This is a genomic window from Streptomyces sp. NPDC098781 (assembly GCF_044759995.1).
Classification (GTDB): Bacteria; Actinomycetota; Actinomycetes; order Streptomycetales; family Streptomycetaceae; genus Streptomyces.
The window spans coordinates 852077-967419 of record NZ_JBIWAK010000003.1 but is presented as its reverse complement, the minus strand read 5'-3'; the positions used below and the strand labels follow the sequence as shown (position 1 = coordinate 967419).

The following is a 115343-nucleotide window of genomic DNA, read 5'->3' as shown; positions in this document are numbered from 1 at the left end:
TGGACCACCGGCAGGAAGGAATACGTTGCCAGGGCCGGGGCTTCGTCAGTGTGCGTATAGATGATGGTCGAGTCAGTCACCGGGTGCTCCGCTCCACGTCTGCAACATTGCTCGACATCAAGATATCTCGTGATCGACCTCAGCTCGACAGGGGTCCGCACACAGGTGCGGGATCCGTGCCGGGATCGCGGATCCGCGCAAACGGATGCACCGCCTCCGTGCAACCTGATCGGCCACTCCCACTGTCATGTAGGGAGATCACCGATCCGGCGGCCGGTCCTGACCACCCGGCCGCCCGAGCGAAGGCGGACCATGAGATATCGCACCAGAGTGACGGCCCCTGCGGCCCTGATCGGAACCGCGGCGGCCCTGACCGTCGCCCCCTCCGCCCACGCGGCACCGACGCGCACGGGGGTGTCGGCCGCGAAGACCTCCGGCACCCCGGGCCCCGAGACCCTCGGGGACACCGTCTACCCGGCCCTCGGCAATGACGGCTACCGCGTGTCGGCCTACCACCTCGACTTCGCCTACGACGCCACGACGCGGCTGGTCGACGCCACCGCGACCCTGACGATCCGCACCACCCAGGCGCTGTCCCGCTTCTCCCTCGACTCCCTCGGCCTCGACATCCGCTCGGTCCGCGTCGGCGGCCGTCCGGCGACGTTCGAACAGGTGGACGAGAAGCTGCGCATCACGCCCGCACGGACGCTGCCGAGCAAGTGCCGGGTGACCGTGTGCGTCGAGTACTCGGCGGACCCGCGCCGTATCCCTCAGCCGTACACCGGCTGGGTCGACACGCTGGACGGGTTCGCGGTCTGCGGCCAGCCGAACCTGGCCCACACCGTCTTCCCCTGCAACGACCACCCCTCCGACAAGGCAGACTTCACGTTCCGCATAACCGTCCCCGGCGGCCTGCGCGGCGTGGCCACCGGCCTGCTCGAACGCACCGAGAGCCTCTCCGGCGGCCGTACCGCGTACACGTACCGCTCCCGCGAGCCCATGGCCACCGAGCTGATACAGATCACGGTCGGCGACTACGTGATCAAGGAGCGGCAGGGCCCGCACGGTCTCCCGCTGCGTGACGTCGTCCCGGTCGCGCGGGCCGAGGCGCTGGAGCCGGCGCTCGCGCTGACGCCGAACCTGGTCGAGTGGCTGGAGGCGCGGCTCGGGGCCTACCCCTTCGAGACGTACGGGCTGCTGCCCTGCAACTCCGACGCCCCGAACGCCTTCGACTTCACCGGTCTGGAGACCCAGACCCTGACCCTCTACAAGCCGAACTATCTGCTCCAGGCGGAGCCGAAGATCGGCTCGCACATGATGCACGAGCTGGTCCACTCCTACTTCGGCAACAGCGTCAGCCCCGCGACCTGGGCCGACCTGTGGATCAACGAGGGCCACGCCGACTTCTACGGGCTGCTCTACCGCTACGAGCGCGGCTGGGCCGACTCGCTGGGCCTGACCACCATGGAAGCCCGTATGAAGGACACCTACGCGCGCGGGGACCAGTGGCGCCGCGACTCGGGGCCGGTCGCGGCGCCGAACGCGGCGAACCTGTTCGACAGCCAGCGTTACGTGGGCGGCGTCCTGGTCCTGTACGCGCTGCGGAACCTCGTCGGTGAGCAGGCGTTCAACGCCCTGGAGCGTGCCTTCCTCGACCGGTACCGCAACTCCTCGGCGTCGACGGAGGACTACATCGCCGTCGCCTCCGAGGTCTCCGGTCAGGATGTGTCCGGATTCCTTCGGGACTGGCTGTACGGCACGAAGACGCCGCGGATGCCGGGGCACCCGGACTGGACGGTCACGCCGGTGAACCCGGCGCTCACCTCGCCGCAGAACCGTAAGCGCAGCCGCTCCCACGACAACTCGGCCACCCTGTAGGCACCTCGGGGCAGGTCAGTCGAGGCGGACGGGGGTCACCTCGTCCGCCTCACCCGGGACGCGCTGAAGCGGGATCGACACCGTGCTCTGCTGCTGGATGGCCACCGTGCGGGTGGGCGCCGGGATGCTGATGCCCTCCGCGCGGTAGCGCCGGTGCAGGCGCTTGATGAACTCGTGCTTGATCCGGTACTGGTCGCTGAACTCGCCGACGCCCAGGATCACGGTGAAGCCGATGCGCGAGTCACCGAAGGTGTGGAAGCGGATGATCGGCTCGTGGTCCGGGAGGGCGCCCTCGACCTCGGTCATCACCTCGGCGATGACGTCGTTCGTCACCCGCTCGACGTGGTCCAGGTCGCTGTCGTAGGCGACGCCGACCTGGAGGAGGATCGTCAACTCCTGCTCGGGACGCATGAAGTTGGTCATGTTCGTCTTCGCGAGCTCCCCGTTGGGGATGACGATCAGGTTGTTGGAGAGCGCGCGCACGGTCGTCTGACGCCAGTTGATGTCCTCGACGTAACCCTCCTCGCCGCTGCTCAGCCGGATGTAGTCGCCGGGCTGGACGGTCTTGGAGGCGAGGATGTGGATGCCCGCGAACAGGTTGGCGAGCGTGTCCTGAAGGGCGAGCGCGACCGCCAGACCGCCGACGCCCAGGGCGGTGAGCAGGGGTGCTATCGAGATGCCCAGTGTCTGGAGCACCACCAGGAATCCGATGGCCAGGACCAGGATCCGGGTGATGTTGACGAAGATCGTGGCGGAGCCGGCGACGCCGGGACGGGACTGGGTGACCGTCCGCATCACTCCGGCGACCCCGCGGGCCGCGGTGAGCGTCACGACGAAGATGAGCAGCACGGTCAGCGTCTGGTTGACGTTGTGCTGAACCGTCCTGGTCAGGGGCAGCGCGGCGCCCGCGGAGGCCGCGCCGCCGAGGAAGGCCGCCCACGGCACCACGGTCCGCAGCACGTCCACGATGAGGTCGTCACCGCTCCAGCGGGTGCGGTCGGCGTGCTTGCCGAGCCAGCGCAGCAGCGTCCGCAGCAGGAAGGCCGCGAGCAGCCCCGCGGCCAGCGCGATCCCGGCGAAGACCAGGTCGTCCACGGTGAGCGCTCGGTTCACCGGTCACCTCCGGGAAGAAAGGCGGCGGCGAATCCCTTCGCCGACGGCCGGATGTGAAGTCTCGTCACGTTGTCACCTGCTCGATCTCCGCGATGTGCCGTCGCGCCGGTCGTTTCCTCCCCCGAGGCCGGCGCGAGGGCTCATCCTGCCGTATCGGGTACACGTGTTCGTGCCGGGATCGTCCGGCGGACTGTGGCATCGGTCGCTTTCGGGCATTCTCCCGTGACCTCCACCGCCAGGGAGGGCCAACGAGCGCACCCCGGGGCGCGCTTGATGCGTGCGCGCCGCGCGCGGGTCGTCTGCCCGCGCGTGCCCCGGCGGACGACGGGCGCGATGCCTCAGAGTTCCGTGAACGACCCGTGCCGCCCCGCCCCGGAGGCGAAGCGGGCGGCGCCCTCCATGCTCTCCGCCAGCACGCCCATGCCGTGCCGGAGTTCACCGCGCATCGCGGCCGGTTCGTCCAGCCCGTCCTGGTCGAGCACCGAGGCGCGGTCGGCCCGCAGACACGACTGCGGGAACCGGGCGATCATGGCGGCGAGATCCTCCGCCTCGGCGCGGGCACGTCCGGTCGGCACGACGCGGTTGGCGAGCCCCATGGCGTGGGCCTCGGGTGCCGGCACCGGGCGCCCGGTGAGGATCATGTCCATCGCGCGGCTGGTGCCGATCAGCCGGGGCAGCCGTACCGTGCCGCCGTCGATCAGCGGCACGCCCCAGCGGCGGCAGAACACACCGAAGACGGCGTCCTCCTCGGCCACCCGCAGATCGCACCACAGCGCCAGTTCCAGTCCGCCGGCCACGGCATGCCCGGCCACGGCCGCGATCACCGGCTTGGACAGCCGCAGCCGGGTCGGCCCCATCGGCCCGTCGCCCTCCTCGGCCACCCGGTTGCCCCGCTCGGTGCCGAGTGCCTTGAGATCGGCACCCGCGCAGAACGTGCCGCCCTCACCCCACAGCACCGCCACCCTCGCCCCGTCATCGGCGTCGAACTCCCGGAAGGCGGCCGCGAGCTCGGCGGCGGTCGGCCCGTCGACCGCGTTGCGGACCTCGGGCCGGGAGAGGACGACGGTGGTGACGTGCCCTTGACGCTCGACGCGGACCGGCATGGCGGGGTCCCTTCTGTGGGTCGGACCCCGTACGTTACTGGCCGGTCACACGCAGTCCGCCAGGACCGACTCTCTGGCGGCCCCAACCCCTCAGATCACCTTCCAACGCACCAACGCCCCCAGTGTCAACGCCCCCGGCAGCAACGGCAGCCACACCGTGATGATCCGGTAGGCCAGCACCACCGCCGTGGCCACGGCCACCGGGCCGCCCGCCGCGACCAGGGCCACTATCAGCGCCGCCTCCACCGAGCCGAGCCCGCCGGGAGTGGGCACGAGGGCCACCGCCACGGTTGCCGCCAGGTACGCGAGTGCCATGTGGGCCGGGGGTACGTCCAGTCCCAGCGCGAGGCCGACCAGGACCAGGCCGGCCGCCTGGAGAGCGGGAAACGCGAGCGAACCGCCCCACAGCGCGAGCGCCCGGGAGGGGCGGGTGTGGACCGAGCGCGCCTCGCCCAGCGCGGTGCGCAGGAACGACATCACGGCGGTGCGCAGCCGGCGTACGAGGGCGAAGACGGCCACGATCAAGGCGGCCACGGCGCCGATGATCAGCAGCAGTGGGCCCCAGGCCCCCTCGGGCAGCAGCGGGCCGACCCGCAGCGCGTGCGGGAAGGCGATGAGCAGCGCGGCCAGCAGTCCGACGCGGGCGACGCTCTCCGCGAGCAGGTACAGCGCCACCGCGGCCGAGGAGCGGGCCAGCGGCAGTCCGCACACCGTCATGAAGCGCAGGTTGACCGCGCTCGCGCCGAGCCCCGTGGGCAGCAGATGGTTGGCCGAGCCCGCCGCGAACTGTGTGACCAGCAGTCGCAGTTTGGGCAGCCGGTCGACCACGGCACCCTGCCGCGTCACCGCCGCCGCCACCCACGTCAAGCACGTGGCACCGGCCGCCGCGAGCAGCCAGGGCCACTTGGCCGTCGCCAGATGGCCGATGCCCTCGGCGAGCACGGCCCGGTGCTGCACCGCCACCAGAATGACGAGTGCGAGCGGGAGCAGGACCAGTATCTGGCGGATCGGGATGCGCCGGAGCAGGCGTCCCGTGTGGAGTCGTACGGCGGTCACATTGGGAGAGGTTTTCCGTGTCGCGACAACGGCGGGTTGCGGAAGCGGAGACGGAGGCTTACGGACCGGCTGCGGACGGACACCGATCTTCGCGAAGCCGACGATATGGACCGGCTTGACCTCAATGATGCTTGAGGTTCTACGGTCCCTCCCATGAGCATGGAGACCACGGCCTGGACCCAGCTGCACAGCGTCATGAACGCCGAGCGCGAACGCCGCCCCTTCGACCGCGCCACCCTGCGCCGCATCGCGGCCTTCGCCCGCCCGCACCGCCGACGGATCGCGCTCTTCGTCGTGCTCGGGGTGGTGACCGCGCTGCTCGCCGTCGCCACCCCCGTACTGGCCGGCCGTGTCGTCGACGCGATCGTGACGAGCGGCGACGAGCGCACGGTGGTCCGGCTGGCCCTGCTGATCGCCCTGATCGCGGTGGCGGAGGCGGCGCTCGGGATCCTCGCCCGGCGGCTGTCGGCGACGCTCGGCGAGGGCCTCATCCTCGATCTGCGCACGGCTGTGTTCGATCATGTGCAGCGCATGCCGGTCGCGTTCTTCACACGTACGCGTACGGGAGCGCTCGTCTCCCGTCTCAACAACGACGTCATCGGCGCCCAACGCGCCTTCAGCAACACACTGTCCGGCGTGGTCAGCAACCTCGTCACGCTGCTGCTCACCCTCGTCGTCATGCTCACCCTGTCCTGGCAGATCACCCTGCTCGCCCTCGTCCTGCTCCCGGTGTTCGTCATCCCGGCCCGGCGCATGGGGCACCGCATGGCGCGTATGCAGCGCGAGGCCGCCACACTCAACGCCGCGATGGGCACCCGCATGACCGAGCGCTTCTCGGCGCCGGGCGCCACGCTGGTCAAGCTCTTCGGGCGGCCCGGCGAGGAATCGGAGGAGTTCGCCGCCCGGGCCAGGCGGGTCGCCGAGATCGGCGTACGCACCGCCACCGCCCAGTCGGTGTTCATCACCGCGCTCACCCTGGTGTCCGCGCTGGCCCTCGCCCTGGTCTACGGCCTCGGCGGCTGGTTCGCGCTGCGCGGCACCCTGGAGCCGGGCGCCGTCGTCGCGCTGGCGCTGCTGCTGACCCGTATGTACGCGCCGCTGACCGCGCTCGCCGGAGCCCGGGTCGAGGTGATGAGCGCCCTCGTCAGCTTCGAGCGGGTCTTCGAGGTGCTCGACCTCAAACCCCTCATCGAGGACAAACCGGACGCCGAGGAGCTCCCCGAGGGGCCGGTGTCGGTCGAGTTCGAGAACGTCCGCTTCGCCTACCCCTCCGCCGACAAGGTCTCCCTCGCCTCCCTGGAGGAGGTGGCGTCCCTCGACACACGCGGCGGCGCCGAGGTCCTGCACGGCATCTCCTTCCGCGCCGAACCGGGGCAGACCGTCGCGCTGGTCGGCTCGTCCGGCGCCGGCAAGTCCACCGTCGCGCAGCTGCTGCCGCGGCTGTACGACGTCGACGAGGGGGCCGTACGCGTGGGCGGCGTCGACGTCCGCGACCTGAGCGCCCAGTCCCTGCGCGGCACCCTCGGCATGGTCACCCAGGACGGCCACCTCTTCCACGACAGCGTCCGCGCCAACCTGCTGCTGGCCCGTCCCGCGGCGACCGACGACGAACTCTGGGACGCCCTGCGCCGCTCCCGCCTCGACGAACTCGTACGGTCCCTGCCCGACGGCCTCGACACCGTCGTGGGCGAGCGCGGCTACCGCCTGTCCGGCGGTGAACGCCAGCGCATGACCATCGCCAGGCTGCTGCTGGCCCGCCAGCGGGCCGTCATCCTCGACGAGGCCACCGCCCACCTCGACAACACGTCGGAGGCGGCCGTGCAGGAGGCGCTGACCGAGGCGCTGGAGGGCAGGACCGCGATCGTGATCGCCCACCGGCTCTCGACCGTGCGCGCGGCGGACCTGATCCTGGTGGTCGAGGCCGGCCGGATCGTCGAACGCGGCACGCACGAGGAGCTGCTGGCGGCCGGCGGGCGCTACGCCGAGCTGCACCGGACGCAGTTCGAGCGGCTGGATTCGGCCAAGACCGACGACCGTATCCACCAGGAACACACAAAGCTCGACAGCATCATTGCTTCCCCCCTGTTCACAACCTAGTGTGCGTGGGGTTTCCCAACAGCACCGCACAAGATCTGACGCTCCCTCAAGCCGTGCAGCGCCGCACTGTCGTCCCGAGGAAGGCCATGGTCATGCCGCTCTCTCCCGAATCTCCCGCCGGCCCGCCCCGCTCACCGGGTGTCCCGGTCAGCCGCCGCCGTCTGCTGGAGGGAGGAGCCGCCGTACTCGGCGCACTCGCCGTCTCCGGTTCGTCCGCCACCGTGCACGCGGCGGACGGGACCGGGGCGGCGGCCGGCACCCCGGAGTGGAACGGTGACATCAGCCTGTTCGAGGTCGGCGCCGAGCCACCGCACACCACGCTGATGCCCTACGCGGACGTCGAGCAGGCCCTGGCCGCCGACCGCACCCGCTCGCCGTACCGGCTCAGCCTCGACGGGAAGTGGAAGTTCGCCTACGCCGAACGACCGGACGACCGGGACCCCGACTTCCACCGCACCGACGTCGACGACCGCGACTGGGACACCGTCCCCGTCCCGTCGGTCTGGCAGACGCACGGCTACGACCGCCCGATCTACGTCAACATCACCTACCCCTACTGGGGCCCCAACGGCCTCGGCGAGGACCCGCAGCCGCCCGCCGCACCCACCCGCTACAACCCCGTCGGCCAGTACAGACGCACCTTCACCCTGCCGCGGAACTGGTCGGGACGGCGCACCTTCCTGCACTTCGAGGGCGTGAAGTCCGCCCACTACGTCTGGATCAACGGCGAGTTGGTGGGCTACCGCGAGGACTCCTTCACCCCCGCCGAGTACGACATCACCCCGCACCTCAAGCCGGGCACCAACCAGATCGCGGTCGAGGTCTACCGCTACTCCGACGGCGACTGGCTGGAGGACCAGGACATGATCCGGCTGAGCGGAATCTTCCGCTCGGTCTACCTGTACTCCACCCCCGCCGTGCACCTGCGCGACTTCAAGCTGGACACCCCCCTCGACGACGACCACAGGTCCGCCGAGCTGTCGGTCACCGCGAGCGTGCGCGACTACGCCGGGAAGGGCGCCGGACGCTACACCGTCGAGACACAGCTGTACGACGCGAACGGGCACCCCGTCTGGTCCCGCCCACTCCAACTCCCCGTCACCGTGGACACCGTCGGCGCGGACGCCACCGCGAGCGCCGCCAAGCAGGTCCCCACCCCGAAGCTCTGGTCGGCCGAACACCCGTACCTCTACACGGCCGTACTCCGGCTGCGCGACCCCGCCGGAAAGCTGATCGAGACGCTGTCCCACCGCGTCGGCCTGCGCGAGTTCGCGCTCAAGGACGGGCTGATGCGGATCAACGGCAAGCCCGTCTCCTTCCGCGGCACCAACCGGCACGAGATGCACCCCGACCGCGGCACGGCCCTCACCCGCGCGGACCTCATCGAGGACATCACCGTCATCAAGCGGATGAACATCAACAGCGTCCGCACCTCGCACTACCCGAACAACCCGCTCTGGTACGAACTCGCCGACGAGTACGGCCTCTACCTCGTCGACGAGACCAACCTGGAGACCCACGGCATCCGCGGCGAGTACCCGGGCGACCACGCCGACTGGACCAAGGCCTGCGTGGCCCGCGCGCGGAACATGGTCCACCGCGACAAGAACCACGCCTCGGTCGTCATCTGGTCGCTCGGCAACGAGGCGGGCGGCGGCAGCACGTTCGTCGCGATGCAGGACTGGATCAAGTCGTACGACACCACCCGCGTCGTCCAGTACGAGGGCGACGACCGCCCCACCGTCAGCGACATCCGCTCGGAGATGTACGACAGCCCGGCCACGGTCGAGGCCCGCGCGAAGAACACCAGCGACACCCGGCCGTACGTCATGATCGAGTACTCCCACGCGATGGGGAACTCCAACGGCAACTTCAAGAAGTACTGGGACCTGATCCGCCGCTACCCCGTGCTCCAGGGCGGCTGGATCTGGGACTTCGTCGACCAGTCCCTGAGCTGGCCCACCCCCACGCGCAAGCGGTTCACCGAGGCCGGGCCGGCCGCGCTGCGCGGCGAGATCCTCGCGCCCGGCGGCACCTTCGACCGCACCGACGGCATCTCCGGTGGGACCGTCTTCGCCCGCGACGCGAGCCTCGACCTCACCGGCTCCCTGACGCTGGAGGCGTGGTTCACCCCGCACGTCCTCGGCTACCACCAGCCCGTCCTCGCCAAGGGCGACACCCAGTATTCGCTCAAGCAGAGCGACGGGAACCTGGAGTTCTTCATCCACGGCGGCGGTGAGTGGGTGACCGTGAGGTGGGCCCTGCCGGACGACTGGACCGGCACCGAGCACCACGTCGCGGGTGTCTTCGACGCCGACGCCGGCACGCTGACCCTGTACGTCGACGGAGAGGTGAAGGGCACCCGCACCACGACCCGGCGCCCCGGCAGCAACACAGCCCCCCTCGCGCTCGCCACCGACGTCGACAACTGGACCCGCGAGTTCAGCGGAACCATCCGCCGGGCCCGCGTGTACGCCCGCGCCCTCGGCGCCGCCGAGCTGGCGTCCGACGGACGCGGTCCCGGGGACGACGGGGTGCGGTTCTGGTTCGACGCGGCGACGGTCGCCTTCACCGAGCAACGGCCCCGTGAGAAGACCTTCTTCGCCTACGGCGGCGACTGGGGCGACAACCCCAACGACGGGAACTTCGTCGCGGACGGCATCGTCACCGCCGACCGCGGACACACCGGCAAGGCCGCCGAGGTCAAGCGGATCTACCAGGCGGTCGCCGCCGCCCCGGCCGCCGGCGGCGACCGGCTCGCCCCCGGCGCGGCGGTCACCCTCACCAACGAGAACCTGTTCACCAACCTCCGTGAGCTCGACGGGCGTTGGACGCTGACCGCCGACGGCGAGGTGGTGGGGCGAGGGCGGCTCACCCGCGCCCAGCTGGACATCGCCCCGCTCTCCAGCAAGGACATCACCGTCCCCTTCGAGATCCCGGCCGAACCGGCGCCGGGCACGGAGTACTTCCTGGAACTGTCCTTCACCACCAGCCAGACCACGAAGTGGGCGAAGGCCGGCTTCGAGGTCGCCGGGCACCAGCTCGCCGTCGACGCGGGCGGCCCGGCGGTGCGCGAAGTGCCCCTGGCCGACGTCCCGCCGCTGACCTACGAGGACGGCAAGGCGTCGGTCACCGTCAAGGGCGCCGCCTTCTCGCTCACCGTCGACAAGAAGACCGGCGTCATCACCTCGTTCGAGGCCCACGGCGCCCAGCTGATCGCCTCCGGCCCCGCGCCGAACTTCTGGCGGGCGCCCACCGACAACGACAAGGGCAACGGCCAGCACGTCCGCAACCAGACCTGGCGCGACGCCGGCACGGCCCGAAAGGTCACGGACGTCGTCGTGCGGCCCCTGCGGGACAGGGCCGTCGAGATCAAGGTCGCCGGGACCCTGCCGACGACCACCGCCTCCTCGTACACGACCACCTACACGGTCTTCGGCAACGGCGAGATCAAGGTCGACAACACCCTGCGCCCCGGCGCGGCCTCCCTGCCCTACATCCCCGAGGTCGGCACCCTGCTGTTCCTGCCCGGCCGGCTGGAGCACCTGCACTACTACGGCCGCGGTCCGGAGGAGAACCACTGCGACCGCAACAACGGAACCGACGTGGGCTGCTGGTCCGGGACCGTCTCCGGCCAGTGGGAGCCCTACATCCGCCCGCAGGAGAACGGCAACCGGACCGACGTCCGCTGGATCGCCCTCACTGGCGGCGACGGCTCCGGACTGCTCGTCTCGGGCGAGCCGCTCCTGGAGGTCAACGCCTCCCACTTCACCCCGGAGGACCTCTCGGTGGGCGCCCGGCACGACTACCAGCTGACGCCGCGCGAAGAGGTCGTGCTGCGCCTGGCCCACCGGCAGATGGGCGTCGGCGGCGACAACAGCTGGGGCGCGCACACCCACGACGAGTACAAGCTGTTCGCGAACCGCGACTACTCCTACACCTACCGGCTGCGCCCGCTGACCGACGTACGCGAGGCGACGACGGCCTCGCGCAGGCCCACGGCGGTCGAGTGATCCGAACGTGACCGGGGTCTCGGTGCGCCGTCGGGACCCCGCTGCGTACGCTGGAGCCGCCCGTGCACACAGAGCCCTTGACCTGGAGAACAGGCAGGGAGCCGACCACTCGGAGCACTCGATGCTGCGCACCATGTTCAAGTCCAAGAACCAGCATCTGGGCGTTTGTACAGGTCAGAGGCATAGTAGGGCCGCTCAGGTCAGCAATTGGTCAGCATCGGGTGCGAGGGCGTCCTGGCTTGCTGACTTGGTGATCGCCGTGGCGGGGCCTGGGTGCAGATGCCCGGCTCCCGCTCGGAAGGTGCGTCACGTGGCTCGTCAACTCGCCCGCGGTATGGGGTCGTTCTCCAAGGACTGCGGCTGTGCCAGGCCGACGCGGTGCCCGCACCCATACACGATCCGTTTCCGCAACGGTCTGGGGAAGCAGGTCGAGGAGGGCGGGTTCGACACGCAGGACGAGGCGATCGAGCGCTTGACGCAGATCTATGTCCTCGCGCTGCCGTCGATGCTGAACCCCCCTTCGCTTCCCGTGATGTCGTTCGTGAGGCTGGGTGGGGCCCAGACAGGTTTTGTGTCAGGGGCCTTAGGGCCTCCAGTGTCCGTGGAAGGGCTTGGTTCGTCGGGCCGTGGTTCGGGGGTCTCGGGTATCCGGGGTGGCGTGCTCAGTGGGTCGAGGCGCTCGACGGCGGCTACTGCCCAGATGATCCATGCTCCGGCTTCGGTTCTGGTCTGGCCTGGAGGCAGGGTCTCGACTTGTGTGCGTGCGGCGCTCGCGTATTCGGCCAGTCGGGTCGCATGGCGCCATGCCGCTTCCTGCGTTTCGAAGTGCCTCACACGGTACGCCGCGGCGTATTGCACGCGGGCCTGTTCCAGGGCGGCTTCCCAGCGGATGCGCTTCTGGCTCCCGGAGGGCCTGTGGTTCGCAAGCCGCTACCCGGACACCGACGTCGCCCACAAGAACTTGCGGCTGTATGTGGAACGGCTGCGGGACGTCACCGCGGGCGTCGCCCGCGGTGACGTCCCGCAGTAGGGGGCCGGTTCAGAAACCGACCGACTGGAGGGCGCCCAGGCCCACGTCCGCGTAGGAGTGCTTGCCTGAGACCAGGATGTTGACGCCGTAGTAGTTGAAGAGCCAGCAGCCGAAGGCGATCAGGGCCAGGTAGGCGGCCTTATGGCCCTTCCAGCCGGCGGTGGCGCGGGCGTGGAGGTAGCAGGCGTAGGCGACCCAGGTGATGAAGGACCAGGTCTCCTTGGGGTCCCAGCCCCAGTAGCGGCCCCAGGCGTCGCCCGCCCAGATGGCGCCCGCGATGATCGTGAACGTCCACAGCGGGAAGACGGCGGCGTTGACGCGCTAGGCGAACTTGTCGAGGGAGGCGGCGGAGGGCAGCCGGTCGAGGACGGAGTTGGCGAAGCGGCCGGGCGTGCCGCCGGCGGCGAGCTTGCTCTCGAAGCTGTCCTTGAAGAGGTACAGGAGCGTGCCGACGGCGCCGACGTAGAAGACCGCGCCGCAGAAGATGGCGGTCGAGACGTGGATGTACAGCCAGTACGAGTGGAGGGCGGGCACCAGCTGGTCGCTCGCCGTGTAGAGGACCGTGACGGCGAGGCCGAGGTCGAGCAGGACGGTCGTGGCCAGCGGCAGGCCGAGCCAGCGGACGTTCTTCCGCAGGGCGAGCAGGACGAGGTATACGCCAACGGCGACCGTCGTGAGCGTGAGGTTGAACTCGTACATGTTGCCCCACGGCGCCCGCTTCACCGACAGGGCGCGACAGACCACGCCACCCGCCTCGATGGCGAAGGCGAGGACGGTGAGCGAGACGGCGATGCGTCCGTAGAGGTCGCCCTTCTCGGTGCCGCCGTGCGCGCCGGGCCCGTCGGGCACGGCGCGGGAGCCGGCGGCGGAGCGCACCACGACCTGCGGCCGTTGCAGTACGGCGGTGCCCCCGGCCCTCTTCACGGTGACGGCCGGGCCGGACGCCGCCTTGGTGGCGGCGCCGGCGGTGAGCGCGGCGGCGGTACGGCCGACCTTGCTGCGGCTGCCGAAGAGCCACTCGGCGATGTACGCGAGGAAGGCCAGGGTGTAGACGGCCATCGCGGAGTAGATCAGCGTGTTGCTGACGATCGCGAGATGCTCGTCGGTCGCGGCGGCGAGATTCACTTCTTAGCCCCTTCGGCAGTGACGGCGTGGGTGTCGGGGGATTCGGAGTGGCGGGGTTCTTGGGCGCGCGCGGCGGGCGCCCGGTCGTACAGGACCCCGCCGGGGGGCGCCGAGCTCCGCGGGGACCTTCGCGGACTCGCTGCGGCCGAGGCTGGCCATCTCCACGACGGTGACGCCGTCGTCGCCCCGCACGGCCCGCACCCAGACGCGTCGGCGCTGGATGAACAGGGGCCCGGTCAGGCCGAAGATGGCGACGACGGCGCCGCCGAGCGCCCAGCCGCTGCCTGGCTGCTCGTCATGCAGTTTGTTGTCCAGCGCTGTTCACGATGACGATGATTTTGCGATCGCAGCCATGACGGACGAAATGGCCCGCCGGGGGAGTACCTAGGCCCCGGCGAGTTCCTTCTCGGTCGCGACGTGCTCGGCCCGGTCCTGTTCCTGGAGGACGAGGAACCCGACTGCCCTTGAGCGGTGATGGTGACGTGGGGAGATGCCCTGCAACGGCGATGAGACGGGAGTGCGGAGCCTGTCCCCCCCGCGCAGCACTAGCGCGATGCCAGGAGCCGATTCGGCGGCGTTCTCGCTGGTCGACGCAGCTGTCTGCTACGCCTTCCCGTTCGGCCTGTCGAGATCGGCTCCCCGCAGCGCTGCCTACTGGGCACCCTTGTCGGCGTGCCCTCCAAGCCGCTGTGCGACCCGCTCGGCGGTCTGCTGACCCGTAAGCACGGCGCCGTTCATGGTTCCGGCCCACTCGCCGGCGGTTTCTACCCCGGCCCAGTGGATGCGCCCGTGAGGCTCTGTGAGGGCGGTGCCGTAACTGACGGATGCATAGGGGGCTACAGCAGGGTTCGGCCCTCCCGGGGCGAACGGTTCGGACGCCGGGCCCCAGCAGTGGTCCACGTAGTCGATGGGGGTGCTCGCCTGAGAGCCGTACAGCCCGACGAGCTGGTCGATCACCCGGCGACGTCGATCCGCCGAGTTGAAACCGTCGAATACGCGAGGGTCGCAGAAGGCCATCAGGACGCCTGGTCCGCTGTCATCGGGCGAAACGTCGAAGGTGATGAAAACGGTCCCGGTGTCGGTCAGTGCCTCACCCGAAAGCCCGCTGCTCCGCCAGAAGGGCTTCTCATAGGCGACGAACGCCTTGCTCAGTGTGCCCAGACGCCAGGTCTTCGTGAGCCCTTCCGCCTTGTCAGGCAGGGCAGGCTGGAAGTCGATGTCGGCGCGGTGCGAGGGGGCGGCGGTGACGATGGCGTACTTGGCGTTGATCACTTTCAAGTCGGTACTGACCGTGACGCCGCTGTCGTCCTGGGTAATTCGTCGAACAGGGGCACCGACGACAACCCTGTCGCCGAGTTGCTCGGCGAGCCTCACGGCGATCTCTTGAGTGGTTTCGGTGATTCGCTCCTCTTGCTGACCGCCCTCGACGCTGAGCATGTGCTCCACGCCCCCTGCAGCGCGAATGTAGCGCAACGCGTGCAGCAGAGAGACGTCCCCCGGGCTGCAGCCCCACTGCACCTTGGTGAGGATGGTCATCAGCGCCCGCGTGCTCGTTGTCGCCTGCTGCTGGTCGAGCCATTCTCCGAACGAGATCGCGTCGAGCTGGCCGGCGTCCGGGGATTCCCAGGCCGCATCGACGTTGATGGTCGAAGTCAGTTCCGCCACCGCCATCTGGATACGGGCCAAGTCTTCCAAGGCTTCCGGTGAGACCTCGGGAAAGGTGCCCGTGTAGGTGCTGCGCTGTCCGTCCATCCACAGGACGTTGTGGCCCTCGTCGAACTGACTGGTCGTGGTGCACCCCAACCGGCTCGCGAGGTCTCGGATCGCAGTGTGCCGCCGTGCGACCCACGTTGCCCCGAGGTCGACCTTGATCCCAGCCACTTCGCCTGAGAACGCTCGGCCTCCGACGCGGTCGCGACCTTCCACGACCAAGACCGACACGCCCATGTTCACGAGCCGTTCTGCGGCGGTCAGGCCGGCGAAGCCGGCACCGACGATCACGACGTCGACTGCTGTTTCCTCGGTTCCGCCCTTAAGGGAGTTCGACATGCTTTCCTCCTTCACTCACGCGGTCTGCATATTGTGAGATGTATTGGGTGATCGGGTCAGTAAGGGATTCGAGACTGCTATATGCCGTGCCAGGTACGGTGACGTGCCACGCCCGAATCGGCGGTTTCTATGCCAGTTTCCGAATCCTCCTTGGTTGCGATTCCGACATTTCCACCGTCCCAATTGTGGCGTCCGGCTGCAACGAAAAAAGTGCACCTGTCTCGATCGGAGCGAGTGCACGATGCACCGACTCCCTCCTGAGTTCGGGGCATCACCGATTGGCGAGCGATGTGACACGCCATACCCATCACGCCCGAAGCCTGTGGCTTGATTCGAAAAATTCGGCGATCGTGAACGTGCTTGCCGTCCGGTCTCGTAATCGAACACCGGCTTCGGCTGCTTTCTGTTCCCTCGAAAGAAGTCAAAACAGAGAAGGATCTCAGCCGGGTAGGTAGTCGTCGTACTTGAGTGGCTGCCCTGTCAGCGCGGGGTGGCCGAATAATCCGGGGTGCCGCTGGCCTTCGGGCGGTGGTGGAGGCCGAGGCAGGGTCGGCCGCGTTGTGCCTGGGGATCCGGACTCCACCCGCTGTGCTCAGGGGGTGAGTACGAGGCGGATCGGGTCTCCGATCTTCTTCTCCAGCCGGGCGACGGCGTCCGCGGCTTCGGCCAGGGGGACGTGGGCGCTGACGGAGGGGCCGAGGTCGATCCGTCCGGCGGCGGTCAGCGCGACGAGCTGTTCCACGTGCTCCGGCTCGGAGCCGTAGTGTCCGCGGACCTGGTTGACGTTGAAGCAGAAGCCGATGCTGTCGGCGATCGCGACCGGCTCCGGGGTGAGTCCGGCGAGGACGAGCGAACCGAAGGGACCCAGGACCGACGCGGCCTGGGCACGGGCGGCGCCCACGCCGGCGAAGTCGAACGCGACGTCGAGGCCGCGCCCGACCGTCGCCTCCCGCACCGCTTCCGCGAAGTCCGGGGCGAGCGGGTCGAGGGCGACGTCCGCGCCGAAGAGAAGGGCCCGCTCGCGGGCCGAGGGCAGCGGGTCGATCGCGAGGATCGGGGCCGCGCCGACCATCCGGGCAAGCCGTACGGCGTGGGCGCCGAGGCCGCCCGCGCCCCAGATGCCGACCGACTGGGCGGGGCGGACCGCGCCGGTGCCCACGATCGCGGCGTACGGGGTGGAAACCGCGTCGGGGATGATCGCGGCCTGGTCGAAGGGCAGACCGTCCGGGATGGGCAGCAACGTGTGCTCGCGGGCGATCGCGTACTTCGCCCAGCCGCCGTCGTAGTCGAGGCCGCGGGTGATCGGCCGGTGGCACATCATCCGTCGCAGGCAGCCGGGGCAGTCGCCGCATGCCTCGCCGGCCTGGAGGACCACGCGCTGTCCGGGCGTCCAGTCGCCCTTCACGTCCGGGCCGAGGGTGTGGACGACTCCAGCGACCTCGTGACCGAGGGTGACGGCGCCCGCCTTCGTGACAGCGTCGGTGGGGAAGAAAGGGCTCAGACTGCCGTCGATCAGATGGATGTCGGACAGGCAGACGCCGGCCGCCCGCACCTCCACGAGGACCTCACCCGGGCCTGGAACCGGGATCGGAACCTCTTCGACGGCGAAGGTGCGGGTGTCCAGGCGCAGCCGCCCGGCCAGCATGGTGTTCATGCGGAAACCTCGATGTGCTCGGTGGAAGAAGCGCGCGCCTAGTGCAGGCGCTCGACATGGTCGACTGACCATGTCTTTCAACCGTGTCTACTGACGGTGTCATCTGTCAAGCCGCTCCTGCCGGACGTTCGCGGGATGTTCTGAGTTCCGTCCTGCGACTGTGTCATTCAATACAGTCAATCGACATGTTCACTCGACAAAGTCGTATGTAAGTTGGTTGGCGACTGCTGGAGTGAAACGAAAGGCACGCTCATGACTCAGGTGTCCGTAGGCGCGGCGCGGGCGATCCCCGAGCGCCCCCCGCTGCCCCTCGTAGGCCACGCGTTCAACGTTCCCGCGGGCGCGGACTTCCTGGCCTACCTGTTGAAGGAGTTCAGGGAATTCGGACCCGTGTACCGGCTGCGCATCTTCGGGCGGGACACCGTCATGGTCGGCGGTCTGGACCTCGTGACCGAACTGTCGGACGAGAGCCGCTTCCATAAGCATGTCCATGCCGACCTGGTCGAGGTCCGGGCTCTGGCCGGGGACGGTCTGTTCACCGCCTACAACCACGAACCGAACTGGCGCAAGGCCCACGACATCCTGATGCCCGCGTTCTCACTCGGCGCGATGCGCAGCTACCACGCCCCCATGCTCAAGGTCGCCCGCTCGCTGATCGGCAAGTGGGACCGGTTGGCCGGGGTGCAGTCGGTGGACGTGCCCGACGAGATGACCCGGCTGACCTTCGACACGATCGGCCTGTGCGGCTTCGGCTACGACTTCGAGTCCTTCCGCCGCGACGACCTGCATCCGTTCGTCGAGGCGATGGCCCGGGCCCTCGTCTTCGCCCAGGAGAAGGGCGAGTCCATCCCGGGCTCCGAGTTGTTCAAGAGGAGGAAGGTCGAGCAGTTCCGCGAGGACATCGACCTGATGACGGACCTCGTGGACGACGTGATCAAGGAGCGCCGCGCCTCCGGTGACACCAGCACTGACGATCTGATGGGGCTGATGCTGCACACGAAGGACCCCGCCACCGGCGAGCTCCTGGACGACGTCAACATCCGGCACCAGGTGATCACCTTCCTGATCGCCGGCCACGAGACCACCAGCAGCGCGCTCTCCTTCGCCCTGTACTACCTGACCAAGCACCCCGAGGTGCTCGCCCGGGCCCAGGCCGAGGTGGACGCCCTGTGGGGTGACACCGACTCCCCTGATCCCCAGTACGGTGACATCGGCAAGCTCACCTACATCCGCCAGATACTCAACGAGAGCCTGCGGCTGTGGCCGACGGCGCCCGCGTACGCCGTCGAGCCGATCGAGGACACCGTCATCGGCGGCAAGTACCCCGTACGCAAGGGCGAGTCGCTGATGGTGATCACCTCGGCCCTTCACCGCGATGCGGCCTGGGGGGAGAACGTCGAGCTGTTCGATCCCGAGCGCTTCACTCCCGAGCGGGAGGCGGCCCGCTCGGTCCACGCCTTCAAGCCGTTCGGCAACGGCGAACGGGCCTGCATCGGCCGCCAGTTCGCGCTGCACGAGGCCACCCTGCTACTGGGCCTGCTGGTGCACCGCTACCGCCTGATCGACCACACCGACTACCAGCTGAAGATCAAGTCGACGCTGACCATCAAGCCCGACGGCTTCAGCCTCCGGCTCGCCCGCCGCACCAGCGACGAACGGCGCCTGCCCGCCGTGAGGGCGGCGGATCCCGTCGCGGGCCGGACCGCCACCGTGACGCGCCGTGCGAGCGGCACCGCGCTGACCCTGCTGCACGGATCCAACCTCGGCACCTGCGCCGGTATCGCCCGCGACCTCGGCGGCGACGGCGAGGAGCACGGCTTCGTCCCGTCCGTCGCCGCCCTCAACGAGTACACGGAAAGGCTGGCCGGTACCGAGGGCCCCGTCGTCATCGTCGCCGCTTCCTACAACGGCCGCCCCACCGACGACGCAGCCGAGTTCGTCGCCGCTCTGGAGAACCTCGCCCCCGGCTCGCTCGCCGGCCTGCGGTACGCCGTCCTCGGTGTCGGCGACCGCAACTGGGCAGCGACCTACCAGCGCATCCCCACCCTGATCGACGAGCGTCTGGCCGCCGCCGGCGCCGTCCCGCTTCTGGAGCGCGGCGCCGCCGACGGATCAGGTGACTTCGGCGGAGTGGTCGACCAGTGGACGGCGGACCTGTGGACGGTCCTGCTGGACGAGTACGGCGCAGCGGTCGCCGGCGAAGCGGCAGGCACCGCACCTGAGGCGGAAGCAGAAGGGCTGTACGAGCTGGAGGACACCTCGGAGTCGGTCCTCGGCGGTCTCGCCGAGCGCCACGGCGTCCAGCCGATGGAGGTCCTCGAAGCGTACGAACTCGTCGACACCGACCACGAACTCGGACGCTCCAAGCGGTTCCTGCGGCTCCGTCTGCCCGAGGGCGTCAGCTACCGCACCGCTGACCACTTGGCCGTCCTGCCCGGCAACCCCGAGACCCTCGTCCAGCGTGTCGCCGACCGCTTCGGCCTCGACCTGGACCGCACCGTCCGGCTGCGCGCCCGCCGCCGGAGCCGGGGCGCCCTGCCCGTCGACCGGCCGCTGAGCCTGCGCCGCCTGCTCACCGACTTCGTCGAGCTCCAGGACGCGGCCACCCAGGAGCAGGTCGCCGTGCTCGCCGAGCACACCGCCTGCCCGCCCGAGAAGCAGCCGCTCACCGCCTTCGCCACCGCCGATCCGGAGACCTTCCGGGAGCAGGTGACCGTCGCGGGGCTCAGCGTCCTGGACCTCCTGGAGCGCTACCGTGCGTGCGAACTGCCCTTCGAGCGTTTCCTGGAGCTGCTGCCGGTATTGCGTCCCCGGCACTACTCGATCTCGTCGTCCGCCGCGGCCCGGCCGGGGGAGGCCGACCTGATGGTGTCGCTGCTCGCCGCGCCCCACCGGTCGGGGGAGGGCACCTTCCGGGGGATCGCCTCGCACTTCCTGCAGAGCGTGAACGCGGGTGACGTGATCCAGGCCCGGGTCCTGCCGTGCAGCGAGTCCTTCCGCCTGCCCGAGGACACCTCCGTACCGGTGATCCTGGTCAGCGCGGGCACCGGCCTCGCGCCCTTCCGCGGCGCGATCCTCGATCGCCACCACACCGGCTCGACCGGCACCCTGCTCTGCTACTTCGGCTGCGACCACCCCGACGTGGACTTCCTGCACCGGGAGGAGTTCGAGGCGGCGGAGGCGGCCGGCGCGGTCAGCATGCGCCCCACGTTCATGCACGCGCCCGAGAACGGCGCCCGCTTCGTCCAGGAGCGCATCGCCCGCGAGAGCGAGGAGGTGTGGTCGGTCCTGGAGGCGGGCGGACGCGTCTACATCTGCGGCGACGGCCGCCGCATGGCACCCGCCGTACGGGAGGTGTTCATGGCGATCCACCGCGAGCGGACGGGCGCGAGCGACGAGCAGGCCGTGGCATGGCTCGCCGAGCTCGTCACGTCCGGACGCTACGTCGAGGACGTCTGGGCCGGCTGATTCCCGCCAAGCAGGCAGAAATGCTCGTGGGCGCACCTTTCCAGGTGCGCCCACGAGCATTTTCGCGTCGTGTCAGGCCATCGGTACGTTCGGGAGGTCGAGGCTCCCCTTGGCCAGCGCCACCGTCGCGGCCACGAGCGTCCTGAGCCCCGTCCGTTCGGTGGTCTCGTCCGGCAGGCACTGGAGGACCTGCATGGTGAGTCCGTCGAAGCCGGAGAGGAAGAACCGGGCCACCGTCTCCGGGGACTCGGCCAGTTCCTGTCCCGTCCTCTCGGCCGTCTCCGTGATCACCTGTGCGGTCACCTCTACGACCCGCCGGTAGTGGCTCTGCCGGGCCTCGTTGAGGCCGGGCACGCGCAGGGCGAACATGGTCAGCTCGCTGAGCAGCTGGTGGTGCGACGTCGGCTCGCGCACGGTGCCCCACAGCTCCCCCGCCAAGGCGCTGAAGGTCTCCTCGAAGCCCGCGTTTTCCGGTGCCGCCCGCTGCACCTGCGCGACCAGCTCGTCGGTGATCTGGTCCATGACCGCGCGGTACAGGTCCTCCTTCGTACCGAAGGTGTAGTGGACGGTGGCCTGCGCGACACCGAGCTCCGCGGCGATGGCGCGGGTACTCCCCGCGGCGACGCCCTCCCGGGTCATGAGGTCGATGGCCGCCTTGATCAACTGGGGGCGGCGCTCCGCCGCGGAAACATGAGCCATACGTTCAGTGTATCGACTTAGTCGATCGAACAAGTCGGCCCTCACCGGGCGTCACGTTCCTTCGGTGATGGACGCGCTGTCCGCGGTGAGAGTCTGCTCGGCCCAGATGACCTTTCCCTCGCGACCGTGTCGTGTGCCCCAGCGTTCGGTGAGCTGGGCCACCAGGAGCAGGCCGCGGCCGCCTTCGTCGAAGATCCGGGCCCGGCGCAGATGCGGGGCGGTGCTGCTGGCGTCGGAGACCTCGCACATGAGCGTCGACTGGAGGATCAAGCGCAGCTGGATGGGGCTCTTGCCATAGCGGATGGCGTTCGTCACCAGTTCGCTGACGGCCAGCTCCGTGGTGAAGGACATCTCCTCCAGCCCCCAGGCCGTCAGGATGTCGGAGGCGAAGCGGCGGGCCCCGGAAACGGCCGCCGGATCGGACGGGAGGTCCATCGTGGCGACGTGGTCCGGGTCGAGGGCGCGGGTCCGGGCGACGAGCAGGGCGACGTCATCGGCAGGGCGGCTGGGCAGCAGCGCGGCCAGCAGCTGGTCGCAGGTCTCCTCCAGCGAGTCCGGCGCCGAGGTGAGGACATCGCGCAGCGTGGCGAGTCCGAGGTCCACGTCACGCATGCGGCCGGCGATCAGCCCATCGGTGTGCAGGACCAGCAGGCTGTCCTCCGGCAGCTCGAACTCGATCGTCTCGAAAGGGAGCCCGCCCAGGCCGAGGGGCGGTCCGATCGGCACCTCGGGCGACTCGACCACCCTGGAGGTCCGAGTGGTCTCGCCTGTGGCCGAGGGAGCCACCACGGTCGGCGGGACATGGCCGGCACTGGCGAGGGAGCACTGGCGGGAGACGGGGTCGTAGATCGCGTACAGGCAGGTGGCGCTGGTCTCGCCCTCGGCCGGCGACTCCTCGCGCTGCATACGGATGACCACGTCGTCCAGGTGGGTGAGAAGTTCATCGGGCATGAGGTCGATGTCGGCGAAGGCGCGGACGGCTGTGCGGAGTCGGCCCATGGTGGCGGCGGCGTGCAGGCCATGACCGACCACGTCGCCGACGACCAGCGCGACGCGGGCCCCGGACAAGGGAATGACGTCGTACCAGTCGCCGCCCACACCCGCGCGGGACCCGGCGGGCAGGTACCGCGAAGCCGTTTCGGCGGCCGCCTGTTTCACCGTGTTCCGCGGCAGCAGGGTTCGCTGGAGGGCGAGCGCGGTGGAACGCTCGTGGGTGTACCGGCGGGCGTTGTCGATGGACACCGCCGCCCTGGAGACGATCTCCTGCGCCAGCAGGAGATCGTCGTCGTCGAAGGGGACCGAGGTCCGATGGCGTACGAACTGCACCAGGCCCAGGGTGTCCCCGCGGGCGTGCAGGGGCACGAGGAGAACGGAGTGGATGCCGAGGTCGCGCAGTACTCGGCCGTGGGACTCCGACGTCGCCACCCACGTGGGCATCTCGGTCCCCGCGATGTGGTGCAGGACGGATCGTCCGCTGACCAGTACGCGAGCCGGTTCCGAGTCGTCGGGGTAGGCATGACTCTCACCGACGCGGAGCAGGGACTCCGGACAGCCGTCTAGGACGGAGCGCTGGGCGACGCGGCGCTGCGTCAGAGCCTCTGGCGAACCAGTACCCGTGTCGTCGAGGACGGCGTCGAAGAGGTCGACGGTGACGAGGTCGGCGAAGCCCTCGGTGCAGACCTCCGCCAACTCCTCTGCGGTGCGGGTGACGTCGAGCGTGGACCCGATCCGCTTGCTCGCCCTGTCGGTGAGGGCGAGCCGACGCTGCAACAGACGGTCGCGCTCCTCCTGGTAGGCGGCGACGACCTCTTCCGAGGAACGGTCCACGTAGTCGAAACCGATCGCGACCAACCTCATGGAGGCCAGGTGGATCATGTGCCAGTCGCTGGTGAGGCGGGGCGCTTCGGCTTGCAACAGCCCGAGCAGGCTGAGGTGGCCGACCCGGTAGCCACGGAGGAGTCTGCTCACCGGAATCCCACGCCGGGCGTAGAGGCGGCCCACTTCCACGGCGGCCGGAGGGGCCTTCGACGCCCTCGCATCGGGGTGGGTCTCCAGGAGATCCAGAACGGCGGTGATGTGCTGGGCTGTCTCCTCCGGGTTCAGAGCCGCGATGTCCGCTTCCCCCGAAAGCTCGGGGAGCTCGCCGTTCAGGCGCTGGAGCAGCAGGCCGGCCAGCTTCTTCACCTCAGGTCTGAGGTGGCGGGCCAGCTGACCAAGGAACGCATCAACCTCGGTTCCCATAATGCGAACGTACGGGAAAGCCATGACGTGCGCTCCTCGGACAGCTGCGGCAGCCTCTGGTCGGCCCCGGCTCTCAGAGGCCGAGGTATTCGCCCAGATCGGCGTAGTCGACCTGCCACAGGCCGGGAGAGCCCGTGGGGTACTGCGAGCGGAAGCCGAGCATGCGCTGCACGCGCGGCGACAGCGTCTTGGCGAGTTCCCTCTCGACCAGGAAGGGGTACGCCTCCTCGCCGGTGAGGAAGCCCGCGTTGAACGTGAAGGCGAGGCCCCGTCGGTACTCGTCGCCGGTCCGGTTCGCCCCACCGCCGTGCGCGGTCTTGCCGCTGATCAGAAGGACGTCTCCGGCGTTCATGACCGCGGGGACCGTCTGCTCGGGAGTCCCTCGGTCCTCGAAGTCGCTCCAGTGGTTGCTCCCGGGGATGACGCGGGTGGCGCCGTTCTCCTCCCTGAAGTCGGTCAGGGCGACCAGGAAGTTGATGGTGACCTCCGGGCCGCCGGGCCCCATCCCGATGAAAGGGAACCAGTTCTCCAGGTCACGGTGCAGCATCTGCGCCTGGTTGCCGGGGCCGATCTCGATCACCTGCGCGGTGGTCATCCAGTACGTGCCCGACTCCTGGAGGAAGACCAGGTCGCTGATCTCGTGGACCAGGGGATGATCGATGACCTCGCTGCGGAACGAGGCGCTGTGCGTCACCAGGTTCGTGAGGCGCTTGGTGTTGTTGCCGTGGAACGCGGCCACGAGGTCGTCCTCGTGGGTGGACCCCGGGGCGAGCGCCCGCAGCGGCTGCTCGATCTCGCCGTTGAAACGGGTGATCTGCTCCTGCGTCAGGAAGCCCTTGATGATGACGCCACCATCACGGGTCACGATCTTGAGGATCTCTTCCGCCGACGTGTCGTTCGCCACGGACGTCAGGGTCTGGGCCTTCTTCTGTGTCGTCATGTGCGTCCTCTCCCTCGATCTGAATCGCGGTGGATCGACCGTTCGATCAGCCGCGGGCGTTCCGTCTTCTCGGGTCTCCCGCGCGCCGTCCTCGCGACGGTCAAGTGGGTTCGATGGTCGTGGCGTTCCCTCGTTGTTCATGTGGTGGTGGTCTCACTGTCGCCAGCCCGGACCGCCGGCGAGAACGACAGCGGGCACCTGCTTCGCCCGGGCCCGGTGCACGATGCACAGGCCGGTCACGGGCACGGCGGAGCTATCCGCTCACGACGTTCTTGTCGGAGCCGATGCGCCCCCCAGGGGCGCCACGGTCAGGGGTCGGTCCCGCCGCCGCATGCCGGTGCCGTGCGGTCCGCTCCCAGGGACGTGCGCTGCCGAGCCATCCGAGGAGGAAGGCCGCCGGGACGGAGACCAGCCCGGGGGTGTGGAGCGGGAACAGGTTGAAGTCCTGCTCCGGCAGCAGCGCGTATCTCGTTCCGGACACGGCGGGCGAGGCGAGGGTCAGGAGGGTGCACAGGGACAGCCCTCCGTAGACGAGCCACAGCAGCCCTCGGCGGTCGAAGCCGGTCCAGAGGAAGGAGTAGACGAGCGCGGGGAACACGCATGAGGCCGCGAGGCTCAGCGAGAAGGCGAGGAGGAACTCGACGGGGTAGCGGTGTACGGCGGTGGTGAGGAGAAGGCTCACGGCGCAGAGCGCGACGACGGACAGCCGCAGGACTGTCGGCTCTCCGATCCCGATCCTGGTACGGCCCTTCTGCCCCATCAGGTCGCGGGTCACGGAGACGGCGGCGGCGAAGGTCACGCTCGCCACGGCCGTGAGGACTGCGAGGAAGGCGACACAGGCCACGAGGGTGATGAGCACGACCCGGCCGGTGGAGTGGTGAGGGAGGACCTCCGATGCCAGGAGGATCGGGGCTCCCTGTCCCTTCGCATCGACCGCCCCGATCTGTCCGCTGCCGACCACAGCGGCCGCGGCGAAGCCGGTCGTGATCAGCAGCAGGGAGAAGAGGCCGGTCAGCCCTACGGCGACGCTCAGTGAGCGCCGAGCGGCGGGTACGTCCCGGCTGGCGCTGACGCGCAGGAGCAGGTGGGGCATCATCGCGGTGCCGAGGATGACGACGATGTGGTCGCTGATCGTCCCGAGCGGACCGAGATCGGCGGTGTGCGCCCACAGCCCGGGGCTGAGGTAGTCGTCCGGCGACATGCTCTTGTCCATGGCGGCCGACAGCAGAGCTTCAGGGCTCCAGTCGAACTGGCGGAGCGCCATCAGGGTCACTGCGGCGAGCGTCGCCAGGGCTACGGGCACCTTGGCGACCTGCACGAAACTGGTGCCGCGCAGGTCGGCCACTCCTGCGAAGCACGTGATGAGGAATCCCATCAGCACCGTGCACACCACCTGCGCCGCCTCGGTCGGCATGCCGATCAGAAGAGCGGCGGTGATGCCGCCGGCACGCAGTTGAACCATGAGCAGGGGTACGGCGATGCACAGAGTCACCACCGCACCGGCGATCCGCGTTCCCGGCCCCCCGGCACGCAGAGAGAACAGCTCACCCAGGGTGTAGCGGCGGGTCGCGCGAATCCTGGAGGCGAGGAGCAGGAAGACGCCGAGTGCGAGGGCGCTGTCGACGGCGGTCGAGACTCCGTCGTAGCCGAAGAGAGCGATCGCTCCCGGCAGCGAGACCAGAAGGACGACCGTGATCTGTTCCCCCGCCATCGCGACGCCGTTGAAGACGGGCGGGAGAGACCGGTCGGCGACGTAGAGGCGTTCGGGGTCGTCGTCCTGAGTGGCGAGAGTGAAGACCCACAGGAGGCACAGGCCGATGAAGACGAGGAAGGCGGTGATGACCGCGCCCCTCGCGGCGGAGCCGATCAGGTCGGGCGAGCCGACGCTCAGCAGGGAGAACGTCACCACGTGCCCCTGTTCGATCGAGAGGCAGTGGTCGTCGCCGAGGCCGGTTCGCGGGAGGACGCGGCCCGGTTCTCGTACCACCACGTTGCGCCGACGAGGACGACGAGCTGCGTGAGCGCCCACGAGATGCCGAGGGTGAGACGTCCGTACACGGAGATCTCTCCGAGGGGCGTGGAGCAGGAGAGCAGGACACCGACGGCGAGCGGCAGCGCGTTGACGGTGACCAGCACCCGTGTGTCACGGGGGGAATGCTGGGAGGAAGCGGGGGGCACGGAACCTCTCTCTGAGGAATAGGAAGACGGACACGGCGCGAGGGGTCGCGGGGGACGGTCGCAGCCGTTGAGGACGAGCGATGGATGTCGGGCGGCCGTGCTCCGTACCGGTCGGAAGCGCATGCTGCGACCGCGGGGGCTCGGCGGTGGCGCGGCCTCCCCGGCCCGGCCGCAGCGAGGTTGGTGAGGAGCCCGGTACCGGGACGCGTCGGGTGTCAGCGGCGAGTGGTGGCCGTCAGGCCGGCGTATCGCCCTGCCCGCTCCAGCAGACGGGGGACGCCCGTTTCGAGCGACGGCCCGAAAGCCGTGTCGTGGGGACGCTCACCACGCTGCCACCGGGTGTAGATGGCCTCGCAGAAGATCGCCGCCTTCCACAGGGCGAGGGTCTGGTACCAGGGCAGTGGGGTCAGGTCGAGGCCCGTGCGGGACTGGTAGCGCTCTGCCAGCTGACGCTGGGTGAGATAGCCGGGCGACCGGGTCACCTTGGTGAGTTCGAGCGGTGTGGAAGGGCTGCCTGCCTCGGACCAGGTGGCGGTGAGGTACCCCAGGTCCGCGAGCGGGTCACCGAGTGTGGCCATCTCCCAGTCCAGGATCGCGAGGACCCTGGCCGGCGCCTGAGGCGCGAACATGAGGTTGCCCATGCGGTAGTCGCCGTGCACCACCGAGGCGGCCTGGCTCGTCGGCAGGTTGCGGGTGAGCCAGTCCCCGATGCGCTCCACCGCGGGCAGGCTGCGGGTGGTGTTGACCTCCCACAGGCCGCGGAACCGGTCGACCTGACGCCGCAGATACGCCTCGGGCCGGCCCAGGGAGGCGAGTTCCCCTCCGGACACGTCGATGCCGTGCAGGGCGACGAGGGTGTCGACGACCGCCTCGCTGGTGGCCCGGCGCTGTTCGGCGGGGGAGAGATGGGGTGGGATCGTGTCGGTGACGACCGTCCCGTCGAGCCGGGACATGAGGTAGAACGGCACGCCCAGAAGCGACTCGTCCTCGCAGACGGCGACGATCTCCGGCACCGGCACTCCGTGCCCGCCGAGGATCTTCTGGATGCGGGCCTCGCGCACCATGTCGTGCGTCGACTTGGGCAGGGGCGGGCGCGGTCCACGGCGTAGTACGACGCACTCACTACCGCGCTGGATCAGATAGGTGATGTTGGAGTGGCCGTCGCCGATGCGCTGCCACGCGAGCGGGCCGCTGCCGATGCCGTGTGCGTCGAGGAAGCCGGTGACCGCGTCGAGGACCAGGAGCGGAGGGCTGTCGAGGTGGCGGGCCCTCTCCCAACTCGCCACGACCTCCACGCCGTCGGGAACGGTGTGCATCACGCGCCCCCGTCCCGGCCGACGACGGCGTCGCCCCTGTACTGCTCACCGGCGCGGACCGCGGCTGCGCGGTCGGCCGAGGCCCGACGAGCGACGGCCCACCGGTGGGTCTCGTTGGAGCCGTCGTAGATGCGGAACGGGCGGACCTCGTTCAGGTACTGCGCCAGCGGAAGTCCGTCGGAGACCCCGTCCCCGCCGCAGATCTGGATGGCGCGGTCGATCACCCGGAAGATCGCCTCCGAGCAGTGCACCTTCGCGATCGAGGACATCGCGGACCCCGCCTTGGGGTCGGTGCCCAGCAGGGCCGCGGTCTTGGTGATGATCGCGTCGGACGTTTCGATGTCGATGACCGACTCTGCGATCAGGTGCTGCGCCAGGCCGAGCGAGTCGATCGGACCGCCGAACAGCTCCCGCCGCCCGGCCCGGTCGAGCGCGATGTCGAGTGACCGCCGGGCGAGGCCCAGCCACCGCATGCAGTGGGTGAGGCGTGCGGGACCGAGCCGCACCTGGGCGTACCGGAAGCCGAGTCCGACCTCGCCGAGCACGGCCTCGTCGGGGACGAAGCAGTCCTCGACGTACAGGTGGGGGTGGCCGCCGTCGATGGCGCGGTCGACGGTGTGGATCGGCTCGCCGACCCGGATGCCGGGGTTGTCCATGTCGACCAGGAACATGGTGGCTCCCTCGGGGGCGCCGTCCACGGCCGGGGTCCGCGCCATGACGATGCAGAACGCGGCCCCCACGGCGCCGCTGGTAAACCGTTTGTGTCCGTCGATGATCCAGCCGCCGTCGTCGCGCACGGCAGCGGTCCGCAGCGCCGCCGGGTCGGATCCCGCTCCGGGGTGGGGCTCGGTCATGCCGAAGCACGACCGTACGTCCCCCGCCGCCAGCGGCGCGAGATACCGCTTCTTCTGCTCCTCGGTGGCGATGAGGTTGAGCATGTGCATGTTCCCCTCGTCGGGGGCCATGCAGTTGAGCGCGCTGGGGCCGATCGGCGAGTAGCCGGCCTCCTGGAGGATCGGTGACCAGTGCTCGATGGCCAGGCCCTGCCCGCCGTACTCCTTCGGCACGAGCGGAGCGAAGACGCCTGCCTCCTTCGCCGCGGCCTGCAGCCGGTCGCGGGTGGCCTGGTCGAGACGTCCGCCCGGTCCGGGCTCCGCGTCGACGACGACCTCGCGGATGAACCGGCGCGTGCGCTCACGCAGCTCCGCGATCTCCGGCGGAAGGTGAGGGTAAGTCATTGCTGTCCTTCGTGAGGTGGGCGAGGTCGTTACGCGGTGCCGCCGGCGACCGTGAGGCCGCCGTCGACGGTGAGGATGTGACCGGTGACCCAGGAGGAGTCCTCCGAGGCCAGGAACGCCACGGCGGAGGCGATGTCGGACGGCACGCCCAGACGTCGCAGGGGGTAGCCGTCGACCACCTCGGCTTCCCTGCCCTCGTACAGGGCCTCGGCGAACCGTGTCTTCACCACGGCGGGGGCCACGGCGTTGACGCGGATCTCCGGGCCGAGCTCGACGGCCAGGGTCCTGGTCAGGTGGGACACCGCTGCCTTGCTCACTCCGTAGAGGCCGATGCCGGGTGACGGGGTGTCACCGGTGACGGAGGAGAGGTTCACGACGGTGCCGCGGCGTTCGGTGAAACCGAGCTTCGGGTGCGCCACGGCGTCCTGCACCCAGGCGAGGGTGGCGAGGACGTTGACCTCAAGGACCTTGCGGGCTACGTCGAGGTCCAGGCCGACGACGGGGCCGTACGCCGGATTGATGCCCGCGTTGTTCACGAGGACGTCCAGCCCACCGAACTCGCGCGCGACGGTGTCGAAGACCTCGCGGCGGTGCTCGGGGTCGTCCGCCTTGCCTGCGACGGTGATGACGCTGCCCTCGGGGAGAGCGGCGGCGGCCTCTTCAAGAGGTCCGGGCTTGCGCGCCGTGATGCACGCGCGCGCCCCTTCGGCGACGAGCCGCTCGGCGATCGCGAGGCCGATGCCCCGGCTCGCTCCCGTCACGACGGCAACACGGCCTGAGAAACGGCCGTGGCCGGTGTCCTTCTCGCTCATGGATCAGTCCTTCGAGGGGGAAACCGGCCCCGTGCCGTCGAGGCCGCGGAGCTCGGCGCGCCGGATCTTGCCGCTCTGGGTCTTGGGCAGGTCGGTGAGGAAGTGGATCGTGCGGGGGCACTTGTAGGCGGCCAGCCGGTCGCGGGAGAAGGCGATCAGCTCCTCGGCCGTGGCGTTCAGGCCCGACTTGAGCGAGACGTAGGCGATGACGGTCTCGCCGCGGTAGGCATCCGGCGCCCCGACGACAGCCGCCTCGAGCACCGACGGGTGCTCGTACAGGGCGTCTTCGACCTCGCGCGGCCAGACCTTGTACCCGGACACGTTGATCTGGTCCTTGAGCCGGTCCACCAGGTAGACCCAGCCCTCCTCGTCGATGACGGCGACGTCACCGGTGCGGAGCCGGCCCTCCGGCATCGTGTGACGAGTGGCTTCGGGCTTGCCCCAGTACCCGGGCACCACCTGCGGCCCGCTCAGTTCGAGTTCGCCCTGCTCCCCGCTGGGCACCGGGTCGCCGTGCGGGTCCACGACGCGTGCCGTGAGGTGCGGCAGAGGCTTGCCGACGGACAGCGTCCCGCTCGGCAGATGCACCGGCGCCCGTCCACCCGGCGGCACGGCGATGACGGCGGACGTCGTCTCGGTCATCCCGTAGCCGTTGTGGAGGTAGGCGCCGAACCGTTCCCGGAACCGCTCGACGGTGGCCGGCGGGATCGGCGCGCCCCCGGAGTACAGGGCCTTCGCCGACGCGAAGTGCTGCGGACCGGCCTGCGGGAGCTCGTAGATCGCGTTGTACGCCGTGATGGAGCCGATCGTGTAGGTCACCCCGTGCTCGGCGAAGGCCTCCAGGGCGACCTCGGGGTGGAACCGGCCCGCCAGGACCAGCGTGGTGTCGGTGAGCAGGGAGATCGTCGCGTTGACCACCGCCCCGGTGATGTGGAACAGCGGGGCCATGGCGAACACGACGTCCCCGTCGCCCACACCCATCCACGACGCGCAGGTCGCCACCACGCTCAGGACGTTGCCGTGGGTGTTCATGGCGCCCTTCGGCGGCCCCGTCGTTCCCGAGGTGTACGTCAGGAACGCGACGTCGTCGCGGGTCAGCTCCACGGGCGAGGGACCGCGGCCCTCGAACTCGCCGATCAGCGCCACCAAGTCGCCGTCGGGCGCCGAGGCGTGGCGCTCCGTCATCGCGAAGACCCGCGGATCGTTTCTCGACTGGTAGTCCAGTGCCGACGTGCTGACCAGCCAGCGCACCGTGCTCCCCGCCAGTGTGCCCAGCGTCTCGTGGACGTCCGCGTCCGCGCAGACGACGCCGACCGCCCCGGAGTCGTCGATGATCCGGCGGAGCTCCTGGCGGCGGTACATCGGGTTGAGTCCCAGTGCCGTGGCCCCCAGCTTCCACAGGGCCAGCAGCACCAGCGCGTACTGCGGAACGTTCTGCAGGTACACCCCGACGCGATCGCCCCGGCAGGTCCCGCGGGCCTCGAACGCGGCGGCCAGGGCGTCCGACGCCGCGTCCACCTCCCGCGCGGACAGAGCGCCGTCGAAGTAGCGGAGCGCGATGCCCTCCGGGTTCTTCGCCACGCGTGTCTTCCAGGCGGCCACGAGCGATTCGGGTGCTGAGTCCGGACCCGTATCGGACCCGTCGGGGAACGCATCCCGCCGGCGGCCCTCATCCACTGTCATCTGCCGTCCTTCCCACCCATGTCCATGCGCTTGGCGTGCCGGTCATGTGAGTTCGCGCTTGAGGATCTTTCCGGTGGACGTCATCGGCAGGGTCTGCACGATCTCCACGATGCGCGGGTACTTGTAGCCCGCCATCTGCTCCTTGCCCCAGGCGATCAGTTCGTCGGGACCGGCCTCGGCGCCGCGGTCGAGGATGACGAACGCCTTGATCTCCTCGCCGTGGCTCTCGTGCGGCACGCCGACGACCGCGGCCAGGCTGACCGCCGGGTGCGTCATCAGGACCTCCTCGATCTCGCGCGGGTACACGTTGAAGCCACCGCGGATGATCAGGTCCTTCGCCCGGTCGACGATGTAGTAGAAGCCGTCCTTGTCCCTGCGGGCGAGGTCGCCGGTGCGGAACCAGCCGTCCCTGATGGCTTCGGCGGTGGCCTCGGGGCGGCCGTGGTACCCCTTCATCACGTTGTGGCCCTTGACCGCGATCTCCCCGACGACGCTGCCCGTGCCGCGGTCCTCGACCTCCGACCAGTCCGCGTTGACGAGCTTGACCTCGACGCCCCAGATCGGCACGCCGATCGACCCGGGACGGGGCTCCCGCGCCGGATCGCTGAAGGTGACCACCGGCGAGGTCTCGGAGAGGCCGTAGCCCTCCAGGACCTGGACGCCCAGCCTCTCCCTGACCTGCTTGATGAGCTCCGCAGGGAGTGAAGCACCGCCGGAGACGCCGACGCGCAGGTTCCTCGCGATCCTCTCGACGTCGATGTCGTCGGTGAGCGCCTGCAACAGGCCCCACCACATGGTGGGGACGCCCGCGAAGACGGTGATGTCCTCCTGCTGCATCAGGGACACCGCCTGCCGGGCGTCGAATCGTGGCAGCAGTACCAGCGTGCTCGCTGCCGAGAAGCCGGCGTTCAACTGCACGGTCGCGCCGAAGGAGTGGAACAGCGGCAGCACGACCAGATGGGTGTCCAGGGCAGGCCGGTTCTCCAACAGCTGGTTGACCGCGAGGGCGTTGAGCACCAGGTTGGCGTGGCTGAGTTCGGCGCCCTTCGCCTGTCCTGTCGTACCGCTCGTGTAGAGCAGCACGGCCGGGTCGTCCCCGGACGTCCCGATGCAGTCGAACGTCGCCGCGGTGCCCCGCAGCGCGGCGCCCATGGTCTCGGCGCCCTCGATCGGGCTCTCCGCCGCGGGGTCGGCGGTGATGAGGAAGAAGTGCTCGCAGCCCGGGGTCCCGGTGAACCCGGCGTGTCCCTCCGTGCCCATCGGCAGACCCTCGCCGCCCTCGAAGCAGAAGTACGCCTTCGCCTCCGAGTCGGCGAGGTGGTAGGCGACCTCCCGGCCCTTGAGCAGGACGTTGAGGGGTACGACGACGGCGCCGGCCTTGAGGATCCCGTAGTAGACGATCGGGAACCAGGGCACGTTCGGACAACTGAGCGCGACCTTGTCGCCGGGCCAGACGCCGCGGTCCACAAGGAGGTTGGCGACCTGATTGGCGGCGGCGTCGATCTGGGCGTAGGTCAGACGCGTCCCGCCGAGGACGACTGCGTCCCGGTCCGGGTGCGTGCGGGCGGAGTCCTCGAGCAGGACCGAGAGGTTCAGCATGGTGTGTCTTCCGGGAAGGTGGACCGGGCCAGGCCGCGGGGGAACAGAACACGCGGCCTGGCTCGGAGCGGGTGGGGGTTACAAGCGACGTGACGCGGACGTCAGAACTGCCGCAGCAGCCGGTCGAGCGCCTCGGCCGTCGCCTCGATGTCGGCGGTGGTGTGCGTCGTGCTGAGGAAGACCTTGCCGGACGGCATGAACAGGAAGCCCTGCCGCAGCATCCCTTCGAGGATCGCGGTCCAGAGCCCGCTGGTCCCGTGGAGCCCGGTGGCCCCACCGGCGGGGACGTACTGGAGGAGCGAGCCGACCCGGTTGAAGCTGCCGAAGTCGGGCGATGAGCCGAGAACGGCGCCGACGAGGGCTTCGAACTCGGACGAGGTCTGTTCGAGTTGCTCGTAGACCGCGGGATCGGCCAGGACGCGCATCGTCGCCGCGACGGCCGCCAGTGCGACCGGGTTGGCGTTGAAGGTTCCGGCGTGCACGACGCCGGACGTCACCTGGTCGACCAGCTCTGCCTGGCCGACCACGGCGCTCTGGGTGAAACCGCCGGCCATCGCCTTCCCGAAGACGGACAGGTCGGGCAGCACGCCGTACTTCTCGGCCGCCCCGCCCCGGGCGATCCGGAATCCGGCTATCACCTCGTCGAAGACGAGGACGACGCCGTGCCGGTCGCAGAGAGCCCGCAGCGTCGACAGGAACTGTGGTGAGGGTGCTTCGACGCCCGCGTTGCTCATCACCGGGTCGACGAGCACAGCCGCGATGTCGCGCTCGACGCACTCGTTCAGCAGACGCTCGGCCAGCTGTACGTCGTTGAAGCGCGCCACGACCAGGTCGTCGAGGACGCTGGCCGACTGCCCCGGCCCGCCGGGGGTGACGGGGCGATCGCAGTCGTCCTCGGACATCCCGGCGTACACGGTGTCGTGCCAGCCGTGGTAGCTCTTGGCGAACTTGAGGACACGGCGCCGGCCGGTGGCGGCGCGCGCGAGGCGCAGCGCCACCTGCACCGCTTCGGTCCCCGTGTTGCTCCACAGCAGTCGCTCGCCGTGTGGCACGGCTTCGAGGACCGCTTCCGCCGCGAGGTACTCCAGCGGATGGCCGGTGCCGACGACCTGCATCTTCGTCGCGACCTCGGACACGGCTGACAGCACGCGCGGGTCACCGTGACCGAGGACGAGTGGGCCCCAGGCCATCACGTAGTCGATGTACCGGTCGCCGTCCAGGTCCCAGACGTACGCGCCTCGTGCCTCGCGCACGAAGAGCGGATGGGGTGGCATCGCGGCGCGCAGGCCCGACCCCACACCTCCGCCGACGCTGCGGCGGGCTCGCTCGAAGGCCGAGCGTGATGTTTCCAGGGCCATGAGATCGCCCCTGCCTTTCAGTACGTGATCACCGAGCGGATGCCGATGCCGCGCTTCATCTGGTCGAACGCCTCGTTGATGTCCTTCAGTTCGATCACGCTCGTCACCAGGGAGTCGAGATCGATGCGGTCGTTCATGTAGTGGTCAATCAGCAGCGGGAAGTCGGAAGCCGGCTTGCTGGAGCCGTAGTTCGAGCCGATGAGAGAGAGCTCCTGATCGGACATGACGAAGGGGTCGATGGATATCCGCATGCCGTCCGCCACCTGCCCCGCGACCACAGCCGTGCCGCCGCGGGCCAGGGCCTCATAGGCCGACTCGATGGTGCGGGGCAGCCCGATGGCTTCAATGGCGATCTCCACACCGCGTCCGTCGGTGAGCTGTTGCACCCTGTCCGCGAAATCCTCGCGGCCGTTGTTGATCAGGTCGGTCGCGCCGAAGACGCGCGCCTGCTCCAGCTTCTCGTCGGAGATGTCCGCGGCGATGATCTTCCGCGCGCTGGCGAGCCGGGCCCCCTGGATCGCGTTCAGGCCGACGCCTCCGCAGCCGAGGACCAGCACGGTGTCGCTCGGCCGCACGCCGGCCGTGTTGACGGCCGCGCCGACACCGGTCGTGACGGCGCATCCGACCAGAGCCGACTGCGGGAACGGGGCGTCGTCCCGGATGGCGATCGCGCCCGATTCGGGCACGAGGGTGTACTGGCCGAACGTTCCGAGGCCCGCGAAGCTGAGGACGTCGCCCCCGCCGACGGACGTGATCCGGGACCGACCGTCGAACGACAGGTGGTTCGCCGAGTGCTGGCTGACCATGTCGCAGAGGACGGGCCTGCCATTGATGCAGTAGCGGCAGCGGCGACACGAGGGCGTCCAGGACAGTACGACGTGGTCGCCCTTCTTCAGCGTCGTGACGCCTTCGCCGACGCTCTCGACGATCCCGGCTCCCTCATGGCCGAGGATCATCGGCGAAGGAACCTCCCATTCGCCCAGGAGGACGTGGAGGTCGCTGTGGCACACCCCGCTAGCCTGGAGCCGCACGAGCACCTCGCCGGGCGGAGGCGTCGAGGGGATCGACACTCTCTCGATGGTCAGCGGTTCGTTCGGCGTCCTGAAGACGGCGGCGTCGAATTCGATGGTCATGAAAGTCTTCCTTCCGTGTTCTGGGCGATCACGTCCGAGCGGTGCGGATGAGCTTCTTGTTGGCGAACTCGTCGATTCCCGCCCGGCCCAGCTCGCGACCGAACCCGGACAACTTGACCCCGCCGAAGGGCAGTTCCGCGCTTTCGAGGCCGACGCCGTTGATGAAGACCATGCCTGCGTCGATCCTGTCGGCGACGCGCAGCGCCTGCTCGGCGTCCGTCGTGAACACGTAGGAGCCCAGCCCGTACGGGGTTCCGTTCGCCAGCTCGACGGCCTCGTCCTCGGATCCGACCCGGTAGACGGTCGCGACGGGGCCGAAGAGTTCCTCGGCGGCCGACGGCGACGTCGGCGAGACGCCCGTCAGCACGCCGGGCGGGAAGTACGCCCCTTCGCGCTGTCGTGCGGAGACGAAGGTCGCCCCCTCCTCGACGATTCGCTCGACCTGTTCCTCGACGTACTCGGCGGCGCCGACCGAGGAGAGCGGCGCCAGGCGTTCGGTCAGGGCGAGCACCTGCTGGGTGAACTTGTCGAGGAAGGCGTCGTAGATGTCCTCGGCGACGATGAAGCGCTTCCCGGCGTTGCACGCCTGACCGGCGTTCTCGAACCGAGCCTCGACCGCCGCCTGGACCGTGACGTCGAGGTCGTCGGTGGACAGCACGATGAAGGGGTCCGAACCGCCCAGTTCGAGCACCACCTTCTTGAGGCTGCGCCCGGCCTTCTCGGCGACCTCCGCGCCGGCCCGCTCCGAACCGGTGAAGGAGACGCCCTGCACGCGGGGGTCCACGATGGCGCGACCGATCTGCTCCCCGGTGGCATGGACGTTGACGTAACAGCCCTCGGGGAAGCCCGCGTCCGTGAACAGCTGCTGGAGGGCCGCGGACGACTCCGGACACTGCGACGCGTGCTTGAGCACGATGGTGTTGCCCAGCGCGAGGTTGGGCGCGGCGAATCGGGCCACCTGGTAGTACGGGTAGTTCCAGGGCATGATCCCCAGCAGCACGCCGACCGGCTGGCGTCGGACGAAAGCGGTGCCCTCCCCCTCCAAGAGCTCGATCGGCTCGTCGGTGAGGAACTTCTCCGCGTTCTCGGCGTAGTACCGGTAGATCGAGGCGCTGAACTCGACCTCCCCCACGGCCTCGTCCACCGGCTTGCCCATCTCCCGGTGGATGATCTCGGCGAGCTGTCGGCTGCGCTCGTCGTGCAGGGTGGCGACGGCGTGCAACAGCTGGGCGCGCTGTGCCACGGAGGTCTGCCTCGACCAGCGGGCGTAGGCGTCGGCCGCCGCGTCGAGCGCCGCGTCGACGGTCTCGTCCGTCGCCGTGGGGTACTCCTTGACCAGCTTGCCGGTGGCCGGGTCCACCACCGCGTACACGTGCCTCTTCGCCATGCTGACTCCTTGTTCGTGTTCCGGGTTCATGCGAGGGTTCCGGTCGCGCGGGCCTGGTTCGCGTCCGAGGCCGCGTTGCGGTCGTGCAGTGCGCGGTAGGCGCGGAAGTAGACGAATCCCTGGGTGCCCCAGGTCGCCAGCGCGGCGGTGTAGAAGATCGTGCGGTTCGCGTCGTCAAACGCCAGGGGGAAGAAGTCGTACGTGATCGCGATGGTGATCCCGGCGGCCGTGACCAGTGCCGTCCAGACCGCCGGCCACCTCGCGCCCGCGTTCCAGAGCCGCTTGGCGAAGTACCCGAGGAAGACCGCCGTGAGGAGATTGACGACGACGTAGAACACGGCGACCCAGAAGGCGATGCCGCCGGTGTGGAGATCCGCGCCGTGGAACTGCCGGAGGAACAGGCCGGCCACGATCGCGGTCCCGAACACCCCGATGTCGACGCGGCGGCTCGGCTCGTAGCGATGGGTGACCTTCATCAGGCCCAGGACCAGAATGAGCGTGATGCCGACCGACCTGGAGAACGCGTCGAAGAAGTACGCCAAGTCGTACAGGACGCTGTCGCTCTTGGCTCCGAACAGCGACCAGAGCAGGAAGTTGCTGCCCGAGGTGGCGACGACCATCCACTCCAGGCCCAGGAGGTAGTTGCCGTACCGGCGGATGAACTTCCAGCCGTAGAAGTAGCCGGCGAAGATCATCCACAGGTCGGCCAGCAGGAACAGCGCTTCCTTCATCGCGACGCCCCCTCGCGGACGTCACGGGACAGCAGGGTGATGACGCGCTCTGCGGTGCGCTGGCCAGTCAGAACCGCGCCGTTCATGGTTCCGGCCCATTCGCCGGCGGTTTCGGAGCCCGCCCAGTGGACGCGCCCGTGGGGCTCGGACAGCGCCTTGCCGAAGCTCGTGGTCGCGCAGGGGGCGACGGCGGGATTGGGGCCGCCCGGGGCGAACGGCTCCGCTCCCCAGCAGTGGTCCACGTAGTCGATCGGGGTGCGGGCCTGCGGACCGTAGAGATCGGCGAGTTGCTGGACGACCCGATCGCGTCGGGCCTCGGGGCTGAAGCCGTCGAAGACGCGCGGATCGCAGAAGGCCATCAGGATGCCCGGTCCGCCGGGGGCGGGGGACACGTCGAAGGTGATGAACACGGTTCCGGTGTCGGTCAACGCCTCGCCGGAGCATCCCTCAGCCCGCCAGAACGGCCTCTCGTACGCCACGAACGCCTTGCTCAGCACGCCCATGCGCCAGGTCCGCGTGAGCCCTTGGGCCTGCTCGGGCAGAGCGGGATCGAACGCGATGGCGGCGCGGTGCGCCGGCGAGGCCGTGACGATCGCGTACCGGGCGCGGATCTCGCCGGAGTCCGTGCGGACGGTGACGCCGTCGCCGTCCTGCGTGATGCGGCGCACCGGTGTCTCCAGGCGCACCCGTTCGCCGAGCCGCTCCGCCACCCGTTCGACGATCTCCTGGGTGGTCTGGACGAACCGGTCCTGCTGCTGACCGCCGTCGACGTCCAGCATGTGATCGAGTCCGCCCGCCGCACGGATGTAGCGCATCGCGTGCAGCAGGGAGACGTCTCCCGGGGTACACCCCCACTGCACCTTGCTGATGACGGTCATCAGCGCACGCGTGCTGGGCAGCGCGTTCTTCCGGTCGAGCCATTCGCCGAACGAGATGGCGTCGAGCCGGTCGGCCCCCGGCGTCTCCCACGCGGCGTTCACGTCGATGGTCGCGACCAGCCTGTTCACCGCCATCTGCATACGGGCCATGTCCACCAGGGCGGCGGGGGAGACCCGGGGAATGGTGCCGCTGTAAGTGCGTCGCCGGCCTGCCATCCACAAGACGTTGCGACCCTGGTTGAACTGGTCGGTCGTTGTACACCCGACTCGGCTCGCGAGGTCCCGGACGGCGGTGTGGCGCCGTGCCACCCACGTCGCTCCGAGGTCGACCTTCACGCCGGCCACCTCGCCGGAGAGCGAGCGGCCTCCGACCCGGTCGCGACCTTCCACGACCACGACGGACCGCCCCGTGCTCACCAGTCGCTCGGCCGCGCTCAGGCCGGCGAAGCCGGCACCGACGACCACGACGTCGACCGTGGTGCCCCTGGAGCGGGGCTCACGAGATCCGGACATGGTTTCCTCCTTCGCCCACGCGGTTCGCGTGCTGCGAGATGCAGGTCGTGATGGGGTCGACGAGGGCCTCGGGAATGTGGTGGCCCATGCCGGGGATGACCACGTGCTGGGCCGAACGGATCGCCCGTACGGTCGCGGCGCCGCCGCTCGGGTTGACCAGCAGGTCCCGGTCGCCGTTGATGACCAGCGTCGGGGCGGTGATCGTGCTCAGCTGGGCCGTCCGGTCTCCGGAGCGCTGGATGGCCTGGATCTGGCGCGCCGTGCCGGCCGCCGGATCACCGGCGCTGCGATCCCAACCACGTGCCGCGATGGCCGCCTCGGCCGCGTCGTCGATGGGATGTCCCACTCCCGCGATGTGCCGGGTGATCCGCAGGTGGGCACGGACCGCCGCGGTTCTGGTCCTCGCCGGCGGGGCCGAGAGGAGCCGGATCGTCGACAGAGCTGGCCGACCGACCTTGCGTGCCCCGGTGGTGGAGTAGATGGACGTCAGGGACAGGGCCCGCTCGGGTGCTGTGGCCGCGATCGTCTGCGCGATCATGCCGCCCATCGACCGCCCGACCAGGTGCACCCGCGCGATCCCGAGATGGTCGAGTACGCCGACGGCGTCCTGGGCCATGTCGGCCAGCGCGTACGCGTCGCCGCGCGGACGTGCCGTGATCTGACGCCAGAGCCCGGGAGAGGGAGCGGCGACGAACGTCGACTGGCCGGCGTCGCGGTTGTCGATCGCGACGACCCGGAAGCCGCGGCTGACGATTGAGCCGATGAACGAGTTGGTCCAGAAGGTGAGGTCCTCGCCCAGTCCCGCGATGAGCAGCATCGCGGGGTCGTCCTTGTCGCCGTGGTCCCGGAAGCAGATCGTCATCCCGGACGGCAGGGTCGCGTACTGGTCGGCGCTGTCGACGGCGCTCGTCTCAGGCACGGGCCGCACGCCTTCCGTCGGGCCGCGCGGCCGCCCGGGCGGCGCCGAACTTCAGGTGCGCGTCCGCCACCGGGCCGCGCAGGGCCCTGGAGTCCTCGGGGTAGGACATCGCCATCCGCCAGGGCTTCTCGGGGCCCTGCTTGGGCAGGAGCTTCTCGCCGCGCCTGGCGTACCCGGCCTGGAGGTCCATGACCGGCCTGCGCTTCGTTCCCGCCGGTGCGACCGGAACCACCATGTCGTATCCGCGGGCGTCCATGTGCCTGACCAGGTCGATGAAGTAGCGACACATCAGGCTCACCTTGAGCGTCCAGGACGAGGTGGTGTAACCGATCGCCATCGCCCAGTTCGGGAGCCCGCTCAGCAGCATGCCGCGGTAACAGAGCGCGTCCGCGACGTTGACCTGGCGCCCGTCGACCACGAGGGGCATGCCGTCGAAGAGCCGCAGGTTCAGCCCCGTCGCGGTGACGATGACGTCGGCTTCCAGTTCCTCGCCCGACGCCAGGACGATTCCGCGCTTACTGAACCGTGCCACGGCGTCGGTGACGACGGATGCCCTTCCGTCCTTGATCGCGTCGAAGAAGTCGCCGTCCGGTGCCACGCACAGCCGCTGGTCCCACGGGTCGTACGGCGGGTTGAAGTGCTTGTCGACGTCGAATCCCTTGGGAAGGCGCTTGATGTTCTCGCGCCGGATGAATGCCCGTCCGGCCTTGGGGAAGGTCCGCAAACCCTTCACGACGGCGTGTTCGGTCCAGATGTTCTTGAACCGCGTCACGGCGTACCCGCGCTCTTTTCCGAGCAGTTTCGTGAGCGCCAGGGCGACCTTGTCGACACGGGGGAGCGCCATGACGTAGGTGGGGGTGCGCTGCAGCATCGTCACGTGCCGGGCGGCGCCCGCCCCGGTGGTCATGGCCGGCACCAGCGTGATCGCGGTCGCGCCGCTGCCGATGACGACGACCTTCTTGCCGTTGTAGTCGAGGTCCTCGGGCCAGTGCTGTGGATGGACGATCCGGCCCTCGAAGTCGTCCCGCCCCGGGAACTCCGGGGAGAACCCCTCGTCGTACCGGTAGTAGCCGGTGGCGGCGAAGACCCATCCCGCGTGGATCGTCTTGGTCCGGGTCGCTCCCGTGGCGGGGTCCGACGTCTGGACGGTGAGAGTCCACCGTGAGTCCGCTGTGGACCACTCCGAGCGGACGACCCGGTGGCCGAGCCTGAGGACGCGCTCCAGGCCGTTCTCCTCGACGGTCTCGTGGAGGTACTCCTTGATGAGGGGAGCGTCGGCGATCGCGGCTTCGTGACGCCAGGGCTTGAACGCGTATCCGAACGTGTGGAGGTCGGAGTCCGAGCGGATGCCGGGATAGCGGAACAGGTCCCAAGTGCCTCCGATGTCGTCGCGCGCTTCCAGCACGGCGAGCGACTTCTCGGGGAGCTCCCGGCTGAAATAGGTGGCCGCGCCGATCCCGGAGATCCCGGCTCCGATGATCACCACGTCGAATTCCTCGACGGCGTCCAACACCTCAGCTGTCATGGCGTTTCCTCGCTGTTCCTGTGGCGGTTACCTCACTGTCGCGAGCCGTGACCGCCTGCGAGAACGACAGCGGGCACCTCCTTCGCCAGGGCTCGGTGCACGATGCACAGGCGGACCGGGCCGCTGCGCCCATACGGTGTCCGACGTTCGGGCCGAGGCCCCGGTCGAGCCCGGGGCCCGGCCCTTCCGGGAGCAGGGCGGCCGGATACGGCCGTCCAGCGGCCGGTCGTGCCGCAGCCATTGCGGCAGCAAGACCGGCGTGATAGAGATTTGGCCCCGGTGTTTAGTGGTGCTAAACACCGGGTCGCGACCGCGCGCAGAGGTCGACCCCGCTGTCGTCACGACTCGCTGCGCGTCGGGACCCGTATCGAGCCGCGGGGGGACCGCCGCCGTCACTCCCGCGATCGCGGCCGAGCGGTGCGGCCGACGACCCGGAACCCGTGCGGGCCCACGTCTTCTCGGGCGGGGAGATCCGCCTCCTGCCGCTCCGGCTCAGCCCGCGGCGAGGGAGCCGCACCCGATCCTTCGCGCAGGCGTACCGCTTCACGCACTCCTTTGTCCACCCATGACGAGCCGGTACCGGCCCGTGAGCCGAAAGGTGGTCGAGATGGCCGACCTCTCCAAGACAGGGCACGTCCAAGCACCGGGCGGTGAAGCGGGATCGGGCAACCCGCTCAACCGTGGGCTCGGCGTGTCGCAGATCGTGTTCATGGTCGTCGCCGCGGCGGCACCGCTCGGGCTGGTGGCCGGCGGGGTGCCGCTCGCCTTCGCCGTGAGTGGCAGCCCGGGGATGCCGTTGTACTTCGTGCTGTCCACCGTGATGCTGCTGGTCTTCGCGGTCGGCTTCACGCTGATGGCCGGGCGGGTACGCAACGCGGGCGCCTTCTACGCCTACGTCCAGGCGGGGCTCGGCCGCATACCCGGCCTCTCGGCCGCGACCCTCGCGCTCTTCTCCTACACGCTGCTTCTCGTCGGGGTGAACGCCTACGTCGGCGTCGCGACGAGCAACGTCATCGAGCGGTACGCGGACGTCGGCTCCCCGTGGTGGTCGTGGGCGCTCGTCTCGCTCGGCGTCATCGCCTTCCTCGGCTACCGCGACATCGAGCTGAGTGCCAAGGTGCTCGGTGCCGTGCTGGTGCTGGAATCCCTGCTGCTCCTGGTCCTGGACCTCGGCATCGTCGGCCACGGCGGCGCCCATGGCCTGACGGCCGAGCCGTTGTCCCCCTCGATCGTGGGCACCGGCTCCTTGGGACTCGGCGTCATGTTCGCCCTCTTCGGGTTCATCGGCTTCGAGGCGACGGCCGTGTTCCGCAACGAGGCGAAGGACCCCGACACCACGGTCCCGCGGGCGACGTACCTCGCGATCCTGGTGATCGGGGTCTTCTACTCGTTCACCGTCTGGGCGATCGTGGTGGGGGCCGGCGTCGACGCGGTGGTCGGAGCCGCGCAGGCCGACCCCGAGGGTCTGATCCTCACGCTGACGCGGAGCTACGCCGGGTCCGTCTGGGCCGACATCATGCAACTCCTCCTGATCACCAGCCAGTTCGCCTGCGTGCTGGCCTTCCACAACGTCGTGACGCGCTACCAGTTCGCCCTGTCCCGGGCCGGCGCGCTTCCGGCGTCGCTGGGCGTCGTCCACTCACGGCACCGCGCGCCGTCGGCGTCCTCGGCCGTCGCCTCGGCGGTCGCGTTCGTCACCACGCTCGTCGTCGCCGTGCTCGACCTCGACCCGATCGGGGACCTCTACGCGTGGTTCTCCGGCGCCGCCACCCTCGGCATCGTCCTGCTGATGGCGGCCACCAGCCTCGCGATCATCGGCTTCTTCCGGCGGGCCGATGGGCGGCCATCGGTGTGGCGCACGGTCGTTGCACCGGCCGTCGCCTTCCTCGGCCTGGCCTGCGTGGTCTGCATGATGGTCGCCAACTTCCCGCTCCTCGTCGGCACCACCACGGGTGCCTGGGTGATCGGCGGACTCGTCGCCCTCTCGGCCGTGGCCGGCGCGGTGCAGGCCCTCGTCCTGCGAGCCCGCCGACCGGTTGTCTACGAGCGACTCTGAGCGACTTGCCGGTCAGCTCATGAGCGCAAGGGCGCGGCCGGTCTGTGCACCGTGCACCAGCCCCAGGGGAAGTAGGTGCCCGGTGTCGTTCTCACCGTGGTCGTGGCTGGCGACAGTGAGGTACGAGGCAACCGCCACAGGTGAAGTTCGGTTTCGCTGAACACCGCGTCGAGGGCGTGCCGACCAGGGCGCCTAGAGGAGTGCGTTGAGTATTCAGACTGTCATCGTGGGGCTCGGCGCCACTGGCCGGGCCATCGCCTCTTCGTTGCTGCAACGCGCGGACGTGGAGATCGTGGGAGCGGCGGACCGGGACCCCCGCGTGGTCGGTCAAGACCTCGGAGTGCTCCTCGGTGGCGTCGCGAACGGTGTCGTCGTCGTGAGCGACCCGGCCGAGCTGCCCGCCGCCGACCTCGCGATCGTGGCGACCGTCTCGGATCTGCACAGGGCGGCCGACGTCCTGCTGCCGCTGCTGGAACGTTCGTACAACGTCGTGAGCATCTGCGAAGAGCTGGCCTATCCATGGCGGAGCCACCCCGATCTGGCCCGGCGGCTCGACGACACGGCGAAGGCGCACGGCGTGACCGTCCTGGGCAGCGGGGCGAACCCGGGCGTCCTGATGGACACCCTTCCTCTCCTCCTGACTGCACTGACTCAGCGTGTGGAGAGCGTGCGGATCCGCCGACGGACGAACATGTCACGCTACGGCGCGATCCTGTCGAGATTCGGCCTCGGTCTGACCCTGCGCGAGTTCGCGACGGCTCGCAGCCGGGGCGAGGTCGTCGGGCACCACGGCTTCGAGCAGGCCATCGGGGCGCTCGCGGCAGGGCTCGGATGGGATCTTGAGTCGGTGGACGTGGGAGAGGTCGAACCCGCTGTCGTGACGACTTCGCCGCGCGTCGGGGACCACATGCGTATCGAACCGGGGCAGATCGCGGCGGTCACTCACGCCGCCCGCGGCGTGCTCAAGGGCGACGTGGTGATCGATCTGGAGATCACGTTCGGGTTCTTCGAGCCGGCCGATGAGGTGGCCGCGGGCGACGACTACCAGATCGTCGGAGAGGAGCAGGTCGTCGACCTCCGTTCCTCCGTGGGCTTCGATTCCTTCCTCAGCACCGTCGCGGCGGCGGTCAACGCCTCCACCGCGGTCGTCGACGCGCGTCCCGGTCTCCTGTCGATGGGGGACCTGCCCGCCCGTTCGGTCGCGGCCAAGGGAGAGCGGCGAGCGGGCCGGGCCTCGCTCGGGGCCACGACTTCTCAGGACTGAGACGGAGACGCAGAAGACGGAGAACCTCCTGTTCGCCGTCTTCACGCGTCTCGCCGAAGAGCCGCCCGTCACGGTCGATCCGCCGGACGGGAACGGGGGCTCGGGCGCGCTGCCGAGCACGCCTCGACGCGGAGTACGAAGTGGGGCGGACGCCCTGCCTGGAAGGAGATCGGGACAGCATGAGGACCGACAGCACGAAGTACACCAGCTTCACCGGCTGGATCGACCCGCCGGACGACGTGCGGCCCGCGCTGGACGGCGATCTCACCTGTGACATCGCCGTCATCGGCGGCGGGATGGGTGGCATGGCGGCCGCCCTGCGCCTCGCGGAGCGAGACCAGGACGTCGTCCTGGTGGAGGCCGAGTTCTGCGGCTACGGCTCAGCCTCCCGCAACGGCGGTCAGATCGCCGGGGCGCCGGGTGGCGACCTGCGGATGCTCAGCCTCCAGTCCCCGAAGAAGATGCCGGTCATGGCCAAACTGGCGGAGAACGCGGGCCGCTACGTGGAAGACCTCATCAAGACGCACGACATCGACTGCGACTACGTGGCGAACGGCCTGGTGTGGGGTGCGGTCTCACCCCTCATGATGCTCAGGGTGCGTACCCAGGCGGCGATCCTGCGCGCCTTCGGTGGGGGCGGGACCGTCGGCAGCAGGGAGGAACTCGGCCTCCCCGCCGGCTTCGTGGGCGGAATGCGGGAATCCATCGGCGGGATGCTGAACCCGGGCAAGCTCGCTCGCGGTGTGCGTCGCGCACTGCTCGCCTCCTCGGCCAAGGTCTTCGAGCAGACGCGGGTGAGCGATGTCCGGCGGACCGGCGGCACCGTCGAGATCACGACACCGCACGGCACCGTGCGGGCCGACAAGGTGCTGCTCGCGACCAGCGTCTACGCCGGTGAGTGGGACATCACGCCCAAGAACCTCGCGACGCCGCTGTACGTCATCGAGATCGAGTCGGAACCCATCGCACCGGAGCGGCTCGCCGCGCTGGACTGGACCAGTCGGTCCGGCATCATCACCCAGCACCAGTTGATGACGCACTACCGGCTCACCGAGCGCAACACCATCGTCTGCGGGGTCCGCAAAGCACAGCGAGGCCAGACGTACCCGCTCCCGGACCGGGTCCCGGACCCCAGTGTCGTGCGGGACATGGGGAAGGATCTGGCCAACCGGTTCCCGTCGCTGTCCGACGTGGCCATCGAACGGGCCTGGGGCGGTTGGATCGGCATCAGCCCGGACTGGCTGTCGGTCGCCGGGCAGGTGGGCGACAACGTCTTCTACTCGATGGCCTGCAACGGCCACGGCCTCTGTCAGGTGCCGTTCGTGGCCCATCAGCTCGCCGACTACATCGTCGACGGTGAGATGCCGGAGGACCTCGCCGGCATCTGGTCGGACGCCTCGAAGTACCCGCCGTCGATGTCGCTGCTGATGCAGCCGTTCGTCCTCCGAGCCATCTGGGGGCTGGACCGGTTCAACGACTTCTTCAATGGCAGCAGGACGCTGGCCCGGCGGGCGCTCCGCCGTGGCAGGCGCGGGGACTCCTGAAGGTCCGGGTGGCGCCTGCTCTGCGACGGCGTGGTGTGAGATCGCCGACCGCGACGACAAGACCGCCGAGTCCTACGAAGCAGCCGTCGTCCTCGCATCACTCCTGATGTGGGGCTGACATTTGACGACAGAACCTAGGCGGGTCCTCGCGCAGCGCGCAGCAGGGGAGGCGACAGGACCCAGAGGACCTCACTCACCGTCGTACCCGGATTGTCGAACTGGTGAAGTGTCTGCCCGGAGAACGAGGTGGACGCCCCTGCCGACAGTATCCGGGTCTCGCCCCCGACGATCAGACGGGTCGAGCCATTCAGTCCCATCGCGAAGATCGTGGCGGTGTCGAGCCGATAGGGGCCTCCGGTGCCCCCGCCTGGCTCGATCACGGAACGGAAGACCTGGAACGCCGTGGTGTCGGCGGGCGTGAGCAGGTATTCGGCCACGCCCTCACCGCCCATGTCGATCCGGCTTCCACCGTCCACGACTTGCTCGTCGGGGTACGCGAACAGCTCCCCGACCCCGATCCGCAGCACTTCGCAGACGCGCAGCAACGTCGGGACGGACACGCTGGTGAGCCCACGCTCCAACTGGCTCAGAAAGCCCTTGGTGACCTCTGCCCGGTGCGCTACCTCCGTCAACGACAAGCCGCGGTCGAGCCTGATCTTCCGCAGCTGCGCGCCGGTGGACGCTTCGAGGGCGGCGGCGCCCCGTTCCGCTCCGTCTGCCGTCCCGCCGTCACCGATGGACATGGTGTCCTCACCGCCCGTCCCGAGGCCGAGGTCGTGGGCCTGTCAGGTGACGGGCCGACCCGGACGAGTCCCTCCGTGACACGAGGCTAAGGCATGTGCACCAGGGGCCGTCGGTGCGCCCCTGCGGAGGGGGCGACGGCGTCGAACCCCTTGTGGCGCCAGCGAGGGCGTGGTAGATCTGCCGCCGTTTAGTGGTAGTAAACAGCGGCCGACGGCCCGCGCCTGCGCCGTCGGCCAGGCCGCCGACGAGCCCTTCATCTGTCTGTGACACGGCATGTGGGGAGCCTCGGCTCCCCCGAGAGCAGAGGGACACTGAGAACATGGAAGAGCTGTGGCCCCCGCCCTCGCGTGAGGTCGCTGATGCGATCAGGTCACTGTGCCAGCGCCTGCTGACGGAAACGGACGCCCTGATCGCAGCCTTCGCAAGGCCCTCTCTCGTGGCCCAGAACGATCCAGCCCTTCTGGCGGACGCGTCGCTGGTCGAGGAGGATCTCGCGCTCAACCGCTCCGATCTCGTCCAGTGGCTGACCGCGAACGTCCAGCAACCGGGGCGGCGGGTGGAGCCCTACGTCGGCTCGAGGACCACGGCCTACATCAACGATCTCGTCTCCCGGGGCATCGCACCCGACTTCGCCGTCGCCTGGCGCGTGGCCCTGGGGATCGGCTGGCGGCGCTGGCTTGAGGAATGCGTGGCGGACTGCGCCGACCCCGACCTTCTCGTCGGGGTCCTGGACGTGACGGGCAAGTCGCTGGTGCAGTATGCCCTCGACTCCGTCGCGGCCCTGCGGCAAGCCGGCCTCGCCGCGGCGATGGGCAACACGGATGCCGAGGGGATCGCACTGATCCAGCTGATCGCCAGTGGGGCACCGATGGCGGAGGGCCTCGCCGAAGGGCGCCTGCGCTACCGGATGGCGCGGTGGCACGTGGGTCTCGTCCTCTGGGTCGATGACCCTCAGGAGGCCGGCGCCCTGGACGAGGCGATTGCCGCCGTGCGCTCCTCCGCCGGCGGCCGGAGCGCCCTGGTGGCGCGCGCCAGCGCCACGTCGCGGTGGATCTGGCTCTCGGGGGAAGCCGTCCCGGACCCTCACCACGTGGAGAAGGACGTCGCGGCGGCCGACGAGGTCCGCGCGGCAGTGGGAAGGCCGGGACGCGGTCTCGATGGATTCCGCTCCAGCCACCAGGACGCCCTCGCGGCCCAGGCGTTGGTGATCCGGCTGGGGTCCGACCGGCGATTCACCGCCTACGCCGACCTCGAGCTGATCGACGCGCTCACGAAGGACCGGCCAGGCGCACGCCGGTTCGTCATCAACACCCTCGGGCCATTGGCCAAAGCCGACACAGCGCTCCGGCAGGCACTGCTCACCTATGTGCAGTGCGGCTTCAGTACCACCCGGGCGGCCGCCAACCTCTACGCGCACCGCAACACCGTCGAACGGCGGGTCTCCCGCGCCAACGAGCTCTCGGCCGTCAAGGTGGAGGACAACCCGACCCATGTGGCGGCGGCGCTCCTGGTGTTGGACATCGCGCCTGACATCGTGACGATCGCTCCGAGCTGAGCTGAGCTCACGAAGCACGGGGCCGCGGTGCTCGAACTTCCTTACCCTGGGCGTTGCTCCGAAGGCGAGCCCGGCTGGCGACGGGACCGCGAATGCGCCCATGGAGGGAGCCTCGCTGTCTGTGCCGCTCATGTGCACGGCGAGGCCGTCGACCGGGTACGCGAAGACCAGAGGGCCGCTGTCGGCATCTGCCGGGCAGCGTCAGTAGGGATCGACCCTGGCCGGCCGATGGCCAGAAGGACCGTCTTGCGCCAACTGGTGCCAAATCGGTGTCCGACAGGTCTGGGATGCGTGGACGTGGAGAGGGGGCTCGCTCGGTTGATGGCTCATCAGGTAAGTCAGCATTCGGTCAGCATGAGCCGCAGTGCGTTCCCCGTGAATTACCCGAACAGCCGCCGGGGGCGGCGTGAAAGCCCAGGTGACGCCCGTACCGCCTGGGCAGAGCGATGTTCCTCACAAACATCGTTCGGCGCGTGCCGGTGTACCGTCGAGACCGCCCTTGACCTGCAGAAAGCAGGCAGGGAGCCGTCTCAGAGGAGTCCAAAGTGCTGCGTACTCTGTTCAAGTCCAAGATCTAACATCTGGGTATTTGCGCAGTTCAGAGGCGTGATGGACCCGATCGGGTCAGCAAACGGTCAGCATCGGGTGCGGGAGCGTCCCAGCTTGCTGACCGGGTGGCTGCCATGACGGGGACCTGGACACAGGTGCCTTGCTCCCGCTCGGGAGGTTCTCTGCGTGACTCGATAGCTCGTCGGCGGCATGGGGCCTGAGCGTGGGCTGTGTCAAGGACTGAGCGGTGCGCCTTATGGATGCCGCTTGCCCCCTCTGGCCGGCCACCGCGACCTCGCTCGCCCGGGTGTCTTTCTCGCCCACTGCGCCGGCGCCATGGGCTTCGGCTTTGGCACCGTCGTCATTTCCGACACCGAGGCCGAAGCGCAGCCGACTCCACCGCGGCGGCCCTCCGCGTGACCTGCTGCGTCATGATCATCCGCGCCCGCGAGCGGGGCCGGACCCGGGTCGGCAGGGCAGCCGGTTGCCGCGCCAACTGGGGGCTGCACGGGTAGGCCATGATGCGCTAAGCGCCCTGTGAGTGAGATGTCCGAAGGAAGGGCGGGCGGCGCCCGACCCGTACGTGCGTCAGGGCGCCCCGTATCCGCCATGCGGCCGCCTCCCAGCAGCGATACTGGATGCATGGACACGACGACCACCGCCCGCCGCGCCGAGGTGCTGCGGGACCGCTACCGCGGCCGACTGCCCGAGCGCTTGCAGGAGCTGGCCGGCCCCGTCGAGGGCAACGTGGACCTGCCGCTCCACATCGTCTGGTCCGGGCGGACGAGCTACAGCCTGGACCGTCCGAAGTCCCGCATGACGCTCTACCGGACCGTCCTCGCCGAAGGACTGAGCGAGGACCTGGTGGCACTCCTGCACCACCGGCTGCTCACCGAGCAGTGGCCCGTGCTGCGGCGCTTGATCAGCCCCTACATCCGCGACGTCTGGGAGGACGCTTTCCCCGAGCTGCTCCGCACCGCTCCGGCCGACACGACCGCCGCGTGAAGCTTACTCCGCTCCACGAGCGTCTCCTCGCCGACATCCTCGACGTCGGCTCCCCTTACCCCCTGGTCCTCACCGGCGGATACGCGGTGCAGGCTCACGGCCTGGTCGAACGCTTCAGCCGTGACCTCGACGTCGCTACCGAGAACCCTGCTCCGATGAAGGAGATCGTCGCCTCACTCACAGCAGGTCTCCGCGCGCGCGGCTGGCGGACCACACACGTCCAGACCGATCCGCTCAGCGGCAGGTTCCTCGTCACCGATCCGGACACCGGCGAGGAGTGCGAGGTCGACGTCCTCAAGGAGGCGTTCTGGGCTCCGCCCGCCCAGACCCCCTACGGCCCCGTTCTCTCCCTCGACGACGTGATCGGCACCAAGGTTCGCGCCCTCGCCGACCGCGGCACCGTCCGCGACCTCATCGACGTCCAGGCTGCCTCCCGTCACCGCTCCACCGCCGACCTCGAATCCCTGGGCCGCCGTCGCGCCCACGACGAGTTCAGCCTCGAAGACCTCCGGGACCGGCTCATCGGCGCGGACTGGTACGAGGATGAGGACTACGCCGCGTACGGGCTCACCTCCCGGCAGATCGAAGAACTCAAGGCGTGGGCGCTGGAGTGGGCGGAGGATCTGGGTGCGCGGATCCATGACGAGAACGCCTGAGAGGCGGTCATCGCGTCCATCCCCTCTACCGCCGTTGCAACGAAACGAGAGGATGCGGTGTATGTAGCCAGCAGGTTCCAACCCGGAGCCGTCCACGGTGGGTAGCTGTCCTGCACGGCGGATGTGCGTGGCAGCCGAGCGATACCCCGGAGTGGACTCAGGGCGAAACCGGGCTGCGGTAGCGGTCAAACACTGCATCCCGCTCCCAACTCCCATGTCCAGTCCGGGTCCCGACGGTGGAACTCGGTAACGGCCAGCTCGAAGAATTGGTCGGAAGGCTTCCGGCTGGATCCATTAACTACCAGTGCTGACAGCATCGGCTCGGGACCGGTGCTGTCCCTGCGGCAGGCGTCTGCCAGCAGAAGCGACATCATCCGGCTGTGCCCCGGATCGGGTCGAACCCGTACACCAATTCCCTGGACGCAACCCCGATCATCTCCATCACGTGCGCCTTGTGCGCTAGTTCGGCTCGTGGAAGCTGAACCCCTTCCAGCCTGTCCTAGTTCGTCAGCCGCCCTCGAATATTCCTGCTGAACGTCCGTAACCTTCCAAATCAAACTATGATGTAGGGCACGTTCCGGGTCTCCAGGGGAGGGAGAGCCGCGGGAGCGGCGCGGTCGAGCATGGGCCGGGGCCGTGCAAGGGGGGTGTGCATGCCCGAAGGGCAGACGGTTTCTGCGGCGTCACGGAAGGTTGCAGAGCTAGTCAGCGCCTTTACGTCCGGAATTTCTGAGCGGGAACTGGTCGTCGAGGCCAAGAGACAGTTCGGCACACTGCCGGAGCAGCGGTTAGTCAAGCTGGTCGCCGAGGCGGTCCGTGGAGGTTTGCTGATCGCTTCGGGGGACATTCTCCTGCCTGCTGCTCTGCAGGAATCGGCGTCCCCGGCACAGGTGGCGCCTGAACGGCGCAAGCCAGGCAATGAATCCGCTATCGCTGCCCGGTTGGACGAGACTTCCGTGCTGCGAACCGTCGCTCTCGACGTCGAGAGCGTCGTACGGACGACGGCGACCGCTCCCTACTTGGAGCGGCACGTCTACGAGGTGGCGGCGGTCAGGTTCGGCGCTGATCGGGAGTGGGTCGCTACGGCCCCCTGCTGGCGGCGTTACCTCAGGTTCCCTGGGGACACTGAGGAATTGCGTGACGGCAGTGTCCGGGACGCCGTACTCGGCCAGGGGATATCCCCGCGACAGGCGTGGACGGGGCTGAGTGACTTCCTGTCGGATGCCGATGTCGTGGTCGCCTACAACGGCACGACACTGGACTTCCCAGTCGTCAGTGAAGCGGCGAAGGAGGCCGGTACCCGCGATCCGCTCTCCGCCGTGCGCCCTGTCGATGGCCTGTACCTCGCGCACGCCGTTTGGCCGACAGCCCCGTCCCACCGACTTCAGGACCTCGCGCTTCAGCTCGACGTCTTCCGTTCGGACCTCCGCGCACATACTGCGGACGGCGACGCGGTACTGCTGGTGCGCCTCCTGGAGCGGGCCGCCGCCGAGTTCGCATGCAGGACGGCCGAATTGCGCGATCTCATCGCCGATGTCTGCCCCGACTCCGACGCGTGGCGGCTGCTCTGGGAACTGGACGAGGGTGAGGCCGCCAACGATCGAGAGCCGCGGGTGTGGGAGCAGGCGCACGTGGCCCGCCTGTTGGGTGCCGAGTTTGGACAGCACACGCCGCGTCGAACCCCTGCCGGAAGGGCACCGGGCAAGGGCTCCGTGGACGTGCCGGACGTCTTACGGGGTGCCGACGGACGGGTCGAGCCGACCGCTCTCGCCAGGGTCGTGCACGGCTCCCGCGTTGAACCCCGGCCCGCCCAGCAGGAGATGACGGCAACTCTGCATGACTGGACCGACCGCGGCGTCGGCGGCCTGCTGGAAGCGCCCACCGGCACCGGAAAGAGCTATGCGGTACTTGCCGCCGCCCTGGACTGGCTCGCCGGTGGCGACAGCCGTACCGCTGTGATCGCCACGTACACCAAACAGTTGCAGAGCCAGATGGCGAAGGACATCCAGGACCTGGAGCGGGCCCTGCCGGGCATCCTCGGGGTTGCCGACCTGGTCAAGGGCAAGTCCAACCGGCTCTCCCTCGCAGCCCTGACGAAGACCCTCGCCGAGGCCACGCGTCGGCGCCGCTCCGCGGGCACCGCCCACGCCCGCTTCTCCCAGCGGAGCCGATTCCGCGAACTCGCCGTCTTCCTCGCACTGCGCCTGCTCGCGGCCAAGGAGCCCCCGCAGTCCTGGACGGCCAGATCGGTCGACCCGGTGGACCTGCCCGCCTTCTTCACCGACTACATCGGGCGCGGCCTGCCGCTTTGGCTGGAGTCGCTGTCCCAGCGCGACGGCGACTACGGCCCCGCCGCAGGCAACCCGCTCACCGTGCATACCGACACCGTCCGAGAGTCGATCGACAGCCACCGTCTCATCCTGGCCAACCATGCGCTCGTTCTTTCCCACCTGGACGACCTGCGTGCCGTCGGACCCGAGGTGCTCCTTGTGATTGACGAGGCGCATGAGCTGGAGAACGCAGCCACGTCCGCGCTGACCGTGACCGCCGACTACCAGGACCTGGAAGCTTTGCTGCCGGAGTACCAGGCATGGATCGCGGACGCGCCCCCGGGCACCGCTAAGGAGCAGGCCGCCGCAGCGATTGCAGACCTCGAACGACTGCTCGACGATGAACGCCTTCCTCGGCTGGCGGCGCAGGCCTTCGACGCCCAGGCCAAGGGCGTGGGCGTACGCATCGGCAGCCGGGCGACCACGCTCGCCAGCCCCTACGCCGGCACCTCCGGCACCCGGCACACTCGGCGGCTGTTGCTGGTGTTGGAGAGCATCGCCAAGGCGCTCGTGTCCTGTCGCATCACGCTGGAGCGGTACGTGGTCCAGCACGCTGCCGGAATCGATCCCCTGGTACGCGAGCGCCTGACCGCGCTCGCGGAGCACACCGACTCCCTCACCACGGCCCTCGACCGGATCTGGGCCGACATCCGCGCCTTTCTCGACCCCGCCCTCACCCTGGACGAGGCTCCCCCTTCCCGCGTCATACATCTGGAGGAAGTCGACGAACCCAGGGCGGAGCTGCGGTCCTACCGCTTCCGTGTCGCCACCAGTCCCGTCGATCTGCCCGCAGACCCGGAGTGGCGGCGCTACCTGGAGTCCTTCGACCGTGTTCACTACGTCTCCGCGACCCTGCGTGTCGCCGGGGAATGGGATTTTATGCGGACCCGACTCGGGTTGCCTGACGATCTGCCGACGCTGGCCCTGCCTTCCCCGTTCGCCCTGCGTAGCCAGGCCGAGGTCGTGTGTTTCTCCGACTTCCCATCCTGGGCGGAGCAGGAGGAGGGCGCCCTGCGGACCGTCGCTCACCAGGTCGCCGGATTCGCCACCGAAATGACACGTGGACGCGGCGACGGCAACGGCTTCGACGGCGGCGGCATGATCCTCACAACCGCCCGATCGACCGCCGCGGGCATCGGCTTCCACCTCGTACGGGAGCTGCGCACTCGCGCCCTCGACACCCCGGTCTCCGAGGCGCTCACTCTCGGCAACGGCCGGGCCTATCAGGCCTTCACCGACAGGCGGGACGGCGGAGGGTTTCTCGTCGGCACCAAGGGACTCTGGCAGGGGGTCGACGTCTCCGACGCCGAGCGGCTGCGTCTGGTGTGGATCAACAAACTGCCCTTCGCACCGTTCGGCGCTCCAATCGTGGAGGCCCGGCGCGCGGCGGTCGCCGAACGCGCCGAGCGGGCCGGCCACCCTGATCCGGAAGGTGCCGCCACCGAGCACTACTACCTGCCGCTCGCCGCGCTCCAGCTGCGTCAGGCGGTGGGCCGGCTCATCCGCTCCGACCGCCACCGCGGCGTCGTCGTCATCAGCGACCGCAAACTCGCGGGAGCAAGCAGCCTGCGCCGCTCCTACCGGCGTGCTTTCCTCGGCAGCCTCGATGACGGACTGCAGCGACTCGACCCGGAAACTGGCGACATCGGCGGCGGCAACGTCGCCACGATGGCCGAAGGATGGCGTCGCATCTGGGAGTTCATGGCGGCCCACAAGCTCCTGGACCCCGCCCGGGCCGCGGAGCTGTGTACCGACGAAGCCCTCGAACGACAGACCCTCCTGCCGCACACCAGGCGCATCCGCGAACTCGCGTTGACCACCGAGGAGACTCGGAAGCTGCGGGAACAGGGCCTGCTCGTGGAGGAGATCAAGGACCGCTGCGCCCGCATTGGAGGATTGCTGCGGCTCGTCGACGAACCCGTGGCCCTCAAGCCGGCCCAGCAGGCCGTCATCGCCGCCGTGGCCGAGGGACGCAACGTACTCGGACTGCTTCCCACAGGCTTCGGTAAGAGCTTCACCTTCCAGCTGCCCGCGCTGGTCCTGCCCGGCGTCACAGTGGTCGTCAGCCCGCTCGTCGCTCTCATGCACGACCAGGCCCTCGAACTGAACCGGTCCATCGGTGGCGCGGTCCGCGCGCTCATCTCCCCGCTGCGCGAGTCCAGCAGCAGGGCCGGTAAGACGGAAGTGACGGACCAGCTCCTCGGTCGGGCCAACCACGGCATTCGCCTGATCTACGTCAGCCCGGAACGCCTGTGCCAGCGGCGCTTCCGGGAGACCGTCCGCGCGGCCGCGGCGGCGGGCCGGGTGACCCGGATCGCCGTGGACGAGGCACATACGCTTCCGCAATGGGAGGACTTCCGGCCCAGCATGCGCCGGGTCAGCAGGTTCCTCGACGAGCTGCGCCGGCACCACGGGGTGGCGGTCACCGCGGTGACCGCCACCGCCAACAGGGCCGTCCACGAGGCGCTGCGCGAAGGACTGTTCGGTCTGCCCGCCGAGGTCCCGGAGCCCGCTTCAGCCGAGGCGACCGCCGAAGCAGAGCATCCCGGAGTCGTCGGCGGGCTCCTGACGGTGCGCGAGAACCCGATCAGACCCGAACTCGCCGTCTTCCGCCGCTCCCTCGACCGGCTCGGACAGGGAGGCGTGGCGGGGCTGGTCGAGCGCGTCGTCGACGCGCTCGACGGGCACGCCATCTTCTACTGCCTCACCGTCAAGGAGGTCAACACCCTTTATACCCACCTGCGCGAGTACGTGGGCGACGCCGGCGTCCGAGTGTTGCGGTTCCACGGCCGTCTGACGGAGGCGGAGAAGGCGGCCGTCATGACGGAGTTCCGGGAGGCACCGCGCGAAGGCGACGACGGCTTCGTCCCAGTCGTGGTGGTGGCCACCTCCGCGTTCGGGCTCGGTGTCAACCGGCCCGACGTACGCACCGTGATGTGCGTGTCGCCGCCTACCGACCTGGCCGCGCTCTACCAGCAGTTGGGTCGGGCGGGGCGGGACGGTGCGGGCCGGGGGACCGCCGGCGACGGCCCCGTCAACAGCGGTCTCGCCCTCGCCACGAGCCGGGGTCTGCGCATGGTCCGTTTCATGACGGGCCAGGAACTGCCCCCGTCGCTGCTCCGGCGCATGGGAACCGTTGTCCTCGCCCAGCGGGACGGCACGCTCGATCCGGTACGGCTGGCCGACCTGCTCATGGCCGAGGACGCCGTGAGCGGTGCGCTGAGCGAGGCCGAGCTGGACGACCGGCACACCCAGGAGCGCTACCAGGGCGGCATCATGCGGGCGTTCAGCGCGCTCGCCGACCTCGGCGCCGTCGAGGACCTCGGCGACCACCCGCCGTTCTGCGCGGTCAAACCCGGCGACCTCCGACCGGCCGGCCACGGCGCAGGACAGACGCCTACCACTGCAGCGGAGCGCGACGAGGAAGCGGCCGGGTCCGTGCGGCTGGAGCAGATCCTCATCGACACCGCCCTGTCCTGGGACACCCCACGACAGGTCGACGTCCGAGTTCTCGACCGGGAACTCGCCGCCCGGTGCCCCGACTACCGCTCGGTCGCCGATGGACCGTCGGCGACCTGGGAACTGCTCGCCGACCTCCACGACCGTGGGCTCCTGGATGTCTCCGCGGCACCCAGCCGTCGCCTGGTCACCGGTCTGACCACCCGCACCGGCGCCCTGCCCGACGGGTTCCTCCCGCTGCTCGGCCGACGCGCCCGCCGAGCCGTCGAGGAACTGGCCGGGCTCCGGAACTTCTTCGACGCGAGCACGGTCTGCGCCCAACGGGTCTTCGCCGACTACTTCGGCGTCAGCGACCTGCCCGAGGGGTGCTGCACCACGGCCCGCTGCCGCTGCTCGGCCTGCTGGGACACCGTCCGCTGGCCCGTGGAGGAGCGGCGCCCTGCCGTCGCCCAGGCCTTCGACAGCCCGCGCCCCCGCGAGGGAGGCGGTGCCGACACCTCACTGCGCGACCAGCGCGTCGACCTCCAGGTCCACCGGCTGCTGCAGCTCCAGCCGCAGGGCGCACACCCGCGCCGGCTCTGGCACGCACTGCGCGGCGACGAATCCTCCTACAACCCGAGGAATCGAAAGATGATCCCCCTGCCGAAGGCGGTCCGGGAAAGCCGCCACTTCGGCGGTCGCGCCGATCTGCCATATGCGGCAGTAGGCGCGAGCCTCACACGGCTGGCCGCAGCCGGAGCCGCAGTCGAGGGCCCGGACAGCCTCTGGCGAGCCGTCCGCCCGGTCCGACACACGAGATCCCGCCGGGCGGGAAGCGGATCCGAACGGAAGGACGGCTGGGCGTGACCACGATGATCAGCACTGGACCGGACATCTGGCGGCCGTTCGACGGCGAGCCTGTGCTCACTCCCGCCATGACCGGCGGACACCGCAGCACACCCGCCGAGGAACTGGAACGGTTGCGTCGCTACCTGGACGCGGTCGTGGCCGACCGCGTGTGTCCGGTGCATACCGCGGTCGCATTCAACGCGGCCTATTTCGGCTATGAACTCGGTGGCGAAGGCCACGGCAACGGCCCCTTCGATCTGGACGTGTTCCCTTCCCTGATGCTGGGTGGCGAAGTACCGGCCCTGCCCGTCGGGGCACTCGTGCGCATTGAAACCGGATCCGACCCGCTGTATGCGGAGATCGTCTACAAGGAGGGACGCCACCCCGGTGTCGAAGAGGGTGCCGACGTACCCGCCTGGGTGTCCGGGGCGCCGGCCGGTGTCCGAGGACCGAGCGAGCAGTTGGAGGCACCGCACCCAGTGCGCCGGGAGCTGCTGGTCCCTGATCTCGCGGCCTTCGGCCCCGCGCTGCAGCTCAGCGAGGCGAAGTTGCAGCGGTTCCGGGCCCGCCAGAAGTGGCTCAACAAGGACGGCCACGTCGTCGTCGACGCCCGCTACGGCTCGGCGCCGCAGGCCGGGCTCGACGACTGCACCGCCTTCGTGCAGCACCTGCTGACCCACCAGCGCGAAGCACTGCTGAGCCCCCTCGTTCCCGTGTCCGTCGCCCACCTGGCCGGGGGTGGCACGGAGGAGCGGCTGAAGAACGCCCTCAGCGGGCTGCTAGACACCGTCGATCACGCCTTGCGTACCAGCGACAGCCTGCGCAGCTGGGGCCACTACGCACTCACCCGTACCCGCATCGGGGCCGCCCTGGGGCACGACGGGCCGCTGGGCGGCGACGACCTGAGAGCCCTCGCTAGCTCCCTGGAACGCAGTACGGCCCCTGCCACCCGCCGACGGCATGGCCTGAACGGTTCCCGCACCGTGTACACGGCGATCGGGCCGTGGCTGCGCGGCGTCGACGGTGCCGAACCACTGCTGAGCGGAGTGGAATACGCGGTCTCGGTGTGCCGCGCCAACCTGGCGGTCGCGGACTTCGTCCGGGGAGACACAGAGAACGGCATACGCGCCGGGAGCGATGTACGGATCACCCTCGACGACGACTTCCAGAACGGTGGCATCTGGCGGTCCCACCATCCGGGCTCGGAGGAGGCGGACGACAGTGATCCGCTGCGCCCCGCGGGACGCGGCTGGCATGACACGGTGCATCCACCCGCGCCCCCCCGGCCGGTCGCGGTGCCGCACGCACAGAGCGTCCCTCGAGAGGAACAGCCGGAGGACGAACGGTACGTCGATCCCGAACCCGCGGACACCCCGCTCGTGGACGGTGACCAGATCGGTCCGCCGAACTACCTGAGGATCAACGACAGCGAGGTCTGCTGGCAGACCCCGCTGCGTCTCGCCCACCTCATGGAGGACCGACTGCCGTTGAGCCCCAGGGTCCGGGACGGGTTGGCATATCTCGGCACCGATACCGTCTCCGTGCGCCTACGCCTGGAACTCAGCCATCCCGGCGGCGAGCTCGACGCGTCCGAGGAGGTCCAGGAGGTGCTTCTGGATCTCACCGGTGAGACCGGCATGCTCCGGAACGTCCAGTGGCCCATCGATTTCTTCCCTGGGCTGTGCCTGTACATCCAGTGGCCGCGCGGCGGCACCGTCTTCCGGGTCCACACCGTCGAACTGGAACACCCCGTCGACATCGACGGGCAGCTCGTCGCGCACCGCTACGACCCGGGAGTGCTCACCCGGGAAGGAGCGCCGGGTAGTGACCGGGACGGTGACTCGTCCGGCGGCCTCGACACCCGGCGTCTCGTCCTGCGTACCGTACGACGCTTCGGCCGCCTCACGCCCGACGGACATGCCCTCCTCGACCGGGCCGCCCTCCCCCGAGGCGTCTACGACCAAACTCCCGCCGCCCACCAAGTCACCGCACTGGAGCAGGCCGTTGACGAACTCCTCGCCGAACACCACCTGTACCCGGCCATCGGCAGCCGCGGTGCGGACGGCGAGCCCCACCACCCTGCCCGCGACTGTGAGCCGCCCATCGCCCTGATCGGTTACGCGCCGAACCCCGTGGTGGTGCCACGGCCGGGCTCGGGTGCCGGCGCGCCGCCGCAGGTCCACGGCGTGGAGCACTTCGTCCACGGCTTTCTGCGGAGGCTGCCCGCGGGCTCGAAGCCGACCGATGCCCAGCGCGCTGCCTACCGCGAGCACTGCCGCCACGTCGGAAAGGCGGACGGCTGGGAACTGCCACACGGCTACACCTTCGTCACGGCACACTCCCGCCGGCGCTGACGCACCCGGTCGGACATGCGCGCGCCGCAAGCCACACCCCCCGCATCCACAGCACAGGAAACAAGAGATCGGGACTGAATGACCGCCAGCTACCCCGTGGTTGCCAAACCACCGTCCTCCCCGCACGGCACACCGGTTGGACTGCTCAAGGAACTCGCCGCAACGCTTGACGGGCTCGGCCAGGTCTTGGACGCTGCCCTCGACGACCTCACGGTCGGCGAGACGGAACTCGCGCTGAACTCCCTCGGGCCCAAGGACCGTCAGGCCATCATGAGGGGCCTCGGCTTCCGCAAGGTCGAGCCGCGGCGCTTCGGGCGCGTGCTCAGCGAGCAGGTGTTGAAGCGGTTGCAGCGGGTGGAGCCGAGCCATCACAGGCATGCCGTGTCCCACCTCACCGCCCGGATCATGAACGACATCGATCACGTGGTCGCTGAGCCCGGGGCCGCCGGCAGGAGCCCCGGTCTCGTGGACCGCTGGGGCGCGTGCCTGCTCCGCCTCGCGCTCTTCTCCCACCTCCAGGCTTCGGCACACGACGCCCGACTGCTCGTATGGGCCGCGGAACACGACTGGTTTGGCATGGAGGCGGACGAGGCGGCACTGGCCGCGGTACGCAAGGCCGCTCACCAGGTGATCGACACGACTCCCGGGTTCGACCACCTCACCGCGCTGGACGAGGACGCGGCGGCTCAAGAACCACGGCCGACCGCTGCAGTCCCGGCTCCCCGGCGGCCCGATCACGTCTCGTCTCCGGACCTGGCCGAGTCCTCCGCGCAGCACGGACAGCAGCCCCCTGGTGAAGGGTGCTCCCTGGACGATCTGGCCTCGGCTGAGGAGGAGCTCAAGCACGTCATCGACGAGGCACGAGGCGCCGCCGACCGCGTGCGCGCCGCTCTGCTGGACGGATGCCCGCCCACCGACACAGATCTGGTGCCGCTCGCCACCGTCGCTCCGGCGTTCTCCCGCGCGCGGGTCGTGCTCTCCGCACTCGGCGTCACCGGCGTCACTGATCGCCTCACCGATGTCCTGAGGGCGATCGACGAGGTACGTGCACGCGTCGAACGGGAAGAGAGGAACGCCGAGGCCCGTCACCTGGTGGAGACGGTGACGGCCCTAGGCTGCTCTCCGGGCAGTGCGGTGGCCGCAGTGATCGCGGATGCCAGGCAGAGCGCGGAGACACTGCTCGCGAAGCAGGAGTGGGAGGAACAGGACGACGCGCGCGCCCACATTCTCACGCTGCTGGTGCGCCTAGCCGGCATGAAGGACCGGTCCGATGCACAGCAGGAGATCATCGAGCTCCAACAGCAGCTGTCGGTCGCACATCCGCCGTACGCTGTCGCCGCCGTCCTGTACCAGCAGATCACGCTGACCGAGCACAGGACCACCACCCACGACACGGCCGCCGCCCCGCAGGGCGAGGAATCCGCCGAGGTTCCCGAGGCGCCGGAGCGGGCCATATCCCCGGAGGCGGTCACTGCTGCGCAGGCTGACACCGGCGTGCCTGAGACCCAGGACCACAGCACCGCCGATTCCGTCCCGGCCGAGCGACCTCCCCGGTCCGCCGAGCAGCAGCCCTTGCGGGAACGGCGGGTCGTCGCCGCCCCCGCGGTGACCGCGGCCGTCGACACCACCACGGGTACCGCTGACGGCACGGGAACGAAGGGCGTAGAACCCGTCCTCGCGCAGCTCATCGCCGAGAAGCGCTTCGGGCTTGCCGCCCACCTGTCGCAGGCCGCCGACCGGCCGGACACCGAATCCGCGGTCCTGCGCCTGGCCACCGCGGCGACACTGCTGCACTCCAGGACCGGCCGAGCAGCTCAGGTCATCGAGGAGGCCCTGCATGAGTGGGAGGCCCGTAAGGAGAGCGACAGCGACGCGCTGTCCCTGCTCCTGCTGCCCACGCTGGTCCGGGCAGCCCTCGTGACGGGTGCGCCCGTAGTCGGTGCGCAGCTGAGGGCGCTCACCCCGCAACTGCCCGATGCCCTGCACCAGGTGGCCACGATGGTGGCAGAACGCGCTCTGCAGGGCGCACTGCTCATCGCGCCGCCCCATGCCGTTGTCGCCGATGTCTCCCACACCGAGGGCGAGCTGCGCGCGGCCGTGGACGCCTGCCAGGCTCTGCTCACCGTACCTCGGTTGCGTTTCCAACGGGCCAGCGCCATGGTGCAGCGCTGGCTGGCGCCGACCGGTCTGCTCGGCAGCGTGCTGACGGCCATCGTGGCCGGGGCCCCGGACGCCGAGCACCTGGCCGACGAGCTGCTGGAGAACCTCGCTCGCCGAGCTCAGGTCGAGGCGGCGATCGACGATATGGACGCTGCGCTGCGCGGGCCGGGCGGTCGTGGCATTCAGGGGTCGGGCCGCAACAACGTCCGCCACTGCCTCGAGCGCGTCCGGGACGCTGTACGGCAGTGGCGTGCGGTCAAGCGCGACCTGGAAGCAGGACGCGCGGAGGAGAACGTATGGGCGTTCCAGTCCGTCGCATCCCTGCGCCTCTCCCTTCTCGGCCTGCGCGAACGGGTCGCCGACGACCTCACCGCGGCCGAACGCACCTCCGCGGTCCTGGCGAAAGCCACCGCCTACGTGGCGCGGCACCTGTTTGCCGAGGTCTTCGACGGGCTGGATGCGAACAGTCGACCGGTCGAGACGGGATCCGAGCCGGACGTTCAGACGGTTCTGGACGCCGAGCTCCACAAGGCCGAGCCAGCCGTGCCGGGCGAGAAGCCGACCTTGCACGACTTGCTGAAGGCAGTGGACCGTACCTGGGACGACGCGATCGAGCAGCAGCTCGCCCGTGACGAATTCGGCGTGATTCGCACCATCACGGACCTCGCGGACTTCGACGTCCTTCCTGCGGCCCACACCTTGTCGCTCTCGGAGGAGCGTCGCGCACACCTCAGCGCGTTCGAGAAGGAGCGCCGCGCCGCGCTCGCCGAGAAACAGCGGCAACTGGCCGCCCGGCTCCGCCGGTCTCAGGCTGACGAGGCACTCACCGTCGAACAGGACGTCAGCCTCCAGGAGCTGCTCGCGGACGCCCGAGCACACCTGGAGCACGACCGGCCGGGCGAGCTGGCCGCGGTCCGCCGCAACCTCGACCGAGTTGAGGAGCTGCTGCCCCGCTACCGCGAGGAAGCCGCCGACCGGCTGCGCGCCCGCCTGGTCGCGCTGACGGACGTGAGCGCGGAGAACCGCGAACGAGTCCTGCGCAATCTGGACACCGACAGCCTGGCCACCGCGACCGAACTCGTCTACTTCCTCGAACTGGGCGAACCGGTACCGGAGATCAGGTCCGAGGACTCGCACCTGGAGGCGTTCTTCCCCGCCGTGCCGGACTCACTGCCGGGCGGCATCGACGCTGAGCTGATCGCGGCCGTCCGCGCCCGTGGCCGTTACGGCGACCACGCCGTGCTGGACTATGCAGGACTCTCTGAGGAGGAGGCCGAACGGGCCGCCGCGGCCCTGAAGTTGTGGAGCACGCTCGCCGCGACGAAGGACCGTATCAACATCAATCCGCGCGAGAGCCTCAATCCGGCTCTGGCCCTCCTTGGATACGAGGCCAGGCGCGCACGGCCTCTGGACGATCTGCCGCGCGGCAAGGACTACCGGTTCTTCGAACTCGCGCCCGTGCACGTCACCGGCCGTGCCTGGGCGCCTGCCTTCGGATCGCAGATCAAGGACCGCGGCGGCAAGCTCCGCGCCCTGCTGATCTGGGGCCGGCCCGCGGCCAAACTGCTCAACACCCGGGCTCTGCAGGACCCCGACGAGAGCAGTCTGCTCGTCGTCCACTTCGGGACGCTGGACAGCAGAACCCGTAATGAACTGACCGCCGCCTCCCAGGACACCAAGCCGATCATGGTGGTCGACGACGCCGCGCTGGCCTACCTCATCGCGCACGGCAACCGGCGGGTGGATGCCACGACCGAGACGCTGCTGCCGTTCTCCGCGGTGAACCCGTACATCAAGGAGAAGCGGGGCCAGATCGGCCGGGAGATGTTCTACGGACGGGACCGCGAGCGCAAGAGCATCCACGACCCGGCGGGGACTCAGATCCTCTACGGCGGCCGGGGGCTCGGCAAGTCGGCCCTGCTCGCCGACGCTGGGGACCGCTTCGAGGAACAGCGGCCGGGGGCCTACCGTCAGCTCTACCTCAACCTGGACAAGATCGGCATCGGCCGGGGCACCGCACTTGGTGCCGAGGCCATCTGGCCCACGCTCGACCAGGAGCTGATTCGGCAGGGAGTCCTAGAGGAGCCCCGACGCCGGGGCCCACAACAGGAAGCATGGCAGCGGGTCACCGACGGGATCGCCCGGTGGCTCGCTCAGGATCCCGACAGGCGGCTGCTCATCCTCCTCGACGAGTGCGACCGCTTCTTCGAGGCAGACGTCCCGGAGTGCACGGAGACCCGTCGGCTGCGCGGTCTGGGTGAGGACTCGCGCGGCCGGGCCAAGGTCGTGTTCGCCGGTTTGCACTCGGTCCAGCGCTTCACCCGGCTCGCCAGGAACGGCCCGTTCAGCCACCTGGCGCAGACCCCGACGGTCGTAGGACCGCTCACCCCACAGTTCGCCGCCGACCTGATCGTTCACCCGATGCGTGCGCTCGGCTTCGAGTTCGCCGACGTCGACCTCGTCAACCGGGTGCTCGGCTTCTGCTCCTACCAGCCCTTCCTGCTGCAGATCTTCGGCAGCCGGATGGTGCAGGTCATGCAGGACAAGCGGGCGCGCGCACCACTCGCGCCGCCTCCGTACACGATCGAGGAGTCCGATGTCGACGCGGTGGAACAGGACACCTCGCTGCGCTCGGACATCACCGCGGCCTTCAAGGACACCCTCGCCCTCGACGACCGCTACCACGTCATCGCCAATGTCCTTGCCCAGCACGCCCGGGACAACGGTCTGGAAACCCGGCTCAGTGACAGGGAGTTGCGGGAGGAATGTGCTGGCTGGTGGCCCCGCGGCTTCGAGTGCCTGGACAGCGAGGGTTTCCGTGCCTATCTGCAGGAGATGGTCGGCCTCGGTGTCCTGGCGCCGAACAACGACGGGCAGGGCTGGCATCTGCGGGGGCCCAACGCGCTGCGCATGATCGGTACCGCCCAGGAGATCGAGGCCCGGTTGCTGCGGGCGGAGACGGAGTCCCGGCTGGAGGAGACCGTTGTCCTGGAGAGCCGTCCGGACCTCTACGACGGCAGGTCGGCCCCCCTCACCGTCAACCAGATCGACTACCTGCTGGGCGAATACGTCAACCAAGTCCGCGTCGTTCTCGGTACACAGGCAACCGGCGTCGCCGATGTGGAACGGACCCTGCGTGAGATGACGGGCAGGGTGGCGGGCTGGTCCGTGCCCGCGATCGGAAGCGCCAAGTCGTTCCGCAAGGAGCTCGCCGCTGGCCGCGCGGGCGAGCGGCGACTGCTCATCAGCGATCTCTCGCTGGGCAGCGAGAAGTCCTGCCGGGAATCCTTCGACCTGGCCAGGGTAGTGATGCCCGAGGTCGCCGAGGCGACCCGTTCCGTGGTTCTCGTGTCGGGTGTGGAACAGCTCGGCTTCTGGTCCGGCCTGCTCACCGGTCCCGACGCCGACCACGGCACCATCGTGGTGCTGCGCCGGCATGACCTGCGCAGCCTGAAGGACTGGACGCAGCGCCACAGCCTGTGCGAGACGGAGGAACGGCTGACGCGCCTGGCGGAGGCGACCGGTGGCTGGCCGTACCTGCTGGACAAGGCGATGCAGCTGCGTGATCGCCGACCGGACCAGGACCGGGTGCTGGCGGACCTGACGTCGTGGCTGGAGCAGAGCAGCGGCGCCGAACAGTTCGTCGACGCCGTGGGGCTGCTGCAGAACGACACCCTCAAGACCGCCTACGACGGCGTCGTCGAGCAACTCGGTACTGACTGGCATGACGAGGCCTACCTCGTCACCGCGGCCGAGATGGCCGGTCTCTCGTCCGAGGAGGCACGCTGTGCCGTCGTCTGCTTGGAGGCCCTCCAGGCGTTCGACCGGGACGGGACGAGACTGCGCGTGGAGCCGGTCCTCCATACGGCGCTGGGCGTCCTTGAGGCCTAGGTCTGACGAGTCGGTGGGGCCAGGGTTGCGCCTGGCTCCACCGAAACTCGACCAGCACACCCGCGTCCGGTCGGCGGCCACAATCGAGTACCGACGGGACGATCTATTGTTGACCCTTTTCCAGCTCGCTGCCGAACTTGCCTTCTGCCACATAGAGACTCTTCCCGGTCAGTAGGTATTGACCGGGAAGAGGGGTTAAGCATTCGGTCGGCCCCGTCGTGGCGGCCGAAGGAGACGGCTCACTGGTCGCGAGGGAGTCGGGGCTTGTCGGTCGTAGAACTGAAGATTCCAGAAATCTAATAGGTGGACGCGAAGGCCGTGCGCCTGACGCCGACCGCGTGGGCTCCTCGCGGATCCTTCGGGCTGCAGTAGGTGCTCCCGGGCAGCGAGTCGTCCTGTGACCCGCGTGAATCTGATGTGGCGTCAGGTGAGTCAGCATCTGGTCAGTAACAGTCCCCGACCATCCTCAAGGGTGCTTCGAACAGGCACCTCATCGGTGGCCTCACAACAACCTGGTTGGCGCCGGAAGTCCAGGCAGGGAGCCTGCTCGCAGAGTGAAGCGATGTTCCTCACAATCATCGACTTTGACGCGTGCCCCTGTAGAGTGAAGACCGCCCTTGACCTGCACAAAGCAGGCAGGGAGCCGTCTTCCAGGAGTCCAAAGTGCTGCGTACTCTGTTCAAGTCCAAGCTCCACCGCGCCACCGTCACCCAGGCCGACCTGCACTACGTGGGATCGGTGACCATCGACGCGGATCTGCTGGACGCCGCCGATCTGCTGCCCGGCGAGCTCGTCCACATCGTCGACATCACCAACGGCGCCCGTCTGGAGACCTACGTCATCCAGGGCGAGCGCGGCTCGGGGGTCGTCGGGATCAACGGGGCCGCCGCCCATCTCGTCCACCCCGGCGACCTCGTGATCATCATCAGCTACGCTCAGATGACCGACGCCGAGGCGCGGGAGTTCGAGCCGCGGGTCGTGCACGTGGACGGCGCCAACCGGATCGTGGCCCTGGGCGCCGACCCGTCCGAGCCGGTGCCGGGCTCCGACCAGGAGCGCAGCCCGCAGGCCGTGCCCGTGGCCTGACGGACGCGCTCGACCTCAGAGGGAAGACGGACCAGGGAGCGTGCCATGAGCGACATCGAGATCCGCGACGACCGGGCGGCGGGCCGTCTGGAGGCCCTCCAGGGCGACGAAGTCATCGGCCGTATCGAGTACTTCGTGCTCGAAGCCCCGGAGCGCGCCCTGGTCCCGGTGCACACCATCGTGGAACCGGCCCACGAGGGCAAGGGCATCGCGGGCTCCCTGGCCCGTGAGCTGTACGGCATCGCCGCGCGCGAGGGCACGGGAGTGGCGCCGCTGTGCCCGTACGTCGTGAAGTGGGCGGAACGGCACCCGGACGAGGCGCCGGCCGCCGACCCGCGGCTGGTGGAGGCGGCGATGGACTGGCTGCGGGAGCACCCCGACCGGTTCTGACGGCGCGCGCCGCCGGGTCAGCACCGCCTCCGACGGGCCCACTTGGGCGCCCGCATTGACGCGGGTGAGTGACTGGTGGCGCGGCCTTCGGGTACGCGGGGGAGTAGTCCAGAGCCGATGCCCGATGGACTGTTCTGGAGGACGCCATGACGAACCCGTACCCGGACCCGGTCCACCCCGGACCGACACCCAGCCCGGAGCCGCCGCCTCCGGAGCCCCCGCACCCCGAGCCGCACCCGGTCCCGCCCCCGGAGCCCTCGCCGGCTCCCGAACCGCCCGCACCGGGACCGCCCGCCCCCGGACCGCCCCCCACCCCGGGGCCGCCCCCGCCGGGCCCGGGACCGACACCGCCCGCGCCGGAGCCCCCGAGCCCGCCCTCCCCGTCGCCGATCCCGCCGGGACCGGAGCCGGTGCCGAACCCGGAGCCCGGACCGCCGCTGACCTGAGCGTCCGCCGGGCCGGTCCTACGGCGCGATCTCGAACCTGGGCGGCTGGACGCGCGCCAGGCATGACCGGTCCGGCGCGTTCGGCGACCGGAAGAACGAGACGGTGATCGCCCGCGCGCACGGTGACTCGGCGAAAGCCACATGGGCGACGTAGGGGACCGTGACGGCGGTGGACCGGCTCAGCGTCCGGGCCACGTAGGCCCCATTGCTCGCCCCGGTCTGGGCGTCGAACCCGGCCGACATCACGAGCGTCGGGATGGCGCTGTACGTCACGTTCCGGATCGAGCGCGGAGCCGGAGGGACCTTCCAGGCGCGGCAGTCGGCGTGGAGGAAGGGGAGCTGCGGCGCGTTGACCAGGACCGAGCGCGGGAACGACGGGAACGCCCGCCGCCCGGCCCGGAGCACGTCGGCCTCGCTCTCGTACGGCGTCCACTCACGGCAGAAGACGCCGTACGCCAGCCCGTGGGCGAGCCGGCCGATGGCCTGCGGGGCGAGTTTTCCGCCCGCCCACTGCTGGGCGATCCGCTGCGGGTTGCCGTGGGCCAGCTCGTCGATCGAACGCGGAACTCCGGCTGCCACATGCGTGGCGGAGGTCAGCCAGTTCACCAGGACCCCGCCGTCCAGCACGACCCGGACCGGCGAGGGCCGGTCCGGGACCGTCACGGTGGTGACGATCGGCCGGGCTTCGAGGCGCCGGACCAGGCGCTCGAAGGTGCCCCGCAGATCCGGGTAGCGGCGGTTGCAGGAGGGCTGCCGCTCGCAGGCCCGGAACAGGCCGTCGAAGCCCTGTCGTGCGGCGCTCCAGGTGAGGCTCGCCCCGGCCAGGGACGGCGGCAGGACACCGTCGATGCCGACCGACCGGATGCCCTGCGGGAACTTGCGCATGTAGGTCAGCGCCAGGTCGGTGCCGTAGGAGATGCCGAACACGTTCCACCACCGGATGCCCAGGGCGAGACGCAGGTCGGCGTAGTCGGCGGCGCTCTCGGCGGTTTCGTAGGCGGGCAGGTCGGCGCCTAGGCGGGTCAGCCGGTCGCGGCAGGCGCGCGTCGCCCGCACGTGCAGCCGTCCGGTGGACGGGGCGCCGTAGACCAGGCCGAGGGCACGCGCGTTGAACTCGTCGATGTTCGGGCAGGTCAGCGCCGGGTCGGCCGAGTAGGTCCCGCGCTGGGACATGAAGATGACGTCCCGGTCGCGGTTCAGGCCGCCGTCGATCGCCAGCTGGGCCTCGGAGACCGCGTCGTCGCCGGGTCCGCCGGCGAACCACACGATCGGGTCGGACGCCCGTCTGCCGGTGGCCGCCCGCACGACGGCGACGCCGAGGGTGATCTTCCGCCCCGTGGGCCGGGAGCGGTTCTCGGGCACGGTGAGCGTGCCGCAGTAAGCCCCCTCCAGGGCGGGGACCGGGTCCGCGGTCCTCGGGCAGGGTCCCGGCACGAAGCGGGCGTGGCCCACGGTGCGGGCCACCGTGCCGAGGGGTGCGCCGGAGTCGTCCCCGGCGCGGGCGGGTGTCGCGACGAGGCCGGCGACGAGGAGGCCGGCCGTGGCCCCGGCCAGCGTGGCCGGGAGCCGTCGGGCGGTGCCCCGGTGGTGGGAGGAGCGGACGGACATCATGCGGTCTCCGGGGTCGGGATGATGGTGAACGGCTTCGGCGCGAGGTGCGCCACACAGCGGGTGTCGGGCGCGAGCGGACGTACCTGGAACGAGGCGAGGACCTGCTGCGCGCAGGGCGACTGCGGGACCACCCAGTGGCCGATGCCGGGAATCCGCACCGTGGTCGACTGGGACAGCGTCCGGGCCGCGTAAGCGCCCCAGCGCGCCCCGGTCTTCGCGTCGAAGGTTCCGGAGAGCACCAGCGTCGGCAGCGCACTGGCCGTCGTCACCCGCTGCACGGCCGTACGGTCCGGGACGTTCCAGACCCGGCAGACGTCGTGCTCGAAGGGCAGCTGCGGTGCCTGCGCCAGGACCGTGTCCGGCCAGCCGGGAAACGCTCGCCGTCCCGCCCTGAGCAGGTCGGCACGGGTATGGCCGGGCACCCACTCGGCGCAGGCCACCGACTGGGTCAGACCGTGTGCGAACTCGCCGACGACGGGTGCCGATCCGGCGGCGCGGGCCCGCGCGAAGCGGGTCGGGTTGCCACGGGAGAGTTCGTCGAGCGCGGCGGGGACGTCGACGGCCGGGACGGCGTTGGCGACCAGCAGATTGACCAACGCGCCCCCGTCGAGGACGACCCGCACCGGGTCCCCGCCCGCCGGTGGCCGCGCCATCAGGGTCAGGGGGCGTGCCTCCAGCCGTCGGACCTGTTCCGTCAGCAGACGCGGGAGGTTCGGGTAGCGGCTGCGGCAGCGCGGCTGGGCCGCGCACGCCGCGAAGATCGTGTGGATCCCCTCACGGGCGCTGTCCCACGTCCACGGCAGGCTGACGATCTGCGGCGGAACCACGGAGTCGATCGCGACCGAGCGGATCCCCCGAGGGTGCAGCCGCAGGTAGGTGAGGGCCAGGTCGGTGCCGTAGGAGTAGCCGTAGACGTTCCACCGGTCGATGCCCAGCGCCCTGCGCAGGTCGGCGAAGTCCGCCGCGTTCTCGGTGGTGTTGTAGGCGCCGAGCTCGACTCCGCCGGCGGTGAGGCGGTCCCGGCACTGCCGGGTCGCACGCACCAGACGCTGCCCGGTCGACGGCGCGTCGTAGCGCAGCCCGACGGCTTCGGCGTAGAAGCGGTCGATCTCGGGGCAGGCGAGATTCGGCCGTGTGTGGAGGGTGCCGCGCTGGGCCATGACGATCAGATCGCGGTCGCGGTTCAGGCCGGAGTCGATCAGGAAGGGGATGTCGCCGATCGCGTCGCCGCCGGGACCGCCCGTCATGAACACCACGGGCACCGCGCCCGGCGTCCGCGAGACGGCCGGGATGATCGCGACGGCCAGCCGGATCGTCCGTCCGCCGCGCCGGGCGCGGTTCTCGGGCACCTCAAGGACCCCGCACCGCCCCGGCACCGGCTCGGGCGTGGCCGGGCAGGGACCGGGCACGAACCGTGCGGGAGCGCCCGGCCGCGCCTCGCCCGCGGGCGCCGACAGGGCACTGCTGGGGGTGGGGGCGAGCGCGCCCAGGAGGACCAGACCTGCCACGCCGTACATCCAGCGCCCTCGTGCGTACCGGTACCGCGTCCGCTTTCGCACGGACCCGCCGCTCCCTCGAACGGACGGCAGACAGCCCGTTCCGATGCCCTGTTCCGCCATGTGATCCCGTTTCTCCGACGTCCCGGACACGTCGACGTCGACGACGCCGCGTGGCGCCGCCCGTCACCCAGGGACTGCGGACGGGAACGGCGTAGGCCAGCCTCGGCGCGCGGACGGACGCCCACCACTCGGCTGCGCCACTCGGAGCAGTACGGCCTCACCCGGACACAGGTCCGCCCCGTGCCCGGATCGGCGATCCGGGCACGGGGCGGTCACACAGGGCGGACCGGGCAGGTCCTAGGCGGACACCTCCGAGCGGTCCCCGCCCCACAGCGTGTGGAACGAGCCGTCCTGGTCGGTGCGCCGGTAGGTGTGCGCACCGAAGAAGTCCCGCTGCCCCTGCGTGAGGGCCGCGGGCAGCCGCTCCGCGCGCAGCGCGTCGTAGTACGCGAGGGCCGCCGCGAAGCCCGGGGTGGGCACACCCTGGCGGGTCGCGGCGACGAGCACCTCACGCCAGTCGTCCTGGGCGTCGGCGATCTCCCGCGCGAACGTCTCGTCCGACAGCAGGCTCGGCAGGTCGGCGCGTGCGTCGTAGGCGGCGCGGATACGGTCCAGGAACGCCGCGCGGATGATGCAGCCACCGCGCCAGATGGCCGAGACCGCGCCCAGGTCGATGTCCCAGTCGTACTCGGCGCGGGCCGCGTCGATCTCGTGGAAGCCCTGCGTGTACGACACGATCTTCGACGCGTACAGCGCCTGCTCGACCCGGTCGGCGAAGGCCGCCGCCTCCGCCTCGCCCAGCGGCGTGGCCTTCGGGCCGACCAGTCCGCGCGAGGCCTCGCGCAGCGCCGCGTGCCCGGACAGGGAGCGGGCGAAGACCGCCTCCGCGATGCCGGACACCGGCACACCCAGGTCCAGGGCGATCTGGACCGTCCAGCGGCCGGTGCCCTTCTGCTCGGCCTGGTCGACGACCACGTCCACGAACGGCTTGCCCGTCGCGGCGTCCACGTGCGACAGCACCTCGGCGGTGATCTCGATCAGGTACGAGTCGAGGCGGCCCTGGTTCCAGGTCCGGAAGATCTCCGCGATCTGCGCCGGCTCGTACCCGGCGACGTCGCGCAGCAGCTGGTAGGCCTCGCCGATCAGCTGCATGTCGGCGTACTCGATGCCGTTGTGCACCATCTTCACGAAGTGCCCGGCGCCGTCCGGACCCACGTGGGTCACACAGGGCGCCCCGTCCTTCGCCTTCGCGGAGATCTTCTCCAGCATCGGGCCCAGCGAGTCGTACGACTCCTTCGGGCCGCCCGGCATGATGCTCGGGCCGTGCAGCGCGCCCTCCTCGCCGCCCGAGACGCCCATGCCGACGAAGTGGATGCCCTGCTCGCGCAGGTCCCGCTCGCGGCGCCGGGTGTCGGCGAAGTGCGCGTTGCCACCGTCGATGATCATGTCGCCGGGCTCAAGGAGCGGCGCGAACTCCTGGATCACCGCGTCGGTCGGCTCACCGGCCTTCACCATGATCACCAGCCGCCGCGGCCGCTCCAGCGCCGCCACGAACTCCTTGGCGGTCTCGGCGGCGATGAACTCGCCCTCGCTCCCGAACTCGTCCACCAGCGCCCGCGTACGCGCCGGCGTCCGGTTGTGCACCGCGACCGTATAGCCGTTGCGGGCGAAGTTCCGGGCGAGGTTGCGGCCCATGACCGCGAGACCCGTGACGCCGATCTGCGCCGAAGTGCTCATGCGTTGGCTCCTAGTGACCTCGATATAACGCGGTGCCGGACCGCAGCGGTGCCGGTCCTGCCCGCCAGTATTGCCCCATCGTCCATCCTGACGTGCCCGTACTCCGAGCGCACATCCGGGTGGCGCGATGTCGCAGGCACATACGCACGAAACGCCCCGGCGCACTCAGTGGTCACCGGCACCGGACAACGCGCGCCCCTTACGCGCCACTTGGCGTGAACGGGAGGCTGATTTTCCGTCTTGTCATGGCCTGTTCGCGGCGCTTACTTTTGCCCCTCCTGACGCATGTCAATGGGGGGCTCCTTCATGGCCGTACGCGGCCGGCACCGCCGGTACCAGCCGAACAGGATCAACCGCGCCTCACTCACGGTCACCGCGGGCGGCGCCGGGATGGCGCTGCCCCTCATCGGCACCGGCGTGGCGCACGCGGCCGACGTGGACACCTGGAACAAGGTCGCGGCCTGCGAGTCGACCAACAGGTGGCACGTCAACACCGGAAACGGCTTCTACGGCGGTCTCCAGTTCGCCCAGTCGACGTGGGAGGCCTACGGCGGCGCCCGGTACGCGGCACGCGCCGACCTGGCCACGAAGGACCAGCAGATCGCCGTCGCGGAGAAGGTGCTGGACGGGCAGGGGCCCGGCGCCTGGCCCGTGTGCTCGGTGCGTGCCGGACTGACCAGGGGCGGCGACACCCCCGACATCCAGCCGGCCGGCACCATCAAGAGGGCCCAGAAGACCTCGAAGACCTCCGTCCAGGACGTCCAGCCGCAGACCACGCCCCAGTCGCGGGCGGGCACCGCCGAGATGTACACCGTGGTCCACGGCGACACCCTCTCGGAGATCGCCGAGTCGCAGGAGGTCAAGGGCGGTTGGCGGGGCCTGTACGCCGCGAACCGGAAGGCGATCGGGGCGGACCCCGACCTCATCCTCCCGGGGCAGCGGCTCGCCCTGCGCGGCAAGGCCGCCCCTGATACCAAGCCCAGGTCAGCCCCCGAGTCCAGCCCCAAGGCTGCTCCCAGGACCACTCCCAAGTCCGCTCCCAAGAAGACCTCTTCGGAGCGTGACGAGCAGGCCACGAGCAGTCGCTCCCTGGTCGCCCCGGTGAGCGCCTCGACCGGTACGCCGTACCGCAAGGCCGGCTCGTCGTGGTCGAAGGGCTACCACACCGGCGTCGACTTCGCCGTGCCGACCGGCACCTCCGTACGGTCCGTCGGCACCGGGCAGGTGGTGAGCGCCGGGTGGGAGGGGTCCTTCGGCTACCAGGTGGTGATCCGGCACGCCGACGGCAGCTACAGCCAGTACGCCCATCTCTCGGCGATCTCCGTGAAGGACGGACAGTCGGTGGGCGCCGGGCAGCGGATCGGCCGCTCCGGGTCCACGGGCAACAGCACGGGCCCGCATCTGCACTTCGAGGTGCGGACGGGGCCCGGTTTCGGTTCCGACATCGACCCGGTGGCCTACCTCCGGGCCGGCGGCGTCAGGATTTGACGCGTGTCCGATGCCGGTCGAGCACCGGCATCGGGACGTACGGGCCGCCGTAGAAGGGGCCGTAGACGTTCGGGGAGGCCGAGTCGGGCCGCGACACTGGCTCCGCCGCCTCCTCGTACGGCCCCTGGGCGACCTGGACCGGTATGAGCACGCCCTCGATGCTCTCGATGTCGTCGATGTCGTCGATGTCCTCGATCCCCTCGGCCTTGTCGATCCCCTCGATCCCGTCGGGCAGGACGAACGCCGGTGCGGGGGCCGCAACCTCGGCCTGCTTCTCCGTGCGCGCGATCCGCTCCGTCGTCAGCAGGATCAGGCCGCCCGCCGCCACCACTCCGCAGCCGAGGGCGAGCACGGTCCCGGTCGTGCCGTACCGGAAGGTCTCGCCGAACATCGTTATGCCGACCGCGGCGGCCACCACCGGGTTCACCACCGTCAGCGTGGCCAGCGGCGCCGCGAGTCCCGCGCCCCGGTAGGCGGCCTGGGACAGCAGCAGACCGGCCGTGGCGAAGACGCCGATCGTGGCCAGGGCCGGCACGTCGGCCATCGAAACCCCGCCGTTCCAGTCGACGGCGACGATCTTGGTGAACACCGAGGACATGCCGAAGGCTATGCCGGAGGCGACCGCGAGCAGCATGCTGCGCACCGCAGGGTGCCGGTGGGCGGCCCGGCCCGCGACCATCAGCGTCACGACCACGCCGCCGGTGATCAGGGCCACCGCGACCCGCTCGGCCGTGGCCAGCGACTGCGACTCGGAGGCGCCGACCAGGGACAGCAGTCCGGCGAGACCGACGGTCGCCATGATGGCGCCGCGCCAGGCCGTCGAACCGGCCTTACGACCCACGAACAGCGCCGCCATCGGCAGCGCGAACACGATCGTCAGCGCGCCCAGGGGCTGGACCAGGCTGAGCGGACCGAACGCCAGCGCCACCACGTGCAGCAGACCGCCGAGGCCGTTCAGCGCCACCGCCGCCCACCAGCCCGGCCGGCGCATCGGCGCGAAGTGCTGATCCGGGGACGACACCGCGACCCGCTCCTGTACGATCGCCCCGCCCGCGTAGGCCACCGCGGAGACGAGCGACAGAAGCACGGACAACGCGAGGGCGCTCATGAGCTGCTCCTCTGCGTGAGACGGGGACGGTTGCCCCGGTGCGGCGATCGGTCGGCTCTCATACTCAACACGATCCCTCGAAAACTTCTTCCCGTCGTCGTCCCAGAGCACGCACTGTGTCCTACTGCCGATGGAGTACGACGACGGTCAAGTCATCCCCAAGAGGGGTGACCCCGGACGGACACCCTCAGGTGAGAACCCCGACAGCGCCTGCTACTACTGCTCTTCGTGGATCTCGACCCCGGCCTCGCCGCGCTCCGGCCGCTCGGCGGCTTCTTCGTACTACGCACAGCGGGGAAGGCTCCTCGCCCCCTACCGACCCTCGCGCAGGCGTACGGCGAACCGCCGTCGACGGAACACGGCGATCCGCTGGTCTCGCGGATCCGCAAGGTCGCGGACGCCCTGCGCGCCCCCGAGGAGCGGATCGCCGCTTCGGTGGCCCAGCTGGGCCTGGCCGCCCGGCTGTGGTCGGTCACCCTCGGCTGCGCGGCGCTGTACGGCACGATCCCGGACCTCGATCCGCGTCTGCTCCGCTGGGACCCCGAGGGCAGCGCCCCCGACGACCTGTGGCTCACCGAAGTGCACCCGCGGAGGGCGGACCCGGCCGGCGTAGGGGCCGCCGTCCTGCACGGCCACCTCGAACCGCTGCACGCGGCCCTGACCGCCCGCTACCGCGTGGCGACCGGCCTGCTGTGGGGCAACGCGGGATCCGCGCTCGCGGGCGCCGCCCGCCAGCTCGACGGGTGGGCGCGCGCCGACGGCCGTACCGACGCCGCCGACCGGGCCCGCGCCCTGACCGCGGAGCTCTTCACCCACCCGCTGCTGGCCGGTACGGGGACATTCACCGGAAACGCCTTCCGCCGCCACAGCTGTTGCCTCTACTACCGGGTGCCGGGCGGCGGGGTGTGCGGTGACTGTTGCTTCACACGAGCCCCGCGCTCTTCCCCACGCGCCCCGTCTGGGTGACCATGAAAGGGCAACAAGCCGCTGAGAACAGGGGGTTCCGGGTGCGTGTGGGACTGCTGACCCGGGAGTACCCGCCGGATGTGTACGGCGGCGCGGGTGTCCATGTCGAGTTCCTCGCCCGGGAGTTGCGGGATCTCGTCGACCTGGAGGTGCACTGCTGGGGCGAGGGCCGCGGAGTGGGCGTACAACGACACCGCCCCTGGTCCGCGCTCGACACCGCCAACGACGCGCTGCGCACCTTCTCCGTGGACCTGGCCATGGCAGCCGGACTCGAAGGCCGCGAACTCGTCCACTCCCACACCTGGTACGCCAACCTCGCCGGCCACCTCGGCAAGTTGCAGTACGGCATCCCGCATGTGATGACCGCCCACTCGCTGGAGCCGCTGCGCCCCTGGAAGGCCGAGCAACTCGGCGGCGGATACGCCTTGTCCAGCTGGGCCGAGCGCACCGCGATCGAGTCCGCCGACGCGGTGATCGCCGTGTCCGGAGCCATGCGCGAGGACATCCTCGGCTGCTACCCGGCGCTGGACCCGGGCCGGGTCCACGTCGTGCACAACGGCATCGACACCACCCTCTACCGGCCGGACCGGCGCTCCGACGTCCTCGCCCGCTTCGGCCTGGCCGCCGACCGCCCCTACGTGCTGTTCGTCGGCCGGATCACCCGCCAGAAGGGCGTGCCCCATCTGCTGCGCGCGGTACGGGACATCGACCCGTCCGCGCAGGTCGTGCTGTGCGCGGGCGCCCCCGACACCCCGGAGATCGACCAGGAGTTCCGCGATCTCTACCAGGAGCTCAGCCGGGTCCGTGCGGGCGTGCACTGGATCCCGCAGATGCTGCCGCGCCCCGAGGTGATCCAACTCCTCACCCATGCGGCCGTGTTCGTCTGCCCTTCGGTGTACGAACCCCTCGGCATCGTCAACCTGGAGGCGATGGCCTGCGGAACTCCCGTGGTGGCTTCGCGGGTCGGCGGCATTCCCGAGGTCGTCGAGGACGGCAAGACGGGCCTGCTGGTCCCGCTGGACGACGACTTCGAGGCGGGCCTCGCGCGGGCGCTGGACTCGGTGCTCGGCGACCCGGAGACCGCCCGGCGGATGGGCGAGGCCGGACGGGAGCGCGCGGTGGGGGAGTTCGGCTGGGACGCGGTGGCCCGACGGACGGCGGGGCTCTACCGGGAGATCCTCAAACAGGCTTAGCGCGCGCCACCCGGGGGCAGGCTGGGATCAACCACGGTGAGGGGAGCGGCCATGCGTCGTGGCGGACCTTCGGTGCTCGGAATCGTACTGGCGGGCGGAGAAGGCAAACGCCTGATGCCCCTGACCGCGGACCGCGCGAAACCAGCGGTCACCTTCGGCGGCACCTACCGTCTCGTCGACTTCGTCCTGTCCAATCTCGTCAACGCCGACATCCTGCGCATCTGCGTCCTCACCCAGTACAAGTCGCACTCCCTGGACCGCCACATCACCACGACCTGGCGGATGTCCAGCCTGCTGGGCAACTACGTCACCCCGGTCCCGGCCCAGCAGCGGCTCGGACCGCGCTGGTTCCTCGGCAGCGCGGACGCGATCCTCCAGTCCTTGAACCTGGTCTACGACGAACGGCCCGAGTACGTCGCGGTGTTCGGCGCCGACCACGTGTACCGCATGGACCCGCGCCAGATGCTCGCGCAGCACGTCGAGAGCGGCGCGGGCGTCACCGTGGCGGGCATACGGGTGCCGCGCGTCGAATCGTCGTCCTTCGGCGTGATCAGCCCCGGCTCGGACGGCCAGACGGTGCAGAGCTTCCTGGAGAAGCCGGCCGACCCGCCCGGCCTGCCGGACGACCCCGAGTGCGTCTTCGCCTCGATGGGCAACTACATCTTCACCACCAAGACCCTGGTCGAGGCGCTCCAGCGGGACGCGGAGGACGAGAACTCCGTGCACGACATGGGCGGTTCGATCCTGCCCCAGCTCACCGACCGGGGCGAGGCCCATCTGTACGACTTCAGTGCCAACCATGTGCCCGGCGAGACCACCCGCGACCAGGGCTACTGGCGGGACGTCGGCACCCTGGACGCCTACTACGACGCGCACATGGACCTCATCGCCGAGCGCCCCGCCTTCAACCTCTTCAACCGCAGCTGGCCCATCTACACCCACTCCAACCAGCTGTCCCCGGCCCGCTTCAACGCGGGCGGCATCGCCAGCGAGTCCATCATCAGCGCCGGCTGTCTGATCCGCGGACAGGTCACGCGGTCCGTGCTCTCACCGGGCGTGGTGGTCGACCCGGGGGCCGTGGTGCAGGGGTCGGTGCTGCACGACAACGTGCACATCGGGCGGGGCGCGGTGGTGCGCGGGGCGGTGCTCGACAAGAACGTCGACGTACCGCCCGGCGCGACGATCGGCGTCAACCCGGAGCGGGACGCCGACCTGTACACCGTCTCCAAGGGGGGCGTGATCGCGCTGGGGAAGGGCCAGCGGGTGTCCTGACGGTCCTGCGCCGGCCCCCTCCCCGGTGCGCTCAGCCGCCGCGCGTGAAGAGCTCTCCCCGGGTCGAGCCGGACGAGCAGAGCTTCTTCTCGTCGGCCGTCATCTTCCGGGACTTGACCACGACCGCGTTGTGCTTGCCGTCCGTGCCGTTCGGGGCGGGACCGGTGACCGTGTCGGGCACGAACCAGTAGTAGTGCCCCCACTTCGGGTCGTCGTAGTGGGTCTGCCAGGTGCCGGTTATCCGCTGCATCACCTGGGCGCGGGAGATCCAGCCCACTTCCCCCGGCCGCACGCTCACGGTGAAGGTGCTCGTCTCCGTGTGGGAGCTCTGCCATGTGTAGTTGTACGTCGCGGTCACACTCGCCGTGATGATCCCTTCGATGCCCCCGCCGACGGTGACCGAGCCTCCCACCGAGTGGGAGGAGCCCACGGTGTCGGCCCACGCCATCGACTGGGAGGCGGGCGAGGCGGTGCAGTTGTAGAGCAGCTCGGAGACCTGACGGGGCTCACCGAGGTAGGCCTTGCCGATCTCCGGGGAGTTGAAGCTGCACTTGCCTTCCCCGGAAGCGCAATCGGCCACGATCTGCTCCGCGGTGGGCTGCTCCTCGGCCATGGCCGGCACGGCTGTGGCGATCATCCCGAACGCCGTCGTCGCCAGCACCAGGGTGCGGCCGCCGTACCGCAGGGCGCGGTTCCTCGTCATGGTTGTACTGCCTCTCGCCGTACGTGGGGGGACGGCGACCGGGCCCGTCGCTCTCGCTGGGGCCCGAGTCACCTCGTGGTGCCCACGAGGCTCACGTAATCGACGGCCGAGCTACACCAAGAATTCGCAAAGTTGTACTTGATTCGGCAACTGATGTGCTGTCAATCCAACTTACGGAGAGGCCGGTTGGCCGTCCGCGGGTCGCGTACTTCGAAGGGTGGACACGGGAAAGCGCCCATCTGGAGTACCCGTGCGCGCGGCCGCCCCGGAGCGCCGCCCGCGGGCGTGCGCCGAACGGGTGCTCACCTGCGGCCGCGCGGTGCCCGGCCCGGCCGCCGCTCGGGTGACGGGCGGGCGCGGAGTGTCGATCCGTGACGCCTCCCGGGTGACACGTTCGGGATGCCCGGTGCCGCTACCCGTGGTGAAGTGACCTCATATGCACCATGAGTCCCGCCCCTTTCGTGAGGGGCGGGACTTAATCTGCTGTTAACTGAGCGTAGCTTGATCGTACTTGACTGTAATCGCCCGCGGGCGATTGACTTCTGGTCCACCCGTCGCCCGACGCGAGGCAAGCCATTGACTTCTGACCTGCTCGCACCCCTCGACCTGGCGTTCTGGAACATCGAGTCCGCCGCCCACCCCATGCACTTGGGTGCGCTCGGTGTCTTCGCCACGCATTCGCCCACGGCGGGCGCGCACGCGGCCGACCTGCTCGCCGCGCGCGCGGCCGCGGTTCCCGGGCTGCGGATGCGGATCCGTGACGCATGGCAGCCACGCGGTCTTCTCCAGCCGTTCTCCTTCGGTGGCGCCACCCGCGAACCCGCTCCGGACTTCGACCCGCTCGACCACGTCCGGCTGCACGCTCCGACCGGCGATTTCCACGAGGCGGCCGGCCGGCTGATGGAGCGTCCGCTGGAGCGCGGGCGTCCGCCGTGGGAGGCGCATGTGCTGCCGGGTGCGGACGGGCAGTCGTTCGCCGTGCTGTTCAAGTTCCACCACGCCCTGGCCGACGGGCTGCGGGCGCTGACCCTCGCCGCCGCCGTCCTGGACCCCATGGACATGCCCGACCGCAGGCCCCGCCCCGAGGCGCCCGCGCGCAGCCGCCTGCCCGATGTGCGCAGGCTGCCGGGTCTGCTGCGCGGCGCGGTGTCCGATGTCGGCCGGGCCCTGGACATCGGTGCCTCCGTGGCCCTGTCGACCCTCGGGATGAGCTCGTCGACCGCGCTGACCTCCGACCCGAGCGGCACCCGCCGTACCGCCGGAGTCGTCGTCGACATCGACGATGTGCACGTGATCCGCAAGGCCGTCGGCGGCACCGTCAACGACGTCCTCATCGCGGTGGTCGCCGGCGCCCTGCGCCGCTGGCTCGACGAGCGCGGCGACGGCAGCGAGGGCGTCGCGCCCCGCGCGCTGATCCCCGTCTCCAGGCGCCGCCCGCGTACCGCGCATCCCCAGGGCAACCGGCTCTCGGGCTACTTGATACGGCTCCCGGTCGACGACCCCGACCCGCTGCGCCGCCTCGGCGCGGTCCGCACCGCCATGGACCGCAACAAGGACCTCGGCCCCAACCGGGGCGCGGGCGCCGTCGCCCTGCTCGCCGACCACGTACCGGCGCTCGGCCACCGGCTCGGCGGACCGCTGGTGTGCGGGGCCGCCCGGCTCTGGTTCGACATCCTCGTCACCAGCGTGCCGCTGCCCGGTATCGCCCTGAAGCTCGGCGGCCACCCGGTGACCGAGGTCTACCCCTTCGCTCCGCTGGCCCGCGGCCAGTCGCTGGCGGTGGCGATCTCGACGTACCGCGGACGCGTCCACTACGGACTCGTCGCCGACGCCGAGGCGGTTCCGGACCTGGATGTCCTGGCCAGGGCCGTCTCCGAGGAGGTCGCGGAGCTGATCACCGCCTGCGGTCCCTGAGCGCCCGCTCACCTGGCCGGTTCGCCGGATTTTGGAGGACTGGCCCGGCGCTCCGTAGAATTCCGCGTTCGAAAGCAGGCGCGACCGGAGCGCCGCGGGTGATCAGGGAACGGCAGCGGCGATGACGGTGACAGAGGACGGCTCGACGGCGACCACGCGGGACGTCGTGCCCGAGCTCGGTGACGAGGTCGTATACGGCCCCGGCATCGACCCCGAGCGGCTCGCCGTGTGCCTGAGCGTGCTGGACGAGCTGGACAAGCTGGAGGTCGACCACCCCGACGCGGTCGCCGTCCGCCGGGCCACCGCCGGCATCTACCGCACCGTGAAGCAGCGCCGCCGCCAGGAGCGCCGGGCCGCCAAGACCGCCCACGACAAGGCGGTCACGGAGGCCACGGCGACCGGCTCGGCGCAGCGCATCGACGACGAGACCGAGGGTCTGCTGCCCTCGTCGAACACCGAGGAGGGCAGGATCGCGGGGATACTCCAGCGCCCGCGCTCCTGCTACACCTGCAAGAGCCGGTACGTCGAGGTCGACTACTTCTACCACCAGCTCTGTCCCGACTGCGCCGCCCTGAACCGCGCCAAGCGCGACGTCCGCGCCGACCTCGCCGGCAAGCGTGCCCTGCTCACCGGCGGCCGCGCCAAGATCGGGATGTACATCGCGCTCAGGCTGCTGCGGGACGGCGCCCACACCACGATCACCACGCGTTTCCCGAAGGACGCCATCCGCCGCTTCAAGGCCATGGACGACTCCGCGGACTGGATCCATCGCCTGGAGGTCGTCGGCATCGACCTGCGCGACCCGGCCCAGGCCGTCGCCCTCGCCGAACAGGTCACCGAGGCCGGCCCGCTCGACATCCTCGTCAACAACGCCACGCAGACCGTACGCCGGCTGCCGTCCGCCTACGCCGCGCTGGTCGAGGGCGAGAGCGCCCCGCTGCCCGCCGGGGAACTCCCCGCCCACCAGGTCATCGGCGCCTTCAACTCCGGCGCGGTCGACGGTCTCGCCGCGCTGCCCCTCGGCATCAGCGGCCTCGACGCGCAGCAGGTCGCCGACCTCGCCCTGGTCGCGGGCAACGCCAGCGTCGCCCGGCACCTCGACGGCACCGCCATCGACGCGGGCGGCCTGGTCCCCGACGTCGTCGACAGCAACACCTGGGTGCAGACCATCGACCAGATCTCCCCGGTGGAGCTCCTGGAGACCCAGCTCTGCAACTACACCTCGCCGTTCATCCTGATCAGCGCGCTGCGCCCGGCCATGGCCGAGGCCGCGAAGAAGGCGGCGAGCGGGCGCGCGTACGTCGTGAACGTCTCGGCGATGGAAGGCGTCTTCGGCCGCGGCTACAAGGGCGCCGGGCACCCCAACACGAATGCCGCCAAGGCCGCGATGAACATGGTCACGCGGACCAGCGCGCAGGAGATGTTCCAGACCGACGGCATCCTCATGACCTCGGTCGACACCGGCTGGATCACGGACGAGCGACCGCACTACGACAAGCTGCGCCTGGCCGAGGCCGGCTTCCACGCGCCGCTGGACCTGGTGGACGGTGCCGCGCGGGTGTACGACCCGATCGTGCGCGGCGAGGCGGGGGACGACGTGTACGGGGTCTTTCTGAAGGACTACGCGCCCGGTAAGTGGTAAGTGGTGGGTGAGCGGGGTCGGTGGCGTGACGGCGGGCCGGTCGCGGCCGGTCGTCAGTTGACGGCCCCGAGCGGCGAGTTCCTGGACGCCACCAGTTCCAGAACCGCCCGCCAGTCCTCAAGGACCCCGGCGTCGAACTCCGCGATGCGGCCCTCCTCGTCGGCCTGACACAGGCGCAGCAGGTCGTCGTCGGCCGCGTCGCGGGCCCGGCAGTGGTCGCGGACGAGTCGGGAGACCCGTTCGCCGAGAAGGGGCCGTACGGCGTCCGCCGCACAGTCGGAGTGGCGCATCACGTCGCCCGGGCGCAGCAGCGGACCGATGGCATGAACGAGCCCCGCGACCTGGAGTTCCTTGTCGGCGGGGCGGACTCGGCGCAGCAGCGCGGCCGTCTGGAGAGCGTGTTGGTGCAGATCGACTCGGGCGTTCCCGAGGCCCGGGGCGTCCCGGCTGCCCCGGCAGGCGTACAGCAGATCCATCAGCTCTTCGACACTGCGCAGCTCCATGCGCCAGTCCTCCCGCCGGACAAGCCGTTGCCGTACGTCAGCAGATCATGGCCGCCTTGCGAATCGGCCAACGGGACTTGAACTGCGCTGCGTCCTGTGGACTCGGACCGTGCAGGAGAGGACTGTTGACCCGAACGGGTGACATGTAAACAACGCATTACGTAAGAAAACAGGAGATAGAGGGCAGATGAAAACCGGTCGACTTCAGATAGTTACCGGTTGTTTGCAGCCCCATCGAGCGGACGCCCGCTCATTTGGTTAATCTGTAGCGGACGGACAGCAATACCGGGTCCCAACCCACACCCATGGTCCGTCCCGGGACAAGCCGGTGCACAACGGCCTGCTCTCACGCCAGTTACCGGCGCCACCGCGTCCGAGCCGACTTCGAGTAAGACCCGAGCGGGCGTCAGGTGCCGGACCGCAGACTGGACCGGCCCGCCCCGAGGGTGATCCGACACATAAGGAGTGCGCGGTGACACCTGAGCAGACGAATCGCGAACAGCGCCCCAAGGAACGCACGGAGCGCTCGGGGCGTCGGTCCAAGGAGATCGGCAGTCTCGACGTGTGGGCCAGGTCCGCCCCCATCCGCCTGGCGGGCTACGAAGAGGACCTCGCCGAGCCCCACATCCTGCCCAGCGTCGACTGACGAGGGCGGAAGTCTTCGCGATCGCCGACCGCATGGGCGTGTGAGACTCACGCCCATGCTGATCAGAGAAGCCGCGGCCGACGACTGGCCGCGGATTTGGCCTTTCTGGCACCGGATCGTCGCCGCCGGCGAGAGTTACGCATGGGACCCGGACACCTCCGAGGACGCCGCCAGAGCGCTGTGGATGAACCCGGCCAAACGCGTCCATGTCGTCGAGGACGAGTCCGGAGCCGTCGTCGGCTCCGCGTACATCACCCCCAACTACGGTGGCCCCGCCGCCCGTATCGCCAACGCCGGCTTCATGGTCGACCCCGACCGCGGCGGCCGTGGCATCGGCCGCGCCCTCGCCGAGTACGTCCTGGCCGCCGCCAAGGCCGACGGGTACCGGGGCATGGTGTTCAACGCCGTCGTCGAGACCAACCCGGCCGTCGCTCTGTGGACCTCGCTGGGCTTCACGATCCTCGGCACGGTTCCGGAGGCCTTCGACCATCCCCGGCACGGTCTCGTGGGGCTGCACATCATGTACCGGGCGCTGTAGGGGGCGGCATGTACCGGGCGCTGTAGGGATCGGCTCCATGCCGTGCTGTAGGCAAACGGCTGTACGAGATTGGCTGTAGGAGATCGACTCCATACCCTCACCATTTGCCTAAAGGCTTTAGGTGAATGCATACTCGCATATGGCGAATGAGGGGATGGCTATGGCACGCGTAGGGCTGACCGCCGACCGCCTGGTCCGGGCGGGTGCGGAGCTGGCCGACGAGGTCGGCTTCGAGCAGGTGACGGTGTCGGAGCTGGCCCGGCGGTTCGACGTCAAGGTCGCGAGTCTGTACTCCCATGTGAAGAGCTCCCAGGACCTCAAGACGCGGATCGCCCTGTTCGCGCTGGTGGAGCTGGCCGACCGGGCCGCCGACGCCGTCGCCGGGCGGGCCGGCAAGGACGCCCTGGTCGCCTTCGCGAACGTCTACCGCGACTACCAGCGCGAGCACCCCGGCCGCGCCGCCGCCGCGCGGATGCGGCTCGACCCCGAGACGGCGGCCCGCAGCGCCGGTGCCCGGCACGCGCAGATGACGAGGGCGATCCTGCGCGGCTACGACCTCACGGAACCGGACGCGACGCACGCCGTCCGGCTGCTCGGCAGCGTCTTCCACGGCTACGCCGACCTCGAATCGGCCGGCGGCTTCAGCCACAGCGCACCCGACTCCGGGGTGACCTGGACCCGCATCCTGGACGCCCTCGACGCCCTGCTGCGCAACTGGCCCACCGAGCCCACCTCCTGATCGACAGGCTGAGGACATGAACACCGAGCACGACTGGATCACCACGCCCGTCACCGCGGACCACCTGCGCGGTGCCCTCGACGTCGAGCGCACCGAACACGGCGTGCTGCCGCACCGGCTGCCCGCGAGGGCCCGCGCCCAGAACACGGACGGGCAGCTGGCCATGGCCGAGTCACAGCCGTCCGGCGTACGGCTGGCCTTCCGCACCCGGGCCACGGCCATCGAACTGGACACGCTCCCCACCAAGCGCAGCTATGTCGGCGCCCCGCCCCGCCCGGACGGTGTGTACGACCTGATCGTGGACGGCCGCCGTGCGGGACAGGGCAGCGTGAGCGACGGCCATGTCGTGGTCGTCGACATGGTGGCCGGGACCGCCGAGCACCGGCCCGGCCACCCCGGCACGGTCCGCTTCACCGGGCTGGCCGAGGGCGACAAGGACGTCGAGATCTGGCTGCCGCACAACGAGACCACCGAGCTGATCGCCCTGCGCACCGACGCCCCCGTGGAGCCCGCGCGGGAAACGGACCGCAAGGTGTGGCTGCACCACGGCAGTTCGATCAGCCACGGCTCGGACGCGGCGAGCCCCACCGGCATCTGGCCCGTGCTCGCCGCGTCTCTCGGCGGGGTGGAGCTGATCAACCTGGGCCTGGCCGGCAGTGCCCTGCTCGACCCGTTCACGGCGCGGGCCCTGCGCGACACCCCCGCCGATCTCATCAGCGTCAAGATCGGGATCAACCTCGTCAACATGGACCTGATGCGGCTGCGTGCCTTCGGTCCCGCGGTCCACGGCTTCCTCGACACCGTCCGGGAAGGGCACCCGACGGCCCCGCTGCTGGTCGTGTCGCCCATCCTGTGCCCGATCCACGAGGACACACCCGGTCCCTGCGCCCCGGACCTCGACGGCCTGAAGGAGGGACGGCTGCGGTTCGTCGCCATGGGCGACCCGGCGGAACGAGCGGGCGGGAAGCTGACGCTGGGCGTCATCCGGGACGAGCTGTCCCGCATCGTGAAGCAGCGGGCGGCCGACGACCCGAACCTGCACTACCTTGACGGCCGCGACCTCTACGGCGAGGCCGACTCCGCCGAACTCCCGCTCCCCGACGACCTCCACCCGGACGCCACCACCCACCACCGCATCGGCGAACGCTTCGCCCACATCGCGTTCGGCGCGGACGGGCCCTTCGCGGTGAGCTGACGGGAGCGCGGGCACACCCGCCCGGGGGGCGTCAGGCGCGGCAGCGCAGCGTCTCCAGCGGAGGGTTGGCAAGGAGGTCGGCCCAGAAGTCCGCACCGAACTCATGCACGCCGTCCTCGGACACTTCCAGCGGGACCCAGGTCAGCTCGCGGAAACCGGCCGCCCGCAGCGAATCCTCGTACACCTCGCGGCGCGGGCACGTGGCGACGAACGAGACCGGGGCCGGTTCGAGCAGCGCCGTGATCCGACACCGGGCCCCGGTCTCGCTCTCCTCGAACTTCCCCGCCACGGCGACCATTTCACCGGAGATGTCGACACCCAGCACCTCCTTGGCGCCGCGCCGTTTGAGCTTCCTGCGCAGTCTCGCCAAACGGGAGCGGACCGCCGTACAGGCAGAAGGCACAAAGATCCGGAGGGCGTCCCGGCCGCGCGTACGAACGCGCGGGCCCGCGCTAGTCGAGCGGAGCCGTCCGCTGCCACGGACGCAGTGACTCGATCCGCTCCGCGAGGGCCAGCAGCTCCGCCTCCGAGCCGGGGCGTCCGACCAGTTGTACGGCGGTGGGGGCGCCGGACGGCAGGGTGCCGAACGGGATCGCCATCGCGGGCCAGCCGGTGAGGTTCCACGGCGGAGTCAGCGGCGAGTAGTTGGTGTTGGCCATGACGTTGCGCAGCCAGCCCCGCTCGTGCCAGGGCTCCGACTTGGGGGAGCGGCGCGCGAGGGCGGGGGTGAGCAGCATGTCGTAATCGGCGAAGAACGGCTCCAGACGGCGGCGCAGCTGCCCCCGGCTCTCACCGGCCCGCACCCGGTCGACGAAGCGCCGGCCGACGGCGGCGTGGACCCGGGTGCGGCGGGTGAGCAGCCGCGGATCGAGGTCCCGCGCGTCCACGGCCGTGCCCGCCGTCCAGTGCGTCAGCGAGGTCACCCCGAGCGACATCGGGTACGGCGGGTCGGCGCGCCGCACCTGGTGACCGGCCTTCATCAGCACCGCGGCGGCCTCGCGGGCGGCGGTGGCGTACGGCTTGCCGATGGCGACGCCGGCGATCGGGCTGCGCAGGGACACGGCGATCCGGTACGTGGCGGGGGCCTCGGGGCGCACGACCTCCGTGTCGGCCAGCACCGACAGCATCAGGCGCGCGTCCTGGACCGTCGTGGCGAGCGGGCCGTTCTCCGACATGCCGAACCAGTCGCCGTCGCTGACGCCGGCCGGGACCACACCGGTGCCGGGCTTGATGGTGAGCAGGCCGCAGTTGGCCGCCGGGATACGCAGCGAGCCCATGCCGTCGTTGCCGAGGGCGATCGGCACCATGCCCGCGGCGACCGCCGCCGCGCTGCCGCCGGACGAGCCGCCCGCCGTGCGCGAGGTGTCCCACGGGTTGCGGGCGGTGCCGTGCACGCCCTCGGTGGTGCCGAAGACACACAGCTCCGGCACGTTCGTCAGCCCGACGACCACCGCGCCGGCCGCCCGCAGCCGGGCCACGGTGACATGGTCGTCGTCGGCCGGCGTGTCCGGTGTCGCCGCGGAGCCGACCCGCTTGGACTCGCCGCGCACGGCGAGGTTGTCCTTGACCGCCACCGGCACACCGGCCAGGGGCAGTTCCCCGAGATCGCCGCGCGAACCCACCTCGTCCGCCTCGGCGAGCGCCGCCTCGGCCCGTACCACCCGGAACGCGCCGATCCGGCCGTCGAGCCGCTCGATCCGGGCCAGATGCTCGGCCACCACCTCCCGTGGCGTGGCCCGCTTCTCGCGTACGGCGGCGGCGATCTCGGCGGCGGTCCGACCGACCCAGCTGGTCACGGGCGCTCCTCAGGATTACTCGCGAGTATGTAGGAGAACTCTGCCGGGCGGCGGCCCCGGCGTCGAGAGCCCATAGGGCTTGGATATTCGCGCAGGTCTTCTTGGACTTTTCACGACGCCTGTTCTCGGCATGACACGGCTGACCTGCCCATCGTCCGATCAATGCGGCAACCCGGCCTGATTCAGCGCCCATTGACAGCCCCTGGGGCCGGCTCAATCATCAGACATCCGATGAATAGGGGTGTCCTATGAGGAGACGCTGGAGATCGGTCGGAGTCCTCGCGGCGCTGACGCTCCTGCTCACCGCACCGCTGCCCGCGCTCGCCCAGGAGCGGCCCGGCACGCCGGTCACGGTGCCCGCCCTGACCGACTGGACCCCGGCGCCCGGCGCGTACACCTTCGGCCGCTCGGCCCGCCTCGTGGCCGACAGCGCGAGCGAACGGCGGGTCGCCGGCACCCTGGCCGAGGATCTCCACGACGCGGGCAAGGGCAAGGTGCCCGTCGTACGCGGCGGAGCCCGGACCGGTGACCTCGTCATCGACGTCCAGCCCCGCCGGGCCTCCCTCGGCGCGGAGGGCTACGAACTCCGCGTCGGCGACCGGCTGTCCATCACCGCGGCGACCGAGGCCGGCGCCTTCTACGGCACCCGCACCCTGCTCCAACTGCTCGCGCGGGCCGACCGCGTCCCGGCCGGCCGCAGCGTCGACATCCCGCGCTACCGGGAACGGGGCGTCGGCGTCTGCGCCTGCTACATCCACGTCTCCCTGCCGTGGCTCGAGAACCTGGTCCGTGAGATGGCGTACCACAAGCTCAACCAGCTGCTCCTCGAACTGAAGGTGAAGAGCGACGCCCACCCCGAGGCCAACACCTGGGGCTACTACACCAAGGACGAGATCCGCGGCCTGGTCGCCCTCGGCCAGCGGTACCACGTCGAGATCATCCCGGAGATCAACTCCCCGGGCCACATGGACCCGTGGATCGAGAACCGCCCCGACCTCCAGCTGACCGACTCCGACGGCAAGAAGCAGCCCTCGCGTCTGGACATCACCAGGCCGGAGGCGTTCGCCTACTACACGAGCCTGATCGACGAGTACGCACAGGTCTTCGGCTCGACGTCCTGGCACATGGGAGCCGACGAGTACATGCTCGGCTCCGACTTCGCCAAGTACCCCCAGATCCTCAGGTACGCCCGGGACAGATACGGCGCCGACGCCACGCCCCAGGACGCGTTCATCGACTTCGTCAACCGTGTGCACGCCCACGCCGCGGGCAAGGGCAGGAAGCTGCGTATCTGGAACGACGGCCTCACCGGCGCCAACACCGTCCCGGTGGCGGCCGGGACGACGGTCGAGCACTGGCTGAACGTGGCCGTAGCGCCCAGCCGACTCCTCGCCCAGGGCTACCCGTTGATGAATGCCGCCTACGCCCTCTACCTGGTCCGCGGTGGCTTCCACAGCAACACCGGGGCGCTGTACGACCAGCACTGGGACCCGCGCAGCTTCGAGGGCGAGAAACTCTCCTCCTCCGACGGCATCACGGGCGCGAAGATCAGCCTCTGGCCCGACAACGGACGAGGTGAGACCGAGAACGAGGTCGCCGTCGCGATGTGGCCCGCGCTGCGCCACATCGCCCAGGCGACCTGGGGTGATCCGCATCCCGACGGGACATACGCCGAGTTCGCCGCGCGCGGTACGGCGGTCGGGCACGCGCCGGGGTGGCGGGACCTGACCCGGGTGCCGGTGGCCGACGGGAGTCACACCTTCCGGACGCGGGGCCGGTCCTTCGACGCCGAGCTGACACGCACCGCCGACGGCTATGTCACCGTGCGGACGGCGGAGGGCTGCCTGGAGGTCCGCGGTGGAAAGCTCACGCTCAACGTGCCGCTCCAGCCGGGCGTGGAGGCGGCGCCGCAGACGTGCGACACCGCAAACACCCTCCAGCGCTGGCAGTTGGAGCCCGCGGCCGGCGGCTACCGGCTGGTCAACGCCATCACCCGGATGACGGTGAGCGTGACCGACGACGGCCGGCTCGCGCAGTACCCGCCGGACCGGCGCACTCCCGCCGTATGGCGGTTGACCTGAGGCATTTCCCCGAGACCGCCCGAGGACCGACCCCCGAGGAGCCTTCCCATGGCCGTTTCCCGACGCGTCTTCGTCGCGACAGCAGCCGCCCTGGCCGCGACCGGCGCCGGCCGACCCGCCCTCGCGGCACCCGCCGCCCGCGCCGAGGACCCCCGCTACCGGATCCCCGTCAGCCCCGACGACACCGAAGCCGACCTGGTCCGCAAGGCCTCCCGGGTCCGCCCCACCGCACGGCAGATCGCCTGGCAGCGCCTGGAGCGGACGGCGTTCCTGCACTTCGGCGTGAACACCTTCACGGGCCTGGAATGGGGCACCGGCGACGAGGACCCGGACGTGTTCCAGCCGTCCGGCCTCGACACCGACCAGTGGGCCCGCGCCCTGCGCGACGGAGGCTTCAAGCTCGCCATCCTCACCGTCAAACACCACGACGGCTTCGTGCTCCACCAGACCCGGTACACCGACCACTCGGTGGCGGCCGGCAGTTGGCGGGACGGACAGGGCGACGTGCTGCGCGACTTCGCCGACTCCATGCGCCGGCACGGCATCAGGGTCGGCGTCTACATCTCACCCGCCGACGAGAACCAGTACCTCCACGGCGTCTACGCCAACGGCAGTTCTCGCACCGACCGCACCATCCCCACCCTGGTGGCGGGCGACGACCGCACGCCGCCCCGCTCGTACACGCTCCCGGCGACGGACTACGGCGCCCACATGCTCAACCAGCTCTACGAGGTGCTCACCGAGTACGGGCCCATCGACGAGGTCTGGTTCGACGGCGCGCAGGGCCGGATCCCGCCGGACAAGGTGGAGAAGTACGACTGGGACAGCTGGTACACCCTCGTCCGGTCCCTGGCCCCGGACGCCGTGATCGCCGTGTCCGGACCCGATGTGCGCTGGGTCGGCAACGAGGGCGGACTGGCCCGGGAGGACGAGTGGAGCGTCGTACCGGTCCAGGAGAACGACTACGGCCGCACCGACTACGCCCTCGCGTACGACGCCCCCGACATGGGCAGCCGCGACGCACTGGTCGCGGCGCGGCCGGTGGCCGACCACCTTCAGTGGTGGCCGGCCGAGTGCGACGTGTCGATCCGGGACGGCTGGTTCTACCACGCCGACCAACAGCCCAAGACCGTCGAGCAGTTGACGGACATCTACTTCCGTTCCGTGGGCCGCAACTCGGTGCTGCTGCTCAACGTCCCGCCGGACACGGACGGCCTGCTGCCCGCGGCCGACGTGGCCCGGCTGCGGGAGTTCCGCGAACGGGTGGACCGCGAACTGCCGGAGGACCTGGCCCGCGACGCCCGCAGAACCGTCTCACCGGGACGCGTCACCGTCGACCTCGGCCGGGAGATGGAGGTGGACCGGATCCGGCTGGCGGAGGACATCCGGCACGGGCAGCAGGTGGAGAGCTTCGTCGTCGAGGCACAGCGCGACGGTGTCTGGGCGGAGGTGACCCGGGCCGGGGCGATCGGGGCGAGCCGCATCCTGCTGCTGGCGGCTCCGGTACGGGCGCGGCGGTGGCGGGTCCGGGTGACCGGTTCCCGCGCGGCGGCCCGGATGGCGGAGTTCGGGCTGTACCGGTCGCGGGTCTGAAATTCGCTTGACCGGGGCGCGGACGGAGGGCTGGATGGGGCACATGGCCGACATCCAGGGCTCCTACGACCGTTTGTTCATCGCCGTCCCGAACGCGCTCGCCGACATGCTGGACGCGGGGGACGCGGGCGGCTCCGTCGCGGTCTTCGTGGACGGCGAACCCGTCGTCGACGTCTGGGGCGGGTTCGCGGACGCCGAGCGCACCGTCCCCTGGGAGCGCGACACGATCGTCAACGTCTGGTCCGTGACCAAGACGATGACCGCGCTGTGCGCCCTGGTCCTGGCCGACCGCGGCGAACTCGACCCGGACGCCCCGGTCTCCCGGTACTGGCCGGAGTTCGCGGCGGCGGGCAAGGAGAAGGTGCTGGTACGGCACCTGCTGTCGCACACGGCCGGTCTGCCCGACTGGGACGGGCAGGTCGACGACCTCTACGACTGGCCCGCCGCCACGGCCCGCCTCGCCGCGCGGCCGCCTCGATGGGAGCCCGGCACCGCGGCCGGATACCACTCGCTCACCCAGGGATTCCTCGTCGGCGAGGTGGTGCGCCGAGTCACCGGACGCAGCGTGGGCGAGTTCCTCGCCGAGGAGATCACCGGCCCGCTGGGCGCCGACTTCCACATCGGACTGGCCGCCGAGCACGACCATCGGGTCGCCCTCGCGATCCCGCCGACGGGACGCGACGAGGACTACTCGGCGAGCGCCCCCGGCAACCCGGAGGGCTCCGAGGCGGGCAACGGCGTACGCCTCCGTGACGGGAACAGCCTGGCCTGGCGCCGCGCGCAGATCCCCGCGGCGAGCGGCTACGGGAACGCCCGCTCGGTCGCGCTGACGCAGTCGGTCCTGGCCTGCGGGGGAGAGGTGAACGGGGTACGGCTGCTCTCCCGGGCCGGCTGCGACCGCGCCTGGGAGGAGCAGTTCGACGGCGACGACCGCGTCCTGCGCATGCCCGTGCGCTGGGGCCTGGGATACGGCCTGTTCGGCACCACGTACGGCTGGGGCGGCTGGGGCGGATCCCTGGTGATGATCGAGCCCGACAGCCGCATGGTCGTGGCGTACGTGACCCAGCAGATGCGCGAACCCACGGAGGACACCCGGGGGATGGAGATCGTGACGGCCGCCTACGAGGGGCTTCAGGGGCTGCGCGGCTAGGGCGTACGGCGGGATGGCGCGGGACCGTCAGGCGCCCCGCGCCACCCCCGTACTCCCACGCTCGATCAACCGGGGCACCGGGACCCGCACCGCCCGCGCCGCCCCTCCGTCCAGCAGAGCGGTCAGTTCGTGGGCCGCCGTGCGGCCGAACTCCACGCTGTCCCGGGACAGGGCGGACAGCCACGGCTTGACCATGCGGCACAGGGCCGAGTCCTCCCAGGACACCACCGAGACGTCCGCCGGGACCGAGAAGCCCAGTTCGGCGGCGGTCGCGGCGCCGGCCACGGCCATCACGTCGTTGTCGTAGATCAGGGCGGTCGGAGGTTTCGGGTCCTCCAGCACCCGGCGGGTGACCGCCGCGCCCTCGGCGTCGGAGTAGTCGGTGGTCACCGACCTCACCTCGGTCAGACCGCGCCGCCCGGCCTCCGCGCGCAGGGTGCGGATGCGGCGTTCCGTGTGCGCGAGCCCCGGCAGGCCGGCGATGTGCGCGATCCGCCGATGCCCCAGGGCGTACAGGCCGTCCACCACCGACGCCATCGCGCCCGCGTCGTCCGCCCAGACGGTCGACAGCCCGGGGTGCCGGACGTCCGGCGCGCCGCCGATCACCACGGCGGGCAGGCCGAGTTCGTCGAGGACGTCGGGTCGGGGATCGTCGGTACGCGGGTCGACCACCAGGACGCCGTCGACGCGATGCTCGGCCCACCAGCGGCGGTACACCGCGCACTCGTCGGCGACGTCCTCCACCACCTGGAAGAGCAGACCGAGGTGACGCTCCGCCAGTACCTCCTGGATGCCCGAGACGAGTTGGAGGAAGAAGGAGTCCACACCGAGGGTGTCCGCGGGACGAGCCAGGACGAAGCCGACCGTCGCCGCGCCCTCACCGGACAGCGCGCGAGCCGCGGTACTCGGCCGCCAGCCCAGTTCCTCGGCCACCCGCCGCACCCGCTCGCGGGTGTCCTCGGACACGCCCGGCCGGCCGTTGAGCGCGAAGGAGACCGCGCTCTGGGAGACCCCGGCGTGCCGCGCTATGTCCTTCATCGTCGGCCGTCTGGCCGGTGCCCGCTTGCCTGGCATGGTGATCCACCCGATCCCCCCATTCGGCGACGCATTCCGCGAGCAGTATGCACTAATGCGGTTCAGTGGGACGACTGTCGGGTGAACCTAATGCGGTTCAGCTGGATGATCCTAATGCGCATTAGTCACTAAAGAAATTAGCTGCGCGAGAGTCATTGACGGGCCCGCGGACCGGCGTGCAGGGTCTGCCTCGTCGACCAACCCGCCCGCAAAGGAGGCCGGTTCACGGTGCCCATATCCCGTAGAGCCCTCGCTGCCGCATTCGCCGTCTGTGTCGCGCTGCCGCTCAGCGCCTGCGGTTCCGGAGGCGGCGACAGCGGCACCGCCGACGCCTCCGGCAAGGTCGAGGGCGACATCACCTTCCAGACCTGGAATCTCCGCGCCAACTTCAAGGACTACTTCGAGGGCCTGATCGCCGACTTCGAGAAGAAGTACCCCGGCACCCACGTGAAGTGGGTCGACCAGCCCGCCGAGGGCTACGCCGACAAGATCAGCGCCGACGCGGCCGGCGGCACGCTCCCGGACGTCGTCAACGTCTCGCCCGACCTCGTCGCCCCGCTCGCCGAGGCGGGCCTCGCGACGGACCTCGACAAGGCCGCCGGGAAGTACAAGAAGGAATACCTGGAGGGCGCCTGGGCCAGCCATCAGGTGCCCGGCACGGAAGGCACCTACGCCTTCCCCTGGTACCTCAACACCGGCCCGCTCTTCTACAACAAGTCCCTCTTCGCCGAGGCCGGCCTCGACCCCGAACAGCCCCCGAAGACGTACGACGAGGTCTTCGACGCCGCCCTGAAGATGGCGAAGGAGACGGACGGCAAGGTCGCCACCCTCGCCAACGTCCCCACCATCGAGGACTTCGGCCGCTACGGCGTCGAGCTGATGAACAAGGAAGGCACCGCCTTCACCTTCGACGACGCGAAGGGTGTCGAACTCCTCACCAAGTACAAGGAGTTGTACGACGCCAAAGCCCTCGACCCGCAGGCGCTGACCGCCACCCCGGAGTCGTCCGGCAAGAAGTTCCTCACCGGCGCCGTCGCCATGAACCCCGGCAGCGCGCTCGACCTCGGCAACTTCAAGAAGCAGGCGCCGAACCTGTACAAGAACATCGGGATCACGGACCAGATCACCAGCACCGGCCACGTCAACATGTACGTGATGGGGGTGATGGTGAACGCGCAGACCAAGCGCATGCCGGCCGCGGTCGCATTCGCGCACCACGTCACCGACGCCGAGCACCAGATGTCGTTCGCCAAGCAGGTCGCCATCTTCCCCAGCACCGCCGGATCCCTCGACGACCCGTACTTCACCGAGGAGGACGGCACCGACGAGACCCGGGTGCGGGTCGCCGCCGCCAAGTCGCTGAAGAACGCGGTCAACTACACGCCCGTGCTGTTCAGCGAGCAGATGAAGACCGAGCTGCGCAACGAGGTCGCCAAGGCGTTGCAGGGCAAGCAGAGCCCGAAGCAAGCTCTTGACAACGCTGTCGCGGCCTGCAACACGCTGCTCCAGCAGCAGGGGTAGGACGCGATGGCCCTCTCCTCCGTCTCCCGGGTGCGACGCCAACTGCCCACCAGCCCCTGGCTGTTCGCCGCCCCGGGCCTGCTGATCACCGGCGCCTTCATCCTGTACCCGTTCGTCTCCACGCTGGTCAACGCCTTCACCGACCGCCGCACCCTGATTCCGGGCGAGTTCGTGGGCCTCGCGAACTTCCGTGAACTGCTCGGCGACGACATGTTCTGGATCGGCCTGCGCAACAGCACCCTGTACGTCCTCGTCGTCGTACCGGCGCTGGTGATCCTGCCCCTGCTGCTCGCGCTGCTCGTGCAGAAGAACATCCCCGGCATCACCTTCTTCCGGTCCGCCTTCTACACCCCGGTGGTCGCCTCGATCGTGGTGGTCGGACTGATCTGGGTCTGGCTGCTCGACGAGCGCGGCCTGGTGAACTCGCTGCTGGAGACGATCGGCGTAGGCAGGGTCGGCTTCCTCAGCGACCAGTGGCTGCTCCTGCTGAGCGCCATGGCCGTGACGGTCTGGAAGGGCCTCGGCTACTACATGATCATTTACCTGGCCGCGCTCGCCAACGTGCCCCGCGAACTGCACGAGGCGGCGGCCGTGGACGGCGCCGGAGCGATCCGCCGCTTCCTCACGGTCACCGTGCCCGCCGTCCGCTCCACCATGGTCCTGGTCGGCGCGCTGTCCTCGGTCGCCGCCTTCAAGGTGTTCTCCGAGGTGTACCTGATGGCCGGCCCGAGCGGCGGCCCCGCGGGCGAGGACACCACCCTCGTCATGCTCGTCCAGCGCACCGGCACCGGCCTGACCGGCCGCGTCGGCTACGCCTCGGCCATCTCCGTCGTCGTCTTCGTCGTCACCGTCGCCCTGATGCTGCTCGTGCTGCGCGCTGACCGGAGGGACGAGTCATGAGCGTCATGGAGAAGGTACGGCCGTCCAATGCGCCGGCTCCCGCGAAAGAACCCCGCGTCACCGACGAACACGGCCGCCGCGTCCGCGTCTGGGAACTCGCCCTGCGCTATCTGCTCCTGCTGGCGGTACTGGCCCTCACCGTAGGCCCGTTCCTCTGGCAGCTGTCGACCTCGCTCAAGGGCCCGACGGAGGACATCTTCAGCTCCCCGCCCAAGTTCCTGCCCAGCGACCCCACCCTGCACAACTACGAGCGGGTCTCCGAGACGATCCCGGTCTGGGACTACGCCCTCAACTCACTGAAGGTCGCCACCGCCAACGTCGTCACCAACTGCGTCGGCGCGGCGCTCGCGGGCTACGCCCTGGCCCGGCTGCGCTACCGGGGCCGCCGGGTGGCCACGCTCGTCTTCATCCTGGCGATGCTGGTGCCCGTGGAGGGCATCATCATCGCCCAGTTCACGACCATGCGGGAACTCGGCCTCAACAACACCCTCATCGGCGTCGTCCTGCCCGGCTGCGTCAGCGCGCTGAACGTGCTGCTGATGCGCAACGCCTTCCTCAACCTGCCGTACGAGATCGAGGAGGCCGCCTACGTCGACGGCGCCAACGTCTGGCAGCGGTTCCTGCGCATCGCCGTGCCCTCGGTGAAGGGCACCCTCGCGGTCGTCGCGATCTTCGCCTTCATGGGCGCCTGGGACGACTTCCTGTGGCCGCTCATCGTGCTGAGCGACCCCTCCAAGTTCACCCTGACCATCGGCCTCAACTATCTGCACGGCACCTTCGCCAACGACGAACGCCTCGTCGCCGCCGGCACGATCATCGCCGTCGCCCCGCTGATCGCCCTCTTCGCCTGTCTCCAGCGGTACTTCTTCCGCGGGGTCGGCGAGGGCGCGGTGAAGGGCTGAAATCCCAACTCGCCCAGCAAGGACACCGCATGCCTCCTGCCGTGCGCTTCGGCGTCAACTACACCCCGAGCGAAGGGTGGTTCCACCACTGGCTCGACTTCGACCTCGACTCCGTGCGCGCCGACCTCGACTCCATCGCGGCGCTGGGCCTCGACCACATCCGGGTCTTTCCCCTCTGGCCGTACTTCCAGCCGAACCGCACGCTGATCCGCCCCCGGGCGGTGGAGCAGCTGGTCCAGCTCGTCGACGCCGCCGCCGAACGCGGCCTCGACGTCAACGTGGACGGCCTCCAGGGCCATCTCAGCAGCTTCGACTTCCTCCCCGCCTGGACGCGGACCTGGCACCGCCGCAACCTCTTCACCGACCCGGACGTCCTCGACGGCCAGGCCGCCTATCTGCGCACCCTCGCCGCCGCCCTCGCCGGCCGGCCGAACTTCCTCGGCATGACCCTCGGCAACGAGGTCAACCAGTTCTCGGCCGGCCCGCATCCCGACCCCGACCGGGCGAGCGAGGACGAGATCGACCGGTGGCTCACCCGGATGCTGGCCGCCTGCGAGGAGGGCGCCCCCGGGCGACTGCACCTGCACGCCGAGTACGACGCCACCTGGTACCAGGACGACCAGCCGTTCACCCCGGCCCAGGCGGCCCGGCACGGCACCGTCACGGCCGTGCACTCCTGGGTCTTCAACGGCACCGCCCAGCGACACGGCCGTACCTCCGTGCCGACCGAGCACCACGCGGCGTACCTCGTCGAGCTGAGCAAGGCCTGGGCCGACGCCCCGCAGCGCCCCGTCTGGCTCCAGGAGGTCGGTGCGCCCGCGCCCCTGATCCCGCCCGAGCACGCCGCGGACTTCACCGAGGCGACCGTCGCGAACGCCCTGGACTGCCCCGACCTGTGGGGTATCACCTGGTGGTGCTCCCACGACGTGTCCCGCGAGCTGGCCGACTTCCCCGAACTCGAATACGGGCTGGGGCTGTTGACCAACGACCGTAAGCCGAAGGACATCGCCCGGGTCCTGGCCCGCGCCGCGAGCGAGCCCCCGCCGGCACCCGCGCGCCGGACGACCGCCCTCGTCGTCCCGGCCACGCGTTCCGCCTGCGCCCCGGGCGGTCCGGTCTTCGACGCCTATTTCCGGCTGGTCGCCGACGGCGCCCGCCCCACCACCGTCCTCGACACCCGCGCGGACGACCACGAACACCTCTCCGCGCGCGGCATCACCGAGGTCGTGACTCCCGATCAGGTACTCCCCACCCCACAAGGAGGCACCCGCTCGTGAACCCCACCAGACGCACCGTCCTCATCGCCGGCGCCACGGCAGCGCTGCTCCCCGCACTGCCGGCGACGGCGTCCGCCGACGCCAAGGCCGCGGCCCTCCAGCCGTACGCCTCCTACTGGTACCCGGACTCGCTGCCCTCCGGCACCCCGGGCACCGGCATCACCTGGCGCAGTCTGAAGTCCTGGCGTCCGGCCGACGACACGGATCTCCCCTTCAACGCGGCCACGGTCCCGCTCGCCCCGCGCTTCACCCCGGCCCCGGCCAACCCGACCGCCCGCGCGGGCCAGGCCCGCATCCAGTCACTGGTGTCGTTCGGCCCCACGTCGAGCAACCCCTCGCAAGGCTCGGCCACCGCCGACCACTACGCCCTCACCCACTGGGCGTACATCGACGAGCTGGTCTTCTGGGGCGGCTCCTCCGGCGAGGGGCTCATCCTGGCCCCGAACGCGCCGATCGTGGACGCCGCCCACCGCCACGGCGTGCCGGTCCTCGGCAACGTCTTCCTGCCGCCCGTCGCCTATGGCGGACAGCTCCAGTGGACCCGTGACCTGGTACAGAAGGACGCCGCCGGACGGTATCCGCTGGCCGCGCAGCTCGTCGCGGTGGCGGCGGCCCACGGCTTCGACGGATGGTTCGTCAACGCCGAGACGAGCGGCGGGAACACCGCGCTCGGCGCCGACATGCTCGGCTTCCTGCGCGAGCTGAAGACGCTCGCCAAGGCCCGGGGGCAGCGCGTCACCTGGTACGACTCGATGACCGTGAACGGCGACGTGAGCTGGCAGGGCGCGCTCAACTCCCGGAACGAGGCGTTCTTCCAGGCCGCCGACGACATGTTCGTCGACTTCCGGTGGACCGCGGCCAAGCTGACGTCGTCGGGACAGCGGGCCCAGCAACTGGGGCGCAGCCGCTACGAGTTGTGGGCGGGCGTCGACGTGGAGGCGAACGGCTGGAACTCGTCCGTGAACTGGGACGCGATCGTGCCACGCGACAAGGGGCATGTCGTGTCCGTCGGCTTCTACCGGCCCGAGTGGACTCGCAACCACCTGCCGGCCGACGCCCGCACGCCCGGCGACTTCCACGCCGCCGACGACCGGTTCTGGACCGGGCGGTCACTGGATCCGGCACGGCCGGACGGCACCGACAGCTGGCGGGCACCGGCCGTCTCGGTCGCCGACCGCTCCACGGTCACCTCGGTCCCGTTCGCGAGCGTGTTCAACACGGGGCACGGACTGCGCTGGTACGAGGACGGGGAGGTGACGTCGGACGCGCCCTGGAACCATCTGGGCCTACAGGACCGGCTGCCGTCCCGGCGCTGGGTCGTGCACACGGACGGGCAACGCCCCGCCGTGACCTTCGACTTCGCGGACGCCTGGCGAGGCGGGAGCAGTGTGCTCGTCGCCGGTGCACTGGACCGGCCCACGGTGGTGGACGTGTATGCGACACGGCTGCCGCTGACCGCCGACACGGTCGTGGAGCTGACCCATCGCACCGACACCGGTGCCGTGCGGGTCGAGCTGGCCGTCGCCACCGCCGAGCCCGGCACGCCGGGGGCGACACCGCCGTACACCTACTTCCCCGTGGACCCGGCCGACGGCTGGCGGACCTCGACCGTACGGCTCACCGGCCTGACCGGCAGCGTTCGGGCGATCGGTGTCCGGCTCACCGCGGCCGACGGCGGCACCGTGCGCTGGCGGCTCGGCGGTCTCGCGGTCCGCGCCGGCGCGCAGCCGCCCGCCGCACCCGCCGACTTCCGTGTCACCGGTGCCTCCGGCGGCGATCTGCGCCTGGCCTGGACCCCCGCACCCGGCGACATCCGCCACTACACCGTGCACCGCCTCCTCCCGGACGGCACCCGGCGCTTCCTCGGCGGCACCTGCCAGCGCGCCTACTTCCTCGGCGGCCTGCGACCCGAACAGGGCGAACCCACGGCACGGTTCGAACTGCGTGCCGTAGGGGAGCTCTACACCACGTCGGCCCCCGTGACCGTCACCCACACCTGGTAAGCACCCGCCCGGACGACCTACGGAGCACCCCGCATGCATGACGACCGCAGCCTGGTCGAAGCCCGCCTCAAGCGCGTCCTCGACGAGCGCGTCCGCCCCGCCGTGTACCCCGAGTCCGTACCGCTGGACGTCGCGGTGTGGCATGCGCCCGGCGAGCCGGTGCCGGTCGCCGAGGGACTCGCGGCCGCACCCGAGCCGATCGAGGTGGGGGCGCGGTGGGGTGCTCCCTGGGGCACCAGCTGGTTCCGGGTCACCGGGACCGTCCCCGAGGAGTGGGCCGGAAGGACCGTCGAGGCCCTGCTCGACCTCGGGTTCGACGAGAACATGCCCGGCTTCCAGTGCGAGGGCCTGGTCTACCGGCCCGACGGCACCCCGGTGAAGGGCCTCAACCCGCGCAACCAGTGGGTGCGCATCGGCGCGCCCGTCGAGGGCGGGGAGCGGGTGCGGCTGCACATCGAGGCCGCCTCCAACCCGGTCATCCTCGACTACCACCCGTTCCTGCCGACGCAGTTGGGCGACAAGGACACCGCCGGCAGCGAACCCCAGTACAAGCTCACCCGCATGGACCTCGCCGTCCTCGACGAGAACGTCTGGCAGCTGGTCATCGACCTGGAGGTGCTCGGCGAGCTGATGGCGGAGCTGCCGGTGGAGTCGGCGCGGCGCTGGGACATCCTGCGGGCGGTGGAGAAGGCCCTCGACACGATCGACCTCCAGGACGTCGGCGGCACGGCGGCGCGAGCGCGGGAACGGCTGGCCGGTGTGCTGGCCACGCCCGCCGTGCCGTCCGCCCATCGCATCAGCGCCGTCGGGCACGCGCACATCGACTCGGCGTGGCTGTGGCCGCTGCGTGAGACCGTGCGCAAGGTGGCCCGTACGACGTCCAACATGACCGCGCTCATCGAGGACGAGCCGGACTTCGTCTTCGCCATGTCGCAGGCCCAGCAGTGGGCGTGGGTGAAGGAGCACCGGCCCGAGGTGTGGGCGCGGGTGAAGAAGGCAGTGGCGGACGGGCGGTTCGTGCCGGCCGGCGGGATGTGGGTGGAGTCGGACACCAACATGCCCGGCTCGGAGGCGATGGCCCGGCAGTTCGTGCACGGCAAGCGGTTCTTCCTCGACGAGTTCGGCGTCGAGAACGACGAGGCGTGGCTGCCGGACACGTTCGGCTTCGCCGCCGGACTGCCCCAGATCATCAAGGCGGCCGGCTCCAAGTGGCTGCTGACGCAGAAGATCTCCTGGTCACAGACGAACAGGTTCCCGCATCACACCTTCCAGTGGGAGGGCATCGACGGCACCCGGATCTTCACCCACTTCCCGCCCGTCGACACCTACAACTGCTCCATGAAGGGCAGCGAGATCGCCCACGCGGCCCGCAACTTCAAGGACAAGGGCGTCGCCCGGCACTCCCTCGCCCCGACCGGCTGGGGCGACGGAGGCGGCGGCACCACCCGTGAGATGGTCGCGAAGGCGGCACGGCTGCGGGACCTCGAAGGCTCGGCGACCGTGGTCTGGGAGACCCCGGCGGCGTTCTTCGAGAAGGCCGAGGCCGAGTACGCGAACCCACCGGTCTGGGTCGGCGAGCTGTACCTCGAACTCCACCGCGCCACCCTCACCAGCCAGGCGAAGACCAAGCAGGGCAACCGCCGCAGCGAACACCTGCTGCGCGAAGCCGAACTCTGGGCGGCGACGGCGGCCGTGCGCACCGGATTCCCCTACCCGTACGCCGAGTTGGACCGCATCTGGAAGACGGTGCTGCTGCACCAGTTCCACGACATCCTGCCGGGGTCATCCATCGCATGGGTGCACCGGGAGGCGCGCGAGACGTACCAGCGCATCGCCGATGAACTGACCGGGATCATCAAGGCGGCTCAGCTCGCCCTGGCGGGCGAGGGAGAGGACGTGCTGGTCTTCAACGCCGCGCCCCACACCCGCAACGGCATCCCGGCGGGCGGCGCCGGCACCCGCGCGATCGAGGGCCGCACGGAGGTCACGCCAAGGCCCGCCGGCGGCTTCGTCCTGGACAACGGTCTGCTGCGGGTCGAGATCGACGGACAGGGCCTGGTGATCTCGCTCTACGACGTCGAGGCCGACCGCGAGACCATCGCCCCGGGCGCGGCCGCGAACCTCCTCCAGCTTCACCCCGACTTCCCGAACATGTGGGATGCGTGGGACGTCGACGAGTTCTACCGCAACACGGTCACCGACCTCACCGAGGCGCACAAGGTCGACGAGAGCGGGGACGGGGTTCGGATCGTACGGTCCTTCGGATCCTCCCGCGTCACCCAGCGGTTGTCCCTGGCGCCGGGGGAGCGGCGGCTGCTCCTGGACACGGTGGTGGACTGGCACGAGACCGAGAAGTTCCTCAAGCTCGCCTTCCCGCTCGACGTGCACGCCGAAAGGTACGCGTCCGAGACCCAGTTCGGGCACTTCCACCGGCCCACGCACACCAACACCTCCTGGGAGGCGGCGAAGTTCGAGGCCTGCAACCACCGGTTCGTGCACCTGGAGGAGCCGGGCTGGGGCGTCGCGATCGTCAACGACTCGACGTACGGCCACGACGTGACCCGTACCGTCCGCACCGACGGCGACCTCGGTACGACCACCACGGTCCGGGTGTCCCTCCTGCGCGCCCCGCGCTTCCCGGACCCCGAGACCGACCAGGGCGCCCACCGCTTCCGGCACGCCCTGGTGCCGGGCGCGGGCATCGGGGACGCGGTGCGCGAGGGCTGGCGGATCAATCTGCCGGAGCGAGCGCTGTTCGGTGCCCGGGAGGTGACGCCGCTGGTGACGGTGGACCGGGACGCGGTCGTGATCACGGCCGTCAAGCTGGCCGACGACGGCAGCGGCGATGTGGTGGTACGCCTCCACGAGGCCCACGGCGGCCGGGTACGGGCCACTCTGACCGCGGACTTCGAGGTCGCGGAGGTCGTGGCGACCGACCTGCTGGAACGGGCGCTGCCCGAGGCACCGTCGTACGCCGGCTCGCGCGTCGCACTGCGCCTGCGGCCCTTCGAACTGGTGACGTTGCGGCTGCGCCGGAGCGCCGTCCACTGACGGGTGAACGGCGGCGAAGCATCGCGTGACGGGCGGCAACCGGCCTCAGAATCAAGGCGATTCGGCGTCCCCTGTGCGCCTTGGAGGCACTCTTGCAGCTCGTCACGCGAGCCCAGCTGGGCTGGCCCGCATCCGCCGCACCCCCACAGACATCGACCAAGGGCGTGAAAGTCCACTACGAGGGCGCACCGGTCAGCGTGCGACTCCTCGACGACCACGATCTCTGCATCGCCGAGTGGAAGCGGATCCGAGTCGACCACCTGGCGAACAAGACGGAGAACTACTCGGACATCGCCTACAACTACGGTGCCTGCCCGCACGGTCATCTCCTGGAGGGCCGCGGCCTCGGCAAGCGCTCCGGGGCGAACGGCAACCAGGACCTCAACCGCGGTCACTACGCCATCATGGGCCTGGTCGGCGACGAGGGTCTCACCGAGCCGACGGACGCGATGCTCGGCGCGATCCGGGACGGTATCGAACTGCTGCGCCGCCACGGCGCCGGCAACGAGATCAAGGGGCACCGGGACGGCCTGGCCACGGAGTGTCCGGGCCGGCACCTGTACGCGTGGGTGCGGCAGGGCGCGCCGCGGCCCGGGGGTTCGCCGCCCGATCCGGCGCCGAGGCCGGTGATCGACTTGTCGAAGGTGGTCGCAGCGGCCCTGCACGACCCGGCCGAGCCGGGCACACCGGTGTCGTATCCGGGAGTGCGGATCGTGGAGCAGGCACTCGTCGCGGAGGGCCTCCTCGAACCGGGCCTCGCGGACGGCCACTTCGGTACGGCGACCGTCGGCGCCTACGCGGCCTGGCAGCGCCGCTGCGGCCTCACCGGGGACGCCGCCGACGGCATCCCCGGCCGCGCGTCACTGGAGACGCTCGGGCGGGAGCGCGGTTTCGACGTGAAGCCGTAACGAACGGCGCGGGCCGGGGCGGGCGGCGGTCAGCCGCCCAGCTGCGCCCGCAGCCACTCCTCCACCTCGCCCACATGCGCGGCCGCCGCCGCGCGGGCCGCCTCCGGGTCGCGGGCCACCAGGGCGCGGTGGATCGCCGCGTGTTCGCGCCGGGTGCGGGTGAAGGCGCCCTCCTCCTGGTAGCCGCGCCAGACGCGGGCGCGGAACGTCCGGGAGGACAGGCCCTCCAGGATCGCCGCCATGGTGTCGTTGCCGGCCGCTGCCGCGATCTCCCGGTGGAAGGCCAGGTCGTGGGCGAGGATCTCCTCGGGGTCCTCCGTGGCGTTCATCGCCGTCAGGTGCTTCTCGACCTCCGCGAGCTGGTCCGGCGTGATCCGCGCCGCCGCCAGCGCGGTCGCCGTCGACTCCAGGATGCGGCGCACCTCCAGCAGCTCCACCAGACGCGGGCCCCGGGACAGGTCGGCGACCACCCCGAAGGTCTCCAGCAGGTCGCCGGCCTCCAGTTGGGTGACGTAGATGCCCGAGCCGTGCCGGGCCTCCAGCACCCCCAGCACCGTGAGCGCGCGGATCGCCTCGCGCATGGAGCTGCGGGAGATGCCGAGCTGCACCGCCAGATCGCGCTCGGTCGGCAGCCGCTGACCGGGCTCCAGGCGTCCCTCGGCGATCATCGCCTTGATCTGCTCGAGGGCGCGCTGCGTCACGGTGCCCTTCTGCGGGGCGGTCTCGTCCACGCCGTTCCTCCTGTCGCCGGGTGCGCCGCAGTCTAATCACCAGGGTGGTCCGACCACTATGGCCGGAAACCGTGAATATCTGCGGCCGAAGGGTGTTGCTTCGAGGAAGTGGTCTGATAAATATGCGGCACCTGCTCGAACACGCTCAATGAGGAGCCGTCAGATGCCCGGCAGTGCAGTGCGCAAGCAGAACAGGTCACGGATCGTCGGCGCGATGGCTGCGGTCATCGGCGCCTCGCTCGTGCTCGCCGGATGCGGCAGCACCAAGGACACCGGCGCCTCCAGCGCCGGAGGCGGTGGCGGCAGCGGCAAGGTCGGGGTGATCCTGCCCCTGCTGACCTCGCCGTTCTGGCAGTCGTACAACGACTACGTGCCGAAGATGGCCGACTCCGAGGGCGTCGACACGCTCAAGACGGTCAACTCCAACAGCGACCCCTCCCAGCAGATCACCGACATCAACAACCAGCTCAACCAGGGCGTCAAGGGCCTCGTCGTCGCCCCGCTGGACAGCGCCGCCATCGAAGCCGGCCTCGACCAGGCCGAGCGCAAGGGCGTGCCGGTCGTCGCGGTCGACGTGGCGCCGGACAAAGGCAAGGTCGCGATGGTGGTGCGCGCGAACAACGTGGCGTACGGCGAGAAGGCCTGCGACTACCTCGGCGAGCACATCACCAGCGGCAAGGTCGTGCAGATCATGGGCGATCTGGCCTCCGTCAACGGCCGCGACCGCTCCGAGGCCTTCCGCGCCTGCGTGAAGAAGAAGTACCCGAAGCTCAAGGTCCTGGAGATCCCCGCCAAGTGGGAGTCCGACACCGCGGCCTCCAAACTCGACACCCTCCTCAACGCCAACCCCGACATCAAGGGCATCTACATGCAGGCCGGCGGCGTCTACCTCGCGCCCACGCTCCAGACCCTGAAGTCCAAGGGGATGCTGAAGAAGGCCGGCCAGGACGGGCACATCGCGATCGTCTCGAACGACGGCATCCCGCAGGAGTACGACGCCATCCGCAAGGGCGAGATCGACGCGACCGTCTCGCAGCCCGCCGACCTCTACGCCAAGTACGGCATGTACTACATCAAGGCGGCGATGGAGGGGAAGACGTTCGAGCCGGGCCCGACGGACCACGACTCGACCATCGTGAAGCTGCCCAGCGGCATCCTGGAGGACCAGCTGCCCGCCCCGCTGGTCACCAAGGACAACGTCGACGACCCCAAGCTCTGGGGTAACACGGTCAAATGACGACGCCACTCGTCCAGGCGCGGGACATCGTCAAGCGCTACGGCCCCACCACCGCCCTCGCCGACGGCCGGCTCACCGTCCTGCCCGGCGAGTCGCACGCCCTCGTCGGCCGGAACGGCGCGGGCAAGTCGACCCTGGTCAACATCCTCACCGGCCTCCAGACCGCCGACGAGGGCGAGGTCCGCTTCGACGGCGAGCCCGCACCCGCGCCGACCGACCGCGACGCCTGGCGCCGCAAGGTGGCCTGCGTCTACCAGAAGCCCACTGTCGTCCCCGAACTGACCGTCGCGGAGAACCTGTTCCTCGACCGGCAGCCGCTCCGGCGCGGCCTCATCAACTGGCGCAGACTGCGCTCCCAGGCCGCGGACCTCCTCGCCACCTGGGACGTGCACGTCGACCCCGACGGCCGCACCGCCGACCTCAAGGTCGAGGACCGCCAAATGGTGGAGATCGCCCGCGCGTTGAGCTTCGGCGCCCGGTTCATCATCCTCGACGAGCCCACCGCCCAGCTCGACAACCGTGAGATCGAGCGGCTGTTCACCCGCATGCGGGCGCTCCAGGAATCCGGCGTCACCTTCCTGTTCATCTCGCACCACCTCCAGGAGGTGTACGAGGTCTGCCAGACCGTCACGGTCCTGCGCGACGCCCGCTGGATCACCACCGCCCCGGTCGCCGAACTCCCGCGCCGGGCCCTGGTGGAGGCCATGGCGGGGGAGTCCCTCGAGACCCTCGCCGAGCAGGCCGCGGACCCGAGGGACGTCGACCATGACGCGCCCGTCCTGCTCGACGCCCGCGGGCTCACCTCACCGGCGTACCAGGACATCGATCTCACCGTCCGCCGCGGCGAGGTCGTCGGACTGGCCGGCATCAGCGGCAGCGGCAAGGTCGAGCTCGCCGAGTCCTTCGCGGGGCTGCACACTCCGACCGGCGGGACCGCCCGACTGGACGGCGAGCGGCTGCCGTTCGGCGATGTGCGGGCCGCGCTCAGGGCGGGTGTCGCCTGTGTGCCCCGCGACCGGCACGACCAGGGCCTGGTCGCCGGCATGACCATCGGCGACAACGCCACCATGACCGTCCTGGACCGGCTCGGCCGCTTCGGCTTCGTCCGCACCGAACGCAAGCGCGGCTTCGCCACCGCCCTCATCGAACGGCTCGACATCCACGCCGAGGGCCCCGACCAGCCGGTCTCCGACCTGTCCGGCGGCAACGCCCAGAAGGTCGTCATGGCCCGCGCCCTGGCGTCCGACCCCCGACTGCTCGTACTGATCAACCCCACCGCGGGCGTCGACGTGAAGTCCAAGGAATCCCTGCTGGCCCGGGTGGACAGCGCCCGCGAGGACGGGATCGCGGTCCTCGTCGTCTCCGACGAGCTCGACGACCTGCGCCGCTGCGACCGCGTCCTCGTCCTGTTCCACGGCCGTGTCGTCGCCGAGCACCCGGCGGGCTGGCACGACCACGAGCTGATCGCCTCCATAGAAGGAGTGGACCATGGCTGACACCAAGGCCCCACCGGTTACGCCCGTCAAGGTCCCCGACGCCCGCGCGGCCAGGACGGTCCTGCTCCGCCGCGCCCGCGAACTCGCCCTGGTGCCTGCCCTGTTGCTCCTGCTGCTGCTCGGCGCGCTGGTCAACGACTCGTTCCTCACCGAGCGCAACCTGATCTCGATCCTCGGCGCCTCCGCCGCGCTGGCGATGGTCGTGCTGGCCGAGTCGCTGGTCCTCATCACCGGCAAGTTCGACCTGTCCCTCGAATCGGTCGTCGGCATCGCACCCGCGGTCGGCGCGCTCCTCGTCCTGCCCGTCGCCCAGTCCGGCTGGGGCACCGAACTCCCCGCCGCCCTCTCGCTGCTGGCGATCCTCGTGGTGGGCGCGGCCGTGGGCGCCTTCAACGGCATCCTCGTCGTGAAGTTCAAACTCAACGCGTTCATCGTCACGCTCGCCATGCTGATCGTCCTGCGCGGTCTGCTGGTCGGCGCGACCAAGGGCAAGACGCTGTTCGGGATGCCCGACAGCTTCTACTCCCTCGCCACCACCACCTTCATCGGCATCCCGATGTCGGTGTGGCTCGCGGCGGCCGCCTTCGCCGTCGCCGGGTTCGTACTGAAGTACCACCGTGTGGGGCGCGCCCTGTACGCCATCGGCGGCAACGCGGACGCCGCCCGCGCGGCCGGCATCCGGGTCGAACGGGTGATGCTCGGCGTGTTCGTCGTCGCGGGCACCCTCGCGGCCGTCGGCGGCATCATCCAGACGGGCTACGTCGGTGCGATCAGCGCCAACCAGGGCAACAACATGATCTTCACGGTCTTCGCGGCGGCGGTGATCGGCGGCATCAGCCTGGACGGCGGCAAGGGGACCATGTTCGGCGCCCTGACCGGCGTACTGCTGCTGGGCGTCGTGCAGAACCTGCTCACCCTCGCCCAGGTCCCGTCGTTCTGGATCCAGGCCATCTACGGCGGAATCATCCTGGTCGCCCTCATGATCGCCCGAGTGACGACGGGGCGCGCCCAGGACTGACCGCGGCTGCCAACCGCCCTCTGACGGAAAGGACTTCAGTGTCCCAGGCTCCCGCCCGCATCACCGCGGTCGACACCTATGACATCCGCTTCCCCACCTCTCGCGAGCTCGACGGCTCCGACGCGATGAACCCGGACCCCGACTACTCGGCCGCGTACCTCGTGCTGCGCACCGACGGGACCGACGGCCACGAGGGGCACGGGTTCACCTTCACCATCGGGCGGGGCAACGAGGTCCAGGTCGCCGCGATCGAGGCGCTGCGCGGCCATGTCGTGGGCCGGTCCGTCGACGAGCTGTGCGCCGACCCGGGGACCCTCAACCGCGACCTGATCGGCGACAGCCAGCTGCGCTGGCTCGGTCCCGAGAAGGGCGTGATGCACATGGCGATCGGCGCGGTGATGAACGCCGTGTGGGACCTCGCCGCCAAGCGGGCCGACAAACCCCTGTGGCGCCTGCTCGCCGACGCCGACCCGGAGTGGATCGTCCGCCAGATCGACTTCCGGTACCTCACCGACGCGCTCACCCCCGAGGAGGCGCTGGAGATCCTGCGCCGGGGGCGTGCGGGCGCACAGGAGCGCGCGGCACGGCTGCTGGAGCGCGGCTACCCCGCCTACACCACCTCCGCCGGCTGGCTCGGCTACGACGACGAGAAGCTGACCCGCCTCGCCGCTCAGGCCGTCGCCGACGGCTTCCGGCAGATCAAGCTGAAGGTCGGCGCCGACCTGGCGGACGACGTACGGCGCTGCCGGGTCGCCCGCTCGGTCGTCGGGCCGGACATCCGCATGGCGATCGACGCCAACCAGCGCTGGGACGTGGCCGAGGCGATCCGCTGGACCAAGGCCCTCGCCGAGTTCGACCCGTACTGGATCGAGGAGCCCACCAGCCCGGACGACGTCCTCGGTCACGCGGCCGTCCGCCAGGCCGTCGCCCCGGTGAAGGTGGCCACCGGCGAGCATGTGCAGAACCGGGTGGTCTTCAAGCAACTGCTCCAGGCAGGCGCCCTCGACGTCGTCCAGATCGACGCGGCCCGCGTGGGCGGCGTCAACGAGAACCTCGCCATCCTGCTGCTCGCCGCCAAGTTCGGCGTGCCCGTCTGCCCGCACGCGGGCGGCGTCGGCCTGTGCGAACTCGTCCAGCACCTGTCGATGTTCGACTACGTGGCGGTCACCGCAACCACCGAGGACCGCGTCATCGAGTACGTCGACCATCTGCACGACCACTTCCTCGACCCCGTGGTGATCAGGGAAGGTCACTACACGGCACCCACCGCGCCCGGTTTCTCGGCCGCCATGCGACCCGAGTCGATCGCGCGGTACACGTTCCCCGGCGGCGACTTCTGGGCCGCCGACCTCCGGACACAGCAGAAGGGGCAGGCGGCATGAGCGACTTCGACGGTCTCAAGGCGCTGGTGACGGGAGGCGCCTCCGGCATCGGCCGGGCCACCGCCGACCTCCTCGCCGCGCGCGGCGCCCAGGTCGCCGTGCTCGACCTGGACCCGACGTCCGTCCGCAAACCGCTGCTCGCCCACCGCGCCGATGTCACCGACGACGCCTCCGTACGCGAGGCCGTGGCGGCCGCCGTCGCCGGCCTCGGCGGACTGGACGTACTGATCAACAACGCCGGTGTCGGAGCCCAGGGCACCGTCGAGGACAACGACGACGCCGAGTGGCACCGGGTCATGGACGTCAACGTCGTCGGCATGGTGCGGGTCGCGCGGGCCGCCCTGCCCCGGCTGCGCGAGTCCTCGCACGCGGCGATCGTCAACACCTGCTCCATCGCCGCCACCGCCGGGCTCCCGCAGCGGGCGCTGTACAGCGCGACCAAGGGCGCCGTGTACTCGCTCACCCTCGCCATGGCCGCCGACCACGTCCGCGAGGGCATCCGCGTCAACTGCGTCAACCCCGGCACGGTCGACACCCCGTGGGTCGGCCGTCTGCTCGACGCCGCCACCGACCCGGCCGCCGAACGCGCCGCCCTGGAGGCCCGCCAGCCCACCGGCCGCCTGGTCTCGGCCGACGAGGTCGCGGGCGCGATCGCCTACCTGGCGAGCCCCCTCTCCGGGGCCACCACCGGCACCTCGCTCGCCGTCGACGGCGGCATGCAGGGCCTGCGACTGCGGCCGGTGAGCCGGTGAGCATCCCCCGGGGACTCGGCTTCGGAGCCGCCGTCATCGGCAACCTGTACACCGAGGTCACCGACGAGCAGGCGAACGAGGCGGTGTCCGCCGCCTGGCGGCGCGGCATCCGCTACTACGACACGGCACCGCACTACGGCCTCGGGCTGTCCGAACGCCGCCTCGGCGCGGCGCTGCGCGAGCACCCGCGCGAGGAGTACACGGTCTCGACCAAGGTGGGCCGCCGTCTGGAAGCACAGGCCGACGCCGGCGACGACCTGGCGAACGGCTTCGCCGTCCCCGCCACCCACCGGCGCGTCTGGGACTTCAGCGAGGACGGTGTACGACGCACCCTGGAGGCGAGCCTCGAACGGCTCGGCCTGGACCACGTCGACATCGTCTACCTGCACGACCCCGACGACCACGCCGAACAGGCCTTCCGCGAGGGCTATCCGGCACTGGAGAAGCTCCGCTCGGAAGGTGTCGTCGGCGCGATCGGCGCCGGCATGAACCAGGCGGAGATGCTCACCCGTTTCGTCCGCGACACCGACGTCGACGTGGTGCTGTGCGCCGGGCGCTACACCCTGCTCGACCAGCGGGCACAGGAGGAGCTGCTGCCCGAGGCCGGCCGTCGGGGCGTGTCCGTGGTCATCGGCGGCGCCTTCAACTCCGGTCTGCTGGCCGACCCGAAACCGGGAGCGACGTACAACTACGCCGCCGCGCCACCGCAGTTGCTGGACCGCGCCCTGCGCATGAAGGAGATCGCCGACCGGCACGGCATCTCGCTGCGGGCCGCCGCCCTGCGCTTCTGCTCCGCACCCCCTGCGGTCGCCGCCGTCCTGGTAGGCGCCCGTTCCGCGCACGAAGTCCACGACTGTGCCGACCAGTTCGCCACACCGGTCCCCGCCGCCTTCTGGCAGGAGCTGCGGGACACCGGACTCCTGGACACCGAGGAGCCGTGATGAGAGTCGCCCTGCACACCAAGGTCCGCGCGGACCGCGTCGCCGAGTACGAGGCAGCCCACCGGGAAGTGCCGGTCGAGCTCACGGAGGCGATCCGCGCCGCCGGTGCCGGCTCCTGGACGATCTGGCGCAGCGGCACCGACCTCTTCCACGTCCTGGACTGCGCGGACTACGGCCGTCTGCTGGCCGAGCTGGAGAAGCTGCCGGTCAACGTGGCCTGGCAGGCCCGCATGGCCGAACTGCTCGACGTGGTGCACGACTACTCCGACGAGGGCGCGGACGCCGGGCTGCCCGTCGTATGGGAGCTGCCATGACGGTCGTCGACGCCCACCATCACGTGTGGGACCTGTCGGTGCGGGACCAGGACTGGATCACGGGCCCGGAACTGAAGCCTCTCAGAAGGAACTTCACCGTCGCCGACCTCGCCCCCCGGGCCCGGGCCGCCGGCGTCGACCGCACCGTCCTGGTGCAGACGATCACGGTCCCGGAGGAGACACCGGAGTTCCTGGCGCTGGCGGCCGGGCACGAGCTGATCGCGGGCGTGGTCGGCTGGACCGACCTCACCCGCCCGGACGTCGCCGACGAACTGGCGCGCCTGCGGGAGCTGCCCGGCGGGCAGTACCTGAAGGGGATCCGCCACCAGGTCCAGGGCGAACCGGACCCGCAGTGGCTGCTGCGCGCGGACGTACGGCGAGGGCTGGCCGCCGTGGCCGAGGCGGGACTGGTGTACGACCTCGTGGTGCTGCCGCACCAGCTGCCGGCCTGCGTCAAGGCGGCCGCCGCGCTGCCCGGACTCACCTTCGTCCTGGACCACTTGGGCAAGCCGCCGATCGCCGCCGGGCACCGCGAACCCTGGGCCGGCGACGTCCGCGCCCTCGCCGCGCTCCCCAACACCGTCTGCAAGCTCTCCGGCATGGTCACCGAGGCCGACCCCGCCGCCTGGACGGTCGACGACCTGCGGCCGTACGCCGAAGTGGTGCTGGAGGCCTTCGGGCCGCGGCGTCTGATGTTCGGTTCGGACTGGCCGGTGAGCACGCTCGCGGCGTCCTACGGCCAAGTCCTCGACGCCGCACGTGCGGTGACGGACGAATCCGACCACGAGCAGATCTTCGAGGCGACCGCCACCCGCGTCTACGACCTCTGAGCCACCCCTGCCAGCCTGGTCGGCGGCAGGAACTCGCGCACATACGTCCGCTCCCAGCAGGCGCCCGTCTCCCGCAGCTCACGCCACGTCGTGAACCGGTAGCGGAAGAGACGGGCGCGGACGAAGCGCGGGGGCGCGTCGGGCGGGAAGGGCGAGCGGCGCAGCAGCCGCAGCGTGTCGCGGTCGTTCTCCAGGAGCCGCTCCACCAGGGTGCCGAACCACGACCCGGCGTACGCGGGTGACAGCGCGGCGAACCACATTAGCCAGTCCAGCCGCAGATGGTACGGGGCGAACTGCCGGGGCCAGTGCCGGGGGTCGCCCGGCTTGCCCTTGAACTCGTACTCCCGCCAGTCCGAGTCCTCACGCGGCACGTCCTCCGCGGTGCCCTCGATCACCACCTCGTACCGGATCCTGCTGACGCTGCCGAACGCGCCGTAGGTGTTGACCAGGTGGAGCGGGTCGAAGGAGCGGTTCATGATCTGGCGGCGGGAGATCATGTTGGCGACCGGGCGGTAGCTCAGGCCGAGGAGGAGCACCGCGACCGCGAGGACGACGACCTCGTACCACACCGGCGCGTCGGGCTGCGACGCCGGATCGCCGCGGAACCGGACCGCCGACAGGGCCAGCACGATGGTGATCCAGTTCAACCAGGAGAAGTTGCCCGAGAGGACCAGCCACAGCTGGGTGACGATCATCAGTGAGGCGGCGGCCGTCGCGATCGGCTGCGGGGTGAAGAGCAGAACCGGCACGACGAGTTGGGTGACGTGGTTGGCGGCCACCTCGACCCGGTGCACGGGCTTCGGCAGATGGTGGAAGAACCAGCTCAGCGGGCCCGGCATCGGCTGGGTCTCATGGTGGTGGTCCAGACAGGTGAGCTTGCGCCAGCACTCGTCGCCGCGCATCTTGATCAGTCCGGCCCCGAACTCGACGCGGAAGAGGATCCAGCGCAACAGGAAGAGCACCACGACCGGCGGTGCCACCTCGTCGTTGCCCAGGAAGACGGCGAGGAAGCCGACCTCCAGCAGCAGGGACTCCCAGCCGAACGAGTACCAGGTCTGGCCGACGTTGACGATCGACAGATACAGCGCCCACGGGACCAGCCACAGCAGCATGGCGGCCCACAGGGGCACGGCGTTGTCCAACCCCGCCAGCAGGGCCGCGGACACCGCGCAGCCGGCCCAGGCGCAGGCGGCGAAGAATCGGTCCGAGTAGTGGAGTTGGAACAGGCTCGGGGCCGCCTTGAACGGCACCCGTTCCACGAACCGCGGCACGGGCAGCATGCCCCGCTCACCCATCAGAGCCCGGAACTGAAGGGCCGCCGTCAGAAAGGCGACGAGGTACACGCCGGCCAGAGCCCGCTGGAACACCAGCCGGCTCGTCCAGTAGTCCGGTGCGACGAACCAGTCCACGGCCGTACCCCTCCACTCCTCATTGTCGTCCCCCTCGACCCAGGTGACTCTCCGTATACCACTTCCACGCTTCCGTAACCCAAGGGAGTGAAGCAGACGAGCAGCGGCCG

The 115343-nt window shown here is 70.2% G+C and carries 79 protein-coding genes and 2 pseudogenes (1 of these 81 cut by a window edge); 44 read left to right on the top strand and 37 right to left on the bottom strand.

Annotated elements, in window-relative coordinates; translation table 11 throughout:
- Positions 1-80, bottom strand: partial view of an NADP-dependent isocitrate dehydrogenase gene (locus ACIQWG_RS16060; protein ID WP_404095455.1) — the start only. 2140 nt of this gene lie to the left of the window's left edge; the window shows 80 of its 2220 coding nt (coding positions 1-80); the start codon lies at positions 78-80; its stop codon lies beyond the left edge, outside the window.
- 232 nt (positions 81-312) lie between these two features.
- Between ACIQWG_RS16060 and ACIQWG_RS16055 the strand changes: the two genes are divergently transcribed.
- The gene (locus ACIQWG_RS16055) at positions 313-1878 is read left to right on the top strand and encodes a M1 family metallopeptidase (protein WP_404095453.1); all 1566 of its coding nucleotides are present in this window, start codon (positions 313-315) and stop codon (positions 1876-1878) included.
- A 15-nt stretch (positions 1879-1893) separates the two neighbouring features.
- On the opposite strand, the gene ACIQWG_RS16050 is transcribed toward ACIQWG_RS16055, so the two are convergent.
- From ACIQWG_RS16050 to ACIQWG_RS16040, 3 genes are all read right to left on the bottom strand, one after another.
- Positions 1894-2991 (bottom strand): mechanosensitive ion channel family protein, encoded by a 1098-nt coding sequence (locus tag ACIQWG_RS16050; RefSeq protein ID WP_404095452.1) that lies wholly within the window; start codon positions 2989-2991, stop codon positions 1894-1896.
- Positions 2992-3329: 338 nt separating this feature from the next.
- The gene (locus ACIQWG_RS16045; protein ID WP_404095449.1) at positions 3330-4094 is read right to left on the bottom strand and encodes a crotonase/enoyl-CoA hydratase family protein; all 765 of its coding nucleotides are present in this window, start codon (positions 4092-4094) and stop codon (positions 3330-3332) included.
- Positions 4095-4184: 90 nt separating this feature from the next.
- Complete coding sequence (locus ACIQWG_RS16040) at positions 4185-5150, bottom strand: YbhN family protein (RefSeq protein WP_404095447.1); 966 nt, start codon at positions 5148-5150, stop codon at positions 4185-4187.
- Between the two features lie 159 nt (positions 5151-5309).
- On the opposite strand from ACIQWG_RS16040, the gene ACIQWG_RS16035 reads away from it, so the two are divergent.
- The 3 genes from ACIQWG_RS16035 to ACIQWG_RS16025 all read left to right on the top strand — a co-directional run bounded on the left by ACIQWG_RS16035 (position 5310) and on the right by ACIQWG_RS16025 (position 12290).
- A complete protein-coding gene (locus ACIQWG_RS16035) occupies positions 5310-7247 on the top strand; it encodes an ABC transporter ATP-binding protein (protein WP_404095884.1) in 1938 nt (645 codons plus the stop codon).
- A gap of 92 nt (positions 7248-7339) precedes the next feature.
- A complete protein-coding gene (locus ACIQWG_RS16030; protein ID WP_404095444.1) occupies positions 7340-11260 on the top strand; it encodes a glycoside hydrolase family 2 TIM barrel-domain containing protein in 3921 nt (1306 codons plus the stop codon).
- Between the two features lie 889 nt (positions 11261-12149).
- Complete coding sequence (locus ACIQWG_RS16025) at positions 12150-12290, top strand: hypothetical protein (protein ID WP_404095905.1); 141 nt, start codon at positions 12150-12152, stop codon at positions 12288-12290.
- Positions 12291-12299: 9 nt separating this feature from the next.
- On the opposite strand, the pseudogene ccsB reads toward ACIQWG_RS16025, so the two are convergent.
- The 4 genes and pseudogenes from ccsB to ACIQWG_RS16005 all read right to left on the bottom strand — a co-directional run bounded on the left by ccsB (position 12300) and on the right by ACIQWG_RS16005 (position 17118).
- A pseudogene (ccsB, locus tag ACIQWG_RS16020) lies at positions 12300-13415 on the bottom strand (c-type cytochrome biogenesis protein CcsB).
- Positions 13412-13709: pseudogene (locus tag ACIQWG_RS16015) on the bottom strand (cytochrome c biogenesis protein ResB); the annotation flags it as partial. The pseudogenes ACIQWG_RS16015 and ccsB, both read right to left, overlap by 4 nt.
- A gap of 357 nt (positions 13710-14066) precedes the next feature.
- The gene (locus tag ACIQWG_RS16010; protein WP_404095441.1) at positions 14067-15464 is read right to left on the bottom strand and encodes a flavin monoamine oxidase family protein; all 1398 of its coding nucleotides are present in this window, start codon (positions 15462-15464) and stop codon (positions 14067-14069) included.
- A 592-nt stretch (positions 15465-16056) separates the two neighbouring features.
- On the bottom strand, positions 16057-17118 hold the full coding sequence (locus ACIQWG_RS16005; RefSeq protein WP_404095439.1) for a zinc-binding dehydrogenase: 1062 nt from the start codon (positions 17116-17118) through the stop codon (positions 16057-16059).
- A gap of 252 nt (positions 17119-17370) precedes the next feature.
- On the opposite strand from ACIQWG_RS16005, the gene ACIQWG_RS16000 reads away from it, so the two are divergent.
- Positions 17371-20586, top strand: coding sequence for a bifunctional cytochrome P450/NADPH--P450 reductase (locus ACIQWG_RS16000; protein WP_404095437.1), 3216 nt, complete (start codon positions 17371-17373; stop codon positions 20584-20586).
- A gap of 72 nt (positions 20587-20658) precedes the next feature.
- Here ACIQWG_RS16000 and ACIQWG_RS15995 read toward each other — a convergent pair whose 3' ends face one another.
- The 17 genes from ACIQWG_RS15995 to ACIQWG_RS15915 form a co-directional block, all read right to left on the bottom strand.
- Positions 20659-21285, bottom strand: a complete 627-nt coding sequence (locus tag ACIQWG_RS15995) for a TetR/AcrR family transcriptional regulator (protein ID WP_404095435.1) — start codon at positions 21283-21285, stop codon at positions 20659-20661.
- Between the two features lie 51 nt (positions 21286-21336).
- Positions 21337-23526: a SpoIIE family protein phosphatase gene (locus tag ACIQWG_RS15990; RefSeq protein ID WP_404095433.1), complete on the bottom strand. Its 2190-nt coding sequence runs from the start codon at positions 23524-23526 to the stop codon at positions 21337-21339.
- Between the two features lie 73 nt (positions 23527-23599).
- Positions 23600-24466 carry a phytanoyl-CoA dioxygenase family protein gene (locus ACIQWG_RS15985; RefSeq protein ID WP_404095430.1) on the bottom strand — a complete coding sequence of 289 codons (867 nt, stop codon included), beginning with the start codon at positions 24464-24466 and terminating at the stop codon, positions 23600-23602.
- A gap of 253 nt (positions 24467-24719) precedes the next feature.
- Positions 24720-26372: a transporter gene (locus tag ACIQWG_RS15980; protein WP_404095428.1), complete on the bottom strand. Its 1653-nt coding sequence runs from the start codon at positions 26370-26372 to the stop codon at positions 24720-24722.
- Positions 26369-26644 carry a hypothetical protein gene (locus tag ACIQWG_RS15975; protein WP_404095427.1) on the bottom strand — a complete coding sequence of 92 codons (276 nt, stop codon included), beginning with the start codon at positions 26642-26644 and terminating at the stop codon, positions 26369-26371. Before ACIQWG_RS15975 ends, ACIQWG_RS15980 begins: the two co-directional genes overlap by 4 nt.
- A gap of 215 nt (positions 26645-26859) precedes the next feature.
- On the bottom strand, positions 26860-27960 hold the full coding sequence (locus ACIQWG_RS15970; RefSeq protein WP_404095425.1) for a phosphotransferase family protein: 1101 nt from the start codon (positions 27958-27960) through the stop codon (positions 26860-26862).
- Positions 27960-29198, bottom strand: coding sequence for an acyl-CoA dehydrogenase family protein (locus ACIQWG_RS15965; RefSeq protein WP_404095423.1), 1239 nt, complete (start codon positions 29196-29198; stop codon positions 27960-27962). Before ACIQWG_RS15965 ends, ACIQWG_RS15970 begins: the two co-directional genes overlap by 1 nt.
- A gap of 29 nt (positions 29199-29227) precedes the next feature.
- Entirely contained in the window at positions 29228-30010 is a 783-nt protein-coding gene (locus ACIQWG_RS15960; RefSeq protein ID WP_404095421.1) for an SDR family oxidoreductase, read from the bottom strand.
- Between the two features lie 3 nt (positions 30011-30013).
- A complete protein-coding gene (locus ACIQWG_RS15955) occupies positions 30014-31591 on the bottom strand; it encodes a class I adenylate-forming enzyme family protein (RefSeq protein ID WP_404095419.1) in 1578 nt (525 codons plus the stop codon).
- Positions 31592-31735: 144 nt separating this feature from the next.
- Complete coding sequence (locus ACIQWG_RS15950) at positions 31736-33292, bottom strand: long-chain fatty acid--CoA ligase (RefSeq protein ID WP_404095417.1); 1557 nt, start codon at positions 33290-33292, stop codon at positions 31736-31738.
- A gap of 101 nt (positions 33293-33393) precedes the next feature.
- Positions 33394-34650 carry an aspartate aminotransferase family protein gene (locus ACIQWG_RS15945; protein ID WP_404095415.1) on the bottom strand — a complete coding sequence of 419 codons (1257 nt, stop codon included), beginning with the start codon at positions 34648-34650 and terminating at the stop codon, positions 33394-33396.
- A gap of 17 nt (positions 34651-34667) precedes the next feature.
- Positions 34668-35783: a Zn-dependent alcohol dehydrogenase gene (locus tag ACIQWG_RS15940; protein ID WP_404095413.1), complete on the bottom strand. Its 1116-nt coding sequence runs from the start codon at positions 35781-35783 to the stop codon at positions 34668-34670.
- A 28-nt stretch (positions 35784-35811) separates the two neighbouring features.
- On the bottom strand, positions 35812-37170 hold the full coding sequence (locus ACIQWG_RS15935) for an NAD-dependent succinate-semialdehyde dehydrogenase (RefSeq protein WP_404095410.1): 1359 nt from the start codon (positions 37168-37170) through the stop codon (positions 35812-35814).
- A gap of 26 nt (positions 37171-37196) precedes the next feature.
- Positions 37197-37901: a transporter gene (locus ACIQWG_RS15930; RefSeq protein ID WP_404095409.1), complete on the bottom strand. Its 705-nt coding sequence runs from the start codon at positions 37899-37901 to the stop codon at positions 37197-37199.
- Entirely contained in the window at positions 37898-39292 is a 1395-nt protein-coding gene (locus ACIQWG_RS15925; RefSeq protein WP_404095406.1) for a flavin monoamine oxidase family protein, read from the bottom strand. The genes ACIQWG_RS15930 and ACIQWG_RS15925 overlap by 4 nt, the downstream gene beginning before the upstream one ends.
- Positions 39276-40211, bottom strand: coding sequence for an alpha/beta fold hydrolase (locus ACIQWG_RS15920; protein ID WP_404095403.1), 936 nt, complete (start codon positions 40209-40211; stop codon positions 39276-39278). The genes ACIQWG_RS15925 and ACIQWG_RS15920 overlap by 17 nt, the downstream gene beginning before the upstream one ends.
- Entirely contained in the window at positions 40204-41736 is a 1533-nt protein-coding gene (locus tag ACIQWG_RS15915) for a flavin-containing monooxygenase (protein WP_404095401.1), read from the bottom strand. The genes ACIQWG_RS15920 and ACIQWG_RS15915 overlap by 8 nt, the downstream gene beginning before the upstream one ends.
- 607 nt (positions 41737-42343) lie before the next feature.
- Between ACIQWG_RS15915 and ACIQWG_RS15910 the strand changes: the two genes are divergently transcribed.
- The 3 genes from ACIQWG_RS15910 to ACIQWG_RS15900 all read left to right on the top strand — a co-directional run bounded on the left by ACIQWG_RS15910 (position 42344) and on the right by ACIQWG_RS15900 (position 46600).
- Positions 42344-43792 (top strand): APC family permease, encoded by a 1449-nt coding sequence (locus tag ACIQWG_RS15910; protein ID WP_404095398.1) that lies wholly within the window; start codon positions 42344-42346, stop codon positions 43790-43792.
- Between the two features lie 205 nt (positions 43793-43997).
- Positions 43998-45056, top strand: a complete 1059-nt coding sequence (locus tag ACIQWG_RS15905) for a dihydrodipicolinate reductase (protein WP_404095396.1) — start codon at positions 43998-44000, stop codon at positions 45054-45056.
- A gap of 179 nt (positions 45057-45235) precedes the next feature.
- Complete coding sequence (locus tag ACIQWG_RS15900) at positions 45236-46600, top strand: NAD(P)/FAD-dependent oxidoreductase (protein WP_404095394.1); 1365 nt, start codon at positions 45236-45238, stop codon at positions 46598-46600.
- 134 nt (positions 46601-46734) lie between these two features.
- Here ACIQWG_RS15900 and ACIQWG_RS15895 read toward each other — a convergent pair whose 3' ends face one another.
- Entirely contained in the window at positions 46735-47343 is a 609-nt protein-coding gene (locus ACIQWG_RS15895) for a helix-turn-helix domain-containing protein (RefSeq protein ID WP_404095393.1), read from the bottom strand.
- 320 nt (positions 47344-47663) lie between these two features.
- Between ACIQWG_RS15895 and ACIQWG_RS15890 the strand changes: the two genes are divergently transcribed.
- The 8 genes from ACIQWG_RS15890 to ACIQWG_RS15855 all read left to right on the top strand — a co-directional run bounded on the left by ACIQWG_RS15890 (position 47664) and on the right by ACIQWG_RS15855 (position 67607).
- A complete protein-coding gene (locus ACIQWG_RS15890) occupies positions 47664-48899 on the top strand; it encodes a PucR family transcriptional regulator (RefSeq protein WP_404095389.1) in 1236 nt (411 codons plus the stop codon).
- A 1191-nt stretch (positions 48900-50090) separates the two neighbouring features.
- Complete coding sequence (locus tag ACIQWG_RS15885) at positions 50091-50453, top strand: hypothetical protein (protein WP_404095387.1); 363 nt, start codon at positions 50091-50093, stop codon at positions 50451-50453.
- Complete coding sequence (locus ACIQWG_RS15880) at positions 50450-51109, top strand: nucleotidyl transferase AbiEii/AbiGii toxin family protein (RefSeq protein WP_404095386.1); 660 nt, start codon at positions 50450-50452, stop codon at positions 51107-51109. Before ACIQWG_RS15885 ends, ACIQWG_RS15880 begins: the two co-directional genes overlap by 4 nt.
- A gap of 941 nt (positions 51110-52050) precedes the next feature.
- Positions 52051-57744, top strand: a complete 5694-nt coding sequence (locus ACIQWG_RS15875) for a DEAD/DEAH box helicase (RefSeq protein WP_404095383.1) — start codon at positions 52051-52053, stop codon at positions 57742-57744.
- Between the two features lie 5 nt (positions 57745-57749).
- Positions 57750-60080 (top strand): hypothetical protein, encoded by a 2331-nt coding sequence (locus ACIQWG_RS15870; protein WP_404095882.1) that lies wholly within the window; start codon positions 57750-57752, stop codon positions 60078-60080.
- Positions 60081-60158: 78 nt separating this feature from the next.
- Positions 60159-66131, top strand: a complete 5973-nt coding sequence (locus ACIQWG_RS15865) for a hypothetical protein (RefSeq protein WP_404095380.1) — start codon at positions 60159-60161, stop codon at positions 66129-66131.
- Between the two features lie 663 nt (positions 66132-66794).
- The gene (gene panD / locus ACIQWG_RS15860) at positions 66795-67217 is read left to right on the top strand and encodes an aspartate 1-decarboxylase (protein WP_404095378.1); all 423 of its coding nucleotides are present in this window, start codon (positions 66795-66797) and stop codon (positions 67215-67217) included.
- Between the two features lie 45 nt (positions 67218-67262).
- A complete protein-coding gene (locus tag ACIQWG_RS15855) occupies positions 67263-67607 on the top strand; it encodes a GNAT family N-acetyltransferase (RefSeq protein ID WP_404095377.1) in 345 nt (114 codons plus the stop codon).
- A 464-nt stretch (positions 67608-68071) separates the two neighbouring features.
- Here ACIQWG_RS15855 and ACIQWG_RS15850 read toward each other — a convergent pair whose 3' ends face one another.
- From ACIQWG_RS15850 to gndA, 3 genes are all read right to left on the bottom strand, one after another.
- Positions 68072-69664 carry an alpha/beta fold hydrolase gene (locus tag ACIQWG_RS15850; RefSeq protein ID WP_404095375.1) on the bottom strand — a complete coding sequence of 531 codons (1593 nt, stop codon included), beginning with the start codon at positions 69662-69664 and terminating at the stop codon, positions 68072-68074.
- Positions 69661-71181 carry an alpha/beta fold hydrolase gene (locus ACIQWG_RS15845; RefSeq protein WP_404095880.1) on the bottom strand — a complete coding sequence of 507 codons (1521 nt, stop codon included), beginning with the start codon at positions 71179-71181 and terminating at the stop codon, positions 69661-69663. The genes ACIQWG_RS15850 and ACIQWG_RS15845 overlap by 4 nt, the downstream gene beginning before the upstream one ends.
- A gap of 339 nt (positions 71182-71520) precedes the next feature.
- Entirely contained in the window at positions 71521-72960 is a 1440-nt protein-coding gene (gene gndA, locus ACIQWG_RS15840) for an NADP-dependent phosphogluconate dehydrogenase (protein ID WP_404095373.1), read from the bottom strand.
- Between the two features lie 306 nt (positions 72961-73266).
- Here gndA and ACIQWG_RS15835 point away from each other — a divergent pair, with 306 nt between their 5' ends.
- A complete protein-coding gene (locus tag ACIQWG_RS15835; protein ID WP_404095371.1) occupies positions 73267-74448 on the top strand; it encodes a transglycosylase family protein in 1182 nt (393 codons plus the stop codon).
- Here ACIQWG_RS15835 and ACIQWG_RS15830 read toward each other — a convergent pair.
- Positions 74438-75556, bottom strand: coding sequence for a DMT family transporter (locus ACIQWG_RS15830; RefSeq protein WP_404095368.1), 1119 nt, complete (start codon positions 75554-75556; stop codon positions 74438-74440). The two genes, ACIQWG_RS15835 and ACIQWG_RS15830, sit on opposite strands and share 11 nt — an antisense overlap.
- 228 nt (positions 75557-75784) lie before the next feature.
- Between ACIQWG_RS15830 and ACIQWG_RS15825 the strand changes: the two genes are divergently transcribed.
- Genes ACIQWG_RS15825 through glgC form a run of 3 tightly spaced genes read left to right on the top strand, consistent with a single transcriptional unit; the run spans position 75785 to position 78987 of the window.
- Complete coding sequence (locus tag ACIQWG_RS15825) at positions 75785-76522, top strand: (2Fe-2S)-binding protein (protein WP_404095365.1); 738 nt, start codon at positions 75785-75787, stop codon at positions 76520-76522.
- A gap of 41 nt (positions 76523-76563) precedes the next feature.
- Positions 76564-77715, top strand: a complete 1152-nt coding sequence (gene glgA / locus ACIQWG_RS15820) for a glycogen synthase (RefSeq protein WP_404095363.1) — start codon at positions 76564-76566, stop codon at positions 77713-77715.
- 51 nt (positions 77716-77766) lie between these two features.
- Positions 77767-78987 (top strand): glucose-1-phosphate adenylyltransferase, encoded by a 1221-nt coding sequence (gene glgC, locus ACIQWG_RS15815; protein ID WP_404095361.1) that lies wholly within the window; start codon positions 77767-77769, stop codon positions 78985-78987.
- A gap of 31 nt (positions 78988-79018) precedes the next feature.
- Here the strand turns inward: glgC and ACIQWG_RS15810 are convergent, their stop codons facing one another.
- Positions 79019-79690, bottom strand: coding sequence for a hypothetical protein (locus tag ACIQWG_RS15810; protein ID WP_404095359.1), 672 nt, complete (start codon positions 79688-79690; stop codon positions 79019-79021).
- Between the two features lie 576 nt (positions 79691-80266).
- Here ACIQWG_RS15810 and ACIQWG_RS15805 point away from each other — a divergent pair.
- Positions 80267-81604, top strand: coding sequence for a wax ester/triacylglycerol synthase family O-acyltransferase (locus tag ACIQWG_RS15805; protein ID WP_404095358.1), 1338 nt, complete (start codon positions 80267-80269; stop codon positions 81602-81604).
- Between the two features lie 121 nt (positions 81605-81725).
- Positions 81726-83246, top strand: a complete 1521-nt coding sequence (locus ACIQWG_RS15800) for an SDR family NAD(P)-dependent oxidoreductase (RefSeq protein WP_404095356.1) — start codon at positions 81726-81728, stop codon at positions 83244-83246.
- Positions 83247-83299: 53 nt separating this feature from the next.
- Here the strand turns inward: ACIQWG_RS15800 and ACIQWG_RS15795 are convergent, their stop codons facing one another.
- Positions 83300-83749 carry a hypothetical protein gene (locus ACIQWG_RS15795; protein WP_404095354.1) on the bottom strand — a complete coding sequence of 150 codons (450 nt, stop codon included), beginning with the start codon at positions 83747-83749 and terminating at the stop codon, positions 83300-83302.
- 472 nt (positions 83750-84221) lie between these two features.
- Here ACIQWG_RS15795 and ACIQWG_RS15790 point away from each other — a divergent pair, with 472 nt between their 5' ends.
- The 4 genes from ACIQWG_RS15790 (at position 84222) to ACIQWG_RS15775 (ending at position 86867) form a co-directional block, all read left to right on the top strand.
- A complete protein-coding gene (locus tag ACIQWG_RS15790) occupies positions 84222-84395 on the top strand; it encodes a hypothetical protein (protein WP_404095352.1) in 174 nt (57 codons plus the stop codon).
- A gap of 55 nt (positions 84396-84450) precedes the next feature.
- The gene (locus ACIQWG_RS15785; protein WP_404095349.1) at positions 84451-84933 is read left to right on the top strand and encodes a GNAT family N-acetyltransferase; all 483 of its coding nucleotides are present in this window, start codon (positions 84451-84453) and stop codon (positions 84931-84933) included.
- A 160-nt stretch (positions 84934-85093) separates the two neighbouring features.
- Positions 85094-85672, top strand: coding sequence for a TetR/AcrR family transcriptional regulator (locus ACIQWG_RS15780; RefSeq protein WP_404095347.1), 579 nt, complete (start codon positions 85094-85096; stop codon positions 85670-85672).
- Positions 85673-85688: 16 nt separating this feature from the next.
- Complete coding sequence (locus ACIQWG_RS15775; RefSeq protein WP_404095344.1) at positions 85689-86867, top strand: GDSL-type esterase/lipase family protein; 1179 nt, start codon at positions 85689-85691, stop codon at positions 86865-86867.
- A 31-nt stretch (positions 86868-86898) separates the two neighbouring features.
- Here the strand turns inward: ACIQWG_RS15775 and ACIQWG_RS15770 are convergent, their stop codons facing one another.
- The gene (locus tag ACIQWG_RS15770; protein ID WP_404095342.1) at positions 86899-87237 is read right to left on the bottom strand and encodes a hypothetical protein; all 339 of its coding nucleotides are present in this window, start codon (positions 87235-87237) and stop codon (positions 86899-86901) included.
- Between the two features lie 82 nt (positions 87238-87319).
- Positions 87320-88663, bottom strand: coding sequence for an amidase (locus tag ACIQWG_RS15765; protein ID WP_404095340.1), 1344 nt, complete (start codon positions 88661-88663; stop codon positions 87320-87322).
- Between the two features lie 248 nt (positions 88664-88911).
- Here ACIQWG_RS15765 and ACIQWG_RS15760 point away from each other — a divergent pair, with 248 nt between their 5' ends.
- Genes ACIQWG_RS15760 through ACIQWG_RS15750 form a run of 3 tightly spaced genes read left to right on the top strand, consistent with a single transcriptional unit; the run spans position 88912 to position 93487 of the window.
- A complete protein-coding gene (locus tag ACIQWG_RS15760; protein WP_404095337.1) occupies positions 88912-90744 on the top strand; it encodes a family 20 glycosylhydrolase in 1833 nt (610 codons plus the stop codon).
- Positions 90745-90792: 48 nt separating this feature from the next.
- A complete protein-coding gene (locus tag ACIQWG_RS15755; RefSeq protein WP_404095334.1) occupies positions 90793-92337 on the top strand; it encodes an alpha-L-fucosidase in 1545 nt (514 codons plus the stop codon).
- A gap of 43 nt (positions 92338-92380) precedes the next feature.
- Positions 92381-93487, top strand: coding sequence for a serine hydrolase domain-containing protein (locus ACIQWG_RS15750; protein WP_404095879.1), 1107 nt, complete (start codon positions 92381-92383; stop codon positions 93485-93487).
- 27 nt (positions 93488-93514) lie between these two features.
- Here ACIQWG_RS15750 and ACIQWG_RS15745 read toward each other — a convergent pair whose 3' ends face one another.
- A complete protein-coding gene (locus ACIQWG_RS15745; RefSeq protein ID WP_404095331.1) occupies positions 93515-94561 on the bottom strand; it encodes a LacI family DNA-binding transcriptional regulator in 1047 nt (348 codons plus the stop codon).
- Positions 94562-94789: 228 nt separating this feature from the next.
- Between ACIQWG_RS15745 and ACIQWG_RS15740 the strand changes: the two genes are divergently transcribed.
- From ACIQWG_RS15740 to ACIQWG_RS15710, 7 genes are all read left to right on the top strand, one after another.
- Complete coding sequence (locus ACIQWG_RS15740; protein ID WP_404095329.1) at positions 94790-96082, top strand: ABC transporter substrate-binding protein; 1293 nt, start codon at positions 94790-94792, stop codon at positions 96080-96082.
- A gap of 6 nt (positions 96083-96088) precedes the next feature.
- Positions 96089-96982: a carbohydrate ABC transporter permease gene (locus tag ACIQWG_RS15735; RefSeq protein WP_404095325.1), complete on the top strand. Its 894-nt coding sequence runs from the start codon at positions 96089-96091 to the stop codon at positions 96980-96982.
- Positions 96979-97884 carry a carbohydrate ABC transporter permease gene (locus ACIQWG_RS15730; RefSeq protein WP_404095324.1) on the top strand — a complete coding sequence of 302 codons (906 nt, stop codon included), beginning with the start codon at positions 96979-96981 and terminating at the stop codon, positions 97882-97884. The genes ACIQWG_RS15735 and ACIQWG_RS15730 overlap by 4 nt, the downstream gene beginning before the upstream one ends.
- Positions 97885-97913: 29 nt before the next feature.
- Positions 97914-99161 (top strand): glycosyl hydrolase, encoded by a 1248-nt coding sequence (locus ACIQWG_RS15725; protein ID WP_404095321.1) that lies wholly within the window; start codon positions 97914-97916, stop codon positions 99159-99161.
- Positions 99158-101164, top strand: a complete 2007-nt coding sequence (locus ACIQWG_RS15720; protein ID WP_404095319.1) for an endo-beta-N-acetylglucosaminidase — start codon at positions 99158-99160, stop codon at positions 101162-101164. Before ACIQWG_RS15725 ends, ACIQWG_RS15720 begins: the two co-directional genes overlap by 4 nt.
- Before the next feature lie 33 nt (positions 101165-101197).
- Positions 101198-104215, top strand: coding sequence for an alpha-mannosidase (locus ACIQWG_RS15715; protein ID WP_404095317.1), 3018 nt, complete (start codon positions 101198-101200; stop codon positions 104213-104215).
- A gap of 80 nt (positions 104216-104295) precedes the next feature.
- Positions 104296-105123 (top strand): N-acetylmuramoyl-L-alanine amidase, encoded by an 828-nt coding sequence (locus tag ACIQWG_RS15710; protein WP_404095314.1) that lies wholly within the window; start codon positions 104296-104298, stop codon positions 105121-105123.
- Positions 105124-105152: 29 nt separating this feature from the next.
- Here ACIQWG_RS15710 and ACIQWG_RS15705 read toward each other — a convergent pair whose 3' ends face one another.
- On the bottom strand, positions 105153-105854 hold the full coding sequence (locus ACIQWG_RS15705) for a FadR/GntR family transcriptional regulator (protein ID WP_404095312.1): 702 nt from the start codon (positions 105852-105854) through the stop codon (positions 105153-105155).
- Positions 105855-106017: 163 nt separating this feature from the next.
- Between ACIQWG_RS15705 and ACIQWG_RS15700 the strand changes: the two genes are divergently transcribed.
- From ACIQWG_RS15700 to ACIQWG_RS15665, 8 genes are read left to right on the top strand one after another with little or no spacing between them, the layout of a single operon-like run.
- A complete protein-coding gene (locus ACIQWG_RS15700; RefSeq protein ID WP_404095309.1) occupies positions 106018-107091 on the top strand; it encodes a sugar ABC transporter substrate-binding protein in 1074 nt (357 codons plus the stop codon).
- The gene (locus ACIQWG_RS15695) at positions 107088-108587 is read left to right on the top strand and encodes a sugar ABC transporter ATP-binding protein (RefSeq protein WP_404095306.1); all 1500 of its coding nucleotides are present in this window, start codon (positions 107088-107090) and stop codon (positions 108585-108587) included. The genes ACIQWG_RS15700 and ACIQWG_RS15695 overlap by 4 nt, the downstream gene beginning before the upstream one ends.
- Complete coding sequence (locus tag ACIQWG_RS15690) at positions 108580-109605, top strand: ABC transporter permease (RefSeq protein WP_404095303.1); 1026 nt, start codon at positions 108580-108582, stop codon at positions 109603-109605. The genes ACIQWG_RS15695 and ACIQWG_RS15690 overlap by 8 nt, the downstream gene beginning before the upstream one ends.
- Before the next feature lie 38 nt (positions 109606-109643).
- On the top strand, positions 109644-110987 hold the full coding sequence (locus ACIQWG_RS15685) for an L-fuconate dehydratase (RefSeq protein ID WP_404095302.1): 1344 nt from the start codon (positions 109644-109646) through the stop codon (positions 110985-110987).
- Positions 110984-111739 (top strand): SDR family NAD(P)-dependent oxidoreductase, encoded by a 756-nt coding sequence (locus ACIQWG_RS15680; RefSeq protein ID WP_404095300.1) that lies wholly within the window; start codon positions 110984-110986, stop codon positions 111737-111739. The genes ACIQWG_RS15685 and ACIQWG_RS15680 overlap by 4 nt, the downstream gene beginning before the upstream one ends.
- The gene (locus tag ACIQWG_RS15675) at positions 111736-112680 is read left to right on the top strand and encodes an aldo/keto reductase (RefSeq protein ID WP_404095299.1); all 945 of its coding nucleotides are present in this window, start codon (positions 111736-111738) and stop codon (positions 112678-112680) included. Before ACIQWG_RS15680 ends, ACIQWG_RS15675 begins: the two co-directional genes overlap by 4 nt.
- Positions 112680-112994: an L-rhamnose mutarotase gene (locus tag ACIQWG_RS15670; RefSeq protein ID WP_404095296.1), complete on the top strand. Its 315-nt coding sequence runs from the start codon at positions 112680-112682 to the stop codon at positions 112992-112994. Before ACIQWG_RS15675 ends, ACIQWG_RS15670 begins: the two co-directional genes overlap by 1 nt.
- Complete coding sequence (locus ACIQWG_RS15665; RefSeq protein ID WP_404095293.1) at positions 112991-113824, top strand: amidohydrolase family protein; 834 nt, start codon at positions 112991-112993, stop codon at positions 113822-113824. Before ACIQWG_RS15670 ends, ACIQWG_RS15665 begins: the two co-directional genes overlap by 4 nt.
- Here ACIQWG_RS15665 and ACIQWG_RS15660 read toward each other — a convergent pair.
- Positions 113812-115233, bottom strand: coding sequence for a lipase maturation factor family protein (locus ACIQWG_RS15660; protein WP_404095292.1), 1422 nt, complete (start codon positions 115231-115233; stop codon positions 113812-113814). The two genes, ACIQWG_RS15665 and ACIQWG_RS15660, sit on opposite strands and share 13 nt — an antisense overlap.
- Positions 115234-115343 lie beyond the last annotated feature (110 nt).

Coding starts and splice junctions, on each gene's coding strand:
- ACIQWG_RS16055 (WP_404095453.1), top strand. CDS start 313: ATGAGATATCGCACCAGAGTGACGGCCCCTGCGGCCCTGATCGGAACC.
- ACIQWG_RS16045 (WP_404095449.1), bottom strand. CDS start 4,094: ATGCCGGTCCGCGTCGAGCGTCAAGGGCACGTCACCACCGTCGTCCTC.
- ACIQWG_RS16035 (WP_404095884.1), top strand. CDS start 5,310: ATGGAGACCACGGCCTGGACCCAGCTGCACAGCGTCATGAACGCCGAG.
- ACIQWG_RS16030 (WP_404095444.1), top strand. CDS start 7,340: ATGCCGCTCTCTCCCGAATCTCCCGCCGGCCCGCCCCGCTCACCGGGT.
- ACIQWG_RS16025 (WP_404095905.1), top strand. CDS start 12,150: ATGCGCTTCTGGCTCCCGGAGGGCCTGTGGTTCGCAAGCCGCTACCCG.
- ACIQWG_RS16010 (WP_404095441.1), bottom strand. CDS start 15,464: ATGTCGAACTCCCTTAAGGGCGGAACCGAGGAAACAGCAGTCGACGTC.
- ACIQWG_RS16005 (WP_404095439.1), bottom strand. CDS start 17,118: ATGAACACCATGCTGGCCGGGCGGCTGCGCCTGGACACCCGCACCTTC.
- ACIQWG_RS16000 (WP_404095437.1), top strand. CDS start 17,371: ATGACTCAGGTGTCCGTAGGCGCGGCGCGGGCGATCCCCGAGCGCCCC.
- ACIQWG_RS15995 (WP_404095435.1), bottom strand. CDS start 21,285: ATGGCTCATGTTTCCGCGGCGGAGCGCCGCCCCCAGTTGATCAAGGCG.
- ACIQWG_RS15990 (WP_404095433.1), bottom strand. CDS start 23,526: ATGGGAACCGAGGTTGATGCGTTCCTTGGTCAGCTGGCCCGCCACCTC.
- ACIQWG_RS15985 (WP_404095430.1), bottom strand. CDS start 24,466: ATGACGACACAGAAGAAGGCCCAGACCCTGACGTCCGTGGCGAACGAC.
- ACIQWG_RS15970 (WP_404095425.1), bottom strand. CDS start 27,960: ATGCACACCGTTCCCGACGGCGTGGAGGTCGTGGCGAGTTGGGAGAGG.
- ACIQWG_RS15965 (WP_404095423.1), bottom strand. CDS start 29,198: ATGACTTACCCTCACCTTCCGCCGGAGATCGCGGAGCTGCGTGAGCGC.
- ACIQWG_RS15960 (WP_404095421.1), bottom strand. CDS start 30,010: ATGAGCGAGAAGGACACCGGCCACGGCCGTTTCTCAGGCCGTGTTGCC.
- ACIQWG_RS15950 (WP_404095417.1), bottom strand. CDS start 33,292: ATGCTGAACCTCTCGGTCCTGCTCGAGGACTCCGCCCGCACGCACCCG.
- ACIQWG_RS15945 (WP_404095415.1), bottom strand. CDS start 34,650: ATGGCCCTGGAAACATCACGCTCGGCCTTCGAGCGAGCCCGCCGCAGC.
- ACIQWG_RS15940 (WP_404095413.1), bottom strand. CDS start 35,783: ATGACCATCGAATTCGACGCCGCCGTCTTCAGGACGCCGAACGAACCG.
- ACIQWG_RS15935 (WP_404095410.1), bottom strand. CDS start 37,170: ATGGCGAAGAGGCACGTGTACGCGGTGGTGGACCCGGCCACCGGCAAG.
- ACIQWG_RS15930 (WP_404095409.1), bottom strand. CDS start 37,901: ATGAAGGAAGCGCTGTTCCTGCTGGCCGACCTGTGGATGATCTTCGCC.
- ACIQWG_RS15925 (WP_404095406.1), bottom strand. CDS start 39,292: ATGTCCGGATCTCGTGAGCCCCGCTCCAGGGGCACCACGGTCGACGTC.
- ACIQWG_RS15915 (WP_404095401.1), bottom strand. CDS start 41,736: ATGACAGCTGAGGTGTTGGACGCCGTCGAGGAATTCGACGTGGTGATC.
- ACIQWG_RS15910 (WP_404095398.1), top strand. CDS start 42,344: ATGGCCGACCTCTCCAAGACAGGGCACGTCCAAGCACCGGGCGGTGAA.
- ACIQWG_RS15900 (WP_404095394.1), top strand. CDS start 45,236: ATGAGGACCGACAGCACGAAGTACACCAGCTTCACCGGCTGGATCGAC.
- ACIQWG_RS15895 (WP_404095393.1), bottom strand. CDS start 47,343: ATGTCCATCGGTGACGGCGGGACGGCAGACGGAGCGGAACGGGGCGCC.
- ACIQWG_RS15890 (WP_404095389.1), top strand. CDS start 47,664: ATGGAAGAGCTGTGGCCCCCGCCCTCGCGTGAGGTCGCTGATGCGATC.
- ACIQWG_RS15885 (WP_404095387.1), top strand. CDS start 50,091: ATGGACACGACGACCACCGCCCGCCGCGCCGAGGTGCTGCGGGACCGC.
- ACIQWG_RS15870 (WP_404095882.1), top strand. CDS start 57,750: ATGATCAGCACTGGACCGGACATCTGGCGGCCGTTCGACGGCGAGCCT.
- ACIQWG_RS15865 (WP_404095380.1), top strand. CDS start 60,159: ATGACCGCCAGCTACCCCGTGGTTGCCAAACCACCGTCCTCCCCGCAC.
- ACIQWG_RS15855 (WP_404095377.1), top strand. CDS start 67,263: ATGAGCGACATCGAGATCCGCGACGACCGGGCGGCGGGCCGTCTGGAG.
- ACIQWG_RS15850 (WP_404095375.1), bottom strand. CDS start 69,664: ATGATGTCCGTCCGCTCCTCCCACCACCGGGGCACCGCCCGACGGCTC.
- ACIQWG_RS15845 (WP_404095880.1), bottom strand. CDS start 71,181: ATGTACGGCGTGGCAGGTCTGGTCCTCCTGGGCGCGCTCGCCCCCACC.
- gndA (WP_404095373.1), bottom strand. CDS start 72,960: ATGAGCACTTCGGCGCAGATCGGCGTCACGGGTCTCGCGGTCATGGGC.
- ACIQWG_RS15835 (WP_404095371.1), top strand. CDS start 73,267: ATGGCCGTACGCGGCCGGCACCGCCGGTACCAGCCGAACAGGATCAAC.
- ACIQWG_RS15830 (WP_404095368.1), bottom strand. CDS start 75,556: ATGAGCGCCCTCGCGTTGTCCGTGCTTCTGTCGCTCGTCTCCGCGGTG.
- glgC (WP_404095361.1), top strand. CDS start 77,767: ATGCGTCGTGGCGGACCTTCGGTGCTCGGAATCGTACTGGCGGGCGGA.
- ACIQWG_RS15810 (WP_404095359.1), bottom strand. CDS start 79,690: ATGACGAGGAACCGCGCCCTGCGGTACGGCGGCCGCACCCTGGTGCTG.
- ACIQWG_RS15800 (WP_404095356.1), top strand. CDS start 81,726: ATGACGGTGACAGAGGACGGCTCGACGGCGACCACGCGGGACGTCGTG.
- ACIQWG_RS15795 (WP_404095354.1), bottom strand. CDS start 83,749: ATGGAGCTGCGCAGTGTCGAAGAGCTGATGGATCTGCTGTACGCCTGC.
- ACIQWG_RS15785 (WP_404095349.1), top strand. CDS start 84,451: ATGCTGATCAGAGAAGCCGCGGCCGACGACTGGCCGCGGATTTGGCCT.
- ACIQWG_RS15780 (WP_404095347.1), top strand. CDS start 85,094: ATGGCACGCGTAGGGCTGACCGCCGACCGCCTGGTCCGGGCGGGTGCG.
- ACIQWG_RS15775 (WP_404095344.1), top strand. CDS start 85,689: ATGAACACCGAGCACGACTGGATCACCACGCCCGTCACCGCGGACCAC.
- ACIQWG_RS15760 (WP_404095337.1), top strand. CDS start 88,912: ATGAGGAGACGCTGGAGATCGGTCGGAGTCCTCGCGGCGCTGACGCTC.
- ACIQWG_RS15755 (WP_404095334.1), top strand. CDS start 90,793: ATGGCCGTTTCCCGACGCGTCTTCGTCGCGACAGCAGCCGCCCTGGCC.
- ACIQWG_RS15750 (WP_404095879.1), top strand. CDS start 92,381: ATGGCCGACATCCAGGGCTCCTACGACCGTTTGTTCATCGCCGTCCCG.
- ACIQWG_RS15745 (WP_404095331.1), bottom strand. CDS start 94,561: ATGCCAGGCAAGCGGGCACCGGCCAGACGGCCGACGATGAAGGACATA.
- ACIQWG_RS15735 (WP_404095325.1), top strand. CDS start 96,089: ATGGCCCTCTCCTCCGTCTCCCGGGTGCGACGCCAACTGCCCACCAGC.
- ACIQWG_RS15730 (WP_404095324.1), top strand. CDS start 96,979: ATGAGCGTCATGGAGAAGGTACGGCCGTCCAATGCGCCGGCTCCCGCG.
- ACIQWG_RS15725 (WP_404095321.1), top strand. CDS start 97,914: ATGCCTCCTGCCGTGCGCTTCGGCGTCAACTACACCCCGAGCGAAGGG.
- ACIQWG_RS15715 (WP_404095317.1), top strand. CDS start 101,198: ATGCATGACGACCGCAGCCTGGTCGAAGCCCGCCTCAAGCGCGTCCTC.
- ACIQWG_RS15700 (WP_404095309.1), top strand. CDS start 106,018: ATGCCCGGCAGTGCAGTGCGCAAGCAGAACAGGTCACGGATCGTCGGC.
- ACIQWG_RS15695 (WP_404095306.1), top strand. CDS start 107,088: ATGACGACGCCACTCGTCCAGGCGCGGGACATCGTCAAGCGCTACGGC.
- ACIQWG_RS15690 (WP_404095303.1), top strand. CDS start 108,580: ATGGCTGACACCAAGGCCCCACCGGTTACGCCCGTCAAGGTCCCCGAC.
- ACIQWG_RS15680 (WP_404095300.1), top strand. CDS start 110,984: ATGAGCGACTTCGACGGTCTCAAGGCGCTGGTGACGGGAGGCGCCTCC.
- ACIQWG_RS15670 (WP_404095296.1), top strand. CDS start 112,680: ATGAGAGTCGCCCTGCACACCAAGGTCCGCGCGGACCGCGTCGCCGAG.
- ACIQWG_RS15665 (WP_404095293.1), top strand. CDS start 112,991: ATGACGGTCGTCGACGCCCACCATCACGTGTGGGACCTGTCGGTGCGG.